General features: G+C 61.1%; 95 protein-coding genes, 2 tRNA genes and 1 pseudogene (1 of these 98 running past the window's edge). 62 read left to right on the top strand and 36 right to left on the bottom strand.

What is annotated here, in order from left to right:
* A protein-coding gene (glnA, locus tag ACLKMW_RS13755; protein WP_415725029.1) for a type I glutamate--ammonia ligase crosses the window boundary here: on the top strand, window positions 1-1253 show its 3' portion. The gene continues 157 nt to the left of window position 1, outside the view; 1253 of the gene's 1410 nt are visible here — the last part of the coding sequence; its start codon lies beyond the left edge, outside the window; it ends in the stop codon at window positions 1251-1253.
* Window positions 1254-1325: 72 nt separating this feature from the next.
* On the opposite strand, the gene ACLKMW_RS13750 is transcribed toward glnA, so the two are convergent.
* Both ACLKMW_RS13750 and uvrA read right to left on the bottom strand, forming a co-directional pair.
* Complete coding sequence (locus ACLKMW_RS13750) at window positions 1326-2138, bottom strand: DUF72 domain-containing protein (RefSeq protein WP_415725028.1); 813 nt, start codon at window positions 2136-2138, stop codon at window positions 1326-1328.
* 4 nt (window positions 2139-2142) lie between these two features.
* A complete protein-coding gene (gene uvrA, locus ACLKMW_RS13745; protein ID WP_415725027.1) occupies window positions 2143-5067 on the bottom strand; it encodes an excinuclease ABC subunit UvrA in 2925 nt (974 codons plus the stop codon).
* Between the two features lie 815 nt (window positions 5068-5882).
* Here uvrA and ssb point away from each other — a divergent pair.
* The 5 genes from ssb to ACLKMW_RS13720 all read left to right on the top strand — a co-directional run bounded on the left by ssb (window position 5883) and on the right by ACLKMW_RS13720 (window position 13191).
* Window positions 5883-6383, top strand: a complete 501-nt coding sequence (gene ssb / locus ACLKMW_RS13740; protein ID WP_415725026.1) for a single-stranded DNA-binding protein — start codon at window positions 5883-5885, stop codon at window positions 6381-6383.
* A 1627-nt stretch (window positions 6384-8010) separates the two neighbouring features.
* Complete coding sequence (locus ACLKMW_RS13735) at window positions 8011-9147, top strand: tyrosine-type recombinase/integrase (protein ID WP_415725025.1); 1137 nt, start codon at window positions 8011-8013, stop codon at window positions 9145-9147.
* On the top strand, window positions 9140-10738 hold the full coding sequence (locus ACLKMW_RS13730; RefSeq protein ID WP_415725024.1) for a tyrosine-type recombinase/integrase: 1599 nt from the start codon (window positions 9140-9142) through the stop codon (window positions 10736-10738). The genes ACLKMW_RS13735 and ACLKMW_RS13730 overlap by 8 nt, the downstream gene beginning before the upstream one ends.
* A 643-nt stretch (window positions 10739-11381) precedes the next feature.
* Window positions 11382-12749 carry a hypothetical protein gene (locus ACLKMW_RS13725; protein WP_415725023.1) on the top strand — a complete coding sequence of 456 codons (1368 nt, stop codon included), beginning with the start codon at window positions 11382-11384 and terminating at the stop codon, window positions 12747-12749.
* Window positions 12742-13191, top strand: coding sequence for a hypothetical protein (locus ACLKMW_RS13720; RefSeq protein WP_415725022.1), 450 nt, complete (start codon window positions 12742-12744; stop codon window positions 13189-13191). The genes ACLKMW_RS13725 and ACLKMW_RS13720 overlap by 8 nt, the downstream gene beginning before the upstream one ends.
* A gap of 146 nt (window positions 13192-13337) precedes the next feature.
* On the opposite strand, the gene ACLKMW_RS13715 is transcribed toward ACLKMW_RS13720, so the two are convergent.
* The 6 genes from ACLKMW_RS13715 to ACLKMW_RS13690 all read right to left on the bottom strand — a co-directional run bounded on the left by ACLKMW_RS13715 (window position 13338) and on the right by ACLKMW_RS13690 (window position 30552).
* The gene (locus tag ACLKMW_RS13715; RefSeq protein ID WP_415725021.1) at window positions 13338-14099 is read right to left on the bottom strand and encodes an HNH endonuclease; all 762 of its coding nucleotides are present in this window, start codon (window positions 14097-14099) and stop codon (window positions 13338-13340) included.
* Window positions 14096-16054 carry a DUF262 domain-containing protein gene (locus tag ACLKMW_RS13710; RefSeq protein ID WP_415725020.1) on the bottom strand — a complete coding sequence of 653 codons (1959 nt, stop codon included), beginning with the start codon at window positions 16052-16054 and terminating at the stop codon, window positions 14096-14098. The genes ACLKMW_RS13715 and ACLKMW_RS13710 overlap by 4 nt, the downstream gene beginning before the upstream one ends.
* 96 nt (window positions 16055-16150) lie before the next feature.
* Window positions 16151-18133 carry a chromosome segregation protein SMC gene (locus tag ACLKMW_RS13705; protein ID WP_415725019.1) on the bottom strand — a complete coding sequence of 661 codons (1983 nt, stop codon included), beginning with the start codon at window positions 18131-18133 and terminating at the stop codon, window positions 16151-16153.
* Window positions 18117-22604: an Eco57I restriction-modification methylase domain-containing protein gene (locus ACLKMW_RS13700; RefSeq protein WP_415725018.1), complete on the bottom strand. Its 4488-nt coding sequence runs from the start codon at window positions 22602-22604 to the stop codon at window positions 18117-18119. Before ACLKMW_RS13700 ends, ACLKMW_RS13705 begins: the two co-directional genes overlap by 17 nt.
* A gap of 3 nt (window positions 22605-22607) precedes the next feature.
* Window positions 22608-25373, bottom strand: coding sequence for a helicase-related protein (locus tag ACLKMW_RS13695; RefSeq protein ID WP_415725017.1), 2766 nt, complete (start codon window positions 25371-25373; stop codon window positions 22608-22610).
* Between the two features lie 4 nt (window positions 25374-25377).
* Window positions 25378-30552: a DEAD/DEAH box helicase gene (locus ACLKMW_RS13690; protein WP_415725016.1), complete on the bottom strand. Its 5175-nt coding sequence runs from the start codon at window positions 30550-30552 to the stop codon at window positions 25378-25380.
* A 500-nt stretch (window positions 30553-31052) separates the two neighbouring features.
* Between ACLKMW_RS13690 and ACLKMW_RS13685 the strand changes: the two genes are divergently transcribed.
* The 4 genes from ACLKMW_RS13685 (at window position 31053) to ACLKMW_RS13670 (ending at window position 35809) form a co-directional block, all read left to right on the top strand.
* On the top strand, window positions 31053-31820 hold the full coding sequence (locus tag ACLKMW_RS13685; RefSeq protein ID WP_415725015.1) for a hypothetical protein: 768 nt from the start codon (window positions 31053-31055) through the stop codon (window positions 31818-31820).
* A gap of 337 nt (window positions 31821-32157) precedes the next feature.
* A complete protein-coding gene (locus ACLKMW_RS13680) occupies window positions 32158-32538 on the top strand; it encodes a hypothetical protein (RefSeq protein WP_415725014.1) in 381 nt (126 codons plus the stop codon).
* Window positions 32535-34598 carry a hypothetical protein gene (locus tag ACLKMW_RS13675; protein WP_415725013.1) on the top strand — a complete coding sequence of 688 codons (2064 nt, stop codon included), beginning with the start codon at window positions 32535-32537 and terminating at the stop codon, window positions 34596-34598. The genes ACLKMW_RS13680 and ACLKMW_RS13675 overlap by 4 nt, the downstream gene beginning before the upstream one ends.
* Window positions 34598-35809: a hypothetical protein gene (locus ACLKMW_RS13670; protein WP_415725012.1), complete on the top strand. Its 1212-nt coding sequence runs from the start codon at window positions 34598-34600 to the stop codon at window positions 35807-35809. The genes ACLKMW_RS13675 and ACLKMW_RS13670 overlap by 1 nt, the downstream gene beginning before the upstream one ends.
* Window positions 35810-35983: 174 nt before the next feature.
* Here the strand turns inward: ACLKMW_RS13670 and ACLKMW_RS13665 are convergent, their stop codons facing one another.
* The 5 genes from ACLKMW_RS13665 to ACLKMW_RS13645 all read right to left on the bottom strand — a co-directional run bounded on the left by ACLKMW_RS13665 (window position 35984) and on the right by ACLKMW_RS13645 (window position 39716).
* A complete protein-coding gene (locus ACLKMW_RS13665; protein WP_415725011.1) occupies window positions 35984-36544 on the bottom strand; it encodes a metallophosphoesterase in 561 nt (186 codons plus the stop codon).
* Between the two features lie 64 nt (window positions 36545-36608).
* Window positions 36609-37367 carry a metallophosphoesterase gene (locus ACLKMW_RS13660; RefSeq protein WP_415725010.1) on the bottom strand — a complete coding sequence of 253 codons (759 nt, stop codon included), beginning with the start codon at window positions 37365-37367 and terminating at the stop codon, window positions 36609-36611.
* Window positions 37368-37388: 21 nt separating this feature from the next.
* Entirely contained in the window at window positions 37389-37778 is a 390-nt protein-coding gene (locus ACLKMW_RS13655; protein WP_415725009.1) for a hypothetical protein, read from the bottom strand.
* 57 nt (window positions 37779-37835) lie between these two features.
* The gene (locus ACLKMW_RS13650) at window positions 37836-39365 is read right to left on the bottom strand and encodes an AAA family ATPase (RefSeq protein ID WP_415725008.1); all 1530 of its coding nucleotides are present in this window, start codon (window positions 39363-39365) and stop codon (window positions 37836-37838) included.
* 9 nt (window positions 39366-39374) lie between these two features.
* Window positions 39375-39716: a DUF6634 family protein gene (locus ACLKMW_RS13645; protein WP_415725084.1), complete on the bottom strand. Its 342-nt coding sequence runs from the start codon at window positions 39714-39716 to the stop codon at window positions 39375-39377.
* A gap of 205 nt (window positions 39717-39921) precedes the next feature.
* On the opposite strand from ACLKMW_RS13645, the gene ACLKMW_RS13640 reads away from it, so the two are divergent.
* Window positions 39922-40185 (top strand): helix-turn-helix domain-containing protein, encoded by a 264-nt coding sequence (locus ACLKMW_RS13640; protein WP_415725007.1) that lies wholly within the window; start codon window positions 39922-39924, stop codon window positions 40183-40185.
* A gap of 70 nt (window positions 40186-40255) precedes the next feature.
* On the opposite strand, the gene ACLKMW_RS13635 is transcribed toward ACLKMW_RS13640, so the two are convergent.
* Window positions 40256-42640: a hypothetical protein gene (locus ACLKMW_RS13635; RefSeq protein WP_415725006.1), complete on the bottom strand. Its 2385-nt coding sequence runs from the start codon at window positions 42638-42640 to the stop codon at window positions 40256-40258.
* 876 nt (window positions 42641-43516) lie between these two features.
* On the opposite strand from ACLKMW_RS13635, the gene ACLKMW_RS13630 reads away from it, so the two are divergent.
* Genes ACLKMW_RS13630 through ACLKMW_RS13610 form a run of 5 tightly spaced genes read left to right on the top strand, consistent with a single transcriptional unit; the run spans window position 43517 to window position 47834 of the window.
* Entirely contained in the window at window positions 43517-44581 is a 1065-nt protein-coding gene (locus ACLKMW_RS13630) for a DUF3604 domain-containing protein (protein ID WP_415725005.1), read from the top strand.
* Window positions 44578-45594: a peptidylprolyl isomerase gene (locus tag ACLKMW_RS13625; protein ID WP_415725004.1), complete on the top strand. Its 1017-nt coding sequence runs from the start codon at window positions 44578-44580 to the stop codon at window positions 45592-45594. The genes ACLKMW_RS13630 and ACLKMW_RS13625 overlap by 4 nt, the downstream gene beginning before the upstream one ends.
* Window positions 45591-46607 (top strand): HupE/UreJ family protein, encoded by a 1017-nt coding sequence (locus ACLKMW_RS13620; RefSeq protein WP_415725003.1) that lies wholly within the window; start codon window positions 45591-45593, stop codon window positions 46605-46607. The genes ACLKMW_RS13625 and ACLKMW_RS13620 overlap by 4 nt, the downstream gene beginning before the upstream one ends.
* A gap of 16 nt (window positions 46608-46623) precedes the next feature.
* Window positions 46624-47232 (top strand): HupE/UreJ family protein, encoded by a 609-nt coding sequence (locus tag ACLKMW_RS13615; protein ID WP_415725002.1) that lies wholly within the window; start codon window positions 46624-46626, stop codon window positions 47230-47232.
* Window positions 47229-47834, top strand: a complete 606-nt coding sequence (locus ACLKMW_RS13610) for a HupE/UreJ family protein (protein ID WP_415725001.1) — start codon at window positions 47229-47231, stop codon at window positions 47832-47834. Before ACLKMW_RS13615 ends, ACLKMW_RS13610 begins: the two co-directional genes overlap by 4 nt.
* Window positions 47835-47868: 34 nt before the next feature.
* Here the strand turns inward: ACLKMW_RS13610 and ACLKMW_RS13605 are convergent, their stop codons facing one another.
* Entirely contained in the window at window positions 47869-48495 is a 627-nt protein-coding gene (locus ACLKMW_RS13605) for a MarC family protein (RefSeq protein ID WP_415725000.1), read from the bottom strand.
* Window positions 48496-48734: 239 nt separating this feature from the next.
* On the opposite strand from ACLKMW_RS13605, the gene gyrA reads away from it, so the two are divergent.
* The gene (gyrA, locus tag ACLKMW_RS13600; protein ID WP_415724999.1) at window positions 48735-51506 is read left to right on the top strand and encodes a DNA gyrase subunit A; all 2772 of its coding nucleotides are present in this window, start codon (window positions 48735-48737) and stop codon (window positions 51504-51506) included.
* Window positions 51507-51570: 64 nt separating this feature from the next.
* Here gyrA and ACLKMW_RS13595 read toward each other — a convergent pair whose 3' ends face one another.
* On the bottom strand, window positions 51571-51708 hold the full coding sequence (locus ACLKMW_RS13595) for a hypothetical protein (RefSeq protein ID WP_415724998.1): 138 nt from the start codon (window positions 51706-51708) through the stop codon (window positions 51571-51573).
* 170 nt (window positions 51709-51878) lie between these two features.
* Here ACLKMW_RS13595 and coaD point away from each other — a divergent pair, with 170 nt between their 5' ends.
* From coaD to glpK, 9 genes are all read left to right on the top strand, one after another.
* The gene (gene coaD, locus ACLKMW_RS13590) at window positions 51879-52379 is read left to right on the top strand and encodes a pantetheine-phosphate adenylyltransferase (protein ID WP_415724997.1); all 501 of its coding nucleotides are present in this window, start codon (window positions 51879-51881) and stop codon (window positions 52377-52379) included.
* Window positions 52380-52396: 17 nt separating this feature from the next.
* A complete protein-coding gene (locus ACLKMW_RS13585; protein ID WP_415725083.1) occupies window positions 52397-52987 on the top strand; it encodes a peptidylprolyl isomerase in 591 nt (196 codons plus the stop codon).
* Between the two features lie 120 nt (window positions 52988-53107).
* On the top strand, window positions 53108-53623 hold the full coding sequence (locus tag ACLKMW_RS13580; RefSeq protein WP_415724996.1) for a peptidylprolyl isomerase: 516 nt from the start codon (window positions 53108-53110) through the stop codon (window positions 53621-53623).
* 16 nt (window positions 53624-53639) lie between these two features.
* Window positions 53640-54089 carry a DMT family transporter gene (locus ACLKMW_RS13575; protein WP_415724995.1) on the top strand — a complete coding sequence of 150 codons (450 nt, stop codon included), beginning with the start codon at window positions 53640-53642 and terminating at the stop codon, window positions 54087-54089.
* A 12-nt stretch (window positions 54090-54101) separates the two neighbouring features.
* The gene (gene queA, locus ACLKMW_RS13570) at window positions 54102-55178 is read left to right on the top strand and encodes a tRNA preQ1(34) S-adenosylmethionine ribosyltransferase-isomerase QueA (protein ID WP_415724994.1); all 1077 of its coding nucleotides are present in this window, start codon (window positions 54102-54104) and stop codon (window positions 55176-55178) included.
* Window positions 55175-56305 carry a tRNA guanosine(34) transglycosylase Tgt gene (gene tgt / locus ACLKMW_RS13565; protein ID WP_415724993.1) on the top strand — a complete coding sequence of 377 codons (1131 nt, stop codon included), beginning with the start codon at window positions 55175-55177 and terminating at the stop codon, window positions 56303-56305. Before queA ends, tgt begins: the two co-directional genes overlap by 4 nt.
* A gap of 154 nt (window positions 56306-56459) precedes the next feature.
* A complete protein-coding gene (locus tag ACLKMW_RS13560; protein ID WP_415724992.1) occupies window positions 56460-57191 on the top strand; it encodes a peptidase in 732 nt (243 codons plus the stop codon).
* Window positions 57192-57290: 99 nt separating this feature from the next.
* Window positions 57291-58055: a DeoR/GlpR family DNA-binding transcription regulator gene (locus ACLKMW_RS13555; protein WP_415724991.1), complete on the top strand. Its 765-nt coding sequence runs from the start codon at window positions 57291-57293 to the stop codon at window positions 58053-58055.
* Between the two features lie 147 nt (window positions 58056-58202).
* A complete protein-coding gene (gene glpK / locus ACLKMW_RS13550; protein WP_415724990.1) occupies window positions 58203-59696 on the top strand; it encodes a glycerol kinase GlpK in 1494 nt (497 codons plus the stop codon).
* 52 nt (window positions 59697-59748) lie between these two features.
* Here the strand turns inward: glpK and ACLKMW_RS13545 are convergent, their stop codons facing one another.
* Window positions 59749-60366 (bottom strand): BA14K family protein, encoded by a 618-nt coding sequence (locus ACLKMW_RS13545; RefSeq protein WP_415724989.1) that lies wholly within the window; start codon window positions 60364-60366, stop codon window positions 59749-59751.
* 351 nt (window positions 60367-60717) lie between these two features.
* Between ACLKMW_RS13545 and ACLKMW_RS13540 the strand changes: the two genes are divergently transcribed.
* From ACLKMW_RS13540 to ACLKMW_RS13520, 5 genes are all read left to right on the top strand, one after another.
* Window positions 60718-60793: transfer RNA gene (locus ACLKMW_RS13540), tRNA-Lys, on the top strand.
* A gap of 133 nt (window positions 60794-60926) precedes the next feature.
* Window positions 60927-61673, top strand: coding sequence for a cytochrome c biogenesis CcdA family protein (locus ACLKMW_RS13535; RefSeq protein WP_415724988.1), 747 nt, complete (start codon window positions 60927-60929; stop codon window positions 61671-61673).
* 94 nt (window positions 61674-61767) lie between these two features.
* Window positions 61768-63117: a bifunctional UDP-N-acetylglucosamine diphosphorylase/glucosamine-1-phosphate N-acetyltransferase GlmU gene (glmU, locus tag ACLKMW_RS13530; protein WP_415724987.1), complete on the top strand. Its 1350-nt coding sequence runs from the start codon at window positions 61768-61770 to the stop codon at window positions 63115-63117.
* Window positions 63118-63255: 138 nt separating this feature from the next.
* Entirely contained in the window at window positions 63256-65079 is a 1824-nt protein-coding gene (gene glmS, locus ACLKMW_RS13525; RefSeq protein ID WP_415724986.1) for a glutamine--fructose-6-phosphate transaminase (isomerizing), read from the top strand.
* Window positions 65080-65168: 89 nt separating this feature from the next.
* Window positions 65169-65930, top strand: a complete 762-nt coding sequence (locus ACLKMW_RS13520) for a DUF502 domain-containing protein (RefSeq protein ID WP_415724985.1) — start codon at window positions 65169-65171, stop codon at window positions 65928-65930.
* Here ACLKMW_RS13520 and recG read toward each other — a convergent pair.
* Entirely contained in the window at window positions 65882-67990 is a 2109-nt protein-coding gene (gene recG, locus ACLKMW_RS13515) for an ATP-dependent DNA helicase RecG (protein ID WP_415724984.1), read from the bottom strand. The two genes, ACLKMW_RS13520 and recG, sit on opposite strands and share 49 nt — an antisense overlap.
* On the opposite strand from recG, the gene ACLKMW_RS13510 reads away from it, so the two are divergent.
* Both ACLKMW_RS13510 and mfd read left to right on the top strand, forming a co-directional pair.
* Window positions 67989-68561 carry an FAD assembly factor SdhE gene (locus ACLKMW_RS13510; RefSeq protein WP_415724983.1) on the top strand — a complete coding sequence of 191 codons (573 nt, stop codon included), beginning with the start codon at window positions 67989-67991 and terminating at the stop codon, window positions 68559-68561. The two genes, recG and ACLKMW_RS13510, sit on opposite strands and share 2 nt — an antisense overlap.
* A gap of 1 nt (window position 68562) precedes the next feature.
* Window positions 68563-72063, top strand: a complete 3501-nt coding sequence (gene mfd / locus ACLKMW_RS13505) for a transcription-repair coupling factor (RefSeq protein WP_415724982.1) — start codon at window positions 68563-68565, stop codon at window positions 72061-72063.
* A 32-nt stretch (window positions 72064-72095) separates the two neighbouring features.
* Here the strand turns inward: mfd and ACLKMW_RS13500 are convergent, their stop codons facing one another.
* Entirely contained in the window at window positions 72096-72353 is a 258-nt protein-coding gene (locus ACLKMW_RS13500; protein WP_415724981.1) for a DUF2188 domain-containing protein, read from the bottom strand.
* A 186-nt stretch (window positions 72354-72539) separates the two neighbouring features.
* On the opposite strand from ACLKMW_RS13500, the gene ACLKMW_RS13495 reads away from it, so the two are divergent.
* From ACLKMW_RS13495 to ACLKMW_RS13480, 4 genes are read left to right on the top strand one after another with little or no spacing between them, the layout of a single operon-like run.
* Complete coding sequence (locus ACLKMW_RS13495; protein ID WP_415724980.1) at window positions 72540-73616, top strand: type III polyketide synthase; 1077 nt, start codon at window positions 72540-72542, stop codon at window positions 73614-73616.
* 3 nt (window positions 73617-73619) lie between these two features.
* Entirely contained in the window at window positions 73620-74330 is a 711-nt protein-coding gene (locus ACLKMW_RS13490; protein ID WP_415724979.1) for a methyltransferase domain-containing protein, read from the top strand.
* Window positions 74327-75517 carry an NAD(P)/FAD-dependent oxidoreductase gene (locus ACLKMW_RS13485; RefSeq protein WP_415724978.1) on the top strand — a complete coding sequence of 397 codons (1191 nt, stop codon included), beginning with the start codon at window positions 74327-74329 and terminating at the stop codon, window positions 75515-75517. The genes ACLKMW_RS13490 and ACLKMW_RS13485 overlap by 4 nt, the downstream gene beginning before the upstream one ends.
* 50 nt (window positions 75518-75567) lie before the next feature.
* The gene (locus ACLKMW_RS13480) at window positions 75568-75756 is read left to right on the top strand and encodes a hypothetical protein (RefSeq protein ID WP_415724977.1); all 189 of its coding nucleotides are present in this window, start codon (window positions 75568-75570) and stop codon (window positions 75754-75756) included.
* A 15-nt stretch (window positions 75757-75771) separates the two neighbouring features.
* Here ACLKMW_RS13480 and ACLKMW_RS13475 read toward each other — a convergent pair whose 3' ends face one another.
* From ACLKMW_RS13475 to ACLKMW_RS13450, 6 genes are all read right to left on the bottom strand, one after another.
* Window positions 75772-75921 (bottom strand): hypothetical protein, encoded by a 150-nt coding sequence (locus ACLKMW_RS13475; RefSeq protein WP_415724976.1) that lies wholly within the window; start codon window positions 75919-75921, stop codon window positions 75772-75774.
* 247 nt (window positions 75922-76168) lie between these two features.
* A tRNA-Pro gene (locus tag ACLKMW_RS13470) sits at window positions 76169-76245 on the bottom strand.
* Window positions 76246-76317: 72 nt separating this feature from the next.
* A complete protein-coding gene (locus ACLKMW_RS13465) occupies window positions 76318-77607 on the bottom strand; it encodes an O-antigen ligase family protein (RefSeq protein ID WP_415724975.1) in 1290 nt (429 codons plus the stop codon).
* On the bottom strand, window positions 77604-79142 hold the full coding sequence (locus ACLKMW_RS13460; RefSeq protein WP_415724974.1) for an undecaprenyl-phosphate glucose phosphotransferase: 1539 nt from the start codon (window positions 79140-79142) through the stop codon (window positions 77604-77606). Before ACLKMW_RS13460 ends, ACLKMW_RS13465 begins: the two co-directional genes overlap by 4 nt.
* Window positions 79143-79187: 45 nt before the next feature.
* Window positions 79188-80354: a glycosyltransferase family 4 protein gene (locus ACLKMW_RS13455; protein ID WP_415725082.1), complete on the bottom strand. Its 1167-nt coding sequence runs from the start codon at window positions 80352-80354 to the stop codon at window positions 79188-79190.
* A gap of 88 nt (window positions 80355-80442) precedes the next feature.
* Entirely contained in the window at window positions 80443-81006 is a 564-nt protein-coding gene (locus ACLKMW_RS13450; protein ID WP_415724973.1) for a polysaccharide biosynthesis/export family protein, read from the bottom strand.
* A gap of 248 nt (window positions 81007-81254) precedes the next feature.
* Between ACLKMW_RS13450 and ACLKMW_RS13445 the strand changes: the two genes are divergently transcribed.
* Window positions 81255-83486 (top strand): GumC family protein, encoded by a 2232-nt coding sequence (locus tag ACLKMW_RS13445; protein WP_415724972.1) that lies wholly within the window; start codon window positions 81255-81257, stop codon window positions 83484-83486.
* A gap of 10 nt (window positions 83487-83496) precedes the next feature.
* Here ACLKMW_RS13445 and ACLKMW_RS13440 read toward each other — a convergent pair whose 3' ends face one another.
* Window positions 83497-84702, bottom strand: coding sequence for a GNAT family N-acetyltransferase (locus ACLKMW_RS13440; RefSeq protein ID WP_415724971.1), 1206 nt, complete (start codon window positions 84700-84702; stop codon window positions 83497-83499).
* A 90-nt stretch (window positions 84703-84792) separates the two neighbouring features.
* Here ACLKMW_RS13440 and ACLKMW_RS13435 point away from each other — a divergent pair, with 90 nt between their 5' ends.
* Window positions 84793-85851 carry a polysaccharide deacetylase family protein gene (locus ACLKMW_RS13435; RefSeq protein WP_415724970.1) on the top strand — a complete coding sequence of 353 codons (1059 nt, stop codon included), beginning with the start codon at window positions 84793-84795 and terminating at the stop codon, window positions 85849-85851.
* Between the two features lie 18 nt (window positions 85852-85869).
* Here ACLKMW_RS13435 and ACLKMW_RS13430 read toward each other — a convergent pair whose 3' ends face one another.
* Window positions 85870-86085, bottom strand: coding sequence for a DUF2842 domain-containing protein (locus ACLKMW_RS13430; protein WP_415724969.1), 216 nt, complete (start codon window positions 86083-86085; stop codon window positions 85870-85872).
* A 149-nt stretch (window positions 86086-86234) separates the two neighbouring features.
* Between ACLKMW_RS13430 and ACLKMW_RS13425 the strand changes: the two genes are divergently transcribed.
* Window positions 86235-87329: a COX15/CtaA family protein gene (locus ACLKMW_RS13425; protein WP_415724968.1), complete on the top strand. Its 1095-nt coding sequence runs from the start codon at window positions 86235-86237 to the stop codon at window positions 87327-87329.
* On the opposite strand, the gene ACLKMW_RS13420 is transcribed toward ACLKMW_RS13425, so the two are convergent.
* The 3 genes from ACLKMW_RS13420 to speB are packed head-to-tail and all read right to left on the bottom strand — an operon-like array spanning window position 87319 to window position 90135.
* Window positions 87319-88161, bottom strand: coding sequence for an aminoglycoside phosphotransferase family protein (locus ACLKMW_RS13420; RefSeq protein WP_415724967.1), 843 nt, complete (start codon window positions 88159-88161; stop codon window positions 87319-87321). The two genes, ACLKMW_RS13425 and ACLKMW_RS13420, sit on opposite strands and share 11 nt — an antisense overlap.
* 4 nt (window positions 88162-88165) lie before the next feature.
* Window positions 88166-89104, bottom strand: a complete 939-nt coding sequence (gene argC, locus ACLKMW_RS13415) for an N-acetyl-gamma-glutamyl-phosphate reductase (protein WP_415724966.1) — start codon at window positions 89102-89104, stop codon at window positions 88166-88168.
* Window positions 89105-89133: 29 nt separating this feature from the next.
* Entirely contained in the window at window positions 89134-90135 is a 1002-nt protein-coding gene (gene speB / locus ACLKMW_RS13410; protein ID WP_415724965.1) for an agmatinase, read from the bottom strand.
* Window positions 90136-90520: 385 nt separating this feature from the next.
* On the opposite strand from speB, the gene ACLKMW_RS13405 reads away from it, so the two are divergent.
* Together ACLKMW_RS13405 and ACLKMW_RS13400 are read left to right on the top strand one after the other, a co-directional pair.
* Window positions 90521-91753 carry an acyltransferase family protein gene (locus tag ACLKMW_RS13405; protein WP_415724964.1) on the top strand — a complete coding sequence of 411 codons (1233 nt, stop codon included), beginning with the start codon at window positions 90521-90523 and terminating at the stop codon, window positions 91751-91753.
* A gap of 83 nt (window positions 91754-91836) precedes the next feature.
* Window positions 91837-92859 carry a glycerophosphodiester phosphodiesterase family protein gene (locus ACLKMW_RS13400; protein WP_415724963.1) on the top strand — a complete coding sequence of 341 codons (1023 nt, stop codon included), beginning with the start codon at window positions 91837-91839 and terminating at the stop codon, window positions 92857-92859.
* Window positions 92860-92945: 86 nt separating this feature from the next.
* Here ACLKMW_RS13400 and rpsI read toward each other — a convergent pair whose 3' ends face one another.
* The 3 genes from rpsI to ACLKMW_RS13385 all read right to left on the bottom strand — a co-directional run bounded on the left by rpsI (window position 92946) and on the right by ACLKMW_RS13385 (window position 94580).
* The gene (rpsI, locus tag ACLKMW_RS13395; protein ID WP_415724962.1) at window positions 92946-93422 is read right to left on the bottom strand and encodes a 30S ribosomal protein S9; all 477 of its coding nucleotides are present in this window, start codon (window positions 93420-93422) and stop codon (window positions 92946-92948) included.
* Window position 93423: 1 nt separating this feature from the next.
* Entirely contained in the window at window positions 93424-93888 is a 465-nt protein-coding gene (gene rplM, locus ACLKMW_RS13390; protein ID WP_415724961.1) for a 50S ribosomal protein L13, read from the bottom strand.
* A gap of 218 nt (window positions 93889-94106) precedes the next feature.
* Window positions 94107-94580: a PaaI family thioesterase gene (locus ACLKMW_RS13385; protein ID WP_415724960.1), complete on the bottom strand. Its 474-nt coding sequence runs from the start codon at window positions 94578-94580 to the stop codon at window positions 94107-94109.
* A gap of 137 nt (window positions 94581-94717) precedes the next feature.
* Between ACLKMW_RS13385 and ACLKMW_RS13380 the strand changes: the two genes are divergently transcribed.
* The 5 genes from ACLKMW_RS13380 (at window position 94718) to ACLKMW_RS13360 (ending at window position 98267) form a co-directional block, all read left to right on the top strand.
* A complete protein-coding gene (locus ACLKMW_RS13380) occupies window positions 94718-95536 on the top strand; it encodes an enoyl-CoA hydratase (RefSeq protein ID WP_415724959.1) in 819 nt (272 codons plus the stop codon).
* 2 nt (window positions 95537-95538) lie between these two features.
* Window positions 95539-95964: a VOC family protein gene (locus ACLKMW_RS13375; RefSeq protein WP_415724958.1), complete on the top strand. Its 426-nt coding sequence runs from the start codon at window positions 95539-95541 to the stop codon at window positions 95962-95964.
* Entirely contained in the window at window positions 95961-96482 is a 522-nt protein-coding gene (locus ACLKMW_RS13370; RefSeq protein ID WP_415724957.1) for a CoA-binding protein, read from the top strand. Before ACLKMW_RS13375 ends, ACLKMW_RS13370 begins: the two co-directional genes overlap by 4 nt.
* Window positions 96483-96637: 155 nt before the next feature.
* A complete protein-coding gene (locus ACLKMW_RS13365) occupies window positions 96638-97921 on the top strand; it encodes an O-acetylhomoserine aminocarboxypropyltransferase (RefSeq protein WP_415724956.1) in 1284 nt (427 codons plus the stop codon).
* A gap of 22 nt (window positions 97922-97943) precedes the next feature.
* On the top strand, window positions 97944-98267 hold the full coding sequence (locus ACLKMW_RS13360; protein ID WP_415725081.1) for a cupin domain-containing protein: 324 nt from the start codon (window positions 97944-97946) through the stop codon (window positions 98265-98267).
* A 204-nt stretch (window positions 98268-98471) separates the two neighbouring features.
* Here ACLKMW_RS13360 and ACLKMW_RS13355 read toward each other — a convergent pair whose 3' ends face one another.
* Window positions 98472-98786 carry a hypothetical protein gene (locus ACLKMW_RS13355; RefSeq protein WP_415724955.1) on the bottom strand — a complete coding sequence of 105 codons (315 nt, stop codon included), beginning with the start codon at window positions 98784-98786 and terminating at the stop codon, window positions 98472-98474.
* A gap of 165 nt (window positions 98787-98951) precedes the next feature.
* Here ACLKMW_RS13355 and ACLKMW_RS13350 point away from each other — a divergent pair, with 165 nt between their 5' ends.
* From ACLKMW_RS13350 to ACLKMW_RS13310, 9 genes are all read left to right on the top strand, one after another.
* Window positions 98952-100112: a mandelate racemase/muconate lactonizing enzyme family protein gene (locus ACLKMW_RS13350; protein ID WP_415724954.1), complete on the top strand. Its 1161-nt coding sequence runs from the start codon at window positions 98952-98954 to the stop codon at window positions 100110-100112.
* Between the two features lie 35 nt (window positions 100113-100147).
* Window positions 100148-101320 carry a M24 family metallopeptidase gene (locus ACLKMW_RS13345; protein WP_415724953.1) on the top strand — a complete coding sequence of 391 codons (1173 nt, stop codon included), beginning with the start codon at window positions 100148-100150 and terminating at the stop codon, window positions 101318-101320.
* Window positions 101321-101442: 122 nt separating this feature from the next.
* The gene (locus ACLKMW_RS13340) at window positions 101443-102882 is read left to right on the top strand and encodes an amidohydrolase family protein (protein ID WP_415724952.1); all 1440 of its coding nucleotides are present in this window, start codon (window positions 101443-101445) and stop codon (window positions 102880-102882) included.
* Between the two features lie 195 nt (window positions 102883-103077).
* On the top strand, window positions 103078-104166 hold the full coding sequence (locus ACLKMW_RS13335; protein ID WP_415724951.1) for an NAD/NADP octopine/nopaline dehydrogenase family protein: 1089 nt from the start codon (window positions 103078-103080) through the stop codon (window positions 104164-104166).
* A complete protein-coding gene (locus ACLKMW_RS13330; RefSeq protein ID WP_415724950.1) occupies window positions 104163-105050 on the top strand; it encodes a dipicolinate synthase subunit DpsA in 888 nt (295 codons plus the stop codon). Before ACLKMW_RS13335 ends, ACLKMW_RS13330 begins: the two co-directional genes overlap by 4 nt.
* Entirely contained in the window at window positions 105050-106396 is a 1347-nt protein-coding gene (locus tag ACLKMW_RS13325) for a dihydroorotase (protein WP_415724949.1), read from the top strand. Before ACLKMW_RS13330 ends, ACLKMW_RS13325 begins: the two co-directional genes overlap by 1 nt.
* On the top strand, window positions 106393-107076 hold the full coding sequence (locus ACLKMW_RS13320; protein ID WP_415724948.1) for a resolvase: 684 nt from the start codon (window positions 106393-106395) through the stop codon (window positions 107074-107076). Before ACLKMW_RS13325 ends, ACLKMW_RS13320 begins: the two co-directional genes overlap by 4 nt.
* A gap of 1 nt (window position 107077) precedes the next feature.
* Window positions 107078-107275, top strand: a complete 198-nt coding sequence (locus ACLKMW_RS13315) for a 2-hydroxymuconate tautomerase (RefSeq protein ID WP_278026411.1) — start codon at window positions 107078-107080, stop codon at window positions 107273-107275.
* Entirely contained in the window at window positions 107275-108264 is a 990-nt protein-coding gene (locus tag ACLKMW_RS13310; protein ID WP_415724947.1) for an isochorismatase family protein, read from the top strand. The genes ACLKMW_RS13315 and ACLKMW_RS13310 overlap by 1 nt, the downstream gene beginning before the upstream one ends.
* 82 nt (window positions 108265-108346) lie before the next feature.
* Here ACLKMW_RS13310 and ACLKMW_RS13305 read toward each other — a convergent pair.
* Window positions 108347-109722, bottom strand: a pseudogene (locus tag ACLKMW_RS13305) (cytosine deaminase).
* A 106-nt stretch (window positions 109723-109828) separates the two neighbouring features.
* Window positions 109829-110026, bottom strand: coding sequence for a hypothetical protein (locus tag ACLKMW_RS13300; RefSeq protein ID WP_415725085.1), 198 nt, complete (start codon window positions 110024-110026; stop codon window positions 109829-109831).
* On the opposite strand from ACLKMW_RS13300, the gene ACLKMW_RS13295 reads away from it, so the two are divergent.
* From ACLKMW_RS13295 to ACLKMW_RS13270, 6 genes are all read left to right on the top strand, one after another.
* Window positions 109958-110695, top strand: coding sequence for a GntR family transcriptional regulator (locus ACLKMW_RS13295; protein ID WP_415724946.1), 738 nt, complete (start codon window positions 109958-109960; stop codon window positions 110693-110695). The two genes, ACLKMW_RS13300 and ACLKMW_RS13295, sit on opposite strands and share 69 nt — an antisense overlap.
* A gap of 20 nt (window positions 110696-110715) precedes the next feature.
* The gene (locus ACLKMW_RS13290) at window positions 110716-111183 is read left to right on the top strand and encodes a RidA family protein (protein ID WP_415724945.1); all 468 of its coding nucleotides are present in this window, start codon (window positions 110716-110718) and stop codon (window positions 111181-111183) included.
* A 2-nt stretch (window positions 111184-111185) separates the two neighbouring features.
* Window positions 111186-112184: a CobW family GTP-binding protein gene (locus tag ACLKMW_RS13285; protein ID WP_415724944.1), complete on the top strand. Its 999-nt coding sequence runs from the start codon at window positions 111186-111188 to the stop codon at window positions 112182-112184.
* A 312-nt stretch (window positions 112185-112496) separates the two neighbouring features.
* Window positions 112497-113489 (top strand): ABC transporter substrate-binding protein, encoded by a 993-nt coding sequence (locus tag ACLKMW_RS13280; protein ID WP_415724943.1) that lies wholly within the window; start codon window positions 112497-112499, stop codon window positions 113487-113489.
* 64 nt (window positions 113490-113553) lie between these two features.
* Window positions 113554-114327, top strand: coding sequence for an ABC transporter permease (locus ACLKMW_RS13275; protein WP_415724942.1), 774 nt, complete (start codon window positions 113554-113556; stop codon window positions 114325-114327).
* 40 nt (window positions 114328-114367) lie between these two features.
* Window positions 114368-115168, top strand: a complete 801-nt coding sequence (locus ACLKMW_RS13270; RefSeq protein WP_415724941.1) for an ABC transporter ATP-binding protein — start codon at window positions 114368-114370, stop codon at window positions 115166-115168.
* Window positions 115169-115343 lie beyond the last annotated feature (175 nt).

Here is a 115343-nt window from a genome sequence, read left to right as displayed (position 1 = left end):
GTTCGTCCATCGCCGGCTGGAAGGCTATCAACGAATCCGACATGGTGCTGATGCCCGACACCGAAACGGTTCACATGGACCCGTTCTTCGCGCAGTCGACCATGGTCATCCTGTGCGATATTCTCGATCCGGTCTCCGGCGAACCCTACAATCGCGATCCGCGCGGCATCGCCCGCAAGGCCGAGGCCTATATGAAGGCTGAAGGCATCGGCGACACCATTTTCGTTGGCCCGGAAGCGGAGTTCTTCATCTTCGACGACGTCAAGTTCAGGGCCGATCCTTACAACACCGGCTTCAAGCTCGATTCGAACGAACTGCCTTCCAACGACGACACCGACTATGAGACCGGCAATCTCGGCCACCGTCCGCGCGTCAAGGGTGGTTATTTCCCGGTGCCGCCGATCGATTCCTGCCAGGACATGCGTTCGGAAATGCTGACCGTGCTCACCGAAATGGGCGTGCGCGTGGAAAAGCATCACCATGAGGTGGCGCCTGCCCAGCACGAGCTCGGCGTGAAGTTCGACGCGCTGGTGCGCAATGCCGACAAGATGCTGCTCTACAAATATGTCGTCCACCAGGTCGCCAATGCCTACGGCAAGACGGCCACCTTCATGCCGAAGCCGCTGTTCGGCGATAATGGTTCGGGCATGCATGTGCATATGTCGATCTGGAAGGGCGGCAAGCCGACCTTCGCGGGCAATGAATATGCCGGCCTTTCGGAAAGCTGCCTTTATTTCATCGGCGGCATCATCAAGCACGCCAAGGCGGTCAATGCCTTCACCAATCCGCTGACCAACTCCTACAAGCGTCTGGTGCCGGGCTACGAGGCGCCGGTTCTGCTCGCCTATTCGGCCCGCAACCGCTCTGCCTCCTGCCGTATCCCCTTCGGCTCGTCGCCGAAGTCGAAGCGCGTCGAAATCCGCTTTCCCGATCCGGGCGCCAATCCGTATCTCGCCTTCGCCGCGCTGCTGATGGCCGGCCTCGACGGTATCAAGAACCGAATCCACCCCGGCCAGCCGATGGACAAGGATCTCTACGATCTGCCGCCGAAGGAGCTGAAGCGAATTCCGACTGTTTGCGCTTCGCTGCGCGAGGCCTTGCAGAGCCTCGATAAGGATCGCGGTTTCCTGAAGGCCGGTGGCGTGTTCGATGACGATCAGATCGACAGCTATATCGAACTGAAGATGGCCGAAGTGATGCGCTTCGACATGACGCCGCATCCGGTCGAATTCGACATGTACTATTCTGTGTAATAGCGCACGAACATAAAACGAAAGCCCCCGGTACAAGCCGGGGGTTTTTGCTTATGCAGATGCCGGAAGCGACTAACTTACCTGGCCCACACGCTCCATGAGCGCCATTGCGCCGTGCGGCGCGTGGACCTTACCTTCTGTAATAAAATAGACGAAGACGTCACGCGGCTTGACCGGCGCGCTCGCGGCCGGATCGGCGCGGGGCAGGTCGCTCGGCACCTTGCCTGCCGCCCAGACTTTCGTCCGTGCCGCCCATTCGTCCAGCGCCTGCGGCGTATAGCAGGTGGGGTTGTCGTCATGGCCGGTTTGCAGCCGGGCATAAACGAAATCGCCGGTCACGTCGGCAATCGCCGGATAGGTCGCGTGGTCGGCATAGACGACCGCAACATTGTATTGGCGCAGCAGCGCGACGAATTCCGGCACGACGAAGGAAGGATTGCGCACCTCGACCGCGTGGCGCAGCCTTACGCCGTCCTGGCTTTGCGGCAGCAGGTCAAGAAAGGCGCCGAAATCTTCCGGATCGAATTTCTTGGTGGGCGCGAACTGCCAGAGGATCGGCCCGAGCTTCTCGCCAAGTTCCGAGACGCCCGATTCCAGGAACCGCATCATCGACTCGCCCGCTTCGCCCAGCACGCGGCGGTTTGTGACGAAGCGATTGCCCTTGAGCGAGAAGACGAAGCCTTGTGGCGACTCGTTCGCCCATTTGGCGAAGGTGTTGGGCTTGAATGAGGAGTAGTAGGTGCCGTTCACCTCGATCGTCGGCACCTGCCGGCTAGCGAATTGCAACTGCCTGGCCTTCGCCAGTTTCTCGGGATAGAAGGATGTATCCCATGGCTCGAACGTCCAGCCGCCCATACCGGCGCGGATCTTCCCGATTTCGGCCATGGCACTACTCCGCTGCTTCTGCCTTCCTCTGTCCCGGCCGCCTTTCCAGCAGTTCCTTGAGGAAGTGGCCGGTGTAGGAGCGGGGTTCGTCGGCTATGTCTTCGGGCCGCCCGGCCGCGACCAGCTCGCCGCCACCGTCACCACCCTCCGGGCCCAGATCCAACACCCAGTCGGCGGTCTTGATGACTTCGAGATTGTGCTCGATGACCACCACCGTGTTGCCCTGTTCGACCAGTTCATGCAGCACTTCGAGCAACTTGGCCACGTCGTGGAAATGCAGGCCGGTCGTCGGCTCGTCGAGAATGTAGAGCGTCTTGCCGGTCGCCTTGCGCGACAGTTCCTTGGCGAGCTTGATGCGCTGTGCCTCGCCGCCTGAAAGCGTGTTGGCCTGCTGGCCGATATGGATATAGCCGAGGCCGACCTTGGCCAGAGTCTCCAGCTTGTCGCGCACCGCAGGCACCGCGGCGAAGAATTCGACGCCTTCCTCGACCGTCATCTCCAGCACGTCGGCGATGGATTTGGTCTTGAAGGTGACGTCGAGGGTTTCGCGATTGTAGCGCTTGCCGTGGCAGACGTCGCAGGTGACATAGACATCCGGCAGGAAGTGCATCTCGATCTTGATGACGCCGTCGCCCTGGCAGGCTTCGCAGCGCCCGCCCTTGACGTTGAACGAGAAGCGGCCGGGCTGATAACCACGCGCCTTGGCCTCGGGCAGGCCGGCAAACCAGTCGCGGATCGGCGTGAAGGCGCCAGTGTATGTTGCCGGATTGGAGCGCGGAGTGCGGCCGATCGGCGACTGATCGATGTCGATGACCTTGTCGAGGAATTCCAACCCCTCGATGCGATCGTGCTCGGCCGGATGTTCGCGCGAACCCATGATGCGGCGCGACGCCGCCTTGAACAGCGTCTCGATCAGGAAGGTCGACTTGCCTCCGCCTGAAACGCCGGTGACGCAGGTGAAGGTGCCGAGCGGTATTTCGGCCGTGACATTCTTCAGATTGTTGCCGCGCGCGCCGACAACCTTGATGCTGCGTGCCTTTTTCGGCTGGCGCCGGTCCGACGGCATCGGAATCTCCAGGTCGCCGGTCAGATACTTTCCGGTGATCGAGCGCGGATTGGCCATGATTTCGGCTGGCGTGCCTTCCGCGACGACGTTGCCGCCGTGGATGCCGGCGGCAGGGCCGATATCGACTACATAGTCGGCCGTTAGGATCGCGTCCTCGTCATGCTCGACGACGATGACCGTGTTGCCGAGGTCGCGCAGATGCTTCAGCGTGTCGAGCAGGCGGGTATTGTCGCGCTGATGAAGCCCGATCGACGGTTCGTCGAGCACATAAAGCACGCCGGTCAGGCCGGAGCCGATCTGAGAGGCAAGCCGGATGCGCTGGCTTTCGCCGCCCGAGAGCGTGCCCGAGTTCCGCGCCAGCGTCAGATAATCGAGGCCGACATCGTTGAGAAAACGCAGCCGCTCGCGGATTTCCTTCAGGATGCGAACGGCGATCTCATTCTGCTTATTATTGAGTGTCGCCGGCAGTTCCTCAAACCAGACATTGGCCTTGCGTATCGACATTTCCGACACCTGGCCGATATGTAGGCCGGCGACCTTCACCGCCAGCGTTTCAGGCTTCAGGCGATAGCCGTTGCAGGCAGGGCAGGGGGTCGAGGACATGAAGCGCTCGATCTCCTCGCGCATCCAGGCCGATTCGGTTTCCTTCCAACGCCGCTCGAGATTGGGGATCACGCCTTCGAAGGTCTTGGTGGTCTTGTAGGAGCGCAAGCCGTCGTCATAGGTGAAGGCAATCTGGCGGTCGCCGGTGCCGTAGAGAATCGCTTGCTTGGCTTCGTCGAACAGGTCCTTGAACTTGTCGCTGAGCTTGAAGCCATAGACCTTGCCCAGCGCTTCGAGGGTCTGCGAATAATAAGGCGAGGTCGATTTCGCCCAGGGCGACACGGCGCCGGCCCGCAGCGAAACATTATCGTCCGGAACGACCAGAGTGGCATCGATGGCCCGCTGCGTTCCAAGCCCATCGCAGGCAGGGCAGGCGCCGAACGGATTGTTGAACGAAAACAGTCGCGGCTCGATCTCGGAGATCGTGAAGCCCGAAACCGGACAGGCGAATTTCTCCGAGAACAGAATGCGTTCGTGCGTCTCGTTCTTGGACTTGTTGGCGGATTCCTCGGCGGTCTCGGCCGCGGGCAACGGCCTGTCGGCGAATTCAGCCACGCAAAGCCCGTCAGCAAGCTTCAGCGCCGTCTCGATCGAATCGGCAAGCCGCGTTGCAAGGTCGCCGCGAACCACGATACGGTCGACCACCACGTCGATGTCGTGCTTGTATTTCTTGTCGAGCGCCGGGGCCTCGGCGATCTCGTAGAAAGCGCCGTCGATTTTGACCCGCTGAAAGCCCTTTTTCTGCAATTCGGCGAGTTCCTTGCGGTACTCGCCTTTGCGGCCGCGCACTACCGGCGCCATGATGTAGAGGCGCGTGCCTTCGTCCAGTGCGAGCACCCGATCCACCATCTGGCTGACCGTCTGGCTTTCGATCGGCAGGCCGGTTGCCGGCGAATAAGGAATACCGACGCGCGCGAAAAGCAGGCGCATATAGTCGTAGATTTCCGTCACCGTGCCGACGGTCGAGCGCGGATTGCGCGAGGTCGTCTTCTGTTCGATGGAGATGGCTGGCGACAGTCCGTCGATCTGGTCGACGTCCGGCTTCTGCATCATCTCCAGAAATTGCCGCGCATAGGCCGAAAGGCTTTCCACATAGCGCCGCTGGCCCTCGGCATAGATCGTGTCGAAGGCAAGCGACGACTTGCCGGAACCGGAAAGGCCGGTCATGACGATCAGCGAGTCCCGGGGAAGATCGAGATCGACATTCTTCAAATTGTGTTCGCGCGCGCCGCGAATGGAAAGATACTTCTGGTCGGCCATGCCGGGTCCGTCGCCTCAATTTAAATATCGGATTGGCGGGTTGACCGGCCAAACCCTCATGTAGGTATTTCAATCGCGCTGTCGAGATGCGCCTGATCCTCGCTGTCAGCCGGTTTTGCCGCTTTTACGCCTTCAGGGCAAGCAGAAAGAACAAAGGCCGAACACGTTCCTGACAGTCTGCTGCAAGCGGCAGGGTAAAGCTTATGCTTCGATCACATTTTGCAGCACTGCCGGTGTGCGGGTTGACCTCGCGGGGCAGAGGGCGCAACATTCTCAGGTCATCCGCAGCCGAGCGTCCCTTGGAATGCTCTTCGCCGCCGACGGGCCGTCTGCGAGGCGCCGCAGACAGGCGAATTGACGCTTCGGAAGACGTTGGATCAATCGGCACAGGAGTTGAGGCATGAGTCCACCGGACTGTTCCAAATGGCTCCGCCTTTGCGTGGAGCCGCGGCAGGCGTAGCTACGGGTTTCCCCGTCAGGCATTGGACTTGCCGTTCCCCCTACAATCAGAGACTACTGGTCGGATCGTCGGCTGACTGCCGCGTAGCATCCGAAGGAAAAGCCGGTAAAACACTCCCGGCAGTTGGCAAATAGCCATCAAGGCCTCGCGAGCCAAAAGGCGGCGGGGCCTTTCTCATGTTTCCGGTGGCGGGAATGCGGGGGCTTGAAATCCCAACAGGATGCAACTAGAACAAATCTAGAACAAACAATTTGTGGAAAGAGACCGAATTTGGCGGCGCAAACCGCCTGCGGCGGCCCTGATGGGCTAGGGTCGGCCAACAAATTGTTTCTGTGAATCTGTGCGGAGCGGTGTCATGGCGGGTAGCGTCAACAAAGTCATTCTGGTCGGCAATCTTGGCGCGGATCCGGAAATCCGGCGGCTGAATTCCGGTGATCCGGTCGTCAATCTGCGGATTGCCACCTCGGAAACCTGGCGCGACAAGAATTCGGGCGAACGCCGCGAAAAGACCGAATGGCACCAGGTGGTGATATTCAACGACAACCTTGCAAAGGTCGCCGAGCAATATCTCAAGAAGGGCATGAAGGTTTATATCGAAGGCTCGCTCCAGACCCGTAAATGGGAAAAGGACGGCATCGAGCGCTATACGACCGAGATCGTGCTGCAGAAATTCCGGGGCGAACTGCAGATGCTGGATGCGCGCGGCCAGGGCGGCGAGGGCGGCCAGGTCGGCTATGGCGGTGGTGGGCGCAGCGGATCCGATTTCGGCCAGTCGGGTCCAAATGACGACTATGGGCGCGGCGGCAGGAGCGGCGGCGGTTCCTCGCGCGATCTCGACGACGAAATCCCATTCTGACAGGTGGTCTAGGCCCTATGTAAACACAGTGCATGATACGTTTGGGGATTCAATAGCTTACGCAATAACCAAACTTCGGTAGTTCTTCAATTGCGGAGCATTGTCCATGTGGACGATTGTGCTTGTAAATAAAGCTTGTCAATCGCAGTAAACACAGCCTTTTTCTCTCATCAGATGTGTCAACAAACACCTAGCTGGGGTTCGCTGGAGACTTGCCTTTTCGACGGGCGAGGCGTTGTTGCTGTCTCGATCGTGGCTCCGCCGTTCGCGGCAATGCTGTCGGGCGCCAGCCAACGATCTTCGCGCGGTCTACTGCTGAAGGCGCGGATTATCGTCGAACGACTTGCCATGTTCGGTAATAAGGTTCTGTCGGGGCCACGCGGACCTATCACTATCTATCGACATCGGCGGGCGCTGCCCACTTGCAGCGGCGTTGGTGGCCGAAGGTGGATTCGTTCGGGGCCGAAGGTGGATTTGTTCGGTCCACGCCGCCGTCGACGGCAACAGCTGTGCGGTAGCCGGCACGAAAGGAGGCCAGGCATTCCGACATGCTATCGATGTTTAACCGGGCGTCAGGCCACGGTTGGGCTCGCTGTGGGATTCTCGACAAAACGCTGAAGGAGTCCGCACCGTTGCCGCTCGACGGCACCTGTGATGGTGGCCATTGTTTCCTGTTTGAAGGCCAACAATCGCGAGCTTCAATCCGATCACGTCCTAGTTGACGATCTACCTCAAGGACCCGTGCCACGGAATGGAACGGGTCGGCTCGGCTCGTGCATCGCGATCCGCCATTCCGTGGGCGCGGAGCTTCTGCCCCTCAGCGCTCGGCAGGTCCCCGAGGTAATCGGCGCGGGCCGACCTGTCCATGCTCGCCCGCGACAGATCAAGCCATCATCTGGCATGAAATTGGGCTGGGCCGGTGTGATGGGCATGCGATTTGCAATGTCTGCTGGACGGCGTTGCCTTGACGGATAATAATGCGACTTGTGCTCCTCCCCGATTCGAGTCGGCGGGCCGATTCGGCAGGAAGTTGCCGCAGCGGCACAGGGGCCAAAATCGGTCACCGAGTTATCCACAACTTTCTATCCTTGAACAGACGATTTCTGCTTGCAAGTCAGAAGGATTCGATCCTTGCGGCTATAAGGATTCGTAGCAAAGACGAATCCTGCACCATCCGTAAATTGCTTAAAAAGCAATTAGTTAACAAGTCACCTTTGCTCGAATATGCCGCCGACCAGGCCGCCGGCTGCCTTGGTTGACGAGCCGGTTGGTGCGGGCTCTCCTGACGTGTGCACGTACACGAGAGGGATCGAGCAAATGTCAGATATTCCCAATTCAGGTGAAAGTGGGCGACGGGACTTTGGGATATTGTTCCTAAGGAGGGCCCTCAGAGAAACCAGTAGAACCAGATCCACCGTCATCCCGGAACAAGGTGTCGCGCTATGCGAGGCGTCGCGTCACTGCTTTCCGTGCCCTCGGTTCATTCTGGATGGAGGAAGCAATGCACGGGACCCCGACTAAGCGGCACGAGATAGTCCGCGGGTATCGGGTTAGTATTTTGGTCTCTTCCTCGGGGGAACGGTTTCCGCTGCTGAAGAGCAGAGAGACGAACCTCCCTGACGCGTGGATGACTCGGTATAGTGTCGTAGATCGTCGAGCCAAGCGTAGTGCCGCTAATACGATCGCAAAAGAGGCGAAATCAATCGGGCTCGCTCGGGAGTGGGCGGACGCAAGGCGCATCGATCTTGATGCCCGGCTCGACAGTGTTGAGCTGTTCACGCACGAGGAATCGCTTGACCTCGTCAATTGGCTGCAAGTCGGCCGCGCGACCGATAAGGCAAGACGCGAACGGAAAGTCGTCAACGCAGACACGACGTACAGTCGCGTACGGCATGTCTGTCTTTATTTTGGATGGCGCTCTGAGATCGCCATCCATCGTATCTCGATTGCGTCCGGCCGATACCAAGTTGCGTCGGCGAAGCTCGAAGACTGGAAGCGGATGATTGGTGAACTAGCGCGTCCGGGTGGATCGGGGAAGCCGAAGAAGGGCCTTGTTCCGGAACTCAGAGCGCGATTCCTTGAAGTAATCGATCCAAAATTCGCGGAAAATCCATTCGAAATCTGCCACCGAGATCGGAACTACGCGCTCCTGCTCGCATACTATGAACTAGGGCTCCGGAGGGCGGAAGGGCTCGTCCTGAAGGGAGCCGATCTCTTCCTGGCGGGCAGCAAGCCTCGGCTCTATGTTTACGGACGCCCGGACGACCCGGAAGATCCGCGGCCCGACCAGCCGTCGGTCAAAACCGCCAATCGTGAGCTGGCCGTGGGACCAACGCTGTTGGCAGCGCTCAATACATGGCTGGGCGCTCGGAATGACAAGGCCCGGTATCCGGGGGCGAAGAAGACTCCGTTTGTCTTTGTCTCCGAGAATGGGAGGCCAATGGCTAATCGGACAGTCTACGACCTCTTCGTATTGATTCGAGAGTCGTTTCCAGAATTTCCTCGGGATTTTTCACCCCACACTCTCCGCCATGATTGGAACGACCGTTTCTCGGAGCTGTGCGATGAGGAACGAGCGGCAGAACAGCCGCGTCACAACAGTTCTGACACCCGCCTTACTGAGGCCAGGGAAATGGACCTGAGGAATTATCTCATGGGTTGGAAGAAAAAATCGCAGAGATCAGCAACATATACGGTCAGGAGTACGGAACGCCAAGCGCAAGAAATCAGCCTTCGTTTACAGGGGAAAAGTGTTCATGGCTAAGAAAACTTCACACGCGCTGGCAGGCGTCGAGTTTTTTGCGCCTTCTGGGGCCGCGTCTGATGAGGAGGAGCTAGTAACAACACGTTCTGGTTTGACTGCGAATTTATCAGGAATGGTATGGAGTGTCCCTCATCCTAGCCGCACGTTGTATTTGGATTGGAACGATGTTCCGATTCCGGAGGGTCCCGTGTGGGATGCCTCACAAGCATACTTTCGACACCTGATCCGCAACTTTTCTCAGGGAGAGATTAGCGGGAACTGGACGGCGCTTTACTTCGCTTGGCTAACGTCTTCTCTGCAGGAAGCCGCCAGAAAAAAGGACGACGTTGGGGTTAGCTTCTTAGACGAGATGCGGGATCTCCTGGGCAAAGATCAGGAGTATCGGTTGCACTACGGCCGCAAGTGGTACCTCTGGTGCTGCGATCAGGGATTTGACGGATTCTCGTCTGAAGTGGCGTTTCAGCTCGAAGAACGCGTGCTCGGCGGAAACAGCAAAGGGGATGCGGTTCGATCGGCCGATCCCGAGCAGGGGCCGCTGCTAGACGCCGAGATCGTTGCGCTGAACAATGCGCTTCGCGCCTCCCGCCAAACGGAGATCCTCTCTCTACAGGAGCAGGTGGCGCTGTGGCTCTGCGTAGGCTTGGGGTCCAACTCAGGACCGCTCGCACTGTTGCGCGAGGAAGATTTCAGGCGCATCGCGGAGACCGAGATCGAGGGTACGATCTACGAGCTTGCTGTTCCCCGGCATAAGAAGGGTGACGCCGAACCTCGAACACAATTCAGGGAGCGAAAGCTAAATCCAGAAATCGGTGGGCTTGTTGGGCAACTGATCGAGGAGAACCAGTTAAAATACCCGGACCGCCATGGCGATAGCGATGGACGGCCACTGTTTCGGAGGCGCACGGCGAGAAAAGATCTTCCCCAGCGCGGGCCAGGTTCCGACTACCGCTATCATCATCGGGCCTCGGATTTCACGAACCTGGTTCGATCTTCGGTTGAGACGCTTGGAGTGGCCTCTCCCCGAACAGGTCTTCCTTTGAAAGTGTCGGTAAGGCGGCTACGATATACGTTCGCCACCCGCCTTGTACGCGAAGGCGCTTCACAGCGTGTGGTAGCTCAACTCCTCGACCATAGCGATCTCCAAAACGTTCAGGTCTATTTCGATACCAAGAGCGACATCGTCGAACATCTCGATGCCGCAATGGCTCTGCAACTCGGTCCCCTGTCCCAGGCGTTCTTGGGTACACTCGTCAGGAATGAAGGCGACGCGCTGCGTGGCGACCGCCGCAGCAGTCGCATCTACCACTTCGACAAGAATGCGGATCGATTGGACGCTCTCGGGACCTGCGGATCGTTCTCGTTTTGTGGGCTGACGGCGCCGATCGCCTGCTATACCTGCGTGCGGTTTCAGCCTTGGATGGAAGCTCCTCATGACAAAGCGCTCAGCGCATTGCTCGCAGAACGCCGGCGACGTCACGATGCTGGACAGGACCCGAACATGGTCATGCTTTTCGACATGACAATCTTGGCTATTGCCGACGTGATCACGCGGATCGAGATGGTGCGACGGGGGCGGTTTAATGCCGCCTAGAAAACTCCCGTCCGCCCGCCTTCGCGACGCTCGGGTCAATCTCGCGTCTCTGGTCGAGAGGGCACGACAAAGTTCCGCTTTCGGCGTTGACCTTGATTTCGATGCTTCGTGCTGGGACGTCACAGCTTGGGCAAGCATACGAGCCTCTGATCAAAAACGGAAGGTGGTTCTCTACTTCACCTCCCATGAGAACGGCACCTCGAAGAGCCTGTTGGGCCGTACACCTATGATCGAACCCTTTGGAAGCTTTATCAGGTCGATCGTGCGACTGCGCCATGAAGGAAATCCTAGGCAACCTGAGATACTGACGGTTCTAATCCGCGCTGCTCGATACCTGAACGACGTTGTTGTAGAACGCAATGGTGATCCCTGCCTTCTTCTGAGAACGGATTTCCAGGCAGCGGCAAACGCCTGCAGGGACCGGGAGCAAGAGTCCTCGAGGTATAGAGTAGGACTGTATCTCTCTGAGATAGCTGATTGGTTGAACCGCTATGGAATATCTAAGGCTCGAATCGATTTTCCAAATCCCTTTCCTCGGATTGCATACGACCATACGCGGATAGGAAAGGAGCATGATCGACGGCGAAAGGAGAAGCTGCCGTCACCAGCGGCATATGAGGCTCTGGGGGAAATATCTAATCTCGTGGAAAAGCCTGCAGATGTCGTCCGTATGCGCGCCGTTGACCTGCTCGTTTCGGGTGGATTCCGCGTCAACGAAGCACTGACTATCCCGGAGGACTGCGAAGTAGAAGAGGAGACGTTTGAGAACGGAAAGGCGAAGCTGGATAAGCAGGGAAGACCAGTACGCCGTTACGGAATTCGGTACTGGCCAGAAAAGGGCGGCAAACCGGATGTCAAGTGGATCCCGACCGCTATGGTCGATGTCGTAAAGCGGGCCATCCGTGATCTCAGGCATTACAGTGAGGATGCGCGGCAAGTGGCGCGGTGGCTTGAGAAGCATCCCGGGCGCGCGTTCCTTGCGCCCGAGAATGACCAGGGACCGGATCAGCTGTTTTCCACGCAAGATCTCGCTCGAATGTTCAATCTTGAGCGTCGCGGTGGTGCGGTATGGGCACAGTCGCGGGGGTTATCGGCGTCAGTAGAAATAGATCGGGTATTCTATTTCAGCCGGAGAGATATCGAAGCCGTCATGCTTTCCATGCAACGCTTCCCAAATAAGTACCCACCGCTCAAACTTTCGGAGCATCTGTTCCTTGTGCCCCTAAATCTCTGTCACGAATGCAGGGCTACCAACCCGTGCGTTGTGTGCGTTTTGACCGACCAGCAGATCCACGATTTCTTGGCCGGAAGAAGCTCCAGTAGAGGCGCAACCCGTTCGGTATTCGCCCGCTTCGGATTTACGGAGCTGGATGGCAATCCTATCCGGCTGACGTCGCATATGTTTCGCCACTGGTTGAACACACTCGCTCAACAAGGCGGAATGTCGGAGCACGAGATCGCACGCTGGTTTGGACGCAAGGACGCACGACATAACGCCGAATACGATCACGTGACTGGAATGCAGAAGGCCGAGGAAGTCCGTCGGCTGATGGAAAACGGTCAGATGCGCGGTGGAATGGCGGCGATCCATACCGCGCTGCCCCCGATCGAACGTGAGGCCTTTAGGGAGAAGGTCATAGCCACCGCGCATACAACCAATCTAGGTCTCTGCGTGACCGACTGGAGCCTGGCACCTTGCCCGGATCACGGAAGCTGCGCCCGCTGCGCAGAACACCTTATCATTAAGGGTGATCCGCAGCAGAAGGCAGAGGCCGAAACCATGCTTGAGGAGCAGGAATGGCTATTGGCGAGGGCGATTCTAGAAGCCGAAGAGGAGACGTATGGGGCATCCAACCATGTGGCCCACATTCGCTCTGTCGTGGAAGGGCTGCGCGCTATCGTTGCCGTCCACAATGACCCCGACATCTTGGACAGAACGATCGTTCATTTGAATCCGGCAATGGCGAGTAGGCGTGGTCAACGGAGTCTGGATGAATTGATCGATGCGTAGCGCGCCCCAAAAAATGGGACCACGGCTGAAGACGAAGTCTCGTGTCCGAATTTCCGAAGAGCACGTCACTGAAATATGCGAACTGATTCTGGAATGGCGGGGACCAATCACATGGGACCAGATTGTAAACGAGGCCGCGCGGGTCTATGGCCACAAGTGGACCCGACAGGGGCTCAACAAGTACGCTCAGATCAAGGCGGCCTATCACGACAAGAGAGTCGCCGAAAAAAGCAAGCTTCGTATCCCTCGTGGTGACCTTGCTGCCTTCCATCTTAACGAGCGGGTCGAGAGGCAAGCGATCGAGATAAGGCGGCTCACGGCTCTCATTTCAACCTACGAGGAACTGTTCATCCGCTATCAGTACAATGCGCATTGCCGCGGCATCTCTCCTGCCGAACTTGAAACGGCTCTGCCGCCAATTGAAAGGCGACCGCCTGCGTGAGATGGTGGCCGGGATGAGCGATGGCGCGGCCTGCTCATCGCAGACCGACAATGCGGCAGCGACTTGATCTCTTGGATTTCTGCAGGAGCCTGCTTGCGTCAATCAGATGTGGTCATCACGGATGCCGTCGGAGCTTTTGCCGCGGGTTATCTCGAGTCTCTTTTGAACTGATATGCGCGATGCCACGAAAGGCGCTGCTCGTGCTCCGTCGTCAACGGGATGGGCTTCCGCCAGCGCAGCTCGGCGCGGGCCGTCTCGCTAAGCAATGACGAGAACTCGGGCCGCCCCCCTTCATCGAAGGTAACCAGGCCGCGGTCGAACGTAGCATCCCAGAGCGCCGAGAGTAACAGGCCGTTGTGCACGTCCAGACGCTCGGCGTCTGTCTCGCAAGCCGCCCACGGGATGATGTGCGAGGCACGCAACAAGGCCGTGTCAGTGATATCCGTTAACGGACAGCAGCCCTGCCAATAGGCCAGCAGACGGTCGCGAAAGATGTCCTGTCCGATACGCTGGACGACGAGGCGCTCGGCCTCGGTGGTCGTGGGCAGATTGCGGGTCGCAGCATGGAAGGCCTCCAGCGGTGCGTCCGGCAGGCTGACGCCCAGGGCATAGACCCGCGGCATGACGGAATAGACCTCGCCCAAGGATTCGAAGAGATAGCGCGCGCGTCCGGGGCCGGACAAATCCGTTGTCGGCAGGCCGAGTTCACCCACGATGCCGGGATGGTCGAGCGCAAGAAACCAAGGTCCGGATGGAGAAGCCGCGGCTAGATGGATCGTGCCTTGGGCGGTTGTAGACCCAAAGCTAGCCCAGCCGTCTCGTTCGCCGAGCGGCCGGCGATAGCCGTTCTGCCAGGCCAGCTTGCGGCATTCCTCTGCAACGACGAAGCTCTGCGGGAGCTCGATCATGTCTCAGACCCGCTTGTGGCCGATGTGGTAGGGCCTGGCACGGTTTCTGCTGCGTCGATTGACGGCACGATCGGCCTGACCGGCAGTGGCCAGGTCGCCTTGGCCAGTTCGAACAGCTGTTTCGCACGTTCCTCAATGTCGTGCTCCGTCCAGCGGTCCCGATCGCAAAGGTTGCGGTTCATAGCGAGCATCGTGTGTACATCCAGATTTGCGCGCTTGCCGCTTTCGGGATCCTTCCCGTCAACCCAGGGGCGGTTCGATTGGTAGGGATTGAACCTCTTCGTGAGCAGCGTGAGATTGCCGATTGTTTGAACCAAGCGATCGCGCTTCTTCACGCTTTCCTCGGCGGACGCCGAGATGCCTGCATGTGGCTCAGCGGAGGTCAAATCGCTCTTGCCATCTGGATGCTCCCTAATTCCATCATTCGGAAGCGGCCAATGCTCACGCCAGCCTTGCGGCATGATGTGCTCTATGGTCAGATTACGCGGGGCGGCCGTCTCCTCCGCGAACCCGGTCCGCAGCGCCTCTTCCATCGTCTCCAGCAGGAACCGCATGCGTGGCCGCGTGAGATTTTCATAAAGCGGGTAGGTGGTCCAGGCAGCCTCGAACTCGGTATCGCTCGGCATCCGGTCGACTTCCGCTTCGCCCTCCAGCAAGGCGGCCCGGACTGCGGCAACAACGTCGTCCGGCTCCGCCGTGACCACCCCGGTCAGCGCGGCGAAGACCGTGCCGTAGCCCCTCGTGCTCAGGCGGCAGACCATGCGCCGGACGAGATAGGACTCGAGATCAATCAGGACGTTCCTAATCACGTCCGGCCGGTGCTCGTGACGGTCGTAAAGCGCCAGGATGAAGGGCCAGGCCGTCACCACGTCCAACGTGTGCAGACGGTAGAAGAAGCGCGCGAGCCGTTCGTCACTCTGCGGCTCGAGGAGGCGCCGATAGATGTCGCCCAGTCGCTTGAACCGGGCGAGCAATTCGAGCGCCGTTCCGGCGGCTGGCGTTCCGGCAAAGTCGAGGTAGGCGTTATAAAGATGACCGGGGCTGACGATCTCGCCCGTAAGCAGCGTAAGCGCGTGTTGGAGGAAGGTTTCGATACGGGCTCGCTGCGCATGACCGCGGCCGATCAATTCCCGCCAGAAAGCTCCGTCGCTGTCAAAGCTCTGCCAGTAGCGTCGGTACGCCTCATCCGCTTCGCTTGGCGGCAGTTTGCTCAGCAGGTCATTCTTCACGAGATCGGCCGAGAGCAACGGCGCTCCTCTGGCGTTTAGCGTCTCGAAGATCGCCTGGGCATCGTCCTTCTCATCAAGGTCGATCACCACGAGCCGGAGCTGGTCGCGGATCGCGCCGTAGAGTCCCTTTACGCGAGACGCGAGATCGGCTTCCTCTGCCGTGAGCCAGGCGTCGATCTCCTTGTGGAAGAACAGATAGGCGTTGGCGATGTTGTGGTTCTTGAGCGGATAGGACGCGCCAGGCTTTCCGAGCGCCTGCAGCAATTCGGCCGGACAGGCTGCATCCATCACATGCTGGTAGTCCTGTTGGTCCGTGCGGGTCGGCCACAGCTTCAATCGTTTTGGCGCGTCGGCGATCAGCGGATCGCCGTTCCTCAGCAGCCCATCGATGGCCTGTGCGTGAGGGGAGTGGCCGCGCGTCAAGGCGACGTCCCGGAATGCCTTCAGAAGCATCTGCAGCGTCGTCAGACGCTGCTGTCCATCGATCACCCGCCGCGTTTCAGTCGCGCCTGAAGGAACCGGGATCGGCTCTTGGACCGAGGCGCCCATGAAGTGCGCGCGGCCCTGCTGTCCGTTCGCCACCATCTCGGCCAGCGGCTGCAGATCATCCCACAGCGGGCGCCACTGGTCCTGTTCATTCCAGACATAGGGCCGCTGGTAGAGCGGCACCGCATAGTGCACCTCGCGGCCAAAGAGCCGCTGAACATTGACCATTCCAACCTGCATTCAATCCCCCATAGACGAACGTCCTACAGCCGCAGGACGAAATCCCTGTCTCCATCACAATCGCGGAATTTTCCCGTATCACTTCGAAATGAATCCCTACAGGTCTCGCCGCATGAGGCGTTCGGAAGCGGGGGGCCCGCGCAAGGATTCGACTAGCCAGGGCTTCTCCCGGAGCCCCTCCGGCGGCGGAGTGGTCGTGGTGACGATGTACTGGAAGGAAGGCGTCTCGGTCGCTTGCTCCAACTCGCGGACGAGGCTGAAGAGCTCGTCGTAGATGATCAGACTAAGGTCCGCTTCGCGCGGGCTATCGTGGATCAGGAATGCCGGAACACGCGTGGCCCCCTCGGCGCTAAGGCACAGGCATGCGAGATCAAACGCGAGCACCTTCAAGGACTCGATTGCGGCTGTCCTGCGGTCGCCATCCAGATCGACGGAGATGTCCAGCCCGGTGCCCGTAAGGACGACAGTTCCCTTTGCCTCCTCAGCCAGCAGGTGTCGAATAATGCCCGCGAACTTTTCCGAGATTTTCGCAAACGTCACCGCCTGCCTGTCTCGGAACGCAGCCAGTTTACCCCGTTCAGCCGTGAGTTTGTCTTCAAGCCTGCGCAGGCTCTTCTTCACGTCCTCTCGCTCAGCCGACAGCTCGGCAAAGCGGTCCACGTCCTCTTGCAGACGCGTCGCTGCTCGCCAGGACGATGACCGCGTGTCGCTGACGGTCTCGATGTTGCGTACCCGCTGCTCGGCCCTTTCCAGCCACTGACGGCCGAGCGCAAGGATCGGTTGGAGGTCCTGGAGGCGGTCGGTCAGCTTGTCGATCGTATCCTGCTGGTCCGTGACAGCCTGACGGGCGGTTTCGAGGCGAGCACGGCACTGAGCCTCATCATGGAGTTTGTGCGATAGCCCGCATTGGGTCGCGAGCACCCGGTCGATAGGAACTTCGCAGATGGGGCAAACCTGACTGGCCGCAGTTCCCACTGCGAACGAAAGACCTGGTACCTCACTGTTGAACAAGGTCAGAACCTGACGCGCGAGCGGCAACTGGGTCTCGATCCGGACCCGTTCCTCGTCGTCTCGCAGGAATCCTTCCCGGGCCTCGCGCAGCAGCCTACGGGCCTCGGCCAGTTCGGCGACATCGCCGGTGGGTAGGCTGGCGGCCGCACTGACCCGTTCGCCGGATGCCTGCTTGAAGACGTCCAGAAGGAGCGGCATGTCAGGCAAAGGATCATCCCCAAGTCCCAACTGATCGACCAGTCGCTTCATCCGTCGACCAATGTCCCAGTCGAGATGGGCAAGGATTCGTTCGGCTTCGACCAGGGCTGCCCGAGCTTTCTCCTCCTCGCGACGTGTCTCTTGTTCTTCCTCGGTGATCGCCATCAGGAAGGCGCGCAGCGCCTCCCGGCGAGGGCCTACCTCCCGTCCGCTGGCAGGCATCGGGGCATCAGAACCCGACGCCGGAGACCGCCAATCAAGGACATCGTCGAAGCGGCATTCCTGGTCCCGCGTCAGCCAAGCCAGGGCTATGGGCCACGCCTTCTGACCAGATTGAAGTCGAGCCAGGCTGGCGACAGCGGGGGTCAGGATGCTCTGCTCGATCGCGTCGACGAGCGGGTCGATGCTTGTCGTAGTGCCATCACCGGCTGCGATCTCATCAAGATTTCCTTCAGGGACGGCCACGTGCCGCCGCCGGAGGCCCAAGGGACGCAGAACCGCCCAGCAGACACCGTCTAGCATCACCTCCGCGCCGACGATCCCGTTCGGGAAGGCGATGGCGATGCGATCGCGCTGGATCTCGTCGGCGAAGCGATGCTCTCCCAGGCAGTATCGGATCAGGCGACAGAAGAGCGTCTTGCCACTGCCGTGGCCGATCGTTCGAGCAGTTCCCGGTCCCCGCTCTTCTTCGAGCCCGTCCGGGGACCACAGGATGTTCAGGCCTGGGCGCAGAGAGATGTCGCGAATTTTCTCTCCTCCCGGGCTCTCCCAAATGACCAGCCGTCTCACCCAGAGACGCGGTTCCTTCGAGCCGGGCGGCACCGCCAGGCTCAGCTTAGGCTGCGTGAACATCTCATGCTGCAGCGGCATCCCTGATCCAACCCCGTATCTCGTCCGGCATGGAGGTGACAGCTGTCTCCAAATCCATCGCGCCTACCGTCTCCAGCACGAATCCTGCACGCCCATCTGGCCATCCGGAGGTGTCGAACGCGTCGAGACCTGAGCCCGGCGCCCACGTGCCGGCTGCCATATCCTCAATGAGACGGCCGTTGCCACGGTGGTTGGCTACAGCGGTCCCCCAGCCCTGATTGGTGCGTGCGGCGAATCCTATGACGTTGCCTGAGCGAGGCTCGGCTTCCCGTCCGATGAGCCGACGCCATTCACGCGCTTCATCGTCGGTCAGCAGCGAGGTCAATAGGTGTGGCTCGAGCATCATCACGGTTGCAAGTCGAACGTCACGGCTTGGTGTCGGTCCATCAATCGCCTTCAGGATGGCTGTGAGAGATGCGCCGGCGTCACTCGCCTGCGGACTAGACCGTTCCCACGCGCGATCCGGCAGGTCAGCAAGGACGGGGCGTTGCATGACAGGAGCTGCTGGTTTTTCGACTGCGTCAGCACCTAGCCTCAGATCAGTGAATGTTGCGTCGGTCTCCATCCGGTCCCACGCTTCGAGGACGAGGCGGCGAGTGCGGTATTCACCGTACTGGCGGATTTCCTTTTCCTTCAGCACGCGGAAGGTCTCGGACGGATAGTCCGGCCCCTTCATGTCGGCGGGGTCGAGGATGTAGCGAAGCTCGTCGCGGCTAAGGCCATAGGCGCGAGCGTAGAAGGCGTCGAGTTCGGCGCGCAGGTACGCCCGGCGGTCCTCGTCCCAGGCGAAGGGCGGGCCATCAAAGGCGAGATCGCGGGCGAAGGGGGCGAGCGAATGCGAGGTGTAGGTAAGTTCCAGAATGCGCGGGACGATGAAGTCGCGGCGCGGCAGCGTGTAGAAGGAGGGGGCGAAGACGGGAAGTTGTCGGATCAGGCTAAGCGTCAAGTGGGTGCCACCAATCAGTTGGCGTGCGCAGAAATCCAATGCCAGAGAGTTCAAGTTTGCCAAGAGGCACGGCACCTGTTCGGATGCAATGCGTGGAAAAACGAGCGTCGCCGTGTGGCTGACAGCCGTCCTCGGTAAGTACGATGCAATTACCGTTCGCTCATTTGTCGCGTTCGTGATTTCTCTAAGAGCAACGAGCCACGAGAATGGCCAGGCCTGAGTCTCAAGGCGCCGTTCCATCTCTTGAAAGGAAACCCAGTATCGAGGCTCTGGCTCGAAAGTAGGCTCGCGTTTCACTTGTTCCGGCGAGAGCGAACTGACGTTTCCACCGCCAGGGTAGGTCACCCACCGATGATCAAATTGGTGAAATGTCTTGGCTTCGAACAGGGGCGTTTGGTCTTCATTGGGCTTCGCAAATCTCAAAATTGGCAAACCAAGCTCGGTGGGGCCGCGGGTGAATCCGGAGTGTTGGTGACCGTTTGAAAATCGACCCGCTTCGATTTCTGAGAGCAAAGAGAAGTGCTCGGCATCTTCTCCCATGTTCCAGAGCCGCGTGTGGAAGTCCACGCTCCAGGGGTTTCTGCCATCTTCGCCTTCTAGGATGAAAATAGACGACTTACGGAACATCTGCGCTGTCAACTCTGCGTCCCAACGGGAGCGGAACACTGGCGCTGTGCGAGTGTTTGGGTTGATTGCGGCGATCTGCTCAGGTGAAAGGGTGAAGTTGCGCTCGGGGTCGCCCAGTTGCGCAGGGTCGGTCAGGAAGAAGGCAAAACGGGCCTCGCCCTCGTTCTGGCCGAGTGTCAGCAGGCAGAATTTCATGCGGCTGTCGACAGCTGGAAACAGTTTCGCGCGGTTCTCGAAATCCACCAGCCGCGCTAGTCGTTTGCTCTCGACCAGTGCGGCGAAGAACGGCGCGGTAGACGCATCGGTCGCGATCCCGGTCGGAACAATCACTCCGGCGCGGCCGTTGGACCCGGCCAAGCCCGAAAACAACTCGGCGAAAAGTGAATAAGTGTTGACCTTGCCGCGTGCGGTCAGGTCGAAGCGCCCGGATTCCCTGGCGAACTCATTGCTGGCGTCGAACTGGCGCTTAGCGACAACGAAATCCCGGAATGCATCGGGGTCGCTCTGCTCCAGCCCTTCGATTGCCTTCTTGCGCGCCGCGCCGGCGAGAACGGCGATTTCCGGCTTGCGGGATGCGAAATACTCCGTCTCCGAAAGCTGCATAACCTCCCATGGCGGATTTCCCACCACCGCATCAAATCCACCGCGTCCGATGACATCCGGGAACTCCAACGGCCAGTGGAAGGCGCGGACGCCGTCGAGCGCGCGTTCGGCCTCCTGGACCAGCAGGCCATACGGCTGCATCCCGCGCAAAAGCTCCCACACCGTGCCGGAGGTCGGCACGGTCTCGGCGCCGCGCCTGGGCAGGCCGTCCGGTCCGGCCGTCTGCGGAACCGTGATCTTCGGCGCGAGAAAGGCTGTGACATAGAGGTCGCAGGCGCGGGCAAGCGCATAGCTCGCAGCACCCTGTCCGGTCAGCGCCGTCAGCCGTGCTGCCTTGGCCTCGATCTCTGCAAGCGTGTTTTCCGGCATGACGCGCAGGGCCGCGAATTCGCGGGTGAGGTCACGCTGGCGATTGAAGCCGAAACCGGAAGCGATCTGGTCGCGCTCGGCCTTCTCGCGCCTGTTCTTGGCCGCATAGTACCTGGCCACGGTTTTGTCGTCGCCCGTCAGCGGCTTGTAGGCGGCATCGGGGATGCCTTCCTCCAGGGCCTTCAGGTCGAAGACGCCGAGCAGCGCGTCGCCGCAGCGGATCTGCGCATCGAAGAAGCCGAGCGGCAGGCCGGGATCCACCGTCTCGATCCACAGCGCCACCTTGGTGAGCTCCACGGCCATCGGGTTGCGGTCCACACCGTGAATGCAGGCGCGCGCCACATCGCGAAGCGCATGGCGGAAGTCGGCGAGCGACGGCGTGCCCTCTGCGCGGATGCGGGCCAGCCGGGTAGCGATGCGCCGCGCGGCGGCCAGCAGAAAATGGCCGGAGCCGCAAGCCGGGTCGATGACGGAGAGTTTCAGCAGCGCCGTGGCGGGATCGTCTGCTTCCGTCTCAGTCCTGTCAAGCACAGGGTCAAGCGCGGTATCGAGCACCGCTTGAACGAGGCTGTCGGGCGTGTAGTAGGATCCGGTGGTTTTGCGCTGGTTGCCCTTCTGCTCGGTGGCCTCGGAGGCGAAGACGAGTTCGCGGCCGTCTTCGGAAAGTTGCGGCTGGAGTTCGAGCAAGGATTCGTAGACGGAGCCAAGCTCCTCGGTCTCCATGGCGCGCCAGTTGACCGGGACCATGCCCAACTTGTCGGAGAGCCAGGAGAGGCGATAAACGGCCTCCATGAAGGCGCGGTTCCTCAGGTGGGCTCCATCGAGGCTGGGCAGTCTGTCGTCGGCGAAAAGCCCACCGAGAGCCGGAAGTGCCAGCCCCGCCTCGCCATGGGCCAGCGCGCGGAAGACGATCTTCATTCCCTCGTAGCGGTCATGATAGCGGTCCCAGCTGGCTGACCGCACACATCGCGCGCGGAGCGCAGCGAGGCTGTAGCCCTCAGCATAGAGCTTTCGCGCGTCCGAGTCGGCCCTTTCGGGATGCAAGAGATTGCGGTCCTCGGCGACCATCAGGAAGATCAGCCGATAGACGAGGCGCAGCAGTTCGTTAAACCACTCGGTGAGCGGCAGCTCGCCGGATTTCAGTCGCGCGGCGAGTCCAGGATTGGCCTCAAGGAATCCGGACCCGAGTACCCGAAGAGCGACCTCGACTTGCGCAGCCAAGCGATCTCGCGCCGCTTCGCCCTCGCGCGAGCCTGCCTCGCGCCACCGTTCGAGCGCGCAGTCGGTCGCCGGGGCACCCGGAGCACTGAAGCGCGAACGGTGGATAATCAACCAGAGCGCGGCGAAGGAGGCTGCATCCTCGTTGGCGAAGATCTGGGCGAGGTCGGCTTCCACATAGGCGGGGCGCGTCAGCGAGGCGTTGTCGCGCATCAGGCGCAGTTGCGCACCGTTTGTGACGAGACCCCAGAGTACTTCGTCGCGGTCGTTGAGGGAATCCTGCAGGGCGAAGGCCGGGGATCGTGACCTGTCGGTCGACAGCGTCGGGCTGCGCCTGTCTAGGGGTTCGTTCGGGGGCACGACAACGACTGGGACTCGGTCTCCGGCGATGAGCGCGATCGCCCCGGACCCGTCCGCGAAATCCGCGAAGCCGAAGGTTTCGTTCAGGAACGCGCGTATGAACCGGCGCGTCGCCTCTGCCGACGGATGCTGCAGCTTGGTGAAGGCGTCGAAATGCGACTGGCCGACACGGAAGGCGAGCGATATCTCCTCCCGGATGGTCAGCCCCTTGCGGATGCCGTAGCTCTCTTCCGTTTGCTCGTCGGCCTCGAAGCCAACGAGCCTGGCGACCATCGCGGGAGCGATGAGGTTGCCCTCTATGGCGAGGGAGGGCCAGGCGGACATGTCTGTAACCTGCTTGCGCGCCATCGATTACGCCTCGCTCGGCACGAGGACGAAGAGGCCGATGACATCGGCCGGCTGAACGCCCTCGACGGTGACGCGCGAGGCTGACCCGGCCGCCGCTCTCAGTCGGGCATGGTCCTCGGCAAGCTCGTCGGCTCGGGCGCGCACGAAATCGGCAAGCGGGCCATCGACCAGCCGTGGCAGGTCCTCTTGGGCGCGCCCGACGAAGCGACCCCTCGCGGAGGTCGCGAGATCGGCGGCGGCGGGCGTATCGAGCAGGATACGCGCCTCCTCGCCGGAGGCGACGACACGGTCGCCGTGCAAGGCGACGAGCGCCGCTTCCTCCGCGAGCAACAGCCGTTCCCTGCGAGCGTGGACGGTCAGCTTGTAGCGGATGCGCAGCAGCGCGATACGGGTGACGCGCTCGACGGCTGGCGTCGGCCATGCGCCGACGCGGCCGATGCCGAGGCCAGGCAGGCTTTCGGGATCGAGCGAGGCTTCGACGAGTGATTCCGCCAGCGTCGCGGTCAAAGGATGCGTTCGGGTGAGAAGCGCGGTTCCGGATGGCGCTGGCTCCGCCAGGGCGAGCCGCACGGACCCGAATATGCCGCGCTGTTCCAGGCGTTCGCGCAGGCTGCCTTCCAGCGCATGCACATGAGCCAGGACCAGGGATTTCCGTGGCTCGAGCGGCACGCCGAAGCGCGCCATAGCGCGCTCCACGAACACGCGCGCAGCCTCCGGAGAGCCTAGGAACCTGGTGGCCTTCTCCCATTCGGGAGCCACTTCCCAAGGCTTCATTGCGTTCTGGGCAAAGCGCGTCCGTGATTTCTTTTCGTTTTCTTCCGCATCGCGCCAGCGCGTCTCCATGACTCTGGTCCCGTCGTCGAGCCGGAGATCAAGCGCAAGCTGCCTCGTAGTTCCACGGCGAAGCATGACTGAAGCCATCAGCGCGTCGGTTACGGGGCCTCGATCTTCCGGCAAGGGAACGGTCACTCCTGTGGCCTCGCGGATCTTCTTTGCCTTATCGAGAACGACTTCGAGGACGGCGCCGTCGATGGCGCTGTCCGGCGAGAACATCATGATCGAGCGGACGAGTTCGGCAGGTTGGCCGAAGCGATCGACCCGGCCTTCCCGCTGTTGGTGTCGGGTAGGATTCCAGGACAGATCGTAATGGACCACGGTATCGAAGAGCTGCTGGAGGTTGATGCCTTCCGAAAGGCAGTCGGTAGCGACCAAGAGCCGCTGTACGTCTTTCTCGTCCTCGGCGACCGCCATGTCCGCTACGCGGTCGCGCCGCTCATCTGGCGTGAGCACACCAGTGACGGACTCGATTCTCAGCTTCGGGAATGCCTTTCGCAGGCCGCCGCGAACGTGCTCGGCGGTGGCCAGATATCGGCAGAAGACGACAGGATTCGCCCCCTTCTTCAATAGCGGCCCCAGGATGTCGATCAGGGAGTCGAGTTTCGGGTCGGAATCCTTCGCCAGCCGTTCGGCATGCCCGACCAGGCCCATAAGAGCCGGATCGGCGTCGAACACAGCGCTCGGCTCTATGTCAACGGCATCCTCATCATCTCCGTCCTCATCATAGATTTGGGGCTCGAGGCGGTCGGCTTCGTTCGACATGCGGTTGCGGAGCGCGCTGAGCGCGGCCGCGGGCGACGAGCCGACGCAGCGCATCAGCGCCAGCGTACCCCAGAAAGCCAGGCGCCGCTCGCGCTGGCCGCCACCGGCACGCGACACGACGCCGAGGCAGTAGTCGAGTACCGCCTCGTGGAAATCCTGATGCGTCTTCGACAGAGCGTAGGGCATCTCGGTGGTTTCGTGCTTGGGAAAGGCGCGCTCCTCGTGCCATTCTCCCGATATGAGGTCGATCCTTCGGCGCTGCACGAAATGCCGGGCCAGGCGCTCGCGATAACGGGCGTCGTCGAAATTCAGAGATCCGAATTCCGGATCGACCAGCGACAGAAGGCGGGCGAAGGCCTCCTCGTCGCCGGAATGCGGCGTGGCGGTGAGCAGGATCAGCCGCCTTTCCGGGGCGCGCGCGAGGCCCTGAAGAAGCTCGAAACGCTGCTGCTTGCCCTTGTGGGTGCCCACGCAGGCATGCGCCTCGTCGACGATGACGAAATCGGGGCAGGCACGTGCGAATCCTTCACGACGCTTTTCGGCCTTGATGTAGTCGAGGCTGACCACCGTATAGGGATAGGCGTCAAAGAGCGTCTGCGCGAGCGGCAGGCCGCGCTCGAGGCGCGCTGCCGATCCGGACGTGACGGCGACAGCATCGATCCCGAAGCGGGATTTCAGTTCGGTTGCCCACTGGTCGACGAGATGCGGCGGGCAGAGGACAGAGAACGCGTCAACCTCGCCGCGGTCCATCAGCTCCCGCAGGATCAAGCCAGCCTCGATCGTCTTACCGATACCGACGTCATCGGCGATGAGCAGGCGCGGCACCTGCAGGCGCAGCGCCATCAGCAGCGGCACGAGCTGGTAGGTCCGGGGTTCGAAGGCGAGTTGCGCTGCAGAGCGGAAGGGGCCTGCTCCGCGCCGCAGGGTCAGCCTGAGCGCATCTGCAAGCAGGGCAGCTTTCGACTGAACCGTCGGTACTGCCCCCGCGGGCAGGTCGAACCGGGCGGTAGCGACTGGGTCCATTTCGAACTGGGGATCGAGCAGGACGGTGTCGGCCTCGCTGCCGGAAAGCGGGCGCAAGGCCAGCACCCCGGCACGCGGCGGGGGCAGGGCGACCCATTCCCGACCACGCGCCCGAACAAGATCCCCGGGAGCAAACGATACGGTCATCAGGTCATTCCTTCAACATGGCTATGAGGTCCGGCGGGAGCGCGGCGTCAGGAGCATCTGGAAGCTGGAAGAGCGTCCAGCCCTTGGCGTTGGCAGCCTCCCGGACCTTCGGGGATATCTCGCCCTCCTTGGCGGCCACGAAATGACTGCGCCAGGCGAAGGAAAGGGTCGCTTCGGCCAGCGTCACTCCGTTCGTATCCGCTGCCGGAAGCCCTGCCTGAGAGAACAGAGTTGGCCAGTCCCGTGTGATGGAGGTAGACCTTGGAACACTTGCCACCGTCATCGTTCCTCGGGCCAGGTCGACGAGGAATTTCTTTGCCTCCTCGCTTGTCCGATCAATCAGCTCATGATCAGGCTGGTTGAAATAGGAAAGCAGGCATCGGTAGCAGCCGCGCACGCATGCCTGGCCTTCACGGTCCTTGAGCAGTGCCGGATCGCCGGCGGAAATGGCCTCATCGACACACTGGAAATGCATGATGTCGAGTGCCTGACGGGCAACTCGGTTGAGCGCGCCCGAATCCTCTATCAGGCGATTCAGAACCCCGGCACCGCCCTCTGTAGCTTCGTAGGCAAGGATTGCTCGACGGTTTTCCCGCTGCGGCAAGGGCTCGCCGAGAACTTCGCCTTCCTCGAGCTGGAACACGACTTCGATGCCACGCATTAGGGCATGCTGCACGGTTGCCGTCGTCGTTGGATCATAGGACTCAGGGTCATGGAACCGGATCAGAAGCGCATTCTTGTGATCGCGTACGATCGGCACGATGCGCACCGGCCGGGCTGCGTCCGGCGGCAGGTCAGCTTCCGGGTCCTCATCCTCAGTTTTGGCCCAATACCCTGTCCTCGGATCGATCATGAAACCGAGCACGGTCTTGTCTCTGCGTCGTTTCAGCCCTTTGTTGATGCGGCTGATCTCTGCACTGTTGGCATATTGCATGTTGAGCAGCGTGTGATCCGCGACACTGAATTCGGCCTCAGTGACGTCAAGTCGACCATTCTTAGTCGGCCATGAAAACACCGTCTGGATCTCGAAGCCTTGACGGACACGTTCTTCGTCGTTGGCTGTAATCCGCTCAGTCGGCGTCGCCTCGACATTATCAATCCGCAATGTGCGCTTGACCGGAATTTCTCCGGCCATATGCGTGTTACACGCGTGGCACCGATCCCTTTCGCCCTCATGCGCCGCCCCGCAATTTGGGCAGATCGTGATATCATGGGTGGCGAGTTCCTGGCCGTCGGACGTCCGTGTTTCGGGCGGCAGTTTGGCCTTCATGACACGGAACGCGCGCCCCTCATGATAGATGAGGCTGCGCGGGCCGAATTCAGAGATCGCAAGAAAGCGCGCACGCTGGAGGAAAGAGCCTGATTTTCCCTCACCTGGAACGAAGGCGTAGAGGGGCAGTCGCGGAAAGTTGTAGCCGGGCAGGAAGCCTTCCGTCGCGAGATATCGGTAAGAGTAGAAATCGGAGCCGTTTGCTGTGCCTCCCTGTTCCAGAATCGTGATCTGGTCCATCGCCTGCCCCTGTGCGGCCTTGACCTTGCGCCGATCCGCACCGGACAGACCCGTTATCTGGGATCGCTTGTTGGCTTCGATCAGTTGCGAGCGGGCGGAGTTGTAAAGTTCGCGCCATCGATCGAATGCGTGGTGTAGCGCCGCCGGGGATCGGGTCGCCACTTCGGTGATGAAATCGTCCGGGTCACCCATCCATTGGGGCGTACGACCACCGACGGAAGCAAGTATCTGCGCGAGAACGCGGCGCATGGGCGCCTGTGCCTTACCAACAAGTCCGGGCGCCTCGGTCACCGCGCGGATTTCATCCTTCAAGGGAAACCCCGGTTCCTGCAGGTTGAGGATTTCGGGAATGTCCGGCGACAGCGCAAGTTCAGCCTCGGCCAGCCAGACTGCCTGCAGATGAGAGGTCACCAGATCCTTATTCGTAATGTCCAGAGCTGGTGGCCGCACCACACCGGACACCATCTCGGTACGTCGCTCGAAGAAATATTGGTCATGCGGTGATTGGGCAGCGCAATAGGTCACAATTGCTGCCGCCTGGCCCGAACGGCCCGCTCGCCCGGCACGCTGGGCATAGTTCGCCGGGGTTGGCGGCACGTTGCGGAGATAGACTGCGTTAAGTGCCGAAATGTCGACGCCGAGCTCCATGGTTGGAGAGCAGAACAGAGCCGGCAGGAACTGGTTCGATTCACCGCTCGCTTTGATTTCAGTTTCGAGCTTCGCAATGTTCTGCCTGTCCTCGATCTCGTAGCGGAAGCGCCACTCCCGCCACTCCCGCTGCTTGGGTGCGACCTGCGCGGTATGTTCTCGTCCCTCGAGGCCGAAGAAGGCGCTTGCGCCTGCCGCCAACTGATCGGCGATGCCGGAATAGAGATCGTGGAAATAGCGGTTTCCAATCGGCTCGCCACGCCTGACGGCTGCCCCCGCTACAAGGCGGACTGCCGAAGGGGAAATGCGCCAGCCGCGCACATCGCCATCGGCCTCGACCAGCGATACGAGGCCCTCGTCGGAAAGAAACTCGAGCAGCCCGGCCATGAAAGTCAGATAGTCATCCCTGCCGAGTTTCCTGCCGAGGACACTATTGCGGTTGATCATGCGGGCAATGCGCGAGTTCGGACCACCGCGGAGAACGGTCTGTTCCTCACGTAGGCCCACCAGTGCCTTTCCCGGTGATTGCAGGAATAGCGTCGTCCGGCTGCGCGGGGTTTCCTTATTGTCGATTGCCCAGGGTGTCCGCAGGAGTGAGCGCGATTTCTGGGCGACCGTATCGAGAATTGCAAGTTCCAGCGCCTCGGTCCCGACGGCCAGGCCTTCCAGCATCATGGCAAGTAGGAGACGTATCAAATGCGCGCGCTGCGCGACATTCATCGCTCCCAGTTCGGGCAGGATGGCCATGAGCCGTTCCCGATCGGCAGCGACATCGTCGAGGCCAACGAATTCCACGTCGATCAGTTTCAGGACTAACAGGCTTGGATTAGTGAACCGCCAGCCGCGACGCAGATCGGTCCAGACCCGATGCGCCAGCACCTTCGCCAGCGCGCGTTCGGCATCGCTGCGAATGACGGCGCCTGCCTCCGGATCAAGCATCCAGTGGATGCGGGAGTCCTTGTTCGAAGCGGTAAAGCCGAGAGATCGGACAACGCGCAGTCCGAATTCGTCCTCGCTCAGGCCGTCTGGACCGGCATCGATGACGGCGCGCAGAATCGCACCTCGAAGGAGGCTGACGAAGAGGAAGTCGTTGAAGTGTCCTGCTTGGAGCGCCGCGTCCTGGCGGTTGTCGGTAAACCCCAAAAGCTTCCGCTTGGACTCGTCCACACCGCTATCGGGCTTGTTCAACCACTCAAGCGCACTCGAAACGAGCAGCGTGGTTGCGGAACTCCTGCCCTCCGCGGTGAGGCCGGCGAGCTTGGTCCGTTCACGTGCTCCGCCATGGGTCTCGTCGAGACAGGAGGTGCAGAAGGCGAACTTGCCTGGGATAAACCAGAAGGACTCGCCACTCTGGCCGTAGGATCCATCTTCTCCGGCCGACACCTGCTTCGGTAGTCGCTTGGACCGGTTCGACCTGATCTTCAGGTTTCCACTGCGCTCCTCGACCCAGCTCTCCGGGTAGCTCTCAATGGTACCGTCAAACCGATAGTCGGGATCGCCATCGCCCGTTGGCGTAAGGTAGCCAGCCACGTCAGTATCGTCGTCGCCTTCGATCGGCGTGTCGTCGATATTGCGCGGCAGGAAGAAGACGCCGTCGGGTCGGTCACACTTCGTCACGACATGATATTCCTGCCCGCACTGCCTGCAGAAACGAGTCGGATAAAGCCGCACGCCGGGAGCATCTGGGTCTTCGAGCTGCCCATCGAGGAGCACTCGGCGCGGACGCGGTCGCAGTGTCGTAAAGACGTCGCCCGCACCAGAAATGAATCGGTGGAGCTTGAACGCAAGGAAGGAATGCTCGCCACTTCCTCCGCGGTCCCGTTCCGGAAGACTGACGCGCGTCAGGAACCGCTCGAGTACTTTTCCACAGCGTTCGGGGGCAACGCCGCTGGTCAGTGACAGCATTTGGGTAGCCTCGCCAAATGGCAGGGGCTTACGACGTTTGAGGACAAGGCCATCGTCCAAACCTAGCGCGAGCTCGACCCAAACGGCGAGTGGATGTCTGGCGAGGTCAGCGTCTGTCAGTCCTTCGGGCAGGTCGTTCTCAAGGACCGCACTAAGCTGCGGGATGACTGTTTCCAGGACTAGTGCGTCATCGGTCGCGCGCCGCAAGGATTCGTCAATGACGGCATCCGGACCGACACTGGCTCCGAACAGCCTGGAGGCGACATCCGCGACGACCTGCGCCCGAGCCTCGTCGCTCCCTTCACTTGCCATTGTCGCCGATGTGCCGATGCAGATCGGTGCCTTGTCGGGGGCACAGCGATCCCGGAGCCGTCTGACGAGGATGGCCACATCCGCACCTTGCCGGCCACGGTAGGTGTGAAGCTCGTCGAGTACGATGAACTCAAGGCCCTTGGTATTCTCGACGACACGTGCGTCGACTTTGTCCTGTCGCGTGAGCAGGAGTTCCGCCATCATAAAGTTGGTGAGAAGAACATCGGGCGGATTTGCTGCTATTGCCTGCCGCTCCTCCTGAGATTCCTGGCCTGTGTACCGCCTGATGGTAGGCCTGAGATCTGCTGGCAGCCCCGACTGGCTGATGAACTTGTCGATCTCCTTCAGCTGACTGTTGGCCAGGGCGTTCATCGGATAGACGATGATGGCGCGTGTTCGAGCCGCGTCGCCGGCTTTGCGGGCCTTGATGATGGCATCGACGATCGGCACGAAAAAGCAGAGTGACTTTCCCGATCCCGTCCCAGTGGTCACCACGAAACTTTGGCCGGCCTTCGCCTTGGCGATTGCCTGGCCCTGATGCGCATGAAACCTGAGCGGCGTCGATTCGAAGCGGAACACCTGAGCCGTGGCAGGATCGAGATCGCCCGAAGCGACGAGGTCGTCGACTGATGGACCAGCCTCATATCTGGGGTTCAGTGAAAGCAGCGCGTCTGGCCAGAAGCGGCCCTCATCATACTCGCGAGAGATCGCATCGCGCAGGTCCGCAGCCCTGATCGTGCTGAACGACCTCGAAAAATGAGCGTAATTCTCGATGAGGTAGTGGTCAAAATCAAAGGCTTTCATACGAACCTCCCGTCGGCTCGACCAAGCTGCAAACCGACGCAATCATATGAGCGATGTAATAGGGCAGGGGTTGGTGCCCGTCAGCACCAAAGACCAGCGACAGCCCGGCGTGCCGCCTGAGTCACCGAGGTCCGCGCCAGCGGCACAGGCGTGACGCACTGCCAGCGTCTCCCCCGTATTGACTTCTGGTACAGAGCGTCGAGGATTGCTTTGCGCAAATGGTTTTTTCATGCTCCCCCCAGAGCGAATCCTGCGCATCTTGCACGGGATGGGAGTCAATTATCAACCTTCAACGGCTGTACTTTCGACGCGACTACCCTCAACCTCTCACCCATCCGCCTCGCGGGCCAAGCTCTGGTGGACCGTCGCGCGACGCGCCGTCGCCGAACGTCCCTCCCATCTACTCGACAAGAATGCTACTCGACAAGAATGCTTCGCATCGTAGGGCTACGGCCGCGTCGTAGCGACAGCACGACGGCCACGACATCGGAGCGAGACGGTTGAGCAGTAACCAGATCATAGAGGGGGCGATCAGCACCTTGGCAAACACCATGCGGATGTACGTCGAGGCGCACTTGCGTTTCGGAAGGCTGTTCAAAGTTGATCCCGAGGAGGCGATTGACAACCTTGATCGCACCTTCGAAATGAAGCTTGAGGCCTTCCACATGCTCTACGACGTCTCGAAGAGGCTCTTTCCATATTTCGATCACGGCGACACCATCGTGCTGATCGCAGTACGGAATGCCATCCATCATCGCGACCATCCGCTCTTCCGCAGCCTGAATCGGCGGCTACACCTCGAGGGCGGGCTGGATCGCTGGCGCGGGGCCTCCTTCCTCCTCGGGAGCCACCCCACCCTTCACGGCGCCCCCATCCGGATGTCCCATCACGTCAGGCTGGACGATCTGGACGCGCGGCTTGATCCTTCACACGCGTCGCCGTACCTGGACACCTTCGTCAGTGGCGACAGGGCCGTGCGGAGGCTGGAAGTCATCGACGGGCAGCTCGGACTTCCGACGATCCGCGAACGTGGCTTGCAAAACCGATACCCGAAGGACCAGATCTATCTGGATTTGATGCCGATCTTCGTCTCTGCGGTGTGCAAGGTCTTCAAAGCCATGAAGGCGGCTGGACTCGCCTTCAAGGGATTCGACGCAGAAACCTACGTGATCCCCTTCGCCTCAGAGCTCGAAGTTGATCTCGGGAGTCCGGTGCTCAAACAGCTGCGGCTTAGCGGCTTGGGGCCTCTTGACCCCATCCCCCTCTGATTGGTCTGCCGTAGAGCGCCCGGCCGGGAATCTTCGCTTGGCAACATAATCGGCCTGGGCCAAGCGGTCTCAATGTTGCATCGAACGCCGCAATGAGGCCGCGTTCCAGTCCGACCGCACTGAGGCTGAAACGGGGCCGGAAGAGAACTGGGCCCGGATTCAGCAAGAGCTTATGAAAAAGCTGACGGGCGCCCACTCTGGTTTTGGACTGACGAACGGGGCGGATCCTACGTGGCACGTGCTACAGAATTGCGCAGCGGCTCGATGATGTCAAAGTGGGTGTTAAAGAAACGGTAGCCATGCGACAGTAAAATGGGGATGGCTGGGGAGAGAAGAATTGGCACTACGGGCAATCATCTCCCAGGGCCCGCCGGATGTAGCGGGCGACTGGGAGGAGCTTTGGTACGGGGGCGTTGGGGCACCCGATGATGAGGAGGCTTCGGGGATCACGACAGCAGCGATTCTGTCATTCGTCCCGGAGGCCCAGCCCGGCGTTTGGTACAAGCTGGCAGATTTTGAAGCGCTGCTCGGTCCTGTGGACTGGACCAAAGAGGCGGAAGGTTGGACGTCCTTGAATTTGACCGAGCACGCTGTTGCGGCTTCGCCGATATTCACGACCGACATCCAATTATCGGAAGCGGTCGCGAGCGTCTGCTTAAATGCCCTTGATCTACTGAAATCTCTAAATAAGAAGCACGTTTGGGTCCGATTCGAATGACCACATACTTCAGTCAAGCCGATTTCGCGAAGGACCAGCGCTATCTAGATGTGCGTGAAGGAACTTTATTCGTTTCTTATACTGATAACACCCACATCAAGGAAGGCGAGTGGCACGATCTTATCTCGATCGGGATCAATGAACCGCCGACTTCAGAAGACGATAGAGAGTGCTCATTTCGTCTTAAGCTGAACCTCGATAAGAAATTTTTGTCGTCGGAAGACGATAGAAAAGATGTTAAAGAGAAAGACAGGAAAGACCGGAACGCAAAAGTCGTAATTGACGTCATTTCTCTTAGCGCCACGCGATTGGGTATTTTGTCTCCACTTGTCTCCGGAAAAACGGCTCAGCAGTTGCTTGAGCTTCGAAGCGCCAAGGGCATTGTTCTTATACCCGACACAAACAGCCTCTATAATGGTACTTTGCATTGGCTGCTTAACGTTCTCAAAGATACGACTGTTTGGCTGATGCCTTTCGTGATGTCGCTAACGCAAATGCAGGCTCGCGAAGCAACTCTGAAGTCGCTCGCTAGAAGCGGCAAGGACGGAAATCTTGCACAGGCGCTTCGGTCGCGGGCGCTGGTGAATGCGGGTTTGAGCTTCCTCGAACGCAATCAGCATCGCTATCAGGTTCTGGAGCTTGACCCGTCGCTACTGCGGTACATGCGTGCGGCTGGCAAGGGAGGATTAGACCAGGATGAAGGTGATGTCCTCGAGGACCGCCTCTTAATTGAGGGGGTGCATGCGGTTCTTCGTTCCACGCGTACGCGAGCCAAGCAGCTGGTTGTGACCTCGGATGTGCTGTTGTCGCGCGTGCTCGGCGCGGAAGGAATACCGAACATCTGTCTGCCCACCCCCAAGCTGCAAGAGGATGAAATCTCCAGCTTCCGCTACGACGCCTGGGCCGGCACGTTTATGGGCACCTCGATAAGAGGCTTACTCTGGGATCTGACCCACGCTTTCGGAACCGTCAGGATACGAGGTTCAACGAAGACGCCACTCAGCCTGAGTTGCTATTGGCCCGGCAAACAGCCGCAAGACTGGGTGGCAGAGTATCTGGACGTTCGGAGTTCAGAGGATGACCCCTCGCCGGCGAAGAAGGCAGGTTCGGCGTCACCGCAACCAGCTCGGGCCGCAAAGGGCAAAGACACAGAGGCGAAGGACGCGACGCCGGCAAACCCGAAACCGGTGAAGGCCAAGGAGCGGGTCGATGCTACGACTTCGCCAGAAGCGGTATCAGGAGCCGACGCGCATGAGCCGGCTTTCAGCCATGCTGCGATCCCTCAATCCTCGCTCCCTCTCGCCCTACGCATAGCAGGTGCCCTTTACGCTTCAGGGAAGCTATCCTTTGCAGAACTGATGGAGAAGCTGCCCGCAGCGAACCGGCCCAATGAGGGAAATGTTCGCAGGAGTCTGGAGGTCGTTCGTCGGGCCAAGCTCGTCGATTTCGACGGTGAAACGATAGTTTCCCGAGCGGAGCTAGATGACGTCGAGAGTTGCTTGCAAAGAGCAGACTTGGATCGGATTAGTGATCAGTTTCGGAATTTTGAGCCCTATCGGGTGATCTTAGAGCATCTTCAGCAGAACGGGGAACTGGCGAGGGGGCATGTGAGGGGCATCCTTGCCGCGGCGCTCGGCGCTGAGGTAGCGCAAGAGGCCAGTATCCGCCTCGTCCGATATCATGTGCTTCTTGGACAATGCTGGTCTGACGGCGCCGTTTGGCGTGACGGCTCAAGGCGGCCTAATCCGCCGAGCTTTCTGCACGCCTTTGAGGCTGCATATGAGGACACAGCGCGGGACAACATTGCGCAAGTATCTGAATTTTTGCCGAATTTCTGCCGCGTAGCCCGTATCTCTCCGTGGGGAGTATCCCGTTCGGTTCAAGAGCATGCTAGGGTGCTATCTGAAAAATTCTCTTTCGGGTACGCTGTCGGCGGGAAGCCGACCGGCGTTGACGCTGTCATCTCCGGGTCGCTGCTCGAACTTGAGGAAGTGCCAGTACCAATGGATAGATTTGAAATCGGTGGGCGACCCGTCTTCACCCTTGAGAGGGTGCGGTGATGCCGTCGCTCGCGGAGCTTCTCGGCGAAACGCCTGATCAGAAGGATCATGAAGATCCTTTCTATGCTCGGTTCGGTTTCAAGCGGAATCCGTTTCCGGCGGCTCGAACCATTATCGAGGAGGTGTTGTATAATCAGGTCGACGCGCGAGATCGGTTCGTCGGCCTCGTGCGGGAGGTGCTGGCCGAAGACCCCCAACGCCGCGCGATGGGTGTCCAAGGGGGTACTGGAGGGGGCAAGACCCACTTCTTGCGTCACTGTCAGTATATGATGAGAGAGTTCCGGCGAACCTCCGGGCGTCCGTTTGCGGTGGTTGAGATTCTGGCTGGATCGAGTTCGGCCTCTCACCTCGTAAGAGAGGTACTCCGCGAGGCTGATGAGGCCGCCAAACTGTCCGGTGAATACGATTTGCTTACAGCTATCGTTCGAAGCTGTGAAGATGCAGCCGAGTTTGACGGTTTGAAGCAGGGCGAGTTGAAGAACGTTCTTCAGCTTCTTTTCAGAGCGAGCCGACCGGGGTTCGTACCACCAGATCGCGATGGGCGCATGTCCTTCGAGCCTCTCAGAGATCTAGCCAAAAAATGGCTTGGCGGTGCAGCGCTGAGCAATACAGAAAAGCGCCATCTCGGTGTTTTTGCTCGGCTCGGCAGCGCTGCGATGATGACACGCAATATGACGGAGCTGCTCTCGTTTGCTCGCAGCAAAGGCATAGTTTTTGGAGTTATGCTTTGTCTTGACGAAGTTGAAACCCTGTTTTCTGGCGGATACAGCGCGTCAAAGATACAAGGATACCTGCAAGATCTCCGCTATCTCTTTGACGAGGCTATTCGAAGCAACGAAGGATACTCACTTTTGATGCTTTCGGCATCAACTCCACAGGGGGCAGCAAATCTTCGCAACTATAATTACCCGCTCTTTCAGCGGTTGGGCTTCGAAGAAGGATCACGCGCAGATTTGGCCGCCATATCCGACGCATCGGAAGTAAAAGGTATCGCCGAGCTTTATGTCTCTTACGAGCGGGAGCGCGCAGCTTTGAAGGCCGGAAGATTCCCTGCCATTTTGTCTGACGAAGATTTCGAAGATGCCTATCGCACCGCCGCAACCACAGACCGAAGCGTCGCGCCCACCACCCATGTCAGGCGCGTGAATCAGGGGCAACTCCTCCAAGCGCTTCACCAGATCGTTGAAAAGAAGCGTGAGGCTGCGGGATAACCGCACGGGCCAACTAGTCTCCAATCCTTGATAGCCGCTTTCAGGCGGATGGGACTCAGCCACAGATGGCCATTCGGGCGCGAAGCCGTCATTCGTGGCTCCGCCTACGGAAGTCCTTACTAAGCCAAATCTTCGTATTCGGCGATAATCTAACCCGCATGATTCTTGGGTAGGTCAGCCAGGAGCCGTTGCCGTCTTTATCTGCCGTGTCAGCTGCTTGAAAGTACGAGGGGCGAAACCCGTATCCGGGCAATCCACCCCGACGTCCCTGGAGCGGTGATAGGCCGGCATCTCACCGTGGGCATGTCCGTAGAAATGCCAGGCTCCACTCCGGATCCCAGGCCATGTCCGGCATGGGTAGTGGCAGAGGAAAATCCGCTGGCCATTGTCCGTGATTTCCAGTTGCTGCATCGGCGGCTGGTCCCACGCGAGCGAAGCGATCACCGGGTGGATCCTGTTCTGCCGCTGGTAGTCGTGATTGCCAAGAATCAAGAACTTACGGCCCATGAGCCGCGAAAAGATGCTTCGCACGCGGTCGCCGTCGTGCAGGCCCATGGAAAAATCACCCAAGTGATAGACGATATCGTCTGGCCTCACGACGCTGTTCCATGTGCGGACTAGGAATTCATCCATTTCGCGCACATCGGCGAATCGCCTGTTGCAGGCTGTCGGCGACAGCATGAGCGAGTGCGAGAAATGCGTGTCCGCAGTGTAGTATATTGTCGTGCTGGCCAAGGAAATTTTTCCTCGCAATGTGTAGTGTTGCGTCCTTTCGCGGACCGCGGCGCCGCGGCCTAACCTAGACCCGTACCGTAAGCACCGGATCGAACCTGACGTTCTCATCGTCGTAGCCACGTGGATTGCAAACGACGCGCGTGTCTCCGACCCTGTAGTCGCAGCTGTCATGTGTGTGACCATGGACCCACAGCGCGGGTCGGCCGCTCTCGATTACGCCGGACAGGTCCGATGCGTAGGCAGCGTTGAGCAGGTCGCCCTGGAACCTCGACGGGATAGACCTCGCGTGTGGCAGGTGATGAGTGACCACGACGGTCTTGATCGGGTCGGCCTTGAGGGCAGAATCGATGAACACGCGTGACTGCTGGTGCATCCGAAACGCGGTCTCGGGCACGAGGCGCTGCCACGGGTTCCGCTGTTTGGCGATCTGGCGATAGTCGTTCATCCGCTCGCGCGCATGGAACATCGCCACCTCCGGATGTCCCTCGATTCGATAGTCGGTCCAGAGCGTGGCGCCGACGAAACGGACGCCGTCGATCACGACGAAGTCGTTCTCGAGGAAATGGACACCGGGAAAATCCGCAGCCGCCGATCGCCCGTCTTCCAGCGCTTCCTTGATCGAGCCTTTGTAGAACTCATGGTTTCCAGCGACATAGACGCAAGGCATGGCATGCGCGATGTATCTGGCCAGCCAATGCACGCCGTTGGCGGGCGCGCGGCACAGGTCACCCCCCATGACGCAGACATCGGCATCTGGGATCGCCAGCGACTGCCTGAGGTCGGCGTATTCGAGATGCAAGTCGGAGAGCAGCCAGATTTTCATGTCATCGAACCAGCTTGTCGATTAGTCGCAGTCCGGCTTCTTGAAGGATCGCCTTCTTGCGAGCGGCTCCTGTGGGAATCCCTGACGAGCGGCCATCTTCTTGCCAGGGGCTGGCTGGAAACCTGCTGCCTCGAGCGCTGCTCCAAAGGACTGTCTCTGCGCGGCGGCCTGAACCATGTCGACGAAATCGCTGAGCGACATGACGACCGTCACACTCTTGGGCCTGGCGCCAATCAGCTGCGGCGTGCCGTTCCGTGCGTGAGCGACGATGGTATTGAAGCGGTCCCGGGCAGCGCGAACGGTATGTCGCTCCGCGCCTGCGGTCGAGAATGCCGAAGCCAACGCGGCCAAGGCATCCTGCCTTCCCAACTCGCCGAGAGTCTGAAGCGCTGTCACAAGCCTCTGGTCCATCCAGTACCTCCTTGTGGGCAGCCAAGCGCCCATCTATGAGTCTGCAGCGCTCGTCGCTCATTGCGGTTCCCGGTGCCGTTCACGGGTTTCGACGAGCGCTTCGACGAAACGTTCCACTTTCCGGATCGAGCCTCCCGTCCAGGCGTTGACCAGGGCTTCGATCTCGTATCCCTCCAGCGGCGTTGCCCAGCGTGGGTCATGTCCCTGTTCGAGGTAGAGTTTTTCGAGGATGCGGCTCGCGAGCACCGGGAGGTGTTCCGGGCCAGGCCCTGGAAAGCGAAGGACACGGCACCTGTCGCGCAGAACGCCTGGAACGCTTTCGATCTCGTTCGCCGTCATCAGCCAATTGATGTGCGACAGGTCGCAGGTGGCCTCGACGTAAGGGTCGAACCAGCGGGTCGACGTCTCCTTCTCGAAGAGCCCGACTAGCACGTCGTGGACGTTGCCGTTGTGCCTGCTGTTTCCGACTTTCTCGATCTCGTCGAGGATGATCGCAGGTCCGGCGCATTCATGGCGGCGCACGGACATGACGGCGAGGCTCGGCTCGCCCGATGTCCATCGGCGCGCAGTGCCTCCGATCGCGCTGTCGCTCAGTCCACCGCAGGAGACCAGTTCGTAGGGAACTCCGAGTTCCTCGATCAGCCGCCTCGAGAACCGGGTCTTTCCGCATCCGGGCGGCCCGAGCAGGATGGTTGGCCGGAACCGCACATGCTCCCTGCCGACAAGTCCCTTCAGGATTTCGTCGGCAATCGCCACAGCCCAGGGAAACTCTGTCGTCAGTTGTTTCCGAACAGCGGCAAGGTCGGGCGCGATGGGCAGCGGCAGGCGGCGCTGCACGAACTTCTCGAACTCGTTGACGACGCGCTTTCCTTCGGAAGTCGTGTTGTTGCCTACGGAGGTGAACACGACCACCGACCCATCCATTTCGACCGCGACCACCGTCTCGTCTTCCGGGTCCAGCACAAAGGCATCGTCGGCAGGAACCTCGTTCTGTTCCGGTTCTCTCTTTCTCACTGCGCGCTGGATTGCCGCCTCGAAATCGCGTTCGTAGCCGTGGAGGATGCGGGACAGCGATCGGGGCGCATGCAGGTCATTGATCTTCCGGGTGTGTTCGAGGGTGCGTGACGTCACGGCCCAACCGAGCGCGCGGCCCACCATGCGCAGGTCATCGCTTCCATTGATGTCCCGCAAGGCGACCGTCGCCGCTTCCCCCGCGATCGATGCCGCAGCATCCGGATCGCCGAAGGAAGCTAAGTAGTATTGGCAGCGCAGCCAACATGCGTCGACCGGCACGCCCTTTATGTCATCGACGGCATCAAGGGCTCCGAGTAGGGACTGCACCCCGTCTTCGCTCTGCTCGACGGTCAATTCCTCCAGGGCGCCGGCGAGGGACGTGAGCGCGGGATTGCCACGCTTCCTGATCCGCCCCGACAGGCGACTGGCATATTCCCGGATGTCCTCGTTGAGTTCGTTCCGGAAGAAGTTCATGCCACGCAGCAGCTCTTCCTCGCTCGGGAGGTGCAGTCCCTGCACGGCCGCAGTGAGGCGGCGGCTGAAATGACGGATGAGTGAATCCTTGGAACTCATGGCCCACGCTCAGGCATTCAGGCCAGGGTTTTCGGCAGGGCGGCCGAGGCGGTACCAGCGCGATAGCGTCCGCGCCCAGGCATGGTCCTTGGAAAGCAGCCACAGGTCGGACGTCCCGATCAACCTGTTCTCTCCGACAAGCTCCGGATGACCCGTCGACAGTCCGGCGAGGCAGGGCACCGTCCGCATCGCAAGGACCCATCGGTCGAGGACCGGAGCATCGTCGCCGGCCATGACTTGCGGCGACACGCCACGGTGAATGCGTTCCATGTCGGCAACCAACGCGGCCAGACGCTCCATCTCGCACGCGAATTCGGCACTGGGTTCGTCGCGGTGATTGAACAGCAGCATCAGCAAGCCTCCGTCTGTCCGTCCAAGGATCCGTTTCATTCGGATCCTTGGTGATTCGCTGGAATCAGCAGGACAGACACACGGCGTCGAGTACGCGGCGTCCATTAGGCCGTTGCCGGCGTCAGTGACGCCGCACGTCAAATTGCCAAAGGATTACAGCAGCGTCATCTGGAATGCTGGCGAGACGACCGCTAGGAAATGAGACATGGATGTGCCCAACGAACTCTTGCGGGCTGCTCGTGTAGCTCTCAACATCGGTCAGAGAGAACTAGCCAAGCTCTCCGGCGTGGGGCAGCGCACCATCCTGCGTATCGAGCGCAACGACGAAACGGTCACGTTGGAATCGCGCCGTCGCCTGCAGGACGCCTTCGAGAAGTCGGGAATCACCTTCGTCCCCGATGACGGGGCGTCGGGTCCGGGGCTGCGGATACGCCGAGATCTAATTCAAAAGGGAAATCTGAGATTCTGAAGAGCTGGAAGATGGTTGCCAAGCGGTCCGTGCCAGGTCGCTCTGCGCCGCAAATCCTGTAGGCCGCCGTTCACGCTGCATCCCAGACTTGGTTGAGAATACGCGCAGCCAGTGCTGCCTTGTCCTGCGGCAGGAAGCGCCCGTAGTGTTTCGCCACCATGTCTGGCGTGTCCTGGATGGCGTAGCTGGCCTGCTCGTAGGAGCCTGTCTTCTTCAGGATATGCGTGGCGAGCACGTCGCGGACGTTGTGGGGGCCATGCGGCAGCAATCCCCTGATCACACCGCGCCCCGTGTAAGGATTGAAGATGCCGTAGCGCTGGATGACGAGCCGCCAGGCTTCGAAGAAGGTATTCTGGTCATAGGCTGCGGTGACGCTGTTCTCCTTCATCGTCTTCACGAAAAACGTGCCCGGGTCGTCCGCTCCCTTCAGGAGACGAATACGGTGTCGGCCGACATAGGCGTCGATATATCGATAGAGGTCGCCGATGTCGGGGAGGACGAGACGAAATGGCTTGTCTCCGAAATAGGAGGAGTTCGCGTTCTTGAACGCCACGGACGGGATGACCACCTCCCATCCGTGGTCCCGTTCGCTCCAGCGGAGTTCACCGACCTTCATATCCCCTAGTTGGCGCTCGGAGGTCGGCAATCGTCCTTTCGGACATAGTAGTAACTGCCGGAGGTTTTTCTGGCGAAGGCCTGTATGGAGGCCGAAGCGGATGATGAGGAAGGACCTCACGGCCTCCGCAGCAGCCACCGGATAGCGCCGTTCATCCGGCATCGTTCTGATGACCTCGTCGGGAATCTTGCGGTATTCACCAACAGGGCTTTCAGCCTCGAGAATCGGCATGATCGGCTCGAATGGATCGCGGTGGACCTTCGCCACCCGCTGGATTTCCTTGACGCGCCCCGCGCAGTGTTTCTGGCAGATGTCGCAGGCGGTGTTCCAGTCAGCTTGTGCCGCCATGATCTCCGCTTCGGAGACGAGCCCGGGAATGGCTTGGAGATGTGCGGCCAGATCAGGTCGCTGACGAAGCCAGCCCGTTTCGGCCCGCGTCAGCGCGAGCGCGATGCGCAGCATGTCGACTTCCCAAGCCGTGTAGAAACCGCGGCGTTTCTCGCGCCAGGTGAGATACCAGTCCCACACTGAGGGAAAGATCAAGAGGGCGAAGGTGAGCGCCTCCAGCGGAACATCAAGACCGCGAACGGCGCTGCGCTTGGGGGCGGCGAGTGCCCCGAACAAGAGGCCGAAGTGCTCGACTTTCTGGGCAGCAGTCTCTTCTCCCCACACACCGATCCGCTGGAAACCGAAGGAGGTCAGCGTTGCGGTCTTGAACTGCAGGAGTTCTGCCATCTCGTTCCAGAGACGTGCAGGTGCGTCGACCGCGACGTTGGTCGCTCCCTCGAGATCATCGTCTTCTGGATCAAATTCGAGCGGCTCCCGGATGACTGCGTGGACAAGCGCGACAGACGCACCATCGAGCACCCCCGGAAATCGTATGCCGTAGCGATTGCGTAGAGCGAGAGCCTGGAAGCGTCGGTAGTCGGTACCTCCGGAGATGATGTTGTCCTGCACCCACTGGAGTATCTCCTCTCGCTCCGGCGGAGATCGGCGATCGAAGTCGTCCGGAAGATGCCAGGCGATGCGACGAAGCTGAGATGGTGTGACGTTGGTTGGCTGATGCCCAGTGGCAGCGCGGGCAGGGTGGGCGAGCTTCGCCTTGAAGTAGCCTTCGGGCAATTGGTACCGTCGCTCTATCCGGCTGAGGATTTCGAAGCTTGTTACGGATCGCGGCGCCTTGGTCCCCTGTATCCAGGTCACGAACGTCTTGTGGTCAAACGCCTCGTGCGGCTTCACGACTGCGCGGTGGAGATGCCAAGCACTGTCGCCATGGCGATCGATGTGGAGCTTGAAAGCCTCCGGGAACGTCTCCGGCTCCTCCCATTCCGTCCAAAGCGGATCCGGAAATTCGACAACAGGCCTCGGCGCGGTGCCCCGCTTGCGACGCTGCGGTGATGGAGGTGAGGCAGCTGCCGAACTATCTTTCGCCGGCCCGGGCGCGGGACGGGACTTCCTTGGCCTGCCGCTCCTGCGAGTCGACGACAGTTGCTTCGTAGCACTCGTGCGGCGATGGGCGTTTTTCTCGCTCACGGGCGAGGGTGCGAGCTTCTGCTTCCTTGCCTTCGGTCCGATGAAGCGTGTGATTGCATCGATGCCAGGTTCGAGCACGCTTCCAGCCGCAGCCAGCGCATCCGTGTTCACGCCGGATGCAACCGCAATTTCATTCCAATCAGGCCGGCCTCCTGCACGTGGCGGCAGGACAGCCTCCTTGATGATCCCCCGAAGGTAGCAGCCCAGCCGTTCAAGGTCGCGAGGAGGCAGAACAGACGCGCCACGCTGGCGCAGAAACTGATCGATCATGCGAGGGAAGGCCGCCCGCCGTGCATTGGTGGTCATTGTTATCTCGTTTGAAACAACGACCCCGTGCCGTTGCCGGCCGACATCCCTAGCCGGCAGTTGCCCCGGCGTCACTGGCTGGCCTGCGCAATGGTTGGCATCCTGTGGAAAAGATGTAGCTGAGAACTTCAGCTTTGAGAGCGGCGAAGCAGATGCTCGTTCGGCACCGGTGTCGGAGCTTCGACCCCTCAGAATTTTGATCGCCACATGTGAATTGGAATCGGCGCGCGACTGCGTCGCACACCGTTTCCAATCCCCCTGTGACGATGCCGAAAAGATGCTAGTTTACACACCTCGAGTTTACATTCGAAGTGAAGTGAGGCGCGAGAATGCAGGAATCTCAAATATCTAGGCCTCTAGTTTACTCTTTTCACCGCACAGAACCTTTCTAATGTGCGGTACTTTGCGCCTTGTAATCTGACGTCCACAACCCACTCTCATCATTGATGAATTTGCTCATTAGCGTGGGTCGGATAGTGATTAAAGATTGCTGAGTTAGAATGCGGTACCTGAAATTGTAAATTGAAATGACGGCCGGGGGTCGCACGCGAGATTGCCGCCTACTTGTGATCCGTCGGGCAGAAGGTCGCGCCGCCACAGTATCGATCCATGCGACTGTACAGGGCCCCAGTTATTGTGTGGGCGAGCCAAACTGCGCGACGCCCGCCTCTCCAGACTAAACCAGCCCGTGACGAAGGGCAGGCAAGGCGGGGGGCCTGATGAGAGTCCGATCGACCGTCGTCGATAAGCCTACCACCCCCAGTCCATGCGCAGCACGCTACCCAGTCGATCACGCAGTATGTCGTGTTGCGCATCATCTTATTCAAGTCCCTGCTAGGCTGCCCGGTTAGGCTCAAGGGCCTATATGGATAGTCGATGTGTCATTGCCCATCCGGCCTGGGCGGAGTTTGGGCGGAAGAAAATACCCGCGAGTCCATATTTGCGGCGATGCAGCGTCGTGAAGTGTTCGGAACCAGCGGGGCCCGCATCAAGCTCCGCCTTTTTGGCGGATGGGACTACGACAAGGGCCTGCTCTCGCAGGAGGATTGGGTGAAGACCGCCTATGCGGGGGGCGTTCCCATGGGCGGCGATCTTGCCCAGGCGGAAGGCAAGCCGCCGTCTTTCGTCGTTTGGGCGGCGAAGGACCCTGCCGACGGCAATCTCGATCGCATCCAGATTGTCAAGGGATGGACCAAGGACGGCCAGATATTCGAGAAGATATTCGACGTCGCCTGGTCCGGTGACCGCCAGCCCGATCCGGTCACGGGCAAGCTTCCTCCTGTCGGCAACACGGTCGACATCACCAAGGCAACCTACGCCAACGACATTGGCTCCGTTGAACTGAAGGCCGTCTGGACCGACCCGGAATTCGACGCAAGCCAGCACGCATTCTATTACGCCCGCGCCCTTCAGATACCGACTCCCCGCTGGAGCACCTACGATGCGGCAAAGCTCGGCAAACTTCCGCCCGGCGATGTGCCGGCAACGATCCAGGAGCGCGCGTGGAGCACGCCTATCTGGTACACGCCGACAGAGGCCGAAGTTGCGAAGGTGAAGCCCGGCCTGACGGTTGCCGATCTGCTCGGAACCGGAGCGACGGCCCTTGGCGACAGCGAGCTCAAGGAGCTTGTGGTGGGGAAGAACCTGACGGTGCGCAACAACGTGACCGGTAAAACGGCGAACGTGCTGTTCGGCGTCGACGGCAAGCGCATCGTCACCGAACTGGACGGCGATCCGGCAAGAGGCGGCGACTTGCTCCAGGTGATGCACGACGTGTCCAGCTCGTCGGCAACCTACGATATCAAGGACGGCCACATCGTGACGACCATCGAGGGCACCCCGTTCGAACTGACGGTCTATCGTGCCGGGGACAAATACGTGGCGGCCCGCAGCAATGAGTTCGGTTACGCGAACTACGAAGTCGAGGCTGTGGCGCAGTGATTGACGCATTGCGAGGGAGAGAGCCTGAGCAAATGCCGTATACGGAAATCGCCCTGCCGAAAGCGGGACAGCACGCGACAACGAAAGGAAAATCCACGCGGTGGTGGCGGGGGCTACTTAATGAGCCGCTCGTCCATTTCCTGGCTGTCGGCGCCATCCTGTTCGGTGCGTACGGGATCTTTAACAAGGAGCCGGAGAGTGCGGTTGACGGGCAGCGGATCGAGATCGGCGCAAACGACATCCGCCAGATGGTTCTCGCGTGGCTCGCGCAAGGACGGTCGCCGCTAACCCCGGATCAATTGCAAAGTCTTATCGATCAGAAAGTAACCGAGGAAATTCTGTTCCGGGAGGGAATGGCTCTCGGCCTCGATCGTAACGACGAGATCGTCAAGCGCCGGATCGCGCAGAAGATGGATTTCCTGGCGGCCGACATCGCTGCCATGCAGGAGCCCGAGAAAGCGGAACTGGTGGAGTGGTTTTCCAGGAATTCCCAGCGCTTTGCGCTTCCGCCCCGCGCGAGCTTTCGGCAGCTCTATTTTTCTCCGGACAAACGCGGGGCCGCCGCGCGCAGCGATGCTGAGGCGGTGCTCCCCGTCGTCGCCAGCAAACGCCCGGATTCACCGGAGGTCGCCACGCTGGCCGACCCGTTCATCCTGCGCACCTATTACAGGAACGGCACGCCCGACCAGATGCTAAAAGAGTTCGGCCCCGCGTTCGCGGCGGAACTGTTCAAGCTCGACCCTGGCGTCTGGCGTGGTCCGATACAATCGGGCTATGGCTGGCACCTCGTCTGGATAGACGTGATGGAACCGGGGCGTATTCCGGCCTTCGAAGAGGTGGAAGCCGACGTCAAGGCGGCATGGCACGAAGCCCGCTACCGGGAGGTCAAACGCGCCGCTCTCGACGAGATGCGTTCGCGGTATACGGTGAACGTGGTTCCTCTCGACACGGTCGACCTCAGCGACTTGAGGCCGGCACCTGAAAACGCTCCTTCGGAACCGGTATCGCAATGAGCTATGCCGCTCGATCCTGTAGAGCGGGTGCATGGCTGCTTGGCTTGCTGATCTCGTTCCTTGCTGTGACCGCCGGCGCATCCGCGCACGAAATCAGGCCCGCCTATCTCCAGATCGACGAGATCGGGCAAGGACGCTTCAGCGTACTTTGGCGCACCCCCATTTTGTCGGGCATGCGATTGCCCGTCATGCTGAGATATTCTGACGGCATCAAGCCGATTACCGAGCCGTTGGAGCGCCAGCTATCCGACTCGGTGATCGAACGGCGTGTTCTTGAATCTCCCGACGAACTTGCTGGCCAACGTATCAATTTCGTCGGCCTGCAGGCGACGATCACCGATGTTCTCGTTCGGGTGTCTTGGCTCGACGGCCGGAAAGTCACCGAGTTCGTGAGGCCTGCGCGACCCTGGATCGACCTTTCCGATCATCAGGACACCTGGCAGGTTGCCAGGACCTATACAACGCTGGGGATCGAGCACATCTTGATGGGCTTTGACCATCTGCTCTTTGTCGTCGGCCTGATGATCATCGTCCGCTCCACCCGCTCGTTGGTCAAGACCATCACCGCCTTCACCGTAGCCCACAGCATCACGCTGGGGCTCGCGACGCTTGGTTACGCCTCAATCCCAGCCGAACCACTCAATGCTGCCATAGCGCTTTCGATCCTGTTCCTGGGCGTGGAAGTCGTGCGGCTATGGCGAGGTCAGACCAGTTTCACGCTACGCCACCCCTGGATCGTGGCGTTCGCATTCGGACTTCTGCACGGATTCGGATTCGCGAGCGGACTGACCGTGGTCGGATTGCCGCGCGGGGATATCCCGTTGGCGCTGCTCTCCTTCAACATCGGCGTGGAAATGGGGCAGCTCGCTTTTGTTCTGATGATTCTGCTCCTCTTGCGCGCCCTGCGCGTCCTTCAATTCGACCCGCCTGCGTGGACCCGTTATGTGCCGGGATATGTGGTCGGCTCGCTCGGCGCGTTCTGGACGATCGAGCGAACGCTCCCGATGTTCTAGCTGACAAGAGGCATGGATGACGAACTCCCCTTACTCCCGATTTCTGTTGGTCGCGGGTGTTTGCGCGGCGCTTGTCCCGTTTTCCGAAGCCGCCTTTGCGCACTCGGAGGGGCATGAGATCAGCGGCTTTCTTTCTGGATTGAGCCATCCCATTGGCGGATGGGATCATATCCTCGCCATGATAGCGGTCGGACTCTGGGGAGCGCTGCTCGGGCCTCCCGCGCTGTGGGTCCTTCCGATCGCGTTTCCGATCGCCATGGCTGCTGGCGGCATGCTGGGCCTGCTTGGCATCCCCTTGCCCTGGGTCGAAATCGGTATTGCGGTTTCGTCGGTAGTCCTCGGGCTTCTGATTCTTAAAGACATGCGGTTGAGCCTGGCGATCGCGATCCCTCTGGTGATGGTTTTTGCGTTGTTCCACGGCCACGCGCACGGAACCGAGCTCTCGCCCGGAGCGGATGCCGTGCTCTACAGCTTGGGGTTCGTCATCGCCACTGGTCTGCTTCATGCGCTGGGAATTGGCATAGGGGCGGTGGACAGACTGCCTAAGGGCAGAACCGCCGTTAGAGCCTTGGGCGGAGGAGTCTTGGCGGGCGGCGTCTACTTCCTGCTGGGCGCTTTTGCGTGAAGCGATCTTCCGCGGCGCTTATCCCATTATTGGTGGCGCTATTCGCACCGTCGATGGCTCATGCGCATCTTGTCAATTCGGGGCTGGGACCATTTTACGACGGTGCGCTGCACCTCCTGCTCACCCCAATGGATCTCGTCAGCCTGGCGACGTTGAGCCTGTTTGTGGGGTTGCAAGGGGCAGAGGCAGGCCGACTGCTGGTAATCGTGGCTCCGATTGCCTGGTTTTGTGCGGGGGTCGTCGCGCTGGTTTCCCAGATGAGCGGGTCGTTCGCAGCCGTCAACGCTGGTACGCTTATCTTCCTTGGCGGATTCGTCGCCCTCGGGCTGAATATCTCACCGCCCGTTGCCGCGGCTGCGGCTGCCGTTTTCGGCGGTTTGCTGGGTTTTCAAAACGGCCTGGAACTGCGGGCCGCTGATGCCGATTGGATCGCCTTGATCGGCACGGTTGCCGTTGTCCTGGCGGTGACCCTTCTAATTTCCGCGCTGGTTACCTCTTATACCGCCTTCGCCTTCCGGGTGGTGCTACGAGTCCTTGGTAGCTGGGCAGCGGCAACGGGCCTGCTTTCAATCGGATGGATTTCTGCCTCAGGGTCATCATGACGAACATGCCGCCGCGTGGTAGGCACGACCTGAGTCAGGCGGCCAGCGCCTTGATGCCATCAGCCACAAATTGCACCGCGAGCGCCGCGAGAATGACGCCGAGAAGGCGCGTCAGGATCGAGCGACCGGTCTGGCCGAGCAAACGGTCGATCCGTTCGGCCAGCACGAAGACGAGATAAGTCACCAGCAGGCAGGCGAAGATGATGGCAACCAGCGTCGCCTGTCCGACCAGGCCCTGATAGGAGCCCGACAGCAGCACCGTTGCCGATATGGCGCCCGGTCCGGCAATCAGCGGGATCGCCAGGGGGAACGCGGCGATGTTGTGAATCATGTCCTTGGTGATCGCGACGTCGGAAATCTTCTCCTTGCGATCTTGCCGCTTCTCGAAAACCATTTCGAAGGCGATGAAGAACAGCAGAAATCCGCCTGCAACGCGGAAAGCCGGAAGCGTGATGCCGAACACCGCGAGGATCGAGGAGCCGGCGACCGCAAACAGCGCCAGGACGCCGAAGCCGATGATGCTGGCACGGATCGAGACCTGGCGGCGCTCGTCACGCGTCATTCCGCGCGTCACCGCCAGGAAGATCGGCGCGAGGCCTGGAGGATCGATGGTTACGAGAATGGTGACGAATGCATTGAAAATACTCTCGAAATCCGGCATTCGTCGTCCTCCCGGGCGACAAGCTAGCGCGATCGCGCGGTGGATGCCAGCTTTCCCATCGCGGAGAACAGATGTCGGGAGGGCGCGCATCGGCCACGGTGTCGCATGATTGGCCGACATGGCATATCCCTTTGAATTTTCGAGCAAAAGCAGTCGCGGAAAAACCCGACGGGGATTGGAGAAATCGATCCTTTTCCTATATAAGGAAGTATGATTCTCAGCCATTCAAGTGAACTGATTTGACCGACCAGAAGATTCCGGGGGGACCCGGCGCCCCGTCCGACATCGAGCCGATTTCAATCATCGAGGAGATGCAGCGCTCCTATCTCGACTACGCGATGAGCGTCATCGTCAGTCGTGCGCTTCCGGATGTCCGCGACGGTTTGAAGCCGGTTCACCGGCGCATTCTCTACGCCGCGCACGAGAGCGGCTATCACTGGAACCGCAAATATGTGAAGTCGGCGCGTCCGGTCGCCGATGTCATGGGTAAATATCACCCCCATGGCGACGCCTCGATCTACGATGCCCTCGTTCGCATGGCGCAGGACTGGTCGCTGCGCGTGCCGCTGATCGACGGGCAGGGCAATTTCGGCTCCATCGACGGCGATCCCCCGGCGGCGATGCGCTACACCGAGGCACGGCTCAGCCGCGTCGCGCATGAGCTTCTGGAGGATATCGACAAGGAAACGGTCGATTTCCAGGAAACTTACGACGCATCGGGCAAGGAGCCGCGGGTTCTGCCGGCGCGCTTCCCTAACCTGCTGGTCAACGGTTCGGGCGGCATCGCCGTCGGCATGGCCACCAACATCCCGCCGCACAATCTGATGGAGGTCTGCAACGGCGCCATCGCCGTCATCGACAATCCGGCGATCGACCTTCCGGCGCTGATGGAGATCGTGCCGGGGCCGGACTTCCCCACCGGCGGCCTGATCCTTGGCCGCTCCGGCATCTACAGCGCCTATTCTACCGGGCGCGGCTCCGTCGTCATGCGCGGCAAAGTGGTCATAGAGCAGATCCGCAACGACCGCGAGGCGATCGTCATCACCGAGGTTCCCTATCAGGTGAACAAGGCGTCGATGATCGAGAAGATGGCCGAACTGGTGCGCGACAAGCGTATCGAGGGCATTTCCGATATTCGCGACGAGTCGGACCGCCAGGGCTACCGCGTGGTCATCGAGCTGAAGCGCGACGCGGTTGCCGATGTCATCCTCAACCAGCTCTACCGCTTTACGCCGCTGCAGACGTCCTTCGGTTGCAACGTCGTGGCGCTGAACGGCGGCAAGCCGGAAGTGCTGACGCTGATCGATATGCTGAAGGCGTTCGTGGCGTTCCGCGAGGACGTCATCAGCCGGCGGACCAAATATCTGCTGCGCAAAGCGCGTGAGCGCGCCCACGTCCTTGTCGGTTTGGCAATCGCGGTCGCCAATATCGATGAGGTGATCAAGCTCATCCGGCATGCGCCGGACCCGCAGACCGCGCGCGACCAGTTGATGGAGCGGCGTTGGCCGGCCGGCGACGTGGAAGCGCTGATCCTGTTGATCGACGATCCGCGCCATCGCATCAACGACGACGGCACCTATAATCTTTCCGAGGAACAGGCGCGCGCCATCCTCGAACTCAGGCTGCAAAGGCTGACAGCGCTCGGTCGCGACGAGATCGCCGACGAACTGAATACGATCGGCGACGAGATAAAGGACTATCTCGACATATTGTCGTCGCGCGCCCGCATCCAGCAGATCGTCAAGGACGAGCTGGTGGCGGTTCGCGATGAGTTCGGAACGCCGCGCCGCACCGAAATCACCGATGTCGGCTCCGACATGGACGATGAGGACCTGATCCAGCGCGAGGATATGGTCGTGACCGTCAGCCACACCGGCTATATCAAGCGGGTGCCGCTGTCGCTCTACCGGGCGCAGCGCCGCGGCGGCAAGGGCCGCTCGGGCATGTCGACCAAGGACGAGGATTTCGTCACGCGGCTGTTCGTGGCCAACACCCACACGCCGGTGCTGTTCTTCTCCTCGCGCGGTATCGTCTACAAGGAAAAGGTCTGGCGGCTACCGATCGGCAATCCGCAGTCGCGCGGCAAGGCGCTGATCAACCTGCTGCCGCTGGAGCAGGGCGAACGCATCACCACCATCATGCCGCTGCCGGAAGACGAGGCGAGTTGGGCCGAGCTGGATGTGATGTTTGCCACAACGCGCGGCACGGTCAGGCGCAACAAGCTTTCGGATTTCGTTCAGGTCAATCGCAACGGTAAGATTGCCATGAAGCTGGACGAGGAAGGGGACGAGATTCTCGGTGTCGAGACCTGTACCGAGAGTGATGACGTGCTGCTGACCGTCGCCTCCGGCCAGTGCATCCGCTTCCCGGTGGGGGATGTTCGGGTTTTTGCCGGCCGCAATTCGGTCGGCGTGCGCGGCATCTCGCTGGCGGACAGCGATCGCGCCATTTCCATGACCATCCTGCATCATGTCGAGGCAACGCCCGCCGAACGTTCGGCCTATCTCAAGCAGTCCGCCGCCGAGCGCAAGCTGTCGACGGGCGACGAAGATGAGATCGCACTCACCAATGAGGATGTCGGCGAGGAAACGACGCTGGCGCCCGAGCGCTACGATGAACTCAAGGCGCGCGAGCAGTTCGTACTGACGGTGACGGAACTGGGTTACGGCAAGCGCTCGTCGTCCTACGATTTCCGCCTGACCGGGCGCGGCGGCAAGGGCATTCGTGCAACCGACGTGTCGAAGACCGCGGAAATCGGACGGCTCGTCGCGGCTTTTCCGGTCGGCAACGAAGACCAGATCATGCTGGTCTCAGATGGCGGGCAGGTCATTCGCGTGCCGGTTGGCGGCATCCGCATCGCCAGCCGCGCGACCAAGGGCGTCACTATCTTCAACACCGCCGACGGCGAGAAGGTGGTTTCGGTCGAACGCATCTCCGACACGAACGGCGAGGACGAGGAAAGCCTGGACGGCGGGGTGGAGGCGGAGGCCGGAGCCGAATCGGCGGACTGAATATACTTTCGGCGGCGCAATGCGCCGCCGATCGACTTTATGAAGTCATACCGTTCAAGGCAATTTACCGACGCGGGCCGAAGCCGGTCGGGCGCGTTTCCTGGCGCCGATGACGCAGACGCTCGGATTCCTGATGGATGGCAAAAGCGGTCGCAATCATCATTGTAATGGTCATTGCGGCGGCGAGCATATAGATCAACATGGTTCTGTCTCCTGCGCCTATAACGGAGATGTGGCGATTTGGTTTCACCGTTTCCAGAGGCGGATGTACTTTGCGTGACTTGAACTTGTCGTGATCGCGACATTCATCCGGGGTTCATCGCCCGAACCGCGCAGATTGCCTTTGCGCCGCGCGCCCGCTAAAACCTCGCCATGACAGATCGCACCGCCATCTATGCCGGCTCCTTCGACCCGTTGACCAACGGGCATCTCGATGTGCTTAAGGCCGCGCTTGCCGTGGCCGACACGGTTTTCGCGGCAATCGGCGTGCAACCGTCGAAGAAGCCGCTGTTCTCTTTCGAAGAGCGGGTGGAGCTGATCGAAAAATCCGCCGTAGCCGAATTCGGCGCCGACAGCGGGCGCATCAAGGTGGTGGCGTTTGACGGGCTGGTCATCGATGCCGCCAGGCAGCATGGCGCATCGATCATGATCCGGGGCCTGCGCGATGGCACCGACCTCGACTATGAAATGCAGATGGCGGGCATGAACGAGACCATGGCGCCGGAACTGCAGACGGTATTTCTGCCCGCGAGCCCCTCGGTGCGCACCATTACCGCCACCCTTGTTCGCCAGATAGCGTCGATGGGCGGTGATATTCGTCCCTTCGTGCCTGAAGTCGTTGCCGGTGCGCTTGCCGCCAAATTCGCCAAATAGAGGTCCTGAACATGTTCATGCAGTTGATACGGCTTGCTTCGCCGCTTGTGGTCGTCGCCGGAGTGATCGCCACGCCAGTCGTTGCCATGGCGGCCGAGCCGGACGACACGATGGTGATCACGTTGAAGGATGGCGATGTAGCCATCGCGCTGCGTCCCGATCTTGCGCCGAAACATGTCGAGCAGATCAAGACGCTGGTGCGCGAAGGGGCCTATGACAATGTCGCCTTCCACCGCGTCATCGAGGGCTTCATGGCACAAACCGGCGATGTCGAGTTCGGTGACCTGGAGGACGGCTACAGCGCCGAGCGCTCTGGAACCGGCGGTTCGAAACTGCCGGATCTGCCGGCCGAGTTTTCCGATGAAGAGCACTTCGTGCGCGGCACTGTCGGCATGGCGCGGGCGCAAAGCCCGGATTCGGCCAATTCGCAATTCTTCATAATGTTCGCCCCCAATCCGGGTCTTGATGGTCAATATACGATCGTCGGCACCGTCGAGAGTGGAATGGAACTGGTCGACAAGATAAAAAAGGGTGATCCGTCCGCGAATGGGCTTGTCAGCGACCCGGATCGCATGGTCAAGGTGCGCATCGCAGGCGACGGAAACTGACGTCTGACTCCGAAATCGGTTTGATTTCGAAAGATGCGTCCATTTTGGGCTTTGCCGCGTTCTTTACGCGTCCAGCCGGCGCGCGGCGCCGTAACCGAGTTCTAACAAGGAAAATTTGAGATGGCCGAAATCAAGGATCGCGAAAACGCGCTCATCATGGAGACCACCAAGGGCAAGGTCGTCATCGAGCTTCTGCCCGACCTGGCCCCTGGTCATGTCGGCCGCATCAAGGAACTGGCGCGCGAGGGCGCCTATGACGGTGTCGTCTTCCATCGCGTCATCGATGGCTTCATGGCCCAGACCGGCGACGTGAAGTTCGGCAAGTCCGACGGACCGAACTTCAATCCGTCGCGCGCGGGTATGGGCGGTTCCGACAAGCCGGATCTCAAGGCTGAGTTCTCCAACGTCAACCATTCGCGCGGCACCTGCTCGATGGCGCGCGCGCAGAACCCGAATTCGGCGAACTCGCAGTTCTTCATCTGCTTCGAGGACGCCTCGTTCCTCAACCGCCAGTACACGGTCTGGGGCCAGGTGATCGAAGGCATGGAAAACGTCGACAAGATCAAGCGTGGCGAGCCGGTTCAGGATCCCGACAAGATCGTGTCCCTGAAGGTCGCGGCCGACGTCGCGGCATAGACGCAAAGCGACCGTCATGGCGGGGCTATTCTGGCCGTTGCTCGGCGTGCTGGCCGGTGCCTTCATAGCCGTGCAGGCGCCGATCAATACGGAATTGGCGCGAGGGCTCGGCTCGACGCTCGCCGCGGCGGCGATTTCCTTCGTCGCCGGCGGGCTTGCCCTGGCGCTCTTGACGTTCGTTCTGACCCGGGCCGAGGGCGCTGTGATTGACTGGCGAGCGCCTGCGCCATGGCTGTTCTTTGCCGGCGGCCTTCTTGGCGCGCTCTACGTCACCAGCACCATCATCCTCATCCCCAAGGTCGGTGCGGCCGCGCTCATGGCGTTCCTTGTCACCGGGCAATTGATCGCCGGTATGGTTGTCGACAGGATAGGCTTTCTGGGCGTTGCGGTGCGTGAGATTTCCGCCGGGCGGATTGCCGGGGCACTGCTCCTGCTGGTCGGCGCGGTGATGGTGCGCTACTTGTAGGATCGCGTCCCGATGCGTGTCGACCTTTTCGATTTCGATCTGCCCGAGGAGCGGATTGCGCTGAGGCCCGCCGAACCGCGCGACGCCGCGCGACTTATGGTGGTGAAGCCCGGCAAGGCGGTCGAAGACAGGCAGGTTTGCGACCTGCCGTCGCTGCTCTCGCCCGGCGATGTCGTGGTCTTCAACGACACCAGGGTCATCCCGGCTCAATTGAAGGGCACGCGGCGGCGCGGCGAGGCCGCGGCTGAAGTCGAGGCGACGCTGCATATGCGCGCCGGCCCAGACCGGTGGCTCGCCTTCATGCGGCCGGGCAAACGCATCGCCGCTGGCGATCGCATCCATTTCGGCCATGAGGGAAACTCCTGTTTCCTAGGTACGCTTGAAGCGACCGTTGTCGAAAAAGGCGAGGGCGGCGAGGTGCTGCTTGCCTTTGACGTTTCCGGCCCCTTCCTGGACGAGGCGATCCGGGCTGTCGGCCACGTTCCTTTGCCCCCCTATATCGCCTCCAAGCGGCCCGATGATGCGCGCGACCGCGCGGACTATCAGACGATCTTCGCTCGCGAGGACGGCGCGGTGGCCGCACCCACCGCCGGCTTGCATTTTACGCCGCAACTGCTTGCCGCGCTCGACGCGAGAGGCATCGAACGCCACTTCGTGACGCTCCACGTCGGCGCTGGCACCTTCCTGCCGGTCAAGGCGGACGACACTGACGAACACAAGATGCATGCCGAGATCGGCTATGTTTCGGAAGCCACGGCAAGCGCGATCAATACTGCCCGTGCCGAAGGCCGTCGCGTCGTCTCCATCGGCACCACTTCGCTCAGGCTGCTGGAAAGTGCCGCCGGTGAGGACGGTCAGCTCAAGGCGTGGTCGGGGCCGACCGATATTTTCATCACGCCCGGCTATCGCTTCAAGATCGTCGACATTCTCATGACCAATTTCCACCTGCCGCGCTCCACCCTGTTCATGCTGGTGTCCGCCTTTTCGGGACTTGAGACCATGCGCGATGCCTACGCCCACGCGATTGAGACCGGGTACAGATTCTATTCCTATGGCGATGGCAGCCTGTTGTTTCGAGCCGATACATGAGCACTTCATTTTCTTTCAGACTCATAGCCACCGATGGAGAGGCGCGGCGCGGTGAGATCACCATGCCGCGCGGCACCGTCCGCACGCCGGCCTTTATGCCGGTCGGCACCGGCGGCACGGTCAAGGCGATGTATATGGACCAGGTGCGCGGCGTCGGCGCCGACATCATCCTCGGCAACACCTACCATCTGATGCTGCGGCCTGGCGCGGAGCGCGTGGCGCGCCTTGGCGGCCTGCACGAATTCGCGCGCTGGCCGCATCCGATCCTGACCGATTCCGGCGGCTTCCAGGTCATGTCGCTGTCCAAGTTGCGCAAGCTCACCGAAAAGGGCGTGACCTTCCGCTCCCATATCGACGGCGTTCCTTATGAGATGACGCCGGAGCGCTCGATCGAAATCCAGGGCCTGCTCGATTCTGACATCCAGATGCAGCTCGACGAATGCATCGCGCTGCCGGCGAAGGAAGATGAGATCGAACGGGCGATGGAACTGTCGCTGCGCTGGGCGGAACGCTGCAAGGCGGCTTTCGGTATTCAGGACGGCAAAGCGATGTTCGGCATTGTCCAGGGCGGCGACATCGCGCGGTTGCGCGAGCGTTCGGCGCAGGTTCTGGCTGGGCTTGATCTCAAGGGCTATGCGGTGGGCGGGTTGGCCGTCGGCGAGCCACAGGCGGTGATGCTGGAAATGCTCGACGTGACCTGCCCGCAATTGCCAGCAGACAGGCCGCGTTATCTGATGGGCGTCGGCACCCCGGACGATATCCTCAAATCCGTCGCGCATGGCATAGACATGTTCGACTGCGTCATGCCGACCCGGGCTGGACGCCACGGGCTCGCCTATACGCGGCGCGGCAAGGTCAATCTTCGCAATGCGCGCCATGCGGAGGACCATCGTCCGTTGGACGAGGAGAGCGACTGCCCGGCGACCCGGGACTATTCGCGCGCCTATCTGCATCACCTCGTCAAGTCGCAGGAGGCGCTGGGCGCCATGCTTCTTACCTGGAACAATGTTGCCTACTACCAGCGCCTGATGGCCGACATCCGCGAGGCGATCGAGACCCAGGCCTTCAACGAGCGGGCTGCTGCCATCACCGAGGGCTGGGCGAGGGGTGATATTTCGGCCCTGTAATTCAGTTCCAGCGCAATGACGGCGACCGACGGGGCAGATATGCTTGCATTTGCGGGCAGGCGCTTTTGAATGTTCCGCAGGACAGGAGGAACAGCTTGCAGTTCACATATCTGTCGACCAGTAATTCCGGAATCATGCGGAAAAGCGGAACTCCATGACCTATTGTGTCGGCTTGAAAATCGATCGTGGACTCGTGTTCATGTCGGACACCCGCACCAATGCGGGAATGGACAGCATCTCGACCTTCCGCAAAATGCATGTCTGGGAGGTGCCGGGCGAGCGGGTCCTCGTGCTGATGACGGCTGGCAACCTTGCCACGACGCAGGCTGTGGTGAGCCTGCTCGAACAGCGCAGCAAGGCTGCATCGGAGCGAACCTCGACATTGCTCGAAACGCCGTCCATGTATCAGTCGGCGCGGCTGATCGGCGACACGGTCAAGGAGGTGATTGCCAGTTCCGCGCCGGCCGGTCAGGGCGCCGATTCCTATTTCAATGCCTCTTTCATTCTCGGTGGCCAGATCAAAGGTGGCGAGCCACGCCTGTTCATGATCTATCCGGAAGGCAATTTCATCGAATCGACGGAAGACACGCCATTTTTCCAGATTGGCGAAACGAAATACGGCAAGCCCATTATCGTGCGCGCCTATGAGCGCTCCATGAGCTTCGCGGAAATGGTCAAGCTGCTGATCGTCTCGTTCGATTCGACCCTGCGTTCCAACCTGTCGGTGGGCCTGCCGCTGGACATGGTGCTTTACGAGGCGGACACCTGCAAAGTGGCGCTGCAAAAGCGGATCGGCCTCGACGATCCCTATTACCGAACCGTATCCGATGGCTGGTCGAATGCGCTGAAGCAGGCGTTTCGCAGCCTGCCGGATTTTCCCGACTGATCATCGCGACTTTCCCGGACGTGAAATGAAGGTCTGGGCTTTTCCCGTGCTTTCGGTTGTGATTAAACTAACAAAAAACGAAAACAGCGAGGATGGACGATGTTTCTGCCCGCACGGCATTCCGAGATCGTCCAGATGGCCAAGGACAACGGCCGGGTGCTGGTCGAGGACCTTGCCGCATATTTCAACGTAACACCCCAGACGATCCGCAAGGACCTCAACGATCTGTGCGAGCAGCGTCTGCTCAGCCGCATACATGGTGGGGCGCTGTTCCCGTCCGGCATTGAAAACATGGAGTATGAGGAGCGGCGCAAGATCGCTTCCGATGAGAAAGAGGCGATTGGCCGGGCGGCGGCCCGCCTCATTCCCGACAAGGCCTCGCTGTTCATCAATATCGGCACGACCACCGAGGCGGTCAGCAAGGCGCTGCTGGATCATGTCGGGCTGATGGTCATCACCAACAATATCAACGTTGCCAACAGGATGCGGGTCTATCCTGAGATTGAGGTGGTGATCGCCGGAGGCATCGTACGTGGCTCGGATGGCGGCGTGGTCGGCGAGGCGGCCGTGGACTTCATCAAGCAATTCAAGGTCGACTACGCGGTGATCGGTGCCTCGGCGATCGACCACGACGGGGCGCTTCTCGACTTCGATTTTCGCGAGGTGAAGGTGGCGCAGGCGATCATCGCCAATGCGCGGCATGTCATCCTGGTTTCCGATGCCACAAAGTTCGAACGAACCGCGCCGGTGCGGATTGGACATTTGTCGCAGGTCGACACCTTTATCACCGATCATTGCGATATCGAATCGATCCGAGCTATCTGCCGTGACTCCGAGGTCGAATTGGTTGAAACATCCCGCTAACGATGTCTCCATCCGCAGCGCTACGCCACGCTTATGTCATTCGATTTGCATTCGGTTCTGTTTCGAAATAATTCTATCGAGGTGTGAATAGGCCGGGTCATGATGCGCTCCTGGCTTGGAGGCGATCTGAATAGGCGGGGAGGGAGCATGACCGGCTTTATTCTGGCAATCGACCAGGGAACCACATCGAGCCGTGCGATCGTGTTCGATCGAACCATGAAGGCTGTTGGCTCCGGCCAACAGGAGTTCGCCCAACATTTTCCGGCTTCCGGGTGGGTGGAGCACGATCCCGAGGACATCTGGCAGACGGTGCTGTCCACCTGCCGGACGGCGCTGGAGAAGGCCGGGCGCGCAGCCTCGGACATTTCTGCGATAGGCATCACCAATCAGCGTGAGACCGTCGTCATCTGGGACAAAGCGACGGGCGAGCCGATCCACAATGCCATCGTCTGGCAGGACCGGCGCACCGCGAAGCTCTGTGACAAGCTGAAAAAACAGGGACTTGAGGAACTTTTCGCAAGCAAGACCGGACTGCTGCTCGACCCGTATTTCTCAGGCACCAAGATCGCCTGGCTGCTCGATACAGTGAAAGGTGCGCGTCAGCGCGCGGAAAAGGGCGAACTGCTTGCCGGCACCATCGACAGCTTCCTTATCTGGCGGCTGACTGGCGGAAAGGTTCATGCCACCGATGCGACGAACGCCTCACGCACGCTGATCTACAACATCCGTTCCAATGAATGGGATGCAGAACTGTTGAAGATCCTGCGTATTCCTTTCGCCATGCTGCCGCAGGTAAAGGATTGCGCCGCCGATTTCGGCGTCACCGACAAAAGCCTGTTTGGTGCCGAAATTCCGATCATGGGCGTTGCCGGTGATCAGCAGGCGGCGACTATCGGTCAAGCCTGCTTCGAGCCCGGCATGATGAAAGCCACCTATGGCACTGGTTGCTTTGCGCTTTTGAATACCGGCAGCGACATGGTACGTTCCCGCAACCGGCTGCTGACGACGATCGCTTACCGGCTGGACGGCCGCACCACCTATGCGCTGGAAGGCTCGATATTCGTTGCGGGTGCCGCCGTGCAGTGGCTGCGCGACGGCATCGGGATCATAGCCCGATCGGACCACAGCGGGGTGCTGGCCGCCACGGCCGACGAAACCCAGAACGTCTATCTTGTGCCGGCCTTTGTCGGCCTCGGCGCGCCGCACTGGGACGTTGAAGCACGCGGCGCCATGTTCGGCCTGACGCGCAACACCGGACCGGCGGAGATTGCGCGCGCCGCGCTGGAATCCGTGGCATTCCAGACGCGTGACCTGCTCGACGCCATGAAACTGGATTGGAAGGGCCGGCCGGACAAGACGGTGCTTCGGGTCGATGGCGGCATGGTCGCATCCGACTGGACCATGCAGCGGTTGGCCGACATTCTCGACGCGCCGGTCGACCGACCGACGATACTGGAAACAACCGTTTTGGGTGCGGCATGGCTTGCTGGCTCACGCGCGGGAGTGTGGCCGCAAGCGGACGCGTTCGCAAAAACCTGGGCGTTGGAGCGGCGTTTCGAGCCCGAAATGGAGGAGCTCGCGCGTTCCATGAAGCTGAAAGGCTGGCGCGACGCCGTGCGCCGAACCCTTTCCGGCAATTGAAACGAAAACCCGCGCCGGAGGGCGCGGGTTTCAACTCAACGATCTGCCAATATCAGCTATACGGCGAATAGCACTGACGCCGTGGGCCGTTGTAGGGCTGATATGTGTTATCGTAAGCGCGATAAGAGCGGTAACGGTTGTAGCACCACTGCACATGCGCATCACCGCCGCGATAGACCCGTCGCACTGGCTGGTTCAAGGCTCCACCGATGATCGCGCCGGTAATGAACGCAGCGGCCGGGAACCAGAAACCGTCGTGACGGCGGTATCCTGGCCTATAGTAGCGATAGCCTCTGTGGCCACGCCAATAGCGATAGTCGTTATCTCGCCAATGTGAATCTCGCCAATGTGACCGACGCCAATCCGATCTTCGCCAGTCCGAGCGCGGCCAATCCGAGCGACGCCAATCCGAGCGACGCCAGTCCGATCGTCGCCAATCCGATCCCCGCCAGTCCGAGCGGGCACGCCAACCCGGGCGATCAACCCAATCGCGCCGCAGACTATTCATTCTGCGCCAGCGCCATTTATCGGTGCTTGACTCCACCTGGATTACGTCGCTGGTGGTGGCTGGACTTTGCACTTTGGGAACGAACACCGGCGCGGCCTGTACGCTGGCGATAGGCGCGACTGCAAAGGATATGGCCAGTATGCCTGACACAAGTTTCTTCATGGGTGATCTCCTCATGGAGCGTTCCATCTTTTGGAAGAAAACGGGTGAGGGCCGAGATTGTTCCGCCTCGCCTAAGGGGCGTTCTGGCCGCAGCATTCCTTGGGCTGGCCAAATCGGCAGGAATGAGGCTGCTGCGGAGCAACGGCGTTTGGGCGCACTTTTCCGGTTGACCGGCCCGAACACTCTTTCTATGTTCCGCGCCAATTTCGGGGTGTTCGCGCATCCGTGAAATGCACCCGTTGCAGGCGTTTCGGCAGCCTACTCTTGAGATCGATGCATAATGAGGTTCGGAGGGCATCTTCAGGCCCCGGAAAATCATAGCATCATCCAGCGCGACGGGTGGTTGGTGAAGGGCTGGTAGCTCAGATGGTAGAGCACGGAACTTTTAATTCTGGGGTCATGGGTTCGAGTCCCATCCAGCCCACCAGCTAGCGGCATTTGCATCCCTAAGCCACGCAAATTCCTCTCCAAACTGCAGGCGACGATCTGCCACGCTCTCGTGATTGGAGCAAATTCGGCCGCACGGCTATATGCATCCGATTGAAGCAGGTGAAAGATCGATGACGTTTGATGTCGGTTATGTCAGTGCGGTCGGGGCGGGAGCGCTTTCGTTTCTCTCGCCTTGCGTATTGCCGCTGGTGCCGCCCTATCTCTGCTATATGGCCGGAGTGTCCGTCGAGGACTTTCGAGACGGAACGACGCGCGCGGCAAAAGTCGGCACACGCAATGTGCTGCTTTTGACGTCACTTGCCTTCGTGCTCGGCTTCTCGACCGTTTTCGTGGCGCTGGGAGCCGGCGCCTCGACGATCGGCCGCCTGCTGCGCGTGTGGCAGGAGCCGCTTGCCATGGCGGCGGGGGTGCTGATCATCCTGATGGGCCTCAATTTCCTTGGCATACTCAAGATCCCGTTGCTGGCGCGCGAGGCGCGTTTTCAGTCACAGGGCAAGCCGGCAAGCGCCGTCGCGGCCTATGTGATGGGCCTGGCGTTCGCCTTCGGCTGGACGCCCTGCATAGGACCGGTGCTCGGTCCTATTCTGACGCTCGCCGGCGGCCGCGAAACGGTGGGTGAGGGGGCTGCCCTTCTTGCCGCCTATTCGCTCGGCCTCGGTGTGCCGTTCATGCTGGCGGCGCTGTTTTCCAATGCTTTCATGGGCTTCCTCGGCCGGTTTCGCGTACATCTCGGCCGTGTCGAGAAGGTCATCGGCGGCCTTTTGGTGCTTGCCGGCGTGTTTTTCCTCACCGGTGGCATCCAAAGCGCCTCCTACTGGCTGCTCGAGACGTTTCCAGCGCTCGGACAGTTGGGGTGATGGCGGTCTCAGTTCCAATTTCCGCCGCATTGGAGCCGGCCAATGCGGATGATAGAACTGCAACGATTCTTCAGAGCCGTTTCCGGGACCCATCATGACCGAACGATCCTGCCTCTCCATCGTCCTTGCCGCGGGTGAGGGCACGCGCATGAAAAGCGCGACGCCCAAAGTCCTGCACCAGGTCGCCGGCTTGCCGATGGTCGCCCACGTGGTCAAGGCAGCGCAGGGCGCCGGCGGCGGCGACCTTGCCCTTGTGATCGGCTTCGGCGCCGACGCTCTGCGTGCCGCCGCTCAATCATTCGCGCCGAAGGCCGACATTTTCGTCCAGGAACAACGGCTTGGCACCGCCCACGCAGTTCTTTCGGCGCGCGAGGCGATCGCCCGCGGCTATGACGACATATTGGTGATGTTCGGCGATACGCCTCTGGTCGAAGCGGACGCGTTATCCGCCGCTCGGGAAGGACTGGCGCAGGGCGCGGGAGTCGTCGTCATGGGCTTTCGCACCGAGAACCCGTCCGGCTATGGCCGGCTGATCGAAAAGGATGGCGCACTGGCAGCGATCCGCGAGGACAAGGATTGCTCGGAGGCCGAAAAGCGAATCACGCTCTGCAACAGCGGCTTGATGGCCATTTCGGGAAAGCACGCGCTGGCGCTGCTCGATCAGGTGGGTAACGATAACGCCAAGGGCGAGTACTATCTGACGGATATTGTCGCTCTGGCGCGCAAGGCCGGGCTCAAGGTGGTGGCGACCGAGGCAAGCTTCGAAAATGCGCTTGGCATCAACAACCGAGCGGAACTGGCGGCGGCTGAAGCGATCTGGCAGGCAAGAACGCGTCGCGCCATGATGCTGTCAGGCGTGACGCTGATTGCCCCGGAGACCGTGTTCTTCTCGCATGACACCGAGATCGCACCCGAGACGATCATCGAACCGAATGTCTATTTCGGCCCGGGCGTGAAGATCGAAGCCGGTGCGAAAATCCATGCATTTTGTCATCTGGAAGGGGCGACGATCGGCCCTAAGGCCGATGTCGGGCCGTTCGCGCGATTGCGGCCGGGAGCGGATCTGCGGGAAAAGGCCAAGGTCGGCAATTTCTGCGAAGTGAAGAAGGCGACCGTCGAGGAAGGCGCCAAGGTCAATCACCTGACCTATATCGGGGATGCGCGGGTGGGCGCGGGCGCCAATATCGGCGCGGGCACCATCACCTGCAATTATGACGGATATTCCAAATTCTTCACCGATATCGGGGCGGGCGCCTTCATCGGCTCGAACTCGTCACTGGTGGCGCCGATTTCCATCGGCGAGCGCGCCTATGTGGCCTCCGGCAGCGTGATCACGGAAAATGTTCCCGACGACTCGCTGGCTTTCGGCCGGGCACGACAGAAAACCTTGCCCGAGAGGGCCCGGCAGTTGCGCGAGATGCGGGCGAGCGCGGCGAAGAAATAGGTCATTCAAGGGTGCGAGTCGTTGTCTTGGGCACCCTTTTTGCTGATACCAACCGATACGGAAAGTGACTTTCTCCTGACCGTGGCACGAACTAGATAGCCGCGGGAAAGGCTTGCGGGAAAAGGGGCTGAATAAATCATGTGTGGAATTGTAGCGATTGTTGGCCGCAAGCCGGTGGCCCCTTTGATCGTCGACGCGCTGAAGCGGCTTGAATATCGTGGCTATGATTCGGCCGGTGTCGCCACCGTCGAGCATGGGGAACTGGCGCGGCGGCGCGCCGAGGGCAAGCTCGTCAATCTGGAAAACCGCCTGAAAGCCGAGCCGCTGGAAGGCAATATCGGTATCGGCCATACGCGCTGGGCAACGCACGGCGTACCCAACGAGACCAACGCCCATCCGCATTTTTCCGGCGGTGTTGCCGTCGTGCACAACGGCATCATCGAGAATTTTGCCGAATTGCGCAGCGAACTCGCGGCCGACGGCTATGAATTCTCCTCCCAGACCGACACCGAGGTGGTGGCGCATCTCGTGTCGCGGGAAATCGCGCGGGGCGCGGATGCGGTGAAAGCCGCGCATTCGACGCTGAAGCGGCTTGAAGGGGCGTTTGCTTTGGCCATCATGTTCAAGGGCGACGACAACCTGATCGTCGGCGCGCGCAACGGCCCGCCGCTGGCGGTCGGCCATGGCGAAGGCGAAATGTTCCTTGGCTCGGACGCGATCGCGCTTGCCCCCTTCACCAACTCCGTCACCTACCTCGAAGACGGTGACTGGGCCGTGGTGCGCCGCGACCAGATGAGCATCTTCGACATCGACGGCAATCCCGTCGAGCGCAAGCAGCAGCAGTCGCTCGGCACCAGCTTCATGGTCGACAAGGGCAATCACCGCCATTTCATGGAAAAGGAAATCCATGAACAGCCGGAGGTGATCTCGCACACGCTGGCGCACTATCTGGATTTCGCCGGCGGCGTGTCGAAGCCGCTCGACCTGCCGTTCGATTTCGCGAAGATCGATCGGCTGGCGCTTTCAGCCTGCGGCACGGCCTATCTCAGCGGGCTCGTCGGCAAATACTGGTTCGAGCGCATTGCGCGCCTGCCGGTGGATATCGATATCGCATCCGAATTCCGCTACCGCGAAATGCCGATCGTCAAGAACAGCGCCGCCTTCTTCGTGTCGCAGTCGGGCGAAACCGCCGATACGCTCGCTTCGTTGCGCTATTGCCGCAAGGAAGGCGTGCCGATCGGGGCGATCGTCAATGTGCGCGAATCGACCATCGCGCGCGAATCCGACGTGGTGCTGCCGACATTGGCCGGCCCGGAAATCGGCGTCGCCTCCACCAAAGCCTTCACCTGCCAATTGTCGGTTCTGGCGGCGCTTGCGGTGCGAGCGGGTGCTGCGCGCGGCACCATTTCGCCGGAACAGGAAAGAGCTTTCGTGCGCGATCTGGCGGAAGCGCCGCGACTCGCAAATCAGGTGCTGAAGCTCGACCGGCAGATCGAAGTGCTGGCGCGCGAGCTCTCCCACTATCGTCATGTGCTCTATCTCGGGCGCGATACGAACTTCCCGCTGGCAATGGAAGGCGCGCTGAAGCTCAAGGAAATCTCCTATATCCACGCCGAAGGCTATGCGGCGGGAGAGTTGAAGCATGGGCCGATCGCGCTGATCGACAAGGACATGCCGGTGATCGTCATCGCGCCGCATGACCGGATTTTCGAGAAGACGGTGTCCAACATGCAGGAAGTGGCGGCGCGCGGCGGCAAGATCATCCTGATCACCGACGCCAAGGGCGCTGCGCAGGCAAGCGTCGATACCATGGAAACGATCATCCTGCCGGACATGCCGGAGATCATCACGCCGATCGTCTACGCTTTGCCGATCCAGATGCTTGCCTATTTCACCGCCGTATTCATGGGCACGGACGTCGACCAGCCGCGCAATCTCGCCAAGTCGGTAACTGTCGAGTGATCCTGTACGGCGACGAGGCGCGTCGTATTTGATTGTCCGCATGCCGAATTGCTGCTCTACATAGGGTAGTGCATGAGACTGAGCATTGGATGACTGACGCGGCGGGCTCCATCTCCGGTATGGCGAAAATACGAAACTACTTTCTGACGGGGGTGGTGGTCTGTGCGCCGTTAGCCATCACCGTCTATATCGCGTGGTCGTTCATCGGCTGGGTCGATTCCTGGGTGAAGCCTTACATCCCGGCGCGCTACAGCCCCGACACCTATCTGCCCTTCGTCATTCCCGGCTTCGGGCTGATCGTGGCGCTGGTCCTGACCACGCTGATCGGGTTTCTCACTGCCAATTTCATCGGTCGCGCCATCGTTTCCTTCGGCGAGCATCTGCTGGACCGCATGCCGTTGGTGCGCGGGCTGTACAGGGCGCTCAAGCAACTGTTCGAGACGGCGCTGTCCAACAAGAACGAGATGTTCCGCACCGTCGGCATGGTCGAGTATCCGCGCAAGGGCGTATGGTCGATCGTCTTCGTTGCCAATGAGAAGCAGACCGAGATCAACGAGAAGCTCGACAAGGACGACGATCCGTTGATTGCCGTGTTCATGCCGTGCACACCCAACCCGACGACCGGCTTTCTCATGTATGTGCCCAAATCCGACGTGGTGTTGCTGGATATGAGCATCGAGGACGGTGCAAAGCTGATCGTTTCGGCCGGACTGGTGGCGCCACCGCAAAAGAAGAAGATGACCGCGGCGAACGGCCAGCCGATCGAAGGAATGATTGCGAATCCAACTGTCGCCGGTATTGCTCAGCCGGCCCGCAGCAGCCGCACCGCCTCGTCGCGTCCGAAGAGATAGAGCAGCAGGCGCACGGCCTGTCCGCGATCGGATTGCAGCTCCGGGTCCCGCGCAAGCAGTAGCCTCGCGTCGTCTCGGGCGATTTCAAGCAGGTCCGCATGGGTTTCGATGCGCGCCACCTGGAAACCCGGCGTGCCGGACTGCCGGGTTCCGAGAAGCTCGCCTTCACCGCGCAGCTTCAGATCCTCCTCGGAAATGCGAAAACCGTCTTCCGTCTCGCGCATCACCGAGAGGCGGCGCTTTGCGGTTTCGCCAAGCGGGTCCTTGTAGAGAAGCACGCAGGTCGATGCCTTGGCGCCGCGCCCGACGCGTCCGCGCAACTGGTGGAGTTGGGCAAGTCCGAAACGCTCTGCATGTTCAATAACGATGATCGTGGCATCCGGTACATCGACGCCGACCTCGATGACCGTGGTGGCGATCAGGATGCGGGTTTCGCCCTCCTTGAAGGCGCGCATTGCCGCGTCCTTCTCGGCTCCCTTCATCCGCCCGTGTACCAGGCCGAGCGCATCGCCGAACATCGGCTTCAGCGAGGCGAAACGGTCTTCGGCCGACATCAGCTTGATTTCTTCGGATTCCTCGACCAGCGGGCATATCCAATAGATTTTCTGGCCGTCCGCCACCGCTTCGCTCATGCGACCGACGAGCTCGTCCAGTCGCTCGAGCGGCAGTGTTATCGTGCGGATCGGCTGGCGGCCCGCGGGCTTCTCAGTCAGCCGGGAAACGTCCATGTCGCCGAACGCCGTCAGCACCAGCGTGCGCGGGATCGGCGTTGCGGTCATCACCAGCATATCCGGCGCCTTGCCCTTGGCGGTGATCGCCAGCCGCTGATGCACGCCGAAGCGGTGCTGCTCGTCGACGACGACAAGCGCCAGGTCGCGGAATTGAACGGTTTCCTGAAACAGGGCATGGGTTCCGACGACCAGGTCGACGCCGCCATTTTCTAGGCCGGCAAGGATTTCGGCGCGTTCGCGGCCTTTTTCGCGGCCGGTCAGTACGGCAATGCGCAGGCCAGCCTTGGCGGCGAGCGGTGAGATTGTCGCGAAATGCTGGCGTGCGAGAATTTCCGTTGGCGCCATCAGCGCTGCTTGGCCGCCGGCCTCCACGGCACGCGCCATGGCAAGCAACGCCACCACCGTCTTACCCGAGCCGACGTCGCCTTGCAGCAGCCGTAGCATGCGCTCCGGACGCTGCAGGTCGGCATCGATCTCGGCAAGCGCCTCGGTTTGCGAATGCGTCAGCGAATAGGGCAGCGCTTCACGGATCGCAGCGATCAACTTGCCATCGCCGACAAGCGGTCTGCCGTGCAGGCGGCGCACCGTTGCGCGCACCAGAGCCAGTGAGATCTGACCGGCCAGGAATTCGTCATAGGCAAGCCGTCGCCATGCCGCGCCGTCGGGCGAAACATCGAGCGGGTCTGCCGGGTTGTGCAGCCGTCGCAGCGCCATATCGAATTTCGGAAATGTCTGGCGGCGCATCACCTCGGCGTCGAGCCATTCCGGCAGTTCGGGCACGCGCTCCAGCGCCTGTCCGATGGCGCGGCGCAGCACCTTGCCCGAAAGCCCGGCGGTAAGCGGGTAGACCGGTTCGACCAGCGGCAGGCTGTCTGCCTTGCCGGCGCGCGCAATGTGGTCGGGATGGACCATGCTCGGGCGACCGTTGAACCATTCGAGCCGGCCGCTGACCACAACCTCCTCGCCGACCGGCATGGATTTCTCCAGCCAGCCGGCATTTGCGTGGAAAAAGGTCAGCGCGATTTCGCCGGTGTCGTCATGCGCAAAGACCCGATAAGGCACCGACCTGTTGCCGCGCGGCGGCGGCTGGTGACGATCGATCCGCAACTCCAGCGTGACGATCGCGCCGTCCGGGGCAAGCGCAATTCCTGGCCGGTTGCGCCGGTCGATCACCGAATGCGGCAGCACGAACACCAGATCGCCGGCGCGCGCCTTGCGCGCGGATATATCGGCCGGCACGACCTTTTCGATCAGATCGGCGATCTTCGGCCCGACGCCGGCAAGCGACGTGATCGGCACGAACAGCGGATCGAGAAGGGAAGGGCGCATGGCTTACCCTCCCTCTTGTGGGGAGGGTCGATCCGCGCAGCGGAGCAGGGTGGGGTCGAGAGTGGCTGAGTTCCCTTCTGCGTTCCCCCCACCCCGGACCTGCGGGCTGACCCTCCCCACAAGGGAGAGGGTCAGCCGTCGGAGATGCCCGGCGGGGCAGCGGGAGGTGTTTGGGGCGGCCATCGTCACGATCAAGATGTTTAGGGTGCTTCCAACGATACGCAAGGCTGACATGCCGCTTCATCCACGCTATATGCCCGGTTCGGCTACCAGGATGCGGACAATGACAGGAATGACACGGTCAAGTGACGGGCTCGACGCTCGTCGGCGAAAGCTTTTGTTTCGCTCTTGGCATCGTGGAATGCGCGAGATGGACCTGATTCTCGGCGGATTTGCCGACCGCACCATTGATGAGTTGTCCGACGCGGAACTTGATGAATATGAAGCCGTGCTTGAATTGCAGGATGCCGACCTGCTGACCTGGATTACCGGCGAGCAGCCCGTTCCACCGGTCCACGATACCGCGATATTCCGCAAGATTCTCGCGTCGCGGGAGACGATGAGTTTCTGAGATGAGTCTGATCAAACCACTGGGCCTGCCGAAAGGCGGAATCGGCCAGTTCGTCGTCGATGGCGTCGCGGACGGCTATGAGGCGTTTGCGCTGGCGCAGGCCGCGTCCGAGACCGCTCCCGACGCCCCGATCATTTTCGTGGCGCGCGACGGTCAGCGTCTGCCGGCGATCGTCGAGGCGCTGGCCTTCGCGGCACCCGAACTGCCGGTTCTGGAATTTCCGGCATGGGACTGCCTGCCTTACGATCGCGTCTCGCCGGGATCGGAGGCCGCCGCGCGCCGTCTGGATGCGCTGGCTGCGATGGCCGAACTGGCGAAGAAGCCGCACCGGGCGGTCATTTTGACCACGGCAAACGCACTGTTGCAGCGCATCCCGCCGGCCGAGATCATCGAATCCCAGACCTTCCGCGCCAAGCCCGGCAACCAGATAGACATGAACGAACTGGTGGCGCGGCTTGAAAACTCCGGTTTCGACCGCGTTTCGACGGTGCGCGACATCGGCGAGTTCGCCGTGCGCGGTGGCATCCTCGATCTTTACGCGCCAGGTTCGACCGAGGCGCTTCGGCTCGATTTCTTCGGCGACACGCTGGAATCGATCCGCGCTTTCGATGTGGCGACCCAGCGCACCACCGGCCAGCGCAATCTTGTGACGCTGCAGGCAATGAGCGAAGTGGCGCTGACGCCCGATGCGATCAGCCGCTTTCGGCGCAATTACATCGAAGCCTTCGGGGCGCCCGCGCGTGACGATGGTCTCTATGCGGCGATCAGCGAGGGCCGCCGCTTCGCCGGCATGGAGCATTGGCTGCCGTTCTTCTACGACCGGCTGGATACGCTGTTCGGCTATCTTCCGGGCGCGCCCGTCGTGTTCGACCATCTGGCGCGCGAGGCGCTAGGCGAACGACATACGCTGATCCTCGACTACTATGAATCGCGCAAGCAACAGGCGGAAGGCGCGCTCAAGGACGCCGTGCCCTACAAGCCCGTACCGCCGGCGCAGATGTATCTTTCCCCCGACGACGTGACATCCGAACTGCCCGATCGCGCGGCGATCGAATTCACCGGCTTCGACGCGCCCGATCTTGGCGGACGCAAGCTTTTGCACGCCGGCGCGCATGCGGGTCGCGGCTTCGAGCTGGAGCGAGCAGACCCCAACGTCAATGTCTTCTCCGAGGCGGTGAAACACATCGGTGATCTGCGGGCGGCCGGCCGTTGCGTCGTCATCGCCGGTTGGACGGAAGGTTCGCTGGACCGGCTGGGACAAATCCTCGCCGAGCATGATCTTGGCAATCTGACGCCAGTGACGACACTCGCGGAGGTCGAGAAGCTCAAGGCCGGGCAGGCGGGGCTTGCCGTGCTGCCTCTCGAAGCCGGATTCGAGACCGACGGCTTCATCGTCGTCGCCGAGCAGGACATACTTGGCGATCGCCTGGTGCGCCGCTCGAAAAAGCGCAAACGTGCCTCCGATTTCATTGCCGAGGCTGCGTCGCTGTCGGCCGGCGATATCGTCGTCCATGCCGATCACGGCATCGGCCGCTTCATCGGTTTGCGCACAATCGAGGCGGTCGGCGCGCCGCATGATTGCCTTGAAATCCATTATTCCGGCGATGACCGGCTGTTCCTGCCGGTCGAAAACATCGAACTCCTGTCGCGCTACGGCTCGGATGCGGCCGAGGCCACGCTCGACAAGCTGGGCGGCGGTGCTTGGCAGTCGCGCAAGGCGAAGCTGAAACGCCGGCTGCTCGAAATGGCCGGGCAACTGATCCGTCTTGCCGCTGAACGCCAGATGCGCGCCGCACCCGCGCTCAATCCGCCAAGCGGCGTTTACGACGAGTTTGCGGCGCGTTTTCCCTATGAGGAGACTGACGATCAGCAGCGGGCAATCGATTCCGTCATGGATGACCTTGGCGCCGGAAAGCCGATGGATCGACTGGTTTGCGGCGATGTCGGCTTCGGCAAGACGGAAGTGGCGCTGCGGGCCGCCTTCATCGCCGCGATGGAAGGGTTCCAGGTGGCAGTGGTGGTGCCGACGACCCTGCTCTCACGCCAGCATTTCAAGACCTTCTCACAGCGTTTTTCCGGCTTGCCTCTGGTTGTGCGGCAGGCTTCCCGGCTTGTCGGCTCCAAGGAACTGGCGGAAACGAAGAAGGGGCTGGCCGAAGGCACGGTGGACATCGTCATCGGCACGCACGCGCTGCTCGGCTCCTCTATCTCCTTCAAGAATCTCGGTCTGCTGGTCATCGACGAGGAGCAGCATTTCGGCGTCAAGCACAAGGAGCGGCTGAAGGATCTGAAGAGCGACGTGCATGTGTTGACGCTCTCGGCAACGCCGATCCCGCGCACCTTGCAATTGGCGCTCACCGGTGTGCGCGAACTTTCGCTGATCGCCACGCCGCCGGTGGACCGCATGGCGGTGCGCACCTTCATCTCGCCATTCGATCCGCTGGTGATCCGCGAAACGCTGCTGCGTGAACGCTATCGCGGCGGCCAGAGCTTCTATGTGGTGCCGCGCATTTCGGACCTCGGCGAAATCCGCGATTTTCTGCACGCTTCGGTGCCGGAACTGAAAGTCGCCACCGCACATGGCCAGATGGCGCCGGGCGAACTCGACGACATCATGAACGCCTTCTACGACGGGCAGTATGACGTGCTTCTGTCGACGACCATCGTGGAGTCGGGCCTCGACATACCCACGGCCAATACGCTGATCGTCCACCGCGCGGATATGTTCGGCCTTGCCCAGCTCTATCAGTTGCGAGGCCGCGTTGGGCGCTCGAAGCTGCGCGCCTATGCGCTGTTTACGCTGCCGGCGAACCGCAAGCTCACCGATACCGCCGACCGGCGGCTTAAGGTTCTGCAATCGCTCGATACGCTCGGTGCCGGCTTCCAGCTCGCAAGCCACGATCTCGATATTCGCGGCGCCGGCAATCTGCTCGGCGAGGAACAGTCGGGTCACATCAAGGAGGTCGGCTTCGAACTCTACCAGCAGATGCTGGAGGAGGCGGTTGCCGAAATTCGCGGCACCGGCGAGGTGGTCGATGGAAGCTGGTCGCCGCAGATAACCGTCGGCACGGCGGTCATGATCCCGGAATCCTACGTTCCCGACCTGCAATTGCGGCTGGCGCTCTATCGCCGCCTGGCCGATCTGGATTCACCGGAAGAGATCGATGGCTTTGCCGCCGAAATGATCGATCGTTTCGGCCCGTTGCCCGACGAAGTCCAGCACCTGTTGAAGATCGTCTTCATCAAGTCGCTTTGCCGGAAGGCCAATGTCGAAAAGCTGGACGCAGGACCCAAGGGCGTGGTCCTACATTTCCGCAACCGCGAGTTTGCCGATCCGGCAGGCCTTGTGCGGTTCATCGGCGAGCAGGGCTCGCTGGCCAAAATCCGGCCGGATCACAGCGTCGTGTTCATACGCGACTGGCCGAGCCCCGAAAAGCGTATGGCAGGCGCCGCCGTTGTCATGACCCAGCTTGCTCGTCTGGTTGAAAAGGTTGCTGCCTAGTCTGGCCGGAATGTCAGAACCAAGCCCAGGCGTCAGCGCTGGTCGCGCCCATTGTCGACCACGTCGGTAACCGGGCGGTCGCCGCCCTCCGCCACCTCCTCGTGCCAGACACCATCGGGGTCCTGATAGGAAATTCCTTCGGTCTTGCCGCCGAGCTGCTGCTCGGCAGCCGCTGCCTTGGCGGCATTGAGAGCGTCCTCGCGGCGCCGAAACGTCTCTGAAAATACGCCGTCGAGCTTGTAGGCCCAGCCGCCATCATGCTCGACGATTTCGTATACGACTTTGGTCATCGCGTGACTCCGTTTTCGCCATAAACGGATGTCGGCGGGCAATGTTCCGGCTTCGACGCGTCACCAAAATAGTCGGATCAAAATCGGCTCAAGAAAGGTTGATGCAAGGCGAGAGGGTCGCAGGCGTAGATTTTGGGCCTTTCGTGAAGCCAAAAGGCTTCGATAGTTCGGGCCGAGGAGCCGAGAATGCCGTCGAACGCTTTTGTGAACAGGATCGCGACCGCGGTGCCCGACCATGACGTGCATCGCTTCTTCCTGCGTTTTGCGGCTTCGATGCTCGCCCATGACCCGCGTCGCCGCGCTGTCTTCACGCGCATGGCCGACATTGCCGGCATCGAGCATAGATACTCCTGTTTTTCGCCGGGCAGCGATCCCGAAGGCGCGTCGGTCGACCGGGATGGCGTCTTCGTGCGCGGCGCGTTTCCGGGAACGGCCAAACGCATGGAAATGTTCGATGCGGCCGCGCCCTCCCTGGCGCAGCGCGCCCTCGACAAACTCCAGCTTGGCGAGGAGCGCGCCCGCATAACCCATCTGATCGTCACCAGTTGTACCGGGTTTTCGGCACCGGGCATCGATCTCGAACTGGTGGCGCGTTGTGGTCTCCCCAGCTCAGTCGAGCGCACGATGGTCGGCTTCATGGGCTGTTACGCGGCAATCAACGCCTTGAAGCTCGCGCGCCACATCGTGCGGTCCGATCCGTCGGCTCGCGTGCTCATCGTCAATATCGAGCTCTGCACGCTACATCTGAGCGAAACCGACGATCTGGAAAAGCTGCTTTCGTTCTGCCTGTGGGGCGATGGCTGCGCCGCTTCGCTGGTTACCGCCGAGCCGCACGGCTTGCTCCTCGAAAGTTTTCACGCGATCGTCGCGACGGAGGGCCGCGAACTCATGACCTGGAGCATTCATGACCGCGGCTTCGACATGTTCCTGTCGGGGCAGGTGCCCGCTGCCATCCAGAAAACGCTAAGCAATAGCCGCGACGAGATCCTGCATGGCAGGTCAATCGATGAGGTCGATCTTTGGGCGATCCACCCGGGCGGGCGTTCGGTTCTCGATGCGGTCGAGCGGGCGCTGGATCTCGGCCCTACCGCGCTGGCGGCCTCGCGTGAGGTGCTGCGCCGCAACGGCAACATGTCTTCTGCCACGGTCATGTTCGTAATGGAGCAACTGCTGGACGCGCGCCCCAGCGGCCGCCTCGGTTGCGCCATGGCCTTCGGGCCCGGACTGACTGCCGAAACCATGATGTTTCGCACGGCAGGATGAACCATGTCGAGCGATCTTGCCACGCGGCGTGTCGATCCTGAAATCCTCGACCGGCTGCCTGCGGGTGATCCGCGCGCCATCGGCTCCCGGCGCGATCTTGCCCGCATCAACGCCTTGATGCTTCAGCCGAAGATCATGGCGGCTCTGCTTTCGAAACATGTACGCCAACCGCCGCGCCGCGTGCTGGAAATCGGCGCGGGCGACGGCACCTTCATGCTGTCTGTGGCGCGCCGGCTGACTCGTCATTGGCCGAATGTCGAGCTTACGCTTCTCGACCGCATGGACCTCGTCACGCGCGAATGCCGTGACGGCTTCGACAAACTCGGCTGGCAGGCTCGGCCGGTTGTCGCCGACGTCTTCGAATGGGTTGAGCATGAAGGCGATGCCCGGTTCGACGCGATCACGTCCAATCTCTTTCTGCATCATTTTTCGGATGCCGAGCTATCGCGTTTGCTGTCCCGCTTGCGGCCGGTTGCACCGATCTTCATCGCCACCGAACCGCTGAGGGCCACTTTCCCGCTCGCCGCCGCGCGCCTGCTCTGGGCAATCGCCGCCAATGATGTGACCCGCCATGATGCAGCGGCAAGCGTGCGCGCGGGCTTCGCAGGTTCCGAGCTGTCCGATCTCTGGGGCGCCGGAACCGCGGTGGAAGAACGGCGCGCCGGCTTGTTCACGCATGCTTTTGCCGTCACATCCGGTGCCGTTACGCCATGAAGTTCGACGCCATAATCATCGGGGGAGGACCTGCCGGAAGTTCCGCCGCGATCACGCTTGCCCGGCACGGTTGGGCGGTCGCCGTGATCGAAAAAAGCAAGTTCCCGCGCCGCAAGGTCTGCGGCGAATTCATCTCATCCACCAATTCCGCCTTGCTGGACCGGCTGGGCGTCGGGGAGGTTTGGCGAGCAGCCGCTGGCCCCGAAATAAGACACGTCGCGTTTTATGCCGGCGAGACCTGCGTCGAGGCGCCGATGCCGCGCGCCGCAAACGCCGGCTTCGGCCGGGCCTTGGGTCGTGACCTGCTCGATCTCCTGCTGCTGGAGGCCGCCCGGGCCGCCGGCGCCGAAATCTTCCAACCATGGCGCGCGGTCGCTATCGACAAGGAGGAGGGCGCGGTTCATCGCGTGCGAATCGAATCCAAGGAAGGGGCCAGCGTTCTGCATGCGCCGGTCGTCATCGCCGCGCATGGCTCCTGGAAGCCGGGAAATCTTCCGACGCAGCTTGCGCGCACCAATCTTGCCTCCGACTTCCTCGGCTTCAAGGCGCATTTCAGGGGCTCATCGCTCGCCGCCGATCTGATGCCGCTTCTGGTCTTTCCGGGCGGCTATGGTGGCATGGTCGGCGCCGATCACGGACGACTGTCGCTTTCCTGCTGCATAAGACGCGATGCCCTTGCCGCAATGCGCAAGGTTTCGGGTAAATTGCCGGCAAGCGAGGCCGTGCAGCGCCATCTCATAATGTCCTGCCGGGGTATCAGGGAAGCCATCGGCGATGCGGTGCTTGACGGTCGCTGGCTTGCAGCGGGGCCGATCCGTCCCGGCATTCGCACCTGCTATGAGGACGACATTTTCCGTATCGGCAACACGGCGGGAGAATCACATCCGATAATTGCCGAAGGCATATCGATGGCCCTGCAGTCCGGTTGGCTTCTCGCCTCGGAACTCACGCGGGCGGGAGCAAGCGACCTCAGGGCGCGGCAAATCGCCGGCCAGCGCTATTCCCTAGCGTGGAAGAAGCTGTTTTCGACGCGCATCCATGCGGCCGCCGCTTTCGCGCAACTCGCCGTGCGCCGCGAAAGTGCGCCGTTGATGCGAACGATGGTTGGCGCGTTTCCGGTGATTCTCACGCTCGGCGCCAAGCTCAGCGGCAAGGCCACAAGCGTGCCGGGCATGGGATCTGCATGATCGGGCGGATGCATGTTAGGCTTCGGCGCATGAGGAACTGGAGATCGTCGATGCGACGCGCCTTGATTTGGATGATGCCGCTTGCGGTTTTGGCAATTTCCGGCTGCCAGACAACCAGCCCGACCTACACGGGGGCATGCACCGACCGTCCGGACGATGCCGGTTTCTGCGATCAGCCGAACAATTGGATGCTGTTTGGCCCTAAAACCGGTCCATTCTTCGGTATTGGCGGGCTGTAAGCGTCCGAAGGGACGCTAAACGAATGTCATGACGGCTATGGCGCCGGCGATCACCAGCACAAGCCCGGCAACAAGCATCGGCAGCAGGGTGTTTCCGGTTTCGGTGCCATAAGCCGCGTCAGCCGCCACTATTGGTTGGCGATCACTGCTTTTTTCGTCGGCCATGATTGATCTCCCTTCGAGCGATCGAGAGGTGCTCGCGCCTTCGCCGCTGGATACAGCAATGGACGCGCATGTCTTTGCGCCGGCGCAAACAACTCGCAGGCTCCGCCGATCTTCGATCGAATTGGGGGATGACCATGGCGGTCTTTTCGTCGACACGAAACGAGCCAGCGCTGCCATTCCGGGCATCGCGGACATATCCGATCGTCTCGAATGATTGGGACTTCCCGATCAAGTCCTTGTTTTGAAATGGTCGGAGTGGCGGGATTCGAACCCACGACCCCTTGACCCCCAGTCAAGTGCGCTACCGGGCTGCGCTACACTCCGGACCGCGCAAAGCCATATATATTCGAGGATTGTGGCGCAAGGGCTAAAACCTGTCCTTGGGCCGGAAGGCGATCATTTCGTTGAATCCAGTGCTCGCCTCCGGGCACCTATCTGATGCGCGGAGCCCTCGCAGGATCTTGCCCGCCATCGGATATGGCGCGCCTCAAGCGCGATTCCGCCCCATACCAGACCGAGCAGCATATAAAAATGCCGCCAGTGATCGGTATCGATGATCGAGCCGAGTGCAACATGGCCAACAAGAACGATATAGGCGCACACGGTGAATGGCTGCCATGGCCGCTTGCGAAAGAGCACGCGAAAACCGGCTGCCAGCGTCCAGACGATCAGGGTGAAATAGGCTGCAAAGCCCAGCCAGCCGTAGTCGAGAAGCGCCTTCAGCCAGATATTATGCGTGTCTTCGCCATAAATCTGTCCGAAGACGAGCGGTCCGATACCGAGCGGGCTCTCCATGGCGAGCAGGAAGCCGATGCTATAGCGGGCGAACCTGCCGAGGCGCGCGCCGTCATAATCCTGCACCAGTTGAGCGCGCACCGTGAACAGTTCCGCGACCGTCGGTATCTGCAAGGCGACCAGCAGCGCGATTGCAAGCAGCAGGAAGGCGGCGATGCTCATGATCGCGATCCGCAGCCGAAAGCTGCCGCTGGCGCTTTGAAGGAACAGCGTGCCAGTAAGCAGAATTGCCGACACCCCGAACAAGCCCCAAGCGCCGCGTGAAAACGAGAAGAAGATGCCGCCGACGATGACAAGCAGCGGAACGATGTACAGCGGCATTTTCGAGAGGTTGCCGGTCAGCAGCCGGTAAAGCAGGTAGATGCCTGGCAGCACGAGAAACGGCCCGAAGACGTTGGGGTCCTGAAAGGCACCTGCGGCGCGATCATACTTAGTGAACATCTCGGCACCCGGCACCGCATGGAAATAGCCGAGGATTCCAAGCAGCGCCGTCGCGACCGCGGCCGCGACGTAGGTTCGGAAAATGACAGGGTAGAGACTCGGCTGCATTTCGGTAATCGCGGCGAAGAACACCGCGGTGAACGCCAGGAAAAGCGACACCGCCAGATAGAGCGGGGTGCTCATCAGGTCCGACATCTGGCTCATGGAAATCATCCCGCCGATATTGAACAGGACCAGCAAGACGACGAGCGGCGCCAGTGTTCGCGAAATACGCAGGCCGAACAGCGCCGAGATGGCGATCAGCCCCACCATGTAAAGTTCATAAGGGGCGGGCTCGTTGATGACGAAACCCGACAGAAACACGCCGAATGCCACGGCGGCCGAAGAAATCAGCGCCACCAGCCGGGCGTTGATCGCTGCGCGCGGCAGTTCATGGGCGAGCGCGCTCAATAGGCGTTTTCCGTGTTCAGCAGCCGAATCGGCGTCAAGAACAGAATTTTCAGATCGAACCACAGCGACCAGTTCTCGATGTAGAAGAGGTCGTATTCGGTGCGCATCCTGATCTTTTCGTCGGTATCCATCTCGCCGCGCCAGCCATTGATCTGCGCCCAGCCGGTTACGCCGGGTTTCACGCGGTGGCGGGCGAAATAGCCGTCGACAACCTCGTTGTAGAGCAGATTATGCGACTGCGCGGCGATGGCATGCGGGCGCGGCCCGATCAGCGAGAGGCTGCCGAAAAGCGAATTGAAGAACTGCGGCAGCTCATCGATCGAGCTCTTGCGGATGATGCGGCCAACCCTTGTCACGCGCGGGTCGCCCTTGGTGACGGTATTCTTCGCGGTCGGATCCGACATATCCGCAAACATCGAGCGGAACTTGTAGACCTCGATGACCTCATTGTTGAAGCCGTGGCGTTTCTGGCGAAACAGAACCGGTCCCTTGCTGTCGAGCTTTATGGCAATGGCGGTAATCAGCATCAGCGGCGAGAAGACGACGATGCCGAGAAGGCTGAAGACAATGTCGAATGCCCGCTTGGCCACCGAGTCCCAGTCGTTGATCGGCTTGTCGAAAATGTCGAGCATCGGCACGGAGCCGATGTAGGAATAGGAGCGCGGCCGGAACTGGAGCTGGCTCGAATGCGCCGACAGGCGAATGTCGACAGGCAGCACCCAAAGTTGCTTCAGCAACTGCAGGACCCGCTTCTCGGCGGTGATCGGCAGCGACACGATCAGCATGTCGATATGGGCGATTCGGGCGAATTCAATCAGTTCGGCCACGTTGCCGAGTTTCGGATAGCCGGCGACGATCGGGGGCGAGCGGCGGTCGTCGCGATCGTCGAAAATGCCGCAGATGCGGATATCGTTGTAGGGCTGCTGCTCTACGGAGCGGATCAGGGATTCGGCGGCACCGCCACCGCCGACAATGACGGCGCGACGCTCCATGCGGCCGTTGCGCGCCCAGCGCCGGATCATCCGCGCCAGCACAATCCGCAGCCCGACGATCAGAACCAGACCCGTGCCGAACCATGCGGCGAACAGAAATCGCGAGAAATCTTCCGAAATCTTCAGGAAGAAGCCGGCAAGCGCGAGCAGCGCGAAAGTCCCCGACCACAACAGAAGGATCCGGCCGAGATTTTCCAGCGGACGCATCAGCGCGGGGACCTGATAGAGATCGCTGATTTCCAGGAAGACGACCATCAGCAGGGCAGCGCCGCCAATGATCAGCGGATACTGCCAGGCCAGATGGGTGGTCAGCCCGACATGGAGTGCGAAAAGACCAAAGCCGGAGGCGAACAGCAGGATGAATTCGATCAGGCGCAGAACGCCGCTCACCATGACCGGCGACATCGTATCGCGCCGATATTGCGACGCGACCTGCAGCGCGACCTTGTTGAGTTTCACAGCCGGTTGCGGGGCGACTGCGCCGCGATCAAACTTTCGAACCGCATCTGCCGAAAAGCGGCGTGCCGGGTCGATCTCGTTCATTGCTCATGATCCGTGTGCTTACACGCGAGCACTAGCAGTGATCAGCTAAGAAAACCTTGAGATAACCCGTAGCCTTGGATGGTCTTCTTCGTCCCGCTCGCCAAGAGCCGAAAAATAGGCGGCTTCGATGTGCCTTGCCATGACATCGGCGCCGAAGCGCGCTTTCAGGTCCGCTCCTGCGGGCATGTTGGCGCGGTAACCGCCGGGATCGCGCAGCGCCTCGCTCATTTTTGCGCTGAGTGCCTCCACCGAGGGTTGCACGAGAGCCGGAGACGCGGCGCCAAGAATTTCTGGAATCCCACCAACATTGGTGGCGATCATGGCCAGGCCCGCGGCGAGCGCTTCGAGCACAATATAGGGCATCGCTTCGGCGCGCGAGGGAACGACGATAAATCTCGCGAGCGCAAAGGCTTTTCGGGCCGGCATCGGGTCAAGGAATTGGACACGGTCGGCGAGGCCGAGCGTTGCGACTTGCCCACGATAGCGCGGAAGATCGTCGCCGCTGCCAACCATCACGGCGCTCACCTGCCGGGCCAGCGCCGTTTCCACCCGCGCCAGCGCCTCGATAAAGAGATCGGGACCTTTGAGGTCGCGCATCATGCCGATGTAGAGAAAATCGGCGGCATCCGCGTGGGATGTGACGGGTATGAATTCGCTCGCTCCAAGCCCGTTATAGACAAGGCTGCTTTGAGGCCGGGGAGGGCCGATCTTGCGGCGGAACGTTCTTTGTTCGTAATCCGAGACGAACAGCAGGTGATCGGTGAACCGCTGCATCAGGCGTTCCAGCCCGAAGAACAGTTTCCCGGTCATCGCCGTTTCGTCGTAGTGCAGGCTGCCGCCGTGCGGCGAATAGAGGCGGGCTACGCGAGACCTTGATACCCGCAGGAGTGAGCCGAACATGCGCGCGTAAGCGCCGCCCTTGGCGCCATGGCCATGCAGGACGTCCGGCTGCAATTTCTGGATTATACGATAGGTGCGCCAGGCGGCTTCTATATCGCCGGGGCCGATATGACGCTGCATGGGCGTGCGCCACATGCCAAGCGCCAGCATGTCTTCCATTGCGGCAAACAGGCGCTCTTCATAGGCGCCCCCCGTGGTGGAATCGCAGACGATGCCGACCGCGTGGCCAGCCGCGACTTGTGCTTCCGTCAGGTCCCTTACATGCCGGAAAATTCCGCCAACCGGAGAGCGGAAGCAATGGACGATGCGCAGCCGTCTTGCCGTGCGCCCGCCGCAGGAGGGCTCGGCGTCGTCTCGATGCGCACCAAGTGGGGCGCCGCTATCCTGGACGATCATGATCCTAGAACAGGCGCTCGCGGACATAGACGGTGTCGCCGGGCAGCAGCGGGTCGGATGTCAGCACGCGGCCGGTCATCACCTTGCCGTTGATGTCACGGGTAACGTCGGCATCCGCCTGGTTGGCGCGGGGCGAAAAGCCTCCGGCAATGGCGATCGCCTTTTGCACGGTCAGGCCGGGGACGTAGGAATACTGGCCGGCAGCCCCCACTTCTCCCATGACGAAAATCGGCCGGTAGCGGTCGATTTCGACCGAAACGTCGGGATCGCGCAGAAATCCCTCGCGCAGCTTGGCGGCAAGCGTTGCTTCCACCTGCTGGGATGTGTGGCCGCGCGCCGGCACGGCGCCGATCAATGGAAATGCGATATAGCCGGACTGGTCGACGCTGTAGGTGTTGGTGAGCCCAGGCTGCTCGAAAACGGTGACGCGGATGCGGTCACCGGCCCCCAGCCGATAAGGCTGGTCGATCACTTCATGGAAAGCCGCAGGCGTCGGCCGATAGCCGGAACAGCCCGTAAGGAGGGCTCCGGCCAGTAGTCCGATAAAAACGGAGCGCAAGCGTCTCATGATCAGGTGCGTACCTCGACTTCACACCGGATTCGCACCGGCAGCTTCGATCGCCTCACTCTTCGCTTGTTAGGGTTAATGGCGGGTAAAGGCGGGTCGCAACTTGTCCGCGTCTCCTGGAAAGTGCGGTTTTACTTGGGTGTCGAACGTCAGCGTTTGCCGAGAGCGCCGGCCGCGCCGGCAAATCTTAACTGCTGAGTTACCATAGCTGTTTACGATGCTGCCCATCCAAAGGCGGAGCAGCGCGCATGTCCGGCACAGAAACACTGGATCACGGCCGACCAGGATCGAGACGATCCAGGCGCATCGACGTGGCCGAGGAAAAACGGAATGGCGCCGCAAAAGTGCCTCAGGCTTATGAAGGCTCCGCTCAGGCCAATGATGTCGATGTCGACCTGGGTAAGCTTTTTGCCTCGCTCGCCGGTAACTGGCGCCGCATACTGGGCGTTGCGCTTGGTGTTGCCTTGCTGGCGTTCCTTTTTGCGTGGATGTCGACGCCTCACTACCGGGCCGAGACGCGCATTCTGATCGAGACGGGTGAATCGGTGTTCACGCGACCCGATGCCAATGGTGACGCCTATCGTCCGATTCTCGACGAGGAAGGGGTGACGAGCCAGGTGGAAGTCATCTCCTCAACCGACATCATCATGCAGGTTTCGCAAAAGCTCGGTCTGTCGAAGCTGCCCGAATTCGATCCTGCGGCCAATATGTCGACGCTTTCGCGCCTGCTGGTCATCGCCGGCCTGAAAAGCGATCCGCATGAAATTCCACCGGACGAGCGCGTGCTGAAGTCATTCCGCGAAAAGCTCAACGTCTACCGCGTCGAAAACTCCCGCGTCATCGTCGTGGAGTTTTCTTCGCAGGACCCGCAATTGGCGGCTGAGGTACCCAACGCCGTCGCCGATGCCTATCTTGCCGTGAGCCGCGATGCCAAGCTCGCCACCAACTCCGATGCGACCGAGTGGCTGGCGCCTGAGATCGCCGAACTCAGCAAGCAGGTAAAGGAGGCCGAGCGGCGCGTGGCTGATTTTCGCGCGCAATCCGATCTTCTCATGGGCCAGAACAACTCCGTCCTGGCCACCCAACAGCTCTCCGAGCTTTCTTCCGAGCTTTCGCGGGTGCGTGCCGGTCGCGCCGCCTCCGAAGCCAATGCCGAGAGCATGCGCAAGGCACTGGCTGCCGGCGGCTCGATCGATGCGCTGCCGGAGGTCCTGTCTTCGACCCTTATCCAGAGGTTGCGCGAACGCCAGGTCCAGCTCAAATCCGAAATCGCCGACCTGTCGACCACGCTGCTCGGCAATCATCCGCGCATTCGTGCGCTGAACTCGCAGCTTGCCGATCTCGACAAGCAGATCCGCGTCGAAGCGCAGAATGTGCTGAAAAGCATCGTAACCGAGGTGCAGACGGCGCAGTTGCGTGAAAACCAGATCGTTTCCGACCTCAATACGCTGAAAGCGGCGTCTGCACGTGCCGGTGAGCAGGAAGTGGAACTGCGCGCGCTGGAGCGCGAAGCCGCCTCGCAGCGTCAACTTCTCGAATCCTATATGACGCGCTACCGCGAGGCCTCGTCGCGCAGGGACCGCAATTATCTGCCGGCGGATGCGCGCGTCTTTTCACGCGCGGTAGTGCCCTCCGAGCCTTACTTTCCGAAGATCATCCCAATCGTGAGCGCGGCCTTCGCCGCATCGCTTCTGCTCATGTCGGTCGCGACATTGCTCCAGGAGCTGTTTTCCGGTCGCGCCATGCGGCCTGCTCCGGGCGCGCATTTCGAGCCTGTGGAGCAGATTTCGATGCCCACGATTCCCTCGGGGCCTGATGACGATCCCGCTGCAATGCCGGTCGTGCCCGATCAGGAGGAAGAGGATGCGCAGCCATTTCCGCCGCCCGGCCATATCGGCGTTGAACGCGCGGCCGAAAGGCTGATCGCCGGCGGAACAATGCGGGCAATCTTCGTTTCACCGGAGGGCGACGAGGCGGCCGCGACGGCTGTGCTGGTGGCGCGCGAAGTCGCCGACGCCGGCCTGCGGGTGCTCCTGCTCGATCTCACGGTTTCGGGTGCCGCCTCGCGTCCGATGCTCGACAGCGGCAGGTTTCCCGGCATCACCAATCTGCTTGCCGCCGAAGCTCAGTTCACCGATGTCATTCATCCCGATCACTATTCGGATTGTCACGTCATACCTGTGGGCACCGCTGATCCCGCGCGGGCCATGCGCGCAGCCGATCGGCTGCCAATCATCCTGGAATCGCTGACCACCGCCTACGATCTGGTGGTGATCGAGTGCGGGCCGATCGATGCCGCCGGCATCCGCCGCCTCGTTGGAGAAAGCACGGAAATATTCGTCAGCGTGTTGGAGCCGGCCGACGAAGTGGCCGAAGCTTCCGAGGATCTGCGAGCCGGAGGCTATCATGGCTTCATCCTGGTCACGCCGGTGGGACACGATATGCCCACATCGCCTGTGCCTGGCAGAAGCGCAGCGTAAGGAGCGCTTGTCACTCGTCGCGCATTGCCGTCCTTGCGGTGCGCTTTCGAACTGTCTTGACCAGCTTCCAGATCAGCGGGTTTCCCTTGACGAATGCCTTTAGCCAGTCGGCGAGGCGGGTTGTGGCGGTCAGCAGCCGTCCCTTTGCAGTGAGCGGCAGGAGAATGTCGACATGCCGCGTTTCGATATCGCACCATGAGCGCTTGTAGGGTTCGTCACCGACGCTGAAATCGTAGATCCGGTACCCGGTTTCGCAGGCTTCGCGGATGTTGTCGAAGAACAGGAATTCGCCGGGACTGCTGCCTGGAAGGTCGGACGACGAGATCGCGCCGAACTCGCAAATGAGGCGCTTGCCGCAGATGCTCGTCCCGGTGATTGCGCGCAGCCTGCCATCGACCTCAAGCCCATGCAGCACGAAGGACGGACGGGGTTCGTTGAGCGCGTCCACAAACAGCGCCTGGAAGAAGGCGCGGATATGCGGGCCGTCGAATACGTTCGCTACGCCCTGTTTGCGGAAGCGCTCTGACTTCATGGCGAGAAAGGCGTCGAACAGGTCGATCGCTTCCTGTGGCGAGCGGGCGGTGATGCGGCGAAAGCCGCCCGCCGCCTCGAATTTGCGCTGCTGCTTGCGGTATCTCTTGGCCAGGCGCTTGGCGGGCGCGCGTTCAAGCACCGCCTCGAAGCCGTGATCCAGCTTGACGGCGAGCGCCAGGTTCGGGCTTGGCGCGTGCGGCAAGGCCAGAAGGGGGTTTTCGATGCCGTCGAGATCTGTGGCCACGCGCTGAAGGAGAATGGCGTCGATATCCGGCCTAGCAGCGTGGATGGCACGGATCACCGCATTGACGGCAACGGAGGTTTCCGAGGCAAGCCAGGAGCGCAGCGTGGCCGGAAAATTGCCGTTCGCATGCGAGCCGCCCATGAAGCGCGCCACCCGGAATGGGCCGGAGTTGACGATCTCCAGCGCCAGGGCAAAGACGGCCCTGCCGTCAACGAGGATCGCAGCAATCAAGTCATCAGGTTTTGCATGCGCGATCCAGTTGCGCACCCAAAGCGCGCTCTGGGCGGGCGCGAAGACGCCGCCCGCGCAAAGCTCAGCATATAGGGCCAAGGCGGTGCTGTCCGCCGGCAAGACCTCGATGCGCGGCGTGCCGTGCTCATATGGATCAAGCCCGGTCTTGCCGTCGCTGCCTTGAAATGACGCGGCGGCGTCAATCATACCTCAATCCTTCGCCGCTATCGCTGGTGGGCGGGAACGCAGTTCCAGCGCGATCTGTGTGATCCGACGATAAGGGCGAAAGGTGAATCAATGATCGACGGACGCGACAAGCTGCGAAAGCTTGTGCTCAACGCGCTCGGCTATTGCGGCGTTGCAGCGCTCGCCAGACCGGTCGTCGGCGGCATCGGTGCGATCCTGATGCTTCATCGTGTCACCAGCCATCTTGAGAGGCCGGAGGGAGCCAACTGCCACCTCGCCATCACACCCGGATTTCTTGATCAAGTCATCGCCGACATGAAGACGCGCGGCTACGAGTTCGTCACGCTTGACGACGCGCTCGAGCGGCTCAGGCGCGGGCAGGGCGGGCCGCCGTTTGCGACGATCACCGCCGACGACGGCTATCGCGACAACCTGACCGAAGCCCTGCCGGTGCTCGAAAGGCACGGCGCACCGATCACGATCTACATCGCGCCGGGGCTGATCGACGGCGCGGTCGACCTCTGGTGGGACGTGCTCGACGAGATCGTCCATGCGAAGGATACGCTCACCCTCAAGTCCCCCAGCGGGGAAATGACGCTCGATTGCTCGACGCCGGCCAACCGCGCCGAGGCAAATGCACGGCTCCTGACCTATTTCACCACCGAAGTGCGGGAGGAGGAGCAGGGGCGCGTGCTTCACGAACTGGCTCGCTCCTGCGGTGTGGATCCTGACGGGCCGCGCCGGGATACGCTGATGACCTGGGAAGAGGTGCGCAAGGCGGCCGCCCACCCGCTGGTGACCATTGGCGCGCATACGGTGCACCACTACAGTCTCAAGAGGCTGGAGGAAGATTTCGCTCGTCGCGAGATCGTCGACGCGGGGCGAATTCTTGAGGCGCAGCTTGGCCAAAAGCCCGCGCACATGGCTTACCCCTATGGTTATCCAAGTGCTGTCGGTGCGCGCGAAGTGGCGCTGGCGAGCGCCGCCGGCTACGCTTCTGCCGTGACGACGCGTCATGGTGTGCTTCACGCCGGGCATGCCGCGCACCTGCGGGCCTTGCCCCGCATTTCCCTTAATGGCCGCTACCAGCGCCTCGCCTATGTCCGCACCATGTTGTCGGGCATATCGACGCCGCTGGCGAATTCGGGAAAGCTGCTCGTTACCGTATAGTCGCGGCCGGCGCGAGGATCAGCGGTTAGGCTTCCGTTCCACCAGCAGCCATTTGATGATGCCCATCGCCGGGACGATCCATAGAAGGCCGCTGAACAGGAAGAAGGCGAAGTGCACCAGCGGCCCGGATTCGGCGAGCCGCGCCACGGCAACTGTCGTGGCCACCAGCGCATAGATGATCACCAGCGCGATAAGCAGGACCGTTCCGATGAGCTTTTTAAGGCGAATGGGCATGTTTTTTCCTTCGCGGCTCTCCTACGGTTTCTATGCCGGGCGCGCAAGCCGGGTTGCGGCGCGACGGCGTGTCGCGCATCTCAATGCCTTGTAAGTGCTGCTCCTATGGTCCACCAATCCCGGCGCTGGAAACAGTAAGGAAAAAGGTCATGGCCGTGCAATCCAATGCCGATGTGGCGCTTCAAGTGCGCGACAGGGACGTGCGCAATCGCGCGCTTCTGCGCGGCTGGCTCTATGTCGTGCTTGTGGTGCTGTTTGCGCTGGTTCTGGTGGGCGGCGCAACGCGGCTGACCGATTCCGGCCTGTCGATCACCGAATGGAAGCCGATCCACGGCGTCATTCCGCCGCTCTCGACCGAGGAATGGCACGAGGAATTCGAAAAATACCGCCAGATTCCGCAATATGAGCAGATCAACAAGGGCATGAGCCTTGAGGAATTCAAGGTCATCTTCTGGTGGGAGTGGGCGCATCGCATTCTGGCGCGCGGCGTCGGCTTCGTGTTTGCCCTGCCGCTCCTGTTCTTTTGGGTGAGCGGTCGCGTCGAACGCAGCCTCGGCGCGAAGCTCGTCGGCATTCTGGCGCTCGGCGGTCTGCAGGGCGCGGTCGGCTGGTGGATGGTCTCGTCAGGCCTGGTCGAGCGCACCGATGTCAGCCAATATCGGCTGGCAATGCATCTGACGATTGCAGCGCTGATTTTCGCCGCGACAATGGTGGTGGCAAGAGGGCTTGCACCGCACTCGGAAGCGCCGGCGGACAAGAAAACGCAGCATTTTGCCGGTTTTCTGGTGTTTCTATCGCTCTTCCAGATATTTCTCGGCGGATTGGTTGCCGGTCTCAATGCGGGCTTGAGCTATAACACCTGGCCGCTGATGGATGGTGCCATGGTGCCGGGCGGCCTGTTCGTCATCGATCCGCTTTGGCACAATTTCTTCGAAAATCCGAAGACGGTGCAATTCATTCATCGCCTCGGCGCCTACGCCCTGTTTGTCGCCGCGCTCTGGCATATGATCGCGGTCGGCCGCAGCGAGCCAGGAACGACGCATCGGCGCCGGGCGCTGGTGCTGTTCCATTTGGTGCTGGTGCAGGCCGCAATCGGCGTCGCGACGCTTGTCCTGCAGGTGCCGCTGCACTGGGCGCTGCTGCATCAGGGCTTTGCGCTTGTCCTCCTCGGCTTCGCAGCCGCGCATTGGCGCGGAACCAAGGGCTCGTATCCGCTGCCGACAGAGGTCGTCGTCAGGAACTGAGAGAGCGGACCTCGCTGACCGCGGCGGCAACCGCAAGTTCGCGCGTTTCATCCGGCGCGTTGCCGTCCTCGGCATGCCACGCTGCCGACAGGCAGCCATAGGCAATGGCGTGATCGAGTATGGCCGGCACGTCCTGGCCGAGCGTTGCAGCAAAGGTCTCGGCCATGAAGACGATGCGCTCGGGGTCGAGGCAGAGATCGTCGCGATCGAGCGGATTGTAGAACAGGTTCGCCGCATCGAAACCGGGATCGCCGATCAGCCCCTTCGGATCGATCGCCAGCCAGCCGCGCGGTCCATGCATGATGTTGTCATGGTGCAGGTCGCCATGGAGCGGCCGCAGTTCGTGTGGATTGGCAAGAAGCCGCTCGGCAATGTTCGCGGCCTCGACATAGAGGCTTGTCGTACCGGCTTCGCGCTCCGCCTTGGCCTTTCTGAACAGGCTGTCGAAGCGCTCGGCGAGCGGCTGAAGGTCGGCCGGGGCAGGGTTGGTCGAGGGTGAATGTAGTCTTGCCATCACCTCGGCCGCAATCTCGGTCGCCTGCCGGTCGCCGTCAGCGTTCAGCCGCTCGGTGAGTGCCGTTTCGCCGGCATGTTCGAGCAGCATGCGCTTTCCGTCGAGCCCCAGCAGGCGCACCGCGCCGTAGCCATCTCGCCAGGAGAGGAAATGCGCGCCGCGCAATTCGTCCTCGACATCGTCGAAAGGCTTGAGATCCTTGACCACGGCCGTGTTCCCATCGCCCAGCCTCACCTTCCAGATGCGGCTGCTGAACGTCTCGGCGATGAGAACCGGATCGCTGACATTCCAGCGACCCGGAAAGGCAGGCTGATCCATCAGGCTAATGTTTCAGGCCGAGCATCAGGTCCATGTTCTGCACGGCGGCACCGGATGCGCCCTTGCCGAGATTGTCGAGCACGGCAACGAGATTGACCTGGCCTTGTCCCTCGGTGCCGAAAACGTAGAGCTTCAACAGGTCGGTGTCGTTGAGCTCGGTCGGATCGAGGCGGGCAAGCTTGGCGCTATCGGCCAGCGGCACCACCTGCACGATGTCCTGGCCTTCATAGTGAGCGGCAAGCGCGGCGTGAATGTCACCAAGCGACCGCGCGCCCTTCAGATCGGCCAGATGCAGCGGCACCTGCACCAGCATGCCTTGCGCGAAGCGCCCGACGGAAGGTGAGAAGATCGGCCGCCTCTCGAGCAGCCCGTAGAGCTGCATTTCGGGGATATGCTTATGCGTCAGCGTAAGCCCGTAAAGAAAATGCGGTGCGCCGATGTGATCGGGCCTCGCTTCATCCTCCATCTGCGCCACCAATTGCTTGCCGCCGCCCGTATAACCCGAAATGGCGTTGACGGTGACCGGATAGTCCGATGGCAACAGTCCGGCTGCAACCAGCGGGCGCACAAGCGCGATCGCACCGGTCGGGTAGCACCCCGGATTGGCGACCAGCCGCGCCTTGGCGATCCGCGCACGCTGAGAGCCATCCATTTCCGCAAAGCCATAGGCCCAGTCGGGATGAACGCGATGCGCGGTCGAGGTATCGATGATGCGCGTGGAATTGTTGCCCTCGAGAATGCCGACAGCCTCGCGGGAAGCGTCGTCCGGCAGGCAGAGGATGGCGAGGTCGGCGGATTTGAGGAAATCCGCGCGGATGTCCTTGTCACGTCGGTCGGCTTCCGGGATCGACAGGACTTCAAGATCGCTGCGTTCGGCAAGCCGCGCGCGGATCTGCAGGCCGGTGGTGCCGTGTTCGCCATCGATGAAGATTTTGGGTTTCATGGGTCTCGTCCGTCGATATGTGCTTTGTTTCAAATGGTTGCAAGCTGCTCTGAAACCGGGCTTTGAGCCTGCCGCAAAGCGGTCTCGCGCAGCTTTCGCTCAGCCAGCAGTCCAAGATAGTGCATTGCCACCGTCGCGCCGGCGATCGCCGTAATATCGGCATGATCGTAGGCGGGCGCAACCTCAACGACATCGGCGCCGACAATATCGACTTGAGTCAACTGGCGCAGCACCGAAAGAATCTTGGCCGAGGACGGGCCGCCGGCAACCGGCGTGCCGGTTCCTGGCGCATAGGCCGGATCGAGGCAATCGATATCGAACGTCACATAGGTCTTGCGGCCGCCGGTGCGTTCGGCAATCGCGTAGGCGATGTCGGAAGCCCGCATTTCCTCGACCTCGTGCCCGTACAGGATCTTGATGCCGAACGTCTCGGGCGCGTGGGTGCGGATACCGATCTGGATGGAGCGATCCGGATCGATGATGCCTTCACGTGCCGCGCGGGCGACGAACGACCCGTGGTCGATGCGCTTGCCGTCGTCGGGCCAGGTGTCCTGATGGGCGTCGAACTGCACCAGCGCCAGCGGTCCATGGATTGCCGCATGCGCCTTCAGCACGGGCCAGGTCACGAAATGGTCGCCGCCGAGCGAAAGCAGGAAGGCGCCCGACTTCAGGATTTTCCCAGCCTCGCGTTCGATCGTGCCCGGCGTCTTCTGGTGATTACCGGTGTCGAGCAGGCAGTCGCCATAGTCGATGACGCCCAACTGGTCGAAAAGATCAAGCTGGAACGGATATTGCGGATCGCAATCGAAAATCGCCGAGGCACGGCGCACCGCCTGCGGCCCGAAACGCGCGCCGGGCCGGTTGGTCACCGCGGCGTCGAACGGGATGCCCCACACCACCGCATCCGCCCCCTTCAGGTTCTTGGTGTATCGGCGCCGCATGAAGGACAGCGCACCCGCATAGGTCGGGTCGCTGGAGCGGCCGGTGTTCCTGTTGGCTGTGAACGCGTGATCGATGGACTGTGCAGGCATTACGATTTCCTAAAGCTTGTCCGTTAGGGAGACCAGGACCAATCGACATTCAGGGTTGGGCGTGGCGCGAGCCGGATTTCGGTCCTGAACAGGAGAAAAGCGCAAGGCAGTTCGACCACCGTCGAGCAGTTTCGACATTCAGGACCGAAATCCGCCGCGTCCCGCAGGGATATGGCCAAAGTCGCCCATTTCAGCCTCGCGAAGCCTCGACGCAGGGCGGCTGCGACTTCGGCTCCGCTCCTCGAACTGAACGATTTTGGCTCATACCACGCCTCAAATCCTGAATGTCGATTGGTCCTAAGGCCGGCACGGGTCTTGCCCCTGCCGAGATGAAAAGCGGATTCGCCCGGACCGTATATCATTTCGGGACAGAATGTGGACCACTATGGCGCAGACGACATTCCTCGACAGCACTCGCTCTTCTTCGACCATCTTATCCGCCCGATCGACCGCTGTTGCGGCCGGACGTTTCGAGGCGCTCGATTCCTGGCGCGGCATCTGCGCGCTCCTGGTCGCGCTTTTTCATTTTCCGGCGACGGGATTTATCTCGCAAAGCGCTTTTATTAGCTCGTCCTATTTGTTCGTTGACTTCTTTTTCGTGCTCTCGGGCTTCGTCATCACCTCGAGCTATGCAAGCAGATTGGACAGCACGACTGCGATCAGGCGTTTTGCCCTGGTTCGTTTCGGCAGGATTTACCCGCTGCATCTGTTCATGCTTGCGGCTTTCGTCGGGTTCGAACTGCTGCGCCTGCTGCTGCCGCAACTGCGCGGCAATGGCGCGGCTCCGTTCACCGGCTCCGATAGCATCGGCAGCCTTTTCACCAATCTTTTCCTGCTCCATGGCATCGGCTTCGAGAACCAGCTCACCTGGAATGCGCCGAGCTGGAGCATCTCGGCCGAGTTCTTCGCCTATCTGTTCTTTGCCGCCGCGATGTTCGTGGCCGGGCGTCGCGCATGGATGTTTTTCGTCGTCGCGCCGCTCGTTGCGCCGTTGTTGCTGCTTGCCTTTTCCGCGACCGGCATGGATGTGTCGTGGGATTTCGGCTTCGTTCGCTGTCTTTATGGCTTTTCGCTGGGTGCGCTGCTGTCATGGTTCCAGCACGACGCGATTTCAGCGGTACGGCGTGAAATCGACGAGGTCTACAGTCGCGCGGAGCGCCTCGCATGGACGCTCGTTGAACTGGGTGCGATCGCCATGATCGTTCTGTTTGTCAGCTCGGCCGGCAAGGGCAATGTCGGCATCGCGGCACCTTTCGTCTTTGTCATCGCCCTTTACGTTTTTGCCCATGAGGGCGGGTGGGTGAGTGCGCTGCTGCGGTCGAGGGCAATGCTGTTGCTCGGCGCATTGTCCTATTCGATCTATATGGTCCATATTTTCGTGCAGGGACGCCTGTTCAACCTCGCCGGCCTTGTCGACCGAAAGCTGGGCGGCGGTCTCCTTGGCGAGATCGGCTTCCACGGCGGTGTCGCCCATGGCTTCGGGCCGGAAAGCGCCATGGTCGGCCTTGCGGCAACGGCCATCATGCTCGCCCTGACGCTTGTCGCTTCATATTGCACGTGGCGGCTGGTGGAGATGCCGGCGCTCGCCTGGTTCAGGCGCTTGTCGAAAAGAATCTGACTTTACCCGCGGGAAGGCCTTCATGCCGCTGTCATCGAAGGCGGCTATCGCTTCGCCGAGTTGTCGGACCCGGAGCGATTCTCGTGCGCAAAGTCCTTCTTGCTGCTGCCGTCGGCCTGCTGGCCACGGTGAGTTCCTCGGCACTGCATGCCGAAACAACCCGTATCGCCCAGATCAGGGAGCGTCTCGAAAACGCCAATCAATGGCGCGACCATGTCATGGTGGTGGCGCATCGCGGCGGCGGTGTCGAGGCGCAGCGCACGCGCTATCCGGAGAATTCGATTGCGGCGGTCACCGCATCCATCGAACTCGGCGTCGAAATGGTCGAGCTCGACGTGCAATTATCGAAGGACGGCGAGTTCGTGGTGTTCCACGATAGCTGGCTCGACCGCAGCTCGACCTGCAACGGCGTGCTTGCCGAACGCACGCTTTCCCAACTGCAAGAATGCCGGCTGGTGATAGAAGGAACCGGCGAGGCAACCGCCGAGCACATTCCAAGCCTGCGCGAAATGCTCGCCGTCACCAAAGACCGGATTTTCGTCAATATCGACAACAAGCTCGATCACGATGTGCTGCCGCGCATCGTGGCGGTGGCGCGAGAAATGGGCATGGCCGATCAACTCGTGGTCAAGGCCAATCTCTGGAATGCCGAGCGTATCCGCCAGATGAAGACGGTTCTGGAAAGAACCGGCGACGATGTTGTCTTCATGCCGATCATGGCAGACGATGCGGTCAAGGACGCAACCTTCCTGGAGGTCGCGACCAGCGCATTCGCCGCCAACGCGGCAGAACTTATCAACTGGCATCAGGCGGATGCGCCGATGACGGACCGCGGCGGACCTTTGTTCGACATAAGGGCGAGGGCGGTAGCGAGCCGTGGCGACTGGCATCTGTGGGTCAACACCTATGCCATTGCCAACAAGCCCGGCGGCATGCTTTCGGGCGGCCGCGGCGACGAACTGGCAACGCTCGCCAATCAGCCGGGCGAAACTTACGGGTTCTGGGTCGAGCGCGGCGCAACCATCATCCAGACCGACGAGCCGACTGCCGCCATCGACTGGCTGACCAGAAACGGCTTCCGGGTGCCGTACGATCTCAGCAACTGAATCGCCGGCAGCGGCGGCGCTGTTCCGCAGCACTGAAACGCAAAAGGCCGCCCGGAGCGGCCTTCGCAATTCGAAATCGAATAAATTCAGCGCTTCGAGAACTGGAAGCTGCGGCGAGCCTTGGCCTTGCCGTACTTCTTGCGCTCGACGGTGCGGCTGTCGCGGGTCAGGAAGCCGCCCTTCTTGAGCACGGCGCGCAGGCCGGGTTCGTAATAGGTCAGCGCTTTGGAGATGCCGTGGCGAACCGCACCGGCCTGGCCGGAGAGGCCGCCGCCGATGACGGTGGCGACGATGTCGAACTGGCCTTCGCGATTGGAGGCGACGATCGGCTGCTTCAGGATCATCTGCAACACGGGGCGGGCGAAATACGCCGCGAATTCCTTGTCGTTGACGATGATCTTGCCGGAGCCGGGCTTGACCCAGACGCGGGCGATCGCGTCCTTGCGCTTGCCGGTGGCATAAGCGCGGCCCAGGCTGTCCAGCTTCTGGACGTGGACCGGAGCGGCGGGCTGCGTGGTGGTAGCAACCGTGCCGAGTTCTGCGAGCGAGGAGAGCTCTGCCATTTTACGAAGCCTTCTTGTTCTTGGCGTTCAGCGCACCGACGTCGAGCGTCTCGGGCTGCTGGGCGGCATGCGGATGTTCGGACCCGGCATAAACGCGCAGATTTTTCATCTGGCGACGGCCGAGCGGGCCGCGCGGGATCATGCGTTCAATGGCCTTTTCGAGCAGACGCTCGGGAAAGCGACCCTCAAGCAGCTGGCGCGCGGTGCGCTCCTTGATGCCGCCCGGATGGCCGGTGTGCCAGTAATACATCTTGTCGGTGTACTTCTTGCCGGTCAGGACGACCTTGTCGGCATTGATGATGACGACATTGTCGCCGTCGTCGACGTGCGGCGTGAAGGTGGGCTTGTGCTTGCCGCGAAGACGGTTGGCGACGATGGAGGCGAGACGGCCGACGACGAGACCCTCGGCGTCGATCAGCACCCACTTCTTCACCACGTCCGCAGGCTTCTGCGAAAAGGTTTTCATGGATCGATTGCTTTCGTTCTGAACCTTCCGGAGAAGGCGTTTCTTGTTGCTTGGATTTGAAGGACAGCGCTTGCTATCCGCCAAAAAGAAACGGCAGCCGTAAGGCCGCTGCTTCGGCGTGGCTTATAGGGGGTCAGGTGCCGCACGTCAAGAGATTGAAACGATACCGATCGCAGAAAAGCTATTGAAGTTCAATTATTTAGTGATGCGGTATTATTTTACCGCATAGCTTGCGTCGCCACTGCGTTGCTTTTCGGCGGAATGGAATAGGTGCCGGTGGCATGCGCGACCGTCTGGCCATCCGCGCCGGCGATGATGTCGATGTCGAAAACCATGAGGCTCCGGCCAAGCTTAAGGATGCGGCAGTGGCCGTGGATCGGGCCGGCTTCGGCCTTGCGCATGAAGTTGATGGTGAGGTTGGTGGTGACCGACAGCGCGTCGGGGCCGGCATGCGAAAGCACGCAGGCATAGCCGCCGATATCGGCCAGCGTGAACAGCGACGGGCCGGATACGGTGCCGCCGGGACGCAGATGGCGCTCGTCGGCGTTCAGTCTCACCGTGCATCCGCCCGCAAACACCTCGACGGCTTCATAGGCGTTGAAATCGGCATTGAGCTGCGGATAGGCCGTTTTCAGGAATTCGTTGATCTCGCCGGCGGTCATCAGCGGTTGCATATTGGCCTGGATCGGCATTTCATCGGTCTCCGATTGCCGGGAAGCGCCGCGAGCATGAGATCATCGAGGCACGATCACGTTTATCGCTGTTCTTCATTATCAGCCGTGCTAATCCATGAACGACGCTGAAAGCAAGCAGACAGGGGAGAGATGAAGTGGCCGAGGTTGTCGCGCTCAAGCCGATTCAGGAAGGTCCGGTCTTTTCGGAGCTGACGGATGGTGTGTTGCGCATCACGCTTGCCAATCCGCCTGCCAATGCATTGTCGATCGCAGCGATGGCGGCATTTCAGGCTGAGTTGGAACGGGCCCGCGACGACAGGTCGGTGCGGGTGATCGTGCTTGCCGCTTCCGGGAAGGTGTTCAGCGCCGGCCACGATCTGAAGGAAGTCTCCGCTCACCGCGCGGACGCTGACCGGGGCAGGGCGTTTTTTCAGCGCACCATGGCCGATTGTTCCAAACTGATGCAGACCATCGTGCGTCACCCGAAGCCGGTGATCGCCGAGGTGGATGGCCTGGCGACGGCGGCCGGCCTGCAACTGGTGGCAAGCTGCGATCTCGCCATTTGTTCGCAGGAATCGACCTTTTGCACACCTGGGGTCAATATCGGCCTGTTCTGCTCGACCCCGATGGTGGCGCTTTCGCGTAACGTCTCGCGCAAGCAGGCGATGGAAATGCTGCTGACGGGCGAGACCATCGACGCTGCCACTGCGCGCGAGTTCGGCCTCGTCAATCGCGTCGTGCCGCGCGAATATCTCGTCCAGGTGGTGAACAAATATGCCCAAATCATCGCCTCGAAATCCGCTCTGACCCTGAAGATCGGCAAGGAGGCATTTTACGCGCAGGCCGAAATGAGCCTGGCGGACGCCTATGAATACGCTTCGCGCGTCATGGTCGAAAACATGCTGGCGCGTGACGCAGAGGAGGGCATCGATGCCTTCATCGGCAAGCGCACTCCTGAATGGAAAGGAGAGTAGGCATGGAACCGCGTATATCGCTGGTTACGCTCGGCGTTGACGATCTGGAGCGCGCGACGCGCTTCTACGAGGCGATGGGCCTGGAAAGAAATCAGCGCTTCGCCGAGGACGTTTCCTTTTTCCAGATGGGCGGCGCGATCCTGGCGCTTTGGGGCCGTCATGATCTGGCGCGGGACGCCGGCGTCGAGTTTGCCCGCGAGGGATATGCGCCGGTGGCGCTCGCCTACAATACGCGCTCGGAAGAGGAGGTTGCCGAGGTGCTGGATATGGCGGCGCGTGCCGGTGGCCGCATCGTGAAACCCGCGCACAAGGCTTTCTGGGGCGGCATGCAGGGCTATTTCGCCGACACCGAAGGAAATCTTTGGGAGGTCGCCCACAATCCCGATTTTCCGATCGACGCTGAAGGGCGTATCACGCTTCCCGAATGAATCACGACACTTACGAAAACGCCTACATCGCGGATATCCTGAACTCGGTGAAAACCGTTGCCATCGTCGGTGCGTCGGCCAACGATGTGCGCCCGAGCGTCTTCGTCGCCAAATATCTGATCGACAAGGGCTATGAGGTCTATCCGATCAATCCCGGCCATGCCGGCAAGCAGATCCTCGGGCGTCCGGTCTATGCCCGGCTTGCCGACGTTCCGGTGTCCATCGACATGGTCGACATCTTTCGCGCATCGAGCGCGGTGCCGCCGATCGTCGAGCAGGCGCTGGCGCTGGACCCATTGCCCAAGGTGATCTGGATGCAGTTGACAGTGCGCAATGACGAGGCGGCCGCACGCGCCGAAGCAGCCGGCATCAAAGTGGTCATGAACCGCTGCCCCAAGATCGAATATGCGAGATTGTCGGGCGAGATCGGCTGGAACGGCGTCAATTCCAATGTCATCAGCTCGAAGCGGCCGCTTATGCGTGCTGGCTTCCAGCACTTCGGGGTCCGCCGGTCCTGACCCTAAGCCTCGGAGGATCGTTCCAGACTTGTCCGATATCTGACGTAAATCGGGTCACAACCAGCCCGTTCTTGGAATAGTTTTCTTTGCTTTCTCCGATTGCATTGGCCAAGAATGGACACAAATTTCCACGAAATTCTTTGGAGAAGAAAAAAATGTCTCAGCGCATTCCCGGTTTCAACACTCTCGCCGTCCATGCCGGCGCCAAGCCGGACCCGGCGACCGGCGCGCGCGCAACCCCGATCTATCAGACCACGTCCTTTGTGTTCGACGATGTAGAGCATGCAGCCTCGCTATTCGGGCTGAAGTCGTTCGGCAACATCTATACCCGCATCATGAACCCCACCCAGGCCGTGCTGGAGGAAAGGGTCGCGGCGCTGGAGGGCGGCACGGCGGCGCTCGCGACCGCTTCCGGCCATTCCGCCCAGTTGCTGGTGTTCCACACGCTGATGAAGGCGGGCGAGAATTTCGTTGCTTCCAAGAAGCTTTATGGCGGTTCGATCAACCAGTTCGGTCACGCCTTCAAGAATTTCGGCTGGGAAGCACGGTGGGGCGATCCTGACGATATTGCGAGCTTCGAAAGCCAGATCGACGAGAACACCCGCGCCATTTTCATTGAAAGCCTTGCCAATCCCGGCGGCACCTTCATCGATATCGCCGCCATAGCCGAAGTCGCCCATCGCCACGGCCTGCCGCTGGTCGTCGATAACACGATGGCCACCCCATATCTGGTTCGGCCGATCGAGCACGGTGCCGACATTGTCGTGCATTCGCTGACCAAATTCATCGGCGGCCACGGCAACTCGATGGGTGGCGCGCTGGTCGATGCCGGAACCTTCGACTGGTCGAAATCCGGTAACTATCCGATGCTGTCCGAGCCACGGCCCGAATATGGCGGCCTCGTGCTGCACGAAACCTTCGGCAATTTCGCCTTCGCGATTGCCGCGCGGGTGCTTGGCCTTCGCGATTTCGGGCCGGCGATCTCGCCGTTCAACGCCTTCATGATCCTGACCGGGCTGGAGACGCTGCCGCTCAGAATGCAGCGCCATTGCGACAATGCGCTCAAGGTTGCCGAATGGCTGAGCAAGCACGAGAAGATCGATTGGGTTTACTATCCCGGCCTGCCGAACGACAGGAACCACGCCCTGCAGCAGAAATATTCGCCGCTGGGTTCCGGCGCGGTCTTCACCTTCGGCCTGAAAGGTGGCTACGAGGCAGGCGTCAAGCTGGTCGAATCGCTTGAGATGTTCTCGCACCTGGCCAATATGGGCGACACCAAGTCGCTGGTCATCCATCCGGCCTCCACGACGCACCGCCAGCTCAGCGATGAGCAGAAGGTCGCGGCCGGCGCCGGCCCGGATGTGGTGCGGCTTTCGGTCGGCATCGAGGACGTCGCCGACATCATCGCCGACCTGGAGCAGGCGCTTGCCAAGCTCTGATTCGAAATTCCTGCGCCTGGACATGGCGCGGGTTGAAGCAGAGGAGGGGGCGCCTGCCGAAGGGCGTCTCCTTTCCGGCGACCCGAAGTTCCGCACCTGGAATGTCGAGGAGGCCGAGGGCGGCATATTCGCCGGTGTTTGGGAATCGACGCCGGGCAAATGGCGCATCGCTTACGACGAATGGGGATTTTGCCACATCCTGTCAGGCGTTTCCGTCATCACGCAGGATGGGGGCGAGGCGCGTACGGTCAAGGCGGGCGACAGTTTCGTCATCCGTCCCGGCTTCACGGGAACGTGGGAAGTGCTTGAGACCACGCGCAAGGAATATGTAATCCGCCTGCCGTGAGGCGGCGGCCTTGACCTTGCCGCGCAAAGCTACGGCTGCCGTGTTATTGCGAGGTTAGTTCCGGCAACAAGCACGCGCTGACGCGCGTTCCGCTCTGCAATTAAGCGGCGCACTCGTGGCGCCAGCATGTCCTCGCCTGCGTTTTCTCCGCAGTGTTCCAACGCCTCCCGTTTTTTCCGACCTCATATTTGTGTTCGTTTCAGTTCAGTCTCCAGGGACTGGAGCATCGTCTTCGACACTGACATGCCGTTCAAACCTGTCTATCAGGGTATGCATCTGCTTGCGTGCGGACACGAATTCCGGCGATGCCTCCCTTGCGGCCAGGTCGGCTTCGTAGGCGTCCCTTGTTGCGAAACTGCATTCCCAGCGGACATCAGGTCCCGGGCCTTCCAGCTTCACGAGGATGCGCCCTGGCTCCAGTCGAAGCCTGCGCCTGATTTCGGTTGCTTTGCGGCGCTGCTCCAGAGCGGCTTCTGCGTTTCCGTCCGTAGCGAAATAGTTCGTCGCTTCCACAATCATCTCTTTCGTCTCCCGTTTTGCCCTCGCTTCCGATGCCCCTCCGCGGCCGAGAAATTCACAGACGATGCGGCTTGACATCCGGGTATATGATCATAAACTGTGATCACACTGGATGATCGCATCATATGGCGACTCCTCCACAGTGACAAGGAAAAGGTAAGAGCGGTGCCCACGATAAAGTCCATCGAAACGCTGATTGTACAATTGCCGACGCGGCGTGAACATAAATGGGCGGGCCTTACCGAGGTGATAGGCCGCTATGTCATGGTCAAGATGACAGATAGCGATGGCCGTGTTGGTTGGGGCGAGGCGCCAGCGCTCAAGGATTGGGGTGGCGAGTTCGGTCGCTATTTCGGCGAGTCCGCCATGATAACACGCGCTGTCATCGACACATATCTCGCACCTGCCGTGATAGGGCTCGAACTCGGCAATTTCGCGGAGCTGCATGCGCGTATGGATGCCATCATCCGTGGCTACCCTTATTCGAAGGCGGCAGTCGAGTTTGCAGCCTATGATCTTGCCGGCCGATGGCTGAATGTTCCCGTGCATACGCTGCTGGGCGGCAAGGCGCGCGATCGCGTACCGGTCACCCATTCGATCGGCCTGATCTCGATCGAGGAGGCGCGCAGCGAGGTCGCCAAGCTGGTCAAGGAGGGCGTCAGGACGATCAAGGTCAAGATCGGAGTGGACCCGGCTCGCGATGCCGCCATGGTCGATGCGGTCCGCGAAGTGGCGGGCGATGCCGTGGAGATCTGCGTTGACGCCAACGAGGGTTACAAGACCCCTGGCGAGGCCGTGCAGACGGTGCGCAAGATGGAGAAGAACGGGCTCAAATATGTCGAGCAGCCGGTGATGGGCATCGAGCGTATCGCCGAGGTCGGCCGCCGCATCGACGCCCCTGTCATGGCTGACGAGTCAGCATGGAACGCGCATGATGCGATCCAGATCATCCAGAATGGCGGTATCCAGATAGTCTCGATTTACACCACCAAGGCCGGTGGCCTCTACAAGGCGATGGAGGTCGGTGCAGTTTGCCGTGCAGCAGGCCTTATATGTAACGTCAACGGCTCCATCGAGACGGGCATCGGCAATCTTGCCAATGTCCAGCTTGCCGCCGCATCGCCCGCGGTGACGCTGTCCTGCGTCATCCCGGTGTCAACTCCCGCCGAGGCGCAGCACGGCCAGGTCGGTGGCATCTATTACAAGGACGACCTCCTGATCGAGCCGATGCAGTTCGTCGATGGCGCCATCATTGTGCCGACGGGACCCGGGATGGGCATCGATGTCGACCTCGCCAAGATCGAAAAATATCGAGTGCTTGACTGAGCGCTGGCCAAGAATCCAAGGAGAGGGAACCCAATATGCGCACAGAAATTGTCGCAAAGCAGGTCAAAGCCATGGCGGAGCATGGCCTCGACGCCATCATCTGCTCGTCGCCTGAAAACTTTGCCTACACCGCAGGCTTCGTGGTGCCGTCGCAACCGCTGATCCGCCACCGCCATGCGATGACCATCGTCACGGCGGACGGGCGCACGGCAATCTTCGGCGTCGACATGGAGGCCTCGACGATCAGGCGCCGCCTGCCGGATGTCCCATCGCGGATCTGGGCCGAATTCTCGGACGATCCGATGCTGGTGCTGGCTGATCAGCTCTCTGGCCTTGGACTGGGCAAGGCGCGCATTGGCCTTGAGATGGACTATCTGCCGGCAGGCGACTTTGCCCGCCTGATGGCGGCGATGCCAGGCGCACGCTTTCAACATGCCGAACCCATCCTGGCTCGCCTGCGTCAGATCAAGACAGCAGAGGAAATCGCGCTGCTCGGCAAGCTGTCGCGGATCGCCGACCAGGCAATCACCGACACGCTGGCGGTCGTCGATGAAGGTGATTCGGAGATGGACATCGCCGGCCACCTGACCCGTAATGTCTACTCGCTCGGCGCCGAGCACTTCAAGTTGCTCATCGTCGCCACCGGCGAGCGCAGCATGCTGCCCAATGTCGGCCCGTCCGACCGCATTCTCAAGCGCGGTGACGTTTGCCGCGTCGAGATCTTCTCGGTCATCAATGGTTATCAGGCCGGGGTCTGCCGGACGGCGATCGTAGGGGAGGCGCCCCCCATGGCCGAAAAGATCTGGGCCCATCTCGTCGAGTGCAAATATGAGATCATGGAGAAGGTCAAGCCGGGCGCCAGCTGCCGCGAAATCTACGACGCCTTCATAACCAAGCTCGCCAAGCTCGACCTGCCACCGATCTCCTTTGTCGGTCACGGCATTGGTCTTCACCTGCACGAGGATCCCTATCTCGGCCTCACTCCGGTGCTCGGCAAGCCGGGCAGCGACGCGCCGCTGGAGGAGAATATGGTCCTTGGCTTCGAGCCGCTCTGCTACGACACCGGCTTCGGCTACGGCATGCAGAACAAGGACATGCTGCTGGTGACCTCAAACGGGTCCGAGCTGCTGTCCGACTACGCCGACACGGATAAGCTGATCGTCTGCGGCACCGCCAAGCCGGGCGGCAAGGTCAAGGCCGTCGCCTGAAGGCCGGCTTGCGGAGTGGCGGCCCGGATGATTGTGCTGCCGGGCCGCAAAGGCATCGCCCGCCGTCACGGACCGGCGGCGCGATCTGGAGGGTCCGTGGCTAGAGCATTGAGGGGAGCCGCATGCGCACGCTGATCGAAAATCTGAACTTCGCCTTCACGGTCGACAAGAACGACACGGTGCTGCGCAATGGCAGTGTGGTCGTCGAGGACGACCGCATCGCGGATATCGGCCCGGCCGGCGAAGTGGCGGCCCGTCACCAGGGAAACTCGTTCGACAAGGTGATCGACGGCAAGATGCTGGGTATCTGCCCGGGCTTCGTCGACAGCCATGTGCATCTGTCGGAAACGCTGTCGCGCGCCGTGTTTCCCGATAACCTGACTACGCGCGCCTGGGTCTTCCATTGGGCAAAGCCGTTCTACGCATATATCACCGAAGAGGATGAATATTGGGGGGCGCTGCTCGGCATCACCGAAATGCTTCGCTGCGGGACGACCTGCTTCCTTGACATGGGCTCGCAATATGATCCCGGCATTGTCATCAGAGCCATGGAAAAGACCGGCATCCGCGGCATCACCGGCCGACACGCCGCCGACAACCGGCCGGCCGAACTGCCGCGTGGATGGACCGAGGAGATGGCCGATCACCACTTCTTCCCGGACGCGCAGACGGCGCTGAAAGTGCTGGAAGAGTGCGTCATTCGCTACAACAACTCACTCGACGGCCGTGCCCGCTGCTGGGTCAATATCGAGGGCAAGGAGCCCTGCAGCCTCGAGCTGCACGTCGGCGCAGTGGCGCTGGCCGAAAAGCTTGGCGTGGGTACGACCTATCACCTGGCGACCTCGATTGAGGAGGCAAGGGTCTGCGAAAGCAAGTATGGCTGCTGGCCGATCACCCGCGTCGACAATGCTGGGGGCATCCGCAAGAACCTGGTGATCGCCCATGGCTCCGCCGTGTCGGACGAGGAGGTCAAGCTGTTGGCCGAGCGCGGCGCCAGTGTCGCCTTCTGTCCGTGCTCGTCGTTCAAGCTCGGCAAGGGCGCGACGGCAATCGGCAAATATCCCGAGATGGTCAAGGCCGGCGTCAAGGTTGGCCTCGGCACGGACGGCGTGTCGGCTGCCGGCAACATGAATCTGATGCGCCAGATGCTGGTCGTTGCCGGCATGTTCAAGGATGCTCGCATGCAGCCCGACATCTTCACCGCCCGGCAGGCGCTGCGCGCGGCCACCATCGAAGGCGCGCGCGCCTTGATGTGGGACGACGAGATCGGTTCGCTGGAGATCGGCAAGAAGGCCGACTTCATCCTGTTCGACCTCGACCATGTCGAATGGACGCCGTTTTATGATCCACTGCAGGCACTGGTGTTCTCGGCTTCGACGGCCTCGATCACCCAGACCTGGGTCGACGGCAAGGTGCTTTATGCCGACGGCAAGGTGCAGGGCGTCGACGAACCAGCCATCCGCCGCAAGGCCCGCGAACTGGCAGCCGCTGCTGTCGTGCGCGCCGGCCTGCACGAACACGGTGTCGAGACGACCACGACGCTCTACGACGAAGGAAATTGACCACCAGCGCTTCCGCGTCTGCCGATGCGGAAATGTTACCAGTTCACAGGCTGCATGGGAGAGATCGGCCCCAGATGTGATCAAATTGATTGATGGTAATCAAACCGGCGCATGGCATCGGGAATCAGTCCGCAGCACCATGGCGCTTGAGGGCGCGCGGCTAGAATCGCCGCGCTTCGATCCTCGGAGGAGAGTATGAAGGTTGCAGTATTAGGTGCAGGCGCGGGCGGTGCAGCATCAGTCGCGGAGTTGGTCCAGGCTGGTCACGACGTGCATTTCTGGGCGCGTTCGGCGGAAACACTCGAGCCGCATGTCAAGCTCGGCGGTGTCGCATATGAAGGCAAGCTCGGCGAGGGCGTCGCCAAGCCGGCGCTGATCACCATCGATCTCAAGGCGGCCATCGACGGCGTCGACGTCGCGGTCGTTGTGCTGCCGACTTTCTCGCATTCGGCCATTGCTTCGGCGCTTGCTGCCGCCGGTTGGCCGTCGACCAAGCCTGTCGTGCTTAACCCCGGCCATACCGGCGGTGCACTTGAATTTGCCGAGACCTTCTCGCGCATCGGCCGCGAGGCACCCCCAGTCGTTGAATTCTCGACGCTGACCTATGTCGCGCGCAAGTATCGCCCCGACGGCGTTACCGTCTCTGGCCGGGCCAAGCAGCTCAAGGCGGCAGCGCTCAAGGGTGGTTCGGAAGTTCTGGAAATCGCGGGAAAGCTCTATCCGGGCCTTACTTCGGTTGCCGACGTGATTGCCTCCGATCTCTCCAACGTCAATATGGTCCTGCATCCACCGGCGGCTGTTTTGGCGGCGGCCTGGGTCGAGGCGACGGGCGGTAACTTCACCTTCTACGTCGATGCCATGACCCCCGGCGTCGCCCGCGTCATGAAGCAGCTCGACGACGAACGGCTGGCGGTCGCCAAGGCCTTCGGGCATGATCTTCCCAATCTCATCGAGGAGATGAAGCTGCTCGGCACGGTCGAAGCCGATGTGGTCGATACCAGCGATTTCCGCGCGGCGATTGCCGGCGGCGAGGCCAACAAGCGCATCAAGGGCCCTGACTCGCTCGAATACCGCTACTACAAGGAAGACTTCGGGCATGGCCTGCTGCCTTTCCTTGAATTCGCGAAGATCGCAGGCGTCGAAACGCCGGTCGCGCATTCGCTCTATAACCTGGCTCAGATTACCGTCGGCACCGACTATCGCAAGGGTGGCCGCACCGCCGAAGCGATGGGCATCGCCGGCATGTCCAGGGATCAGGTAATTCAGAAGGTAAGGGTGCAATGAGCTGGCAAAATACAGTCATCGCCGTCGTCGCCGGCGATGCCCGCGAACAGGAGATCGCCCGTTGCGCGGTCCGTGCCGGAGCGTCCGTCCGCGCCTACGGTTTCCCCTGGCCGGATGAGGGTATCGAGGGTGTCTACCACGCAAAGGACGCTGCGGACGCGCTGAAGGGCGCCGACATCGCGCTGTTCCCGATCCCCGGCATCACCGCCGAGGGAGCGCTGTTTGCGCCGAAGTGCTCGGAGAAGATCATTCCGACGCGCGAAATGCTCGCCCGCATGAACAAGCCTGGCCATATCATTCTCGGCTGGGGCGACGCCAATCTGAAGGGCCATTGCGAAGCGCTCGGCATCACGCTGCACGAATATGAGTGGGACGTCGACCTGATGCTGCTGCGCGGCCCGGCAATCATCGAGGGCGTGCTCAAGGTGATCATCGAGAACACCCAGATCACCATCCACAAGTCCAACGTCTGCCTGGTCGGGCAGGGCACCATCGGCTCATTGCTGACCAATACGCTTGTCGCGCTTGGCGCCCATGTCCATGTCGCGGCGCGCAACCCGGTCCAGCGCGCGGCCGCCTATGCGGCGGGTGCGGAATCGCTGACGCTCGAACAATTGCCGGAATATCTGCCGAACATGGACATCGTCATCGGCAGCGTGCCCAAGCGGCTGCTCGAACGCGAGCTGCTCAAGTTGTTGCCCAAGCATGCGCTGCTGGTCGATGTCGCGGCTCCTCCCGGTACGATCGACAGGGATGCGGCTGCCGAACTGGGACTGAAGAGCGTCTGGGCGCGCGGCATGGGCGCGCGTGCGCCGATCACCGTCGGACGCAGCCAATGGAGCGGCATCAGCCGGCGTATAGAAAGCATACTGGAGCAGAAGTGATGAAAGCGGATCTGGTCATCAAGAATGCGCGGGTGGTTCGCCACGACGGCGAATTCCATGGAGGCGTGGCGGTCAAGGACGGCAAGATCGTCCTGACCGGATCGGATGAATCGCTGCCCGACGCAACCCGCACGATCGACGCCGAAGGCCGCGTCCTGATGCCGGGGCTGATCGACCCGCACTGCCACCTCGGCGTCAAGTTCCCCTTCGCCGAGGACATGCGCACCGAGACTGCGGCTGCTGCTTCGGGTGGCGTGACCACCGCACTGCTCTACATCCGCAACCTCAAGGAATCCTATCTGCCGTTCTACGAGGAGCGGAAAGCGCTGGGCGAGGAGAACTCGGTCATCGACTTCGGCTTCCACTTCGGCATCCAGCGCGAAGAGCACATTGCCGAAATCCCCGAGATCATCGCCAAGACCGGCGTGAAGTCGTTCAAGTGCTATTTCGGCTACGAGCCCGACAATCCGATCGGCATCGTGCCGGCGACCGACGGCTGGGTCTATGCCGCGATGCGCATCCTTGCCAAGGTTCCGGGCGGCGTCATCAACGTCCACTGCGAAAATACCCAGATCGCCTCGTGGATCAAGAAGGAGATCGCCGCGACCGGCCGCCAGGATCTCGGCGCCTACACCGAATCGCGTCCGGCCTTCTGCGAAGTCGAAACCATCCGGCGCATGATATTCCTGGCCGAAAAGACCGGTTGCTCGCTACATCTGGTCCACACATCGGTCGGCATGGGCCCGGTGCTGGCCGCCGAAGCGCAAGCGCGCGGCGTCCATGTCACGGTCGAGACCTGCCCGCACTACCTGACGCGCACCTGCTATGACGACGATCTCGACATGCGCGCCAAGATCTCGCCTCCGCTGCGCGACCGCAACGAGCTCGAAGGCCTGTGGGCGGGCATGCTCAACGGCTCGGTCTACAGCCTCGGTACTGATCACGTGCCGTTCCTGCCCAAGAAGCTCGAGGACCTGTGGACTGAATTCCCCGGCGTCGTCAGTTTCCCGTGGGAACTGTCGCTGATGCTGCATTTCGGCGTCCACCAGCGCGGCCTGCCGCTCAGCCGCCTGGTCGAACTCAACTCGTTCAATCCGGCGCGCCGCTTCGGTCTGTGGCCGCGCAAGGGCCATATTGATGTCGGCTTCGACGCCGACCTGGTGCTGGTCGATCTCGACGAAGAACGCACCGTCACCCACACCGGCAAGGGCACCTGCATCTATGAAGGCTGGAAGCTCAAGGGCTGGCCGGTGATGACGGTGGCACGAGGCGACGTCGTGTACGAAAATGGGGTGGTCGCTGACACTAACTACGGCCGCGGCCGCTGTGTGACGCTGCCGTCATGACACCTTCGGCCCCTGATCAACTGGACCTGGCCGGCCGGGTTTCGCTGATACCGGCGCGTCTGCCCGTGCGCGAAGCGATAGCAGGCATCATTGCCCGCAAGGCAACGGTGCGCCAGGAGCGGTTGTCGGGGATCCACAATCCGTGGGGCCACTGCATCGGATTGACCGACCCGTGGTGCTTTCTGGACCTATGCGAGAGCGATGTCGTGATCGACGCCGCACGCGAAGTGATCGGACCCGATATCATCCTTTGGGACAGCGAGCTGTTTACCCAGGCCGGCCACTACGGTGAATTCCTCGGCCAGGGCCGCGAAGGCCGCTATTGGCCGGTCACGCCGCTCGCCGGTGCCCTGGTGCTGGTGACGGTCGGCAGGGAAGTGCCGGAGGCGAAGGCGGTCAGCCTTGAGGAGATAGGCCCCGATGTGCTCGCCGGCTTCAATGCTTCCGAACCGCTCTATGTCGTCAGGCTGATGCCGGCGACCAGCCGGTTCGAGCGCGAACCGCACCATCCTGCCAACCGCGCCTGCATGGAAGAGATGGTGCTGGTCAATTATTCGAATCGCCCGCTCTGGCTGCTTTCCGGCACCGACCGGGCCAACAACGATCTGGTTTCGGGTTTCGCGCCCGCCGTGCCCGTCTGGGCCGCTGGCGCGTCGCCCAGCGAAAGAGAGGAGGAATAAAGTGCCGTTCGTCGTCGTAGAGATGTGGGAGGGTCGCACTGTCGAGCAGAAGCGAAACCTCGTGAAAGCCATCACCAAGGCCATGGTCGAGGAGGCCGCCTGCAAGCCCGATCACCTGCATGTGGTGATCCATGAAACGCCAAAGGAAAGCTGGGGCCGCGGTGGCGTGCTCGGCATCGACATGGTGGAGCACAAGTGATGGGACTCGAGGCTCTCGACTATCGCAAATCGGCGCTGCTGGTGATCGATCTCCAGAATGCCTTCATTCATGAGAAGGGAACGCTCGGCATTTCCGGCGTCGACACCAAGCGCCTGGCTTCGATCGTGCCGCCATTGGCGAAGCTCATCAAGCGCTGTCAGGACACCGGCATCCCGGTTATCTGGACGATGCAGGAGCATTTCGCCGTCGATCACAATCGCGCCAAGAAGAAGCTGCTCGGCCACACTGCCCGTCGCAAACAGGTGTCGGCGCTGGCCGGAAGCTGGGATGAGCAGATCATAGACGAACTGAAGCCGCTGGCGGACTTTGATCCCGCCTTCGTTATCCGCAAGCATCGTTTCGGAGCCTTCTACGAGACGCGGCTCGAAATGATGCTGAAGATGCTCGGAACACAGCATCTTTTTGTCACCGGGGCGACCACAAATGCCTGCGTCGAAACCTCGATCCGCGAAGCCTATTTGCGCGACCTCGACGTGATTGCCGTCGACGACTGCGTATCGGGCGTCAACGCCGAATGGGAGGCCACTGCCAAGCAGGTTTGGAAGCAGTATCTATGCGAGATCGCCCATTCGTCCGAAGTACTCGACTGGATCGGCGAGCAGGTCCAGCCACGTGTCACCAACTATGGTCACCAGCTGATCATGGTCAATGACATCGACAAGTCGGTCGATTTCTACACCAGCCTGCTCGGCTTCACGATCCGGCCGGCCAAGCCGCTGGCCGACGGCCGACCGTTCACAGCCTTTCATCAGGGCATCGCCCTGATCCATGGCAAGGTGGCTGATCATCGCCAAGTTGATCACATAGCCTTTGAGGTCAATGACGTGCGGGCGATGGATGCCAAATTGAAGAAGGCAGGCGTGCGCTATTACACTGACCTGCATGATGGACCTTACGGCCTGACGATCTATATCGCCGATCCCGATGGCACCAAGGTCGAGCTCTATCAGGTCGGCGCCACGGCCTGACCGCTGGCGAGCGATCGATGCAAAAGGCCGCTGGTATCAGCGGCCTTTTTTTGGATTCTGGCCTGCTCGACTTGGCTACGGTTCAATCGAGCGCCAGGCCGTGGAGCCCATCGAGCTCTGCATAGGAGGGCAGGGTGGTGGCGATTGGTGTGCCGTTGCGCACGACGATGCGGTTGCTCTCTGCGCGCGACAGCACTTCCGACCAAGACCGCCCCTCGAACAGGACGAAGTCGGCTGGCTGCCCTTCGGCCATGCTGCCCTTGCCTTCGAGGCCCATGATCTCTTCCGGTGTTTTGGTGACGGCCCTGATCCAGTCGCCGGCCGGGTGGTCCAGATGCAGGACGCGTGTGCCCAGGCGCAGCGTGTCGAGCATGTCGAGATCGCCATAAGAATGGAATGGATCGCGCGTGTTGTCGGAGGCGAGCGCCACGGGGATGCCGCGCAGCTTCATCTCGTGCAACAAAGTTACGCCGCGCCATCTCGGGGTCGTGCCGTTGCGGCGGCGGTCCTGCAGGTAGAGATTGCAGGTCGGCAGAGACACGACGGCGACACCTGCTGCTGCGACCTTGTCAAGCGTGGCATCGACAACCGCCTCATCCTGCATTGCCAGGGAGCAGCAATGTCCGACCAGCACCCTACCGGAGAAGGACAGGCCGAGTGCCGTCCCGGCAATGCGAGACAGCGCGTCGGCGGAGAGGTCTGCCGTTTCATCGGCATGGAAGTCCAGGTCCAGGCCATGCCGGGACGCTGCCCGGAACATTTGCCGAAGCAGATGGTCGATGTCGGTAACGGGATAGGTCACTGCTCCCAGTGTGCCGCCGGCTGCGGCGACGCGCTTTGCGATTTGGTCGAGGAAGGCGTCGTCGCGCGCCATTTCGATGGGAAACAGGCAGGAGGCCTGCAGGTCGATGCGGCCGCGCCAATGCTGCCGAAGTTCCATCAAGGCCGGCCACGAAATGGCGTCCTGCGGTGGCTGTGAATCGAGATGGGTACGCATCGCCGCCGTGCCATAGTGGAATGCTGAGCGCAGTGCGAAATCCATGCGCTTGGCGACATCGCCAGCCGACCAATGGACAGCGCGGTCGGCGCGGGTTGCGGCAAGCGCTCCTTCGAAGGTTCCATCGGCCGCTGGCGTGCGTGGCAGGATATGGCCCTTGTCGAGATGGGTGTGACAATCGACGAAGGTGGGGAGGGCGACGCGGCCGGCGGCATCTATGGAATTGAACGTATCGCCCTCGCTCGTTTCAGCGGACTGGCTGCGCGCAGGAGCTGTTGCCGATATCCGTCCGTTCTCGACAGTCACGTCGGCAAAAAAAAGCCGGCACGCGTGCCATCCATGGCGCTTGCTCTTGTCACGGCGCTATTGAGGCGCACATTGCGCAATATGTATCGGCCTGTCCTGGCACCGTTGGCGATCTTCTCGCGCAACCCAGCCTGGTCGACAACGGGTGCAGTCATGGGCGGAACTCCATCTGGAGCATGGTGACGCGCTTCATGCCGGCGTTCTCCTTCTTGGCCTTAGCGGCAGTTTAAGGTTGCCGGTTTCGTCCACATCGTATATTGATCACAGTATGAGATCACAAATTGGCCTGTCAACTTCAAGCTTGGCGTCGGCGCGACTTGAGGGATTAGCGGCATCGACTGTTCCCACCGGATCGCAATGCATTAGGAAAGTGACTGAGGCAAAGACAGGATGATGATGATAAAGGCGGAAATCGAGCCCAGCAGCAATGGTGCGAAGCCGCCGCGCGGTCATGTTCACGAGCATGTCCTTCGCTATATGCGTCGCGGACTGATGGTCGGCGCGTTCCTGCCCGGACAGGTGATGAGCTTGCGCAAGCTGGCCGCAGGCTTCGGCACCAGCCCGATGCCAGTGCGTGAGGTGCTCAGCCGTCTTGTCGCAGCAAATGCCCTCGAAGAAACGAAGGGTGGTTCGGTGCGCGTGCCGAGATTAAGCCCGGACAAGCTGAGCGACCTTTTTGCCGTGCGTGAGGTGCTAGAGGGCATGGCGACCGAACTGGCTGCCAAGAAAGCTCAACCGGGATTGATCGAAGAGTTGACAGCGATCAACAAGGAGCTTCTGACGGCGATCGAAGAGCGCCACATCCTAAACTGCCTGTCTTTCAATCAGCAGTTCCACTTCACGCTTTACGAGGCAGCGGCCTCCGAGGTGCTGATGCCGCTGATTGAATCGCTATGGCTGCAATTCGGCCCGACAATGTACATGTCGCTGCTGATCCCATCGATGCCGTGGAATGCCTCGGATCACGGGGAAATTCTCGCCGCGCTCAAGGAAAATAACGCGGCTGCGGCGAAGAAGGGCATTGTCCATGACATTCGCACAACTTGCAAAGCGCTGCTTAGCGTTGCCGGCCCACAGGGTTTGGAGCTGCCCTTCACACATGGTCCGGAACTGCAATTCGACTATTGATTTCACAGGAGGAACTCGCCGTGGCGGGGAAGATCGAGAACAAGTTGGCGAGCCTTGGCATTATGCTGCCGGCAACAACGGCGCCGCTGGCCAACTATTTGCCTGCGCGACGGCACGGCGACCAGATCTACATTTCCGGCCAAGTGCCTGCTGAGGGCGGCAAGGATGTGTTCACAGGCAAGCTCGGCTCGGATCTGTCGATTGAGGAAGGCCAAGCTGCCGCGCGCCTTTGCGCCATCAATATCCTCGCTCAGCTCAAGCAGGCGCTGGATGGCGATCTCGACCGGGTCGTGGGCGTCATCCGGCTTGGTGGCTTCGTCAATGCCGAGCCTGACTTCAAGGATCACCCCAAGGTTATCAATGGCGCCTCCGACTTGATGGTCGAGGTGTTCGGCGAAGCCGGACGGCATGCCCGCGCCGCCGTCGGCTGCTATTCTCTGCCGCGCAACGTGCCGGTCGAGATCGACGCCATCTTTGAAATCGGCTGATTGTGCTGCCGGCAGCGTCAGAAGCGGACGACCGGATCCCGGTCCATGTGCTGACCGGCTTCCTCGGCAGCGGCAAGACAACTTTCCTCAGGCATCTGCTCGGTGAGCCTGATTTTGCCGACACGGCCGTCGTCATAAACGAGTTTGGGGAAGTCGGCCTCGACCATCTGCTGGTCCGGGAAGTGTCCGAGGACGCAGTGCTTCTGTCCTCAGGCTGCCTTTGTTGCGCCGTGCGCGACGACCTTGTCTCGACGCTGGCAGACATGCTCGCGATGGTCCGCTGCGGCCGGGTGCCGCCTTTTCGCCGCGTCGTTGTGGAGACGACAGGGCTCGCCGATCCCGCACCGATCATGCAGGCTGTGATGAGCGACCTGCAATTGCGACGCGGCTATCGGGCGGGAAGCATCGTCGCAACGGTCGACGGCATCGGGGGCGCCGGATCGATCGCAAAATTTGCCGAAGCCGTTCAACAGGTGGCGCTAGCCGACTGCGTCATCATAACCAAATCCGATCTTGTGGAGCCTTGGCGCCTGGATGCGCTCGAACTTGACATTACCAAGGTCAACCCGTCGGTCAGGCGACTGGTGTCGAGCAAGGCGTGCAGGCCGAGTTCTGTCGATGTCTTCTACCAGCCTGACGATTGGCAGCCACGCCACATCGAAATGTCCGATGTTCCGATTGTCGGAAAGCACAGCGCCGCTGTCGGAACCTTCACCGTAAAGGTCGAGAAGGCCGTGGACTGGGCGGCCTTTGTCGACTGGTTGGAATTACTGCTTGCTGGTCGTGGCCAGTCTATTCTCCGGGTCAAGGGGCTACTGTCTGTACTGAACGACCCTCGCCCTGTCGTTATCCACGGCGTTCAGCATGTCGTCTATCCGCCGGAATATCTGCCGCGCTGGCCAGAGGGCTCCGAGGGCGGCTGGCTGGTGTTCATCGCCCGCGATCTGAGTCGTTCAGCCATCGAGAATTCGCTGGCCACAACCTTTGCGGCGTCGTGCTGACACCTACACCATTCAAGTGCGGCAACTTCGTCTCCTTGCAACAGACCTGTCACTGAAACGGCTGTTGCGGCGACACGACGCGTGGTGAATCCGCAAGCGATCGTGATGCTTCGCCGAAGCGCTGCGGGGATAATCGCGCGTGAGGTCAGCGAGTCAAAAATACCGCTGGCTCCCGCCAAAATCATGCTTGACAATCGTCGACTGTGATCACACGATGAGATCAAGAATTGGATTGAGGAGTTCAATTCTTGGGAAAGGCAAGCCTTCCAGCCAAAGGGGCGCTGGAGGGCGTACGCTAGGAGGAGGAGTGAAATGTTGCATGCCACAGGTGCCATCCGCGGTGCCGCAATTGCCGCGACTGCCGCCTTCGCCACGCTCATGGCAAGCCAGAGCGCTATGGCCGAGGATGTCAATGTCCGTTTTAGCTGGAAGCTAAAGGGCGAGTACGGTTTCTTTTATCTGGGAGAGCAGAAAGGTCTCTACAAGGATGCAGGGGTGACCCTGAAGCTCGGCGAAGGTGCAGGATCGCAGGCCGCTCTCGGGTCACTCATTCAGGGTCAGGAGGATGCCGTCATCCTGCCTGGCATCTTCGCCATCTCGGCCATCCAGAAGGGCATGCCGATAAAGATCGTGGCGCTCTACCAGCCGGAGTCGCCGCTTGCCCTGATCTCCCATCCCGATAAGGCGGTGAATACGCCGAAGGATCTTGAAGGCAAGACCATCGCCCACGCAGTCGGCGAGACCGGCACCTCGTATCTTGATGCCTTCTGCGAGATCAACGAGGTGGACTGCAGCAAGATCTCGAAGGTTCAGATGGACTCGCAGTCGCGCGTGCCACAATTCCTGCAGAAGCAGGTTGATGCAGTCAGTGTTTACAAGACCAACGATCTGCCCGTTCTCGAGGACAAGATCGGTCAAAAGTTCCCGACGCTCGACATGACTGAGTATGGTCTTGCCATCCCCGGCATGGCGGTGGTCGCCAGCGATGACGGCATCGCCAAGAAGGGCCCGGCCCTGAGGAGCTTTCTCGCCGCCAATGCCGAGGCGATCGAAATGGCGCGATCCGATCCGGCCGCCGCTACTGCGGCACTGAAGTCTGTCTGGCAGGCCGGCCCGTCCGACCAGGTCATCCGCCAGCAGATTGAGGCCACGTCGGCGTCTATCCCCGTGCCGAGCGGAAAGCCCATCGGCTGGATAGACGAGAAGGCGATCGCCGACGCGCTCAAGCTGATCGGCAGCGTCGAGGAGATCGACGATCCCAAGCCGGCATCGTCCTTCTACACCAATGAACTTCTGACGCAGTGAGGTTACGGTGGCGAGCACGGATGTAATAGGCGCCGGTCGCGCGCATGCAAAGCAAGGCAAAAACATGAGCAGAAAAAAGTCGCGAGGACCTTGGCTCGAGCGCTACTCGGCGCTCATCCTCGCAACCGCATTGCTTGGTGCTTGGCAGGCACTGGTTCCGCTCTTGGGCCTTTCGGAGTTCGTGCTGCCGACGCCGCTGGCTATTGCCAAGCGCATCGTCAGCGAGTTTCCGCTGCTCGCCACCCATGCCTACGTGACCCTGTTCGAGGTCGTCTCCGGTTTTACAATGGGCGTGCTGATCGGCATTCCCTTAGCCCTATCCATCTTCTATTCTCGGGCCTTCGAACGTGCCATCTACCCGATCCTGGTGGCGCTGCAGACAGTACCCAAGGTGGCACTCGCACCGCTGTTGGTGCTCTATCTCGGCTACGGCTGGGCTCCCAAGATCACGCTAGCATTCCTGATCTCGTTCTTCCCGATCGTGATCTCGACTGTGGTGGGGCTGCAGTCGCTCGACAAGAATCTGGTCAACCTCGTCCGTTCCATGGGCGCCAGTGAATGGCAGACCTTCTTCAAGATTCGCCTGCCGGCAGCGCTGCCTAATATTTTCGGCGGCTTCAAGGTGGCGGTGTCTCTTGCGGTCATCGGTGCAGTCATCGGCGAGTATGTCGCGGCCGAGCGCGGCCTTGGCTATCTTCAGCTTCAGGCCAATTCGCTCTTCGACACGACGCTTAACTTTGCGACTGTCGTGACGATCTCCGGTCTCGGGGTGGTGCTCTACTTCGTGATCGATTTTGTCGAGAGCCGTGTCGCCTATAAGCGCGACGTCGCCAAATAGGCCGGCCCCAAAAGCAATAAAGGTTCAGCGAGGCAATCCCATGAATGCCATTTCCCAAATGGGCGCGGCGGTCGACATTTCGCACCTATCGAAGATCTACAAGACGCGTGAGGACGACGATGTCCTCGCCCTCGACAAGATCGACCTCAGGTTGGAGCCTGGCAGCTTCGTGGCCGTGGTCGGCCCCAGCGGCTGTGGCAAGAGCACGCTTCTGTCGCTGCTGGCCGGCCTGACCGGCACCTCGACCGGCACCATTGCCATCGACGGCGAGGAGGTTACCAAGCCGCATCCCAAGATTGGAGTCGTCTTCCAGTCCGACCTTCTACTCTACTGGCGTACGGTGCTCGACAATATCCTATTGCCTATCGAGATCAAAAAGCTCGATGTCACGAAATATCGTGCACGGGCGGAGGAGCTTCTGGCCCAGGTAGGGCTCGAGGGCTTCGGTAACAAGTACCCCTCCGAACTCTCCGGCGGTATGCGCCAGCGCGTCGCCATTTGCCGCGCGCTGATCCAGGAGCCGGGCCTGCTGCTGATGGATGAACCCTTCGGCGCGCTCGATGCGTTGACGCGCGAACAGATGATCATGGATCTGCAGGCGATGTGGCTCAGGCTGGGCAACACCGTGCTGTTCATCACCCATGGCATCGACGAGGCAGTGTTCCTTGCCGACCGGGTGCTGGTGATGTCGCCGCGGCCCGGCCGCGTCGACCTAGATCTCAGGATAGACATGCCGCGCCCGCGCCAGTGGGGCAGGACGCATGAGGACAAAGCCTATCACGGTTATGTCCGGCAAATCCGCGAAATTTTCGAGGCCAAGGGCATTCTCGTCGCGCACTAGCGGGCGGCACCGCTCGGTACGGCCGATCGTCTGAAATGTCAGGCAATATTGTGCCGCCGGAGAGATTCCGGCGGATGATTCTCTGCGCCGAGAAGAACGAATGCCCGCAATCATTTTCATTCCGCGTGAGATCGAAACGAACGAGCCGCGTGTCGCGGCGTCCGCCGACACCGTA

Source organism: Borborobacter xinjiangensis (assembly GCF_047739745.1).
Lineage (GTDB): Bacteria > Pseudomonadota > Alphaproteobacteria > Rhizobiales > Rhizobiaceae > Pseudaminobacter.
Note: the sequence above shows the minus strand (reverse complement) of the source record. Positions and strands in the feature narration are given on the sequence as shown.

Excerpts from the sequence above, each read along its gene's own strand:
- ACLKMW_RS13750 (WP_415725028.1), bottom strand. The coding sequence starts at position 2,138 with ATGGCCGAAATCGGGAAGATCCGCGCCGGTATGGGCGGCTGGACGTTC.
- uvrA (WP_415725027.1), bottom strand. The coding sequence starts at position 5,067 with ATGGCCGACCAGAAGTATCTTTCCATTCGCGGCGCGCGCGAACACAAT.
- ssb (WP_415725026.1), top strand. The coding sequence starts at position 5,883 with ATGGCGGGTAGCGTCAACAAAGTCATTCTGGTCGGCAATCTTGGCGCG.
- ACLKMW_RS13735 (WP_415725025.1), top strand. The coding sequence starts at position 8,011 with ATGACTCGGTATAGTGTCGTAGATCGTCGAGCCAAGCGTAGTGCCGCT.
- ACLKMW_RS13730 (WP_415725024.1), top strand. The coding sequence starts at position 9,140 with ATGGCTAAGAAAACTTCACACGCGCTGGCAGGCGTCGAGTTTTTTGCG.
- ACLKMW_RS13720 (WP_415725022.1), top strand. The coding sequence starts at position 12,742 with ATGCGTAGCGCGCCCCAAAAAATGGGACCACGGCTGAAGACGAAGTCT.
- ACLKMW_RS13715 (WP_415725021.1), bottom strand. The coding sequence starts at position 14,099 with ATGATCGAGCTCCCGCAGAGCTTCGTCGTTGCAGAGGAATGCCGCAAG.
- ACLKMW_RS13710 (WP_415725020.1), bottom strand. The coding sequence starts at position 16,054 with ATGCAGGTTGGAATGGTCAATGTTCAGCGGCTCTTTGGCCGCGAGGTG.
- ACLKMW_RS13705 (WP_415725019.1), bottom strand. The coding sequence starts at position 18,133 with ATGCCGCTGCAGCATGAGATGTTCACGCAGCCTAAGCTGAGCCTGGCG.
- ACLKMW_RS13700 (WP_415725018.1), bottom strand. The coding sequence starts at position 22,604 with ATGGCGCGCAAGCAGGTTACAGACATGTCCGCCTGGCCCTCCCTCGCC.
- ACLKMW_RS13695 (WP_415725017.1), bottom strand. The coding sequence starts at position 25,373 with ATGACCGTATCGTTTGCTCCCGGGGATCTTGTTCGGGCGCGTGGTCGG.
- ACLKMW_RS13690 (WP_415725016.1), bottom strand. The coding sequence starts at position 30,552 with ATGAAAGCCTTTGATTTTGACCACTACCTCATCGAGAATTACGCTCAT.
- ACLKMW_RS13675 (WP_415725013.1), top strand. The coding sequence starts at position 32,535 with ATGACCACATACTTCAGTCAAGCCGATTTCGCGAAGGACCAGCGCTAT.
- ACLKMW_RS13670 (WP_415725012.1), top strand. The coding sequence starts at position 34,598 with ATGCCGTCGCTCGCGGAGCTTCTCGGCGAAACGCCTGATCAGAAGGAT.
- ACLKMW_RS13660 (WP_415725010.1), bottom strand. The coding sequence starts at position 37,367 with ATGAAAATCTGGCTGCTCTCCGACTTGCATCTCGAATACGCCGACCTC.
- ACLKMW_RS13655 (WP_415725009.1), bottom strand. The coding sequence starts at position 37,778 with ATGGACCAGAGGCTTGTGACAGCGCTTCAGACTCTCGGCGAGTTGGGA.
- ACLKMW_RS13650 (WP_415725008.1), bottom strand. The coding sequence starts at position 39,365 with ATGAGTTCCAAGGATTCACTCATCCGTCATTTCAGCCGCCGCCTCACT.
- ACLKMW_RS13645 (WP_415725084.1), bottom strand. The coding sequence starts at position 39,716 with ATGCTGCTGTTCAATCACCGCGACGAACCCAGTGCCGAATTCGCGTGC.
- ACLKMW_RS13640 (WP_415725007.1), top strand. The coding sequence starts at position 39,922 with ATGGATGTGCCCAACGAACTCTTGCGGGCTGCTCGTGTAGCTCTCAAC.
- ACLKMW_RS13635 (WP_415725006.1), bottom strand. The coding sequence starts at position 42,640 with ATGACCACCAATGCACGGCGGGCGGCCTTCCCTCGCATGATCGATCAG.
- ACLKMW_RS13630 (WP_415725005.1), top strand. The coding sequence starts at position 43,517 with ATGTGTCATTGCCCATCCGGCCTGGGCGGAGTTTGGGCGGAAGAAAAT.
- ACLKMW_RS13620 (WP_415725003.1), top strand. The coding sequence starts at position 45,591 with ATGAGCTATGCCGCTCGATCCTGTAGAGCGGGTGCATGGCTGCTTGGC.
- ACLKMW_RS13615 (WP_415725002.1), top strand. The coding sequence starts at position 46,624 with ATGACGAACTCCCCTTACTCCCGATTTCTGTTGGTCGCGGGTGTTTGC.
- ACLKMW_RS13605 (WP_415725000.1), bottom strand. The coding sequence starts at position 48,495 with ATGCCGGATTTCGAGAGTATTTTCAATGCATTCGTCACCATTCTCGTA.
- ACLKMW_RS13595 (WP_415724998.1), bottom strand. The coding sequence starts at position 51,708 with ATGTTGATCTATATGCTCGCCGCCGCAATGACCATTACAATGATGATT.
- coaD (WP_415724997.1), top strand. The coding sequence starts at position 51,879 with ATGACAGATCGCACCGCCATCTATGCCGGCTCCTTCGACCCGTTGACC.
- ACLKMW_RS13585 (WP_415725083.1), top strand. The coding sequence starts at position 52,397 with ATGCAGTTGATACGGCTTGCTTCGCCGCTTGTGGTCGTCGCCGGAGTG.
- ACLKMW_RS13580 (WP_415724996.1), top strand. The coding sequence starts at position 53,108 with ATGGCCGAAATCAAGGATCGCGAAAACGCGCTCATCATGGAGACCACC.
- ACLKMW_RS13575 (WP_415724995.1), top strand. The coding sequence starts at position 53,640 with ATGGCGGGGCTATTCTGGCCGTTGCTCGGCGTGCTGGCCGGTGCCTTC.
- queA (WP_415724994.1), top strand. The coding sequence starts at position 54,102 with ATGCGTGTCGACCTTTTCGATTTCGATCTGCCCGAGGAGCGGATTGCG.
- tgt (WP_415724993.1), top strand. The coding sequence starts at position 55,175 with ATGAGCACTTCATTTTCTTTCAGACTCATAGCCACCGATGGAGAGGCG.
- ACLKMW_RS13560 (WP_415724992.1), top strand. The coding sequence starts at position 56,460 with ATGACCTATTGTGTCGGCTTGAAAATCGATCGTGGACTCGTGTTCATG.
- ACLKMW_RS13555 (WP_415724991.1), top strand. The coding sequence starts at position 57,291 with ATGTTTCTGCCCGCACGGCATTCCGAGATCGTCCAGATGGCCAAGGAC.
- glpK (WP_415724990.1), top strand. The coding sequence starts at position 58,203 with ATGACCGGCTTTATTCTGGCAATCGACCAGGGAACCACATCGAGCCGT.
- ACLKMW_RS13545 (WP_415724989.1), bottom strand. The coding sequence starts at position 60,366 with ATGAAGAAACTTGTGTCAGGCATACTGGCCATATCCTTTGCAGTCGCG.
- ACLKMW_RS13535 (WP_415724988.1), top strand. The coding sequence starts at position 60,927 with ATGACGTTTGATGTCGGTTATGTCAGTGCGGTCGGGGCGGGAGCGCTT.
- glmU (WP_415724987.1), top strand. The coding sequence starts at position 61,768 with ATGACCGAACGATCCTGCCTCTCCATCGTCCTTGCCGCGGGTGAGGGC.
- glmS (WP_415724986.1), top strand. The coding sequence starts at position 63,256 with ATGTGTGGAATTGTAGCGATTGTTGGCCGCAAGCCGGTGGCCCCTTTG.
- ACLKMW_RS13520 (WP_415724985.1), top strand. The coding sequence starts at position 65,169 with ATGACTGACGCGGCGGGCTCCATCTCCGGTATGGCGAAAATACGAAAC.
- ACLKMW_RS13510 (WP_415724983.1), top strand. The coding sequence starts at position 67,989 with ATGGCTTACCCTCCCTCTTGTGGGGAGGGTCGATCCGCGCAGCGGAGC.
- recG (WP_415724984.1), bottom strand. The coding sequence starts at position 67,990 with ATGCGCCCTTCCCTTCTCGATCCGCTGTTCGTGCCGATCACGTCGCTT.
- mfd (WP_415724982.1), top strand. The coding sequence starts at position 68,563 with ATGAGTCTGATCAAACCACTGGGCCTGCCGAAAGGCGGAATCGGCCAG.
- ACLKMW_RS13500 (WP_415724981.1), bottom strand. The coding sequence starts at position 72,353 with ATGACCAAAGTCGTATACGAAATCGTCGAGCATGATGGCGGCTGGGCC.
- ACLKMW_RS13495 (WP_415724980.1), top strand. The coding sequence starts at position 72,540 with ATGCCGTCGAACGCTTTTGTGAACAGGATCGCGACCGCGGTGCCCGAC.
- ACLKMW_RS13490 (WP_415724979.1), top strand. The coding sequence starts at position 73,620 with ATGTCGAGCGATCTTGCCACGCGGCGTGTCGATCCTGAAATCCTCGAC.
- ACLKMW_RS13485 (WP_415724978.1), top strand. The coding sequence starts at position 74,327 with ATGAAGTTCGACGCCATAATCATCGGGGGAGGACCTGCCGGAAGTTCC.
- ACLKMW_RS13480 (WP_415724977.1), top strand. The coding sequence starts at position 75,568 with ATGCGACGCGCCTTGATTTGGATGATGCCGCTTGCGGTTTTGGCAATT.
- ACLKMW_RS13475 (WP_415724976.1), bottom strand. The coding sequence starts at position 75,921 with ATGGCCGACGAAAAAAGCAGTGATCGCCAACCAATAGTGGCGGCTGAC.
- ACLKMW_RS13460 (WP_415724974.1), bottom strand. The coding sequence starts at position 79,142 with ATGAACGAGATCGACCCGGCACGCCGCTTTTCGGCAGATGCGGTTCGA.
- ACLKMW_RS13450 (WP_415724973.1), bottom strand. The coding sequence starts at position 81,006 with ATGAGACGCTTGCGCTCCGTTTTTATCGGACTACTGGCCGGAGCCCTC.
- ACLKMW_RS13445 (WP_415724972.1), top strand. The coding sequence starts at position 81,255 with ATGTCCGGCACAGAAACACTGGATCACGGCCGACCAGGATCGAGACGA.
- ACLKMW_RS13440 (WP_415724971.1), bottom strand. The coding sequence starts at position 84,702 with ATGATTGACGCCGCCGCGTCATTTCAAGGCAGCGACGGCAAGACCGGG.
- ACLKMW_RS13435 (WP_415724970.1), top strand. The coding sequence starts at position 84,793 with ATGATCGACGGACGCGACAAGCTGCGAAAGCTTGTGCTCAACGCGCTC.
- ACLKMW_RS13430 (WP_415724969.1), bottom strand. The coding sequence starts at position 86,085 with ATGCCCATTCGCCTTAAAAAGCTCATCGGAACGGTCCTGCTTATCGCG.
- ACLKMW_RS13425 (WP_415724968.1), top strand. The coding sequence starts at position 86,235 with ATGGCCGTGCAATCCAATGCCGATGTGGCGCTTCAAGTGCGCGACAGG.
- ACLKMW_RS13420 (WP_415724967.1), bottom strand. The coding sequence starts at position 88,161 with ATGGATCAGCCTGCCTTTCCGGGTCGCTGGAATGTCAGCGATCCGGTT.
- argC (WP_415724966.1), bottom strand. The coding sequence starts at position 89,104 with ATGAAACCCAAAATCTTCATCGATGGCGAACACGGCACCACCGGCCTG.
- speB (WP_415724965.1), bottom strand. The coding sequence starts at position 90,135 with ATGCCTGCACAGTCCATCGATCACGCGTTCACAGCCAACAGGAACACC.
- ACLKMW_RS13405 (WP_415724964.1), top strand. The coding sequence starts at position 90,521 with ATGGCGCAGACGACATTCCTCGACAGCACTCGCTCTTCTTCGACCATC.
- rpsI (WP_415724962.1), bottom strand. The coding sequence starts at position 93,422 with ATGGCAGAGCTCTCCTCGCTCGCAGAACTCGGCACGGTTGCTACCACC.
- rplM (WP_415724961.1), bottom strand. The coding sequence starts at position 93,888 with ATGAAAACCTTTTCGCAGAAGCCTGCGGACGTGGTGAAGAAGTGGGTG.
- ACLKMW_RS13385 (WP_415724960.1), bottom strand. The coding sequence starts at position 94,580 with ATGCCGATCCAGGCCAATATGCAACCGCTGATGACCGCCGGCGAGATC.
- ACLKMW_RS13375 (WP_415724958.1), top strand. The coding sequence starts at position 95,539 with ATGGAACCGCGTATATCGCTGGTTACGCTCGGCGTTGACGATCTGGAG.
- ACLKMW_RS13370 (WP_415724957.1), top strand. The coding sequence starts at position 95,961 with ATGAATCACGACACTTACGAAAACGCCTACATCGCGGATATCCTGAAC.
- ACLKMW_RS13365 (WP_415724956.1), top strand. The coding sequence starts at position 96,638 with ATGTCTCAGCGCATTCCCGGTTTCAACACTCTCGCCGTCCATGCCGGC.
- ACLKMW_RS13360 (WP_415725081.1), top strand. The coding sequence starts at position 97,944 with ATGGCGCGGGTTGAAGCAGAGGAGGGGGCGCCTGCCGAAGGGCGTCTC.
- ACLKMW_RS13355 (WP_415724955.1), bottom strand. The coding sequence starts at position 98,786 with ATGATTGTGGAAGCGACGAACTATTTCGCTACGGACGGAAACGCAGAA.
- ACLKMW_RS13345 (WP_415724953.1), top strand. The coding sequence starts at position 100,148 with ATGCGCACAGAAATTGTCGCAAAGCAGGTCAAAGCCATGGCGGAGCAT.
- ACLKMW_RS13340 (WP_415724952.1), top strand. The coding sequence starts at position 101,443 with ATGCGCACGCTGATCGAAAATCTGAACTTCGCCTTCACGGTCGACAAG.
- ACLKMW_RS13335 (WP_415724951.1), top strand. The coding sequence starts at position 103,078 with ATGAAGGTTGCAGTATTAGGTGCAGGCGCGGGCGGTGCAGCATCAGTC.
- ACLKMW_RS13330 (WP_415724950.1), top strand. The coding sequence starts at position 104,163 with ATGAGCTGGCAAAATACAGTCATCGCCGTCGTCGCCGGCGATGCCCGC.
- ACLKMW_RS13325 (WP_415724949.1), top strand. The coding sequence starts at position 105,050 with ATGAAAGCGGATCTGGTCATCAAGAATGCGCGGGTGGTTCGCCACGAC.
- ACLKMW_RS13320 (WP_415724948.1), top strand. The coding sequence starts at position 106,393 with ATGACACCTTCGGCCCCTGATCAACTGGACCTGGCCGGCCGGGTTTCG.
- ACLKMW_RS13310 (WP_415724947.1), top strand. The coding sequence starts at position 107,275 with ATGGGACTCGAGGCTCTCGACTATCGCAAATCGGCGCTGCTGGTGATC.
- ACLKMW_RS13295 (WP_415724946.1), top strand. The coding sequence starts at position 109,958 with ATGATGATGATAAAGGCGGAAATCGAGCCCAGCAGCAATGGTGCGAAG.
- ACLKMW_RS13280 (WP_415724943.1), top strand. The coding sequence starts at position 112,497 with ATGTTGCATGCCACAGGTGCCATCCGCGGTGCCGCAATTGCCGCGACT.
- ACLKMW_RS13275 (WP_415724942.1), top strand. The coding sequence starts at position 113,554 with ATGAGCAGAAAAAAGTCGCGAGGACCTTGGCTCGAGCGCTACTCGGCG.
- ACLKMW_RS13270 (WP_415724941.1), top strand. The coding sequence starts at position 114,368 with ATGAATGCCATTTCCCAAATGGGCGCGGCGGTCGACATTTCGCACCTA.